Source organism: Arenibacter palladensis (assembly GCF_900129275.1).
Classification (GTDB): Bacteria; Bacteroidota; Bacteroidia; order Flavobacteriales; family Flavobacteriaceae; genus Arenibacter; species Arenibacter palladensis.
Genome location: NZ_FQUX01000008.1, coordinates 57,672 through 173,014 on the forward strand (window position 1 = coordinate 57,672; position 115,343 = coordinate 173,014).

68 protein-coding genes (2 of these 68 cut by a window edge) are annotated in these 115,343 nt (G+C 40.5%); 6 read left to right on the plus strand and 62 right to left on the minus strand.

Annotated elements, in window-relative coordinates:
• From BUA60_RS18090 to BUA60_RS18165, 16 genes are all read right to left on the minus strand, one after another.
• Nucleotides 1–1,741, minus strand: the 5' end (the start) of a protein-coding gene (locus BUA60_RS18090) for a two-component regulator propeller domain-containing protein (protein ID WP_072864196.1). It extends 2,516 nt beyond the left edge of the window; only the first 1,741 of its 4,257 coding nucleotides appear in the window; its start codon is at nucleotides 1,739–1,741; its stop codon lies beyond the left edge, outside the window.
• 381 nt (nucleotides 1,742–2,122) lie between these two features.
• Complete coding sequence (locus BUA60_RS18095; protein WP_072864198.1) at nucleotides 2,123–4,072, minus strand: cellulase N-terminal Ig-like domain-containing protein; 1,950 nt, start codon at nucleotides 4,070–4,072, stop codon at nucleotides 2,123–2,125.
• Between the two features lie 21 nt (nucleotides 4,073–4,093).
• Nucleotides 4,094–5,584 (minus strand): sulfatase family protein, encoded by a 1,491-nt coding sequence (locus BUA60_RS18100; RefSeq protein WP_218587951.1) that lies wholly within the window; start codon nucleotides 5,582–5,584, stop codon nucleotides 4,094–4,096.
• A 30-nt stretch (nucleotides 5,585–5,614) separates the two neighbouring features.
• Nucleotides 5,615–7,390 (minus strand): arylsulfatase, encoded by a 1,776-nt coding sequence (locus tag BUA60_RS18105; protein ID WP_072864407.1) that lies wholly within the window; start codon nucleotides 7,388–7,390, stop codon nucleotides 5,615–5,617.
• Between the two features lie 54 nt (nucleotides 7,391–7,444).
• Nucleotides 7,445–8,743 (minus strand): glycoside hydrolase family 117 protein, encoded by a 1,299-nt coding sequence (locus tag BUA60_RS18110; protein ID WP_072864201.1) that lies wholly within the window; start codon nucleotides 8,741–8,743, stop codon nucleotides 7,445–7,447.
• 31 nt (nucleotides 8,744–8,774) lie between these two features.
• The gene (locus BUA60_RS18115) at nucleotides 8,775–10,088 is read right to left on the minus strand and encodes a glycoside hydrolase family 117 protein (protein WP_143153227.1); all 1,314 of its coding nucleotides are present in this window, start codon (nucleotides 10,086–10,088) and stop codon (nucleotides 8,775–8,777) included.
• Nucleotides 10,088–11,842, minus strand: a complete 1,755-nt coding sequence (locus BUA60_RS18120; RefSeq protein ID WP_072864203.1) for a glycoside hydrolase family 2 protein — start codon at nucleotides 11,840–11,842, stop codon at nucleotides 10,088–10,090. The genes BUA60_RS18115 and BUA60_RS18120 overlap by 1 nt, the downstream gene beginning before the upstream one ends.
• Before the next feature lie 6 nt (nucleotides 11,843–11,848).
• On the minus strand, nucleotides 11,849–12,967 hold the full coding sequence (locus BUA60_RS18125) for a glycoside hydrolase family protein (RefSeq protein ID WP_072864204.1): 1,119 nt from the start codon (nucleotides 12,965–12,967) through the stop codon (nucleotides 11,849–11,851).
• A gap of 236 nt (nucleotides 12,968–13,203) precedes the next feature.
• Nucleotides 13,204–14,646, minus strand: a complete 1,443-nt coding sequence (locus BUA60_RS18130) for a sulfatase family protein (protein ID WP_072864411.1) — start codon at nucleotides 14,644–14,646, stop codon at nucleotides 13,204–13,206.
• A 71-nt stretch (nucleotides 14,647–14,717) separates the two neighbouring features.
• Nucleotides 14,718–16,694 (minus strand): glycoside hydrolase family 97 protein, encoded by a 1,977-nt coding sequence (locus tag BUA60_RS18135; protein ID WP_084532675.1) that lies wholly within the window; start codon nucleotides 16,692–16,694, stop codon nucleotides 14,718–14,720.
• 14 nt (nucleotides 16,695–16,708) lie between these two features.
• Nucleotides 16,709–18,997: an FAD-dependent oxidoreductase gene (locus tag BUA60_RS18140; protein ID WP_072864207.1), complete on the minus strand. Its 2,289-nt coding sequence runs from the start codon at nucleotides 18,995–18,997 to the stop codon at nucleotides 16,709–16,711.
• Nucleotides 18,998–19,038: 41 nt separating this feature from the next.
• Nucleotides 19,039–20,712: a sodium:solute symporter family protein gene (locus BUA60_RS18145; RefSeq protein ID WP_072864208.1), complete on the minus strand. Its 1,674-nt coding sequence runs from the start codon at nucleotides 20,710–20,712 to the stop codon at nucleotides 19,039–19,041.
• A 31-nt stretch (nucleotides 20,713–20,743) separates the two neighbouring features.
• The gene (locus tag BUA60_RS18150) at nucleotides 20,744–21,862 is read right to left on the minus strand and encodes a hypothetical protein (RefSeq protein ID WP_072864210.1); all 1,119 of its coding nucleotides are present in this window, start codon (nucleotides 21,860–21,862) and stop codon (nucleotides 20,744–20,746) included.
• On the minus strand, nucleotides 21,859–23,745 hold the full coding sequence (locus tag BUA60_RS18155; RefSeq protein WP_245802580.1) for an FAD-dependent oxidoreductase: 1,887 nt from the start codon (nucleotides 23,743–23,745) through the stop codon (nucleotides 21,859–21,861). Before BUA60_RS18155 ends, BUA60_RS18150 begins: the two co-directional genes overlap by 4 nt.
• Nucleotides 23,746–23,774: 29 nt before the next feature.
• Nucleotides 23,775–25,586, minus strand: a complete 1,812-nt coding sequence (locus tag BUA60_RS18160; protein ID WP_072864415.1) for a RagB/SusD family nutrient uptake outer membrane protein — start codon at nucleotides 25,584–25,586, stop codon at nucleotides 23,775–23,777.
• A gap of 19 nt (nucleotides 25,587–25,605) precedes the next feature.
• On the minus strand, nucleotides 25,606–28,653 hold the full coding sequence (locus BUA60_RS18165) for a SusC/RagA family TonB-linked outer membrane protein (RefSeq protein WP_072864212.1): 3,048 nt from the start codon (nucleotides 28,651–28,653) through the stop codon (nucleotides 25,606–25,608).
• A 298-nt stretch (nucleotides 28,654–28,951) separates the two neighbouring features.
• Here BUA60_RS18165 and BUA60_RS18170 point away from each other — a divergent pair, with 298 nt between their 5' ends.
• The 3 genes from BUA60_RS18170 (at nucleotide 28,952) to BUA60_RS18180 (ending at nucleotide 35,089) form a co-directional block, all read left to right on the plus strand.
• The gene (locus tag BUA60_RS18170; protein WP_084532677.1) at nucleotides 28,952–29,980 is read left to right on the plus strand and encodes a LacI family DNA-binding transcriptional regulator; all 1,029 of its coding nucleotides are present in this window, start codon (nucleotides 28,952–28,954) and stop codon (nucleotides 29,978–29,980) included.
• Nucleotides 29,981–30,977: 997 nt separating this feature from the next.
• Complete coding sequence (locus BUA60_RS18175) at nucleotides 30,978–34,292, plus strand: DUF5107 domain-containing protein (protein ID WP_072864215.1); 3,315 nt, start codon at nucleotides 30,978–30,980, stop codon at nucleotides 34,290–34,292.
• A 5-nt stretch (nucleotides 34,293–34,297) separates the two neighbouring features.
• A complete protein-coding gene (locus tag BUA60_RS18180) occupies nucleotides 34,298–35,089 on the plus strand; it encodes a carbohydrate-binding family 9-like protein (RefSeq protein WP_072864217.1) in 792 nt (263 codons plus the stop codon).
• A 27-nt stretch (nucleotides 35,090–35,116) separates the two neighbouring features.
• On the opposite strand, the gene BUA60_RS18185 is transcribed toward BUA60_RS18180, so the two are convergent.
• From BUA60_RS18185 to BUA60_RS18245, 13 genes are all read right to left on the minus strand, one after another.
• Complete coding sequence (locus BUA60_RS18185) at nucleotides 35,117–36,931, minus strand: DUF5060 domain-containing protein (RefSeq protein WP_072864219.1); 1,815 nt, start codon at nucleotides 36,929–36,931, stop codon at nucleotides 35,117–35,119.
• A gap of 106 nt (nucleotides 36,932–37,037) precedes the next feature.
• Nucleotides 37,038–38,057 carry an L-rhamnose/proton symporter RhaT gene (locus BUA60_RS18190; protein ID WP_072864220.1) on the minus strand — a complete coding sequence of 340 codons (1,020 nt, stop codon included), beginning with the start codon at nucleotides 38,055–38,057 and terminating at the stop codon, nucleotides 37,038–37,040.
• Between the two features lie 35 nt (nucleotides 38,058–38,092).
• Nucleotides 38,093–39,139 carry an aldose epimerase family protein gene (locus tag BUA60_RS18195; RefSeq protein WP_072864222.1) on the minus strand — a complete coding sequence of 349 codons (1,047 nt, stop codon included), beginning with the start codon at nucleotides 39,137–39,139 and terminating at the stop codon, nucleotides 38,093–38,095.
• A gap of 179 nt (nucleotides 39,140–39,318) precedes the next feature.
• Nucleotides 39,319–40,338 (minus strand): hypothetical protein, encoded by a 1,020-nt coding sequence (locus BUA60_RS23510; protein WP_072864224.1) that lies wholly within the window; start codon nucleotides 40,336–40,338, stop codon nucleotides 39,319–39,321.
• A 207-nt stretch (nucleotides 40,339–40,545) separates the two neighbouring features.
• Nucleotides 40,546–41,640, minus strand: coding sequence for a mandelate racemase/muconate lactonizing enzyme family protein (locus BUA60_RS18205; RefSeq protein WP_072864225.1), 1,095 nt, complete (start codon nucleotides 41,638–41,640; stop codon nucleotides 40,546–40,548).
• Nucleotides 41,640–43,094: an aldehyde dehydrogenase gene (aldA, locus tag BUA60_RS18210; protein WP_072864227.1), complete on the minus strand. Its 1,455-nt coding sequence runs from the start codon at nucleotides 43,092–43,094 to the stop codon at nucleotides 41,640–41,642. The genes BUA60_RS18205 and aldA overlap by 1 nt, the downstream gene beginning before the upstream one ends.
• Nucleotides 43,081–43,326 carry a hypothetical protein gene (locus BUA60_RS18215; RefSeq protein WP_143153228.1) on the minus strand — a complete coding sequence of 82 codons (246 nt, stop codon included), beginning with the start codon at nucleotides 43,324–43,326 and terminating at the stop codon, nucleotides 43,081–43,083. The genes aldA and BUA60_RS18215 overlap by 14 nt, the downstream gene beginning before the upstream one ends.
• 142 nt (nucleotides 43,327–43,468) lie before the next feature.
• Nucleotides 43,469–44,233, minus strand: a complete 765-nt coding sequence (locus BUA60_RS18220; protein ID WP_178347032.1) for an SDR family oxidoreductase — start codon at nucleotides 44,231–44,233, stop codon at nucleotides 43,469–43,471.
• A 53-nt stretch (nucleotides 44,234–44,286) separates the two neighbouring features.
• Nucleotides 44,287–45,480: a glycoside hydrolase family 117 protein gene (locus BUA60_RS18225; RefSeq protein WP_072864232.1), complete on the minus strand. Its 1,194-nt coding sequence runs from the start codon at nucleotides 45,478–45,480 to the stop codon at nucleotides 44,287–44,289.
• A 64-nt stretch (nucleotides 45,481–45,544) separates the two neighbouring features.
• On the minus strand, nucleotides 45,545–46,561 hold the full coding sequence (locus BUA60_RS18230; RefSeq protein WP_072864234.1) for a zinc-dependent alcohol dehydrogenase: 1,017 nt from the start codon (nucleotides 46,559–46,561) through the stop codon (nucleotides 45,545–45,547).
• A gap of 18 nt (nucleotides 46,562–46,579) precedes the next feature.
• Nucleotides 46,580–47,728 (minus strand): glycoside hydrolase family 117 protein, encoded by a 1,149-nt coding sequence (locus BUA60_RS18235; RefSeq protein ID WP_245802588.1) that lies wholly within the window; start codon nucleotides 47,726–47,728, stop codon nucleotides 46,580–46,582.
• Between the two features lie 239 nt (nucleotides 47,729–47,967).
• Complete coding sequence (locus tag BUA60_RS18240) at nucleotides 47,968–49,614, minus strand: helix-turn-helix transcriptional regulator (protein ID WP_072864237.1); 1,647 nt, start codon at nucleotides 49,612–49,614, stop codon at nucleotides 47,968–47,970.
• A 3-nt stretch (nucleotides 49,615–49,617) separates the two neighbouring features.
• Nucleotides 49,618–52,992 (minus strand): VCBS repeat-containing protein, encoded by a 3,375-nt coding sequence (locus BUA60_RS18245; protein WP_245802581.1) that lies wholly within the window; start codon nucleotides 52,990–52,992, stop codon nucleotides 49,618–49,620.
• 326 nt (nucleotides 52,993–53,318) lie between these two features.
• On the opposite strand from BUA60_RS18245, the gene BUA60_RS18250 reads away from it, so the two are divergent.
• Complete coding sequence (locus BUA60_RS18250) at nucleotides 53,319–53,903, plus strand: transglycosylase domain-containing protein (protein ID WP_143153229.1); 585 nt, start codon at nucleotides 53,319–53,321, stop codon at nucleotides 53,901–53,903.
• A 5-nt stretch (nucleotides 53,904–53,908) separates the two neighbouring features.
• Here BUA60_RS18250 and BUA60_RS18255 read toward each other — a convergent pair whose 3' ends face one another.
• The 23 genes from BUA60_RS18255 to BUA60_RS18365 all read right to left on the minus strand — a co-directional run bounded on the left by BUA60_RS18255 (nucleotide 53,909) and on the right by BUA60_RS18365 (nucleotide 92,473).
• Nucleotides 53,909–55,384 carry an FG-GAP repeat domain-containing protein gene (locus tag BUA60_RS18255; RefSeq protein ID WP_072864241.1) on the minus strand — a complete coding sequence of 492 codons (1,476 nt, stop codon included), beginning with the start codon at nucleotides 55,382–55,384 and terminating at the stop codon, nucleotides 53,909–53,911.
• Between the two features lie 346 nt (nucleotides 55,385–55,730).
• Nucleotides 55,731–57,344, minus strand: a complete 1,614-nt coding sequence (locus BUA60_RS18260) for a RagB/SusD family nutrient uptake outer membrane protein (RefSeq protein WP_178347029.1) — start codon at nucleotides 57,342–57,344, stop codon at nucleotides 55,731–55,733.
• 31 nt (nucleotides 57,345–57,375) lie between these two features.
• A complete protein-coding gene (locus BUA60_RS18265; RefSeq protein WP_072864245.1) occupies nucleotides 57,376–60,387 on the minus strand; it encodes a SusC/RagA family TonB-linked outer membrane protein in 3,012 nt (1,003 codons plus the stop codon).
• Nucleotides 60,388–61,424: 1,037 nt separating this feature from the next.
• A complete protein-coding gene (locus BUA60_RS18270) occupies nucleotides 61,425–63,128 on the minus strand; it encodes a RagB/SusD family nutrient uptake outer membrane protein (RefSeq protein ID WP_072864420.1) in 1,704 nt (567 codons plus the stop codon).
• Nucleotides 63,129–63,192: 64 nt separating this feature from the next.
• On the minus strand, nucleotides 63,193–66,399 hold the full coding sequence (locus BUA60_RS18275) for a SusC/RagA family TonB-linked outer membrane protein (RefSeq protein ID WP_084532680.1): 3,207 nt from the start codon (nucleotides 66,397–66,399) through the stop codon (nucleotides 63,193–63,195).
• A gap of 481 nt (nucleotides 66,400–66,880) precedes the next feature.
• Nucleotides 66,881–68,359, minus strand: coding sequence for a sulfatase family protein (locus tag BUA60_RS18280; RefSeq protein WP_072864247.1), 1,479 nt, complete (start codon nucleotides 68,357–68,359; stop codon nucleotides 66,881–66,883).
• Between the two features lie 55 nt (nucleotides 68,360–68,414).
• Nucleotides 68,415–70,067, minus strand: a complete 1,653-nt coding sequence (locus BUA60_RS18285; protein WP_072864249.1) for a sulfatase — start codon at nucleotides 70,065–70,067, stop codon at nucleotides 68,415–68,417.
• Nucleotides 70,068–70,252: 185 nt separating this feature from the next.
• The gene (locus BUA60_RS18290) at nucleotides 70,253–72,262 is read right to left on the minus strand and encodes a glycoside hydrolase family 127 protein (protein ID WP_072864250.1); all 2,010 of its coding nucleotides are present in this window, start codon (nucleotides 72,260–72,262) and stop codon (nucleotides 70,253–70,255) included.
• Nucleotides 72,263–72,297: 35 nt separating this feature from the next.
• Nucleotides 72,298–73,863 carry an MFS transporter gene (locus BUA60_RS18295; RefSeq protein ID WP_072864252.1) on the minus strand — a complete coding sequence of 522 codons (1,566 nt, stop codon included), beginning with the start codon at nucleotides 73,861–73,863 and terminating at the stop codon, nucleotides 72,298–72,300.
• Between the two features lie 38 nt (nucleotides 73,864–73,901).
• The gene (locus BUA60_RS18300; RefSeq protein WP_072864253.1) at nucleotides 73,902–75,989 is read right to left on the minus strand and encodes a glycoside hydrolase family 127 protein; all 2,088 of its coding nucleotides are present in this window, start codon (nucleotides 75,987–75,989) and stop codon (nucleotides 73,902–73,904) included.
• 15 nt (nucleotides 75,990–76,004) lie between these two features.
• Nucleotides 76,005–77,399 carry a sulfatase-like hydrolase/transferase gene (locus BUA60_RS18305; protein WP_072864255.1) on the minus strand — a complete coding sequence of 465 codons (1,395 nt, stop codon included), beginning with the start codon at nucleotides 77,397–77,399 and terminating at the stop codon, nucleotides 76,005–76,007.
• 222 nt (nucleotides 77,400–77,621) lie between these two features.
• Nucleotides 77,622–79,409 (minus strand): arylsulfatase, encoded by a 1,788-nt coding sequence (locus BUA60_RS18310; protein ID WP_245802582.1) that lies wholly within the window; start codon nucleotides 79,407–79,409, stop codon nucleotides 77,622–77,624.
• Between the two features lie 89 nt (nucleotides 79,410–79,498).
• The gene (locus BUA60_RS18315) at nucleotides 79,499–80,656 is read right to left on the minus strand and encodes a mandelate racemase/muconate lactonizing enzyme family protein (RefSeq protein WP_072864259.1); all 1,158 of its coding nucleotides are present in this window, start codon (nucleotides 80,654–80,656) and stop codon (nucleotides 79,499–79,501) included.
• Between the two features lie 45 nt (nucleotides 80,657–80,701).
• The gene (locus tag BUA60_RS18320; protein WP_072864261.1) at nucleotides 80,702–82,000 is read right to left on the minus strand and encodes an MFS transporter; all 1,299 of its coding nucleotides are present in this window, start codon (nucleotides 81,998–82,000) and stop codon (nucleotides 80,702–80,704) included.
• A gap of 83 nt (nucleotides 82,001–82,083) precedes the next feature.
• Nucleotides 82,084–82,353, minus strand: a complete 270-nt coding sequence (locus BUA60_RS18325) for a hypothetical protein (RefSeq protein WP_245802583.1) — start codon at nucleotides 82,351–82,353, stop codon at nucleotides 82,084–82,086.
• A 100-nt stretch (nucleotides 82,354–82,453) separates the two neighbouring features.
• A complete protein-coding gene (locus tag BUA60_RS18330) occupies nucleotides 82,454–84,541 on the minus strand; it encodes a DUF5696 domain-containing protein (protein WP_072864264.1) in 2,088 nt (695 codons plus the stop codon).
• Between the two features lie 86 nt (nucleotides 84,542–84,627).
• Entirely contained in the window at nucleotides 84,628–85,269 is a 642-nt protein-coding gene (locus tag BUA60_RS18335) for a bifunctional 4-hydroxy-2-oxoglutarate aldolase/2-dehydro-3-deoxy-phosphogluconate aldolase (RefSeq protein WP_072864265.1), read from the minus strand.
• Nucleotides 85,259–86,212, minus strand: coding sequence for a 2-dehydro-3-deoxygalactonokinase (locus BUA60_RS18340; RefSeq protein WP_072864267.1), 954 nt, complete (start codon nucleotides 86,210–86,212; stop codon nucleotides 85,259–85,261). Before BUA60_RS18340 ends, BUA60_RS18335 begins: the two co-directional genes overlap by 11 nt.
• Nucleotides 86,213–86,217: 5 nt before the next feature.
• A complete protein-coding gene (locus BUA60_RS18345; RefSeq protein ID WP_245802584.1) occupies nucleotides 86,218–87,666 on the minus strand; it encodes an aldehyde dehydrogenase family protein in 1,449 nt (482 codons plus the stop codon).
• Entirely contained in the window at nucleotides 87,635–88,816 is a 1,182-nt protein-coding gene (locus tag BUA60_RS18350; RefSeq protein WP_245802585.1) for a mandelate racemase/muconate lactonizing enzyme family protein, read from the minus strand. The genes BUA60_RS18345 and BUA60_RS18350 overlap by 32 nt, the downstream gene beginning before the upstream one ends.
• A gap of 31 nt (nucleotides 88,817–88,847) precedes the next feature.
• Nucleotides 88,848–89,855 (minus strand): L-rhamnose/proton symporter RhaT, encoded by a 1,008-nt coding sequence (locus BUA60_RS18355; RefSeq protein ID WP_072864270.1) that lies wholly within the window; start codon nucleotides 89,853–89,855, stop codon nucleotides 88,848–88,850.
• A 241-nt stretch (nucleotides 89,856–90,096) separates the two neighbouring features.
• Nucleotides 90,097–91,395, minus strand: a complete 1,299-nt coding sequence (locus BUA60_RS18360; RefSeq protein ID WP_072864272.1) for a GntP family permease — start codon at nucleotides 91,393–91,395, stop codon at nucleotides 90,097–90,099.
• Nucleotides 91,396–91,588: 193 nt separating this feature from the next.
• A complete protein-coding gene (locus tag BUA60_RS18365; protein ID WP_072864274.1) occupies nucleotides 91,589–92,473 on the minus strand; it encodes an AraC family transcriptional regulator in 885 nt (294 codons plus the stop codon).
• Between the two features lie 1,013 nt (nucleotides 92,474–93,486).
• On the opposite strand from BUA60_RS18365, the gene BUA60_RS18370 reads away from it, so the two are divergent.
• Nucleotides 93,487–94,209 carry a phage integrase SAM-like domain-containing protein gene (locus BUA60_RS18370; RefSeq protein ID WP_072864276.1) on the plus strand — a complete coding sequence of 241 codons (723 nt, stop codon included), beginning with the start codon at nucleotides 93,487–93,489 and terminating at the stop codon, nucleotides 94,207–94,209.
• Nucleotides 94,197–94,745, plus strand: coding sequence for a tyrosine-type recombinase/integrase (locus BUA60_RS18375; RefSeq protein WP_072864278.1), 549 nt, complete (start codon nucleotides 94,197–94,199; stop codon nucleotides 94,743–94,745). Before BUA60_RS18370 ends, BUA60_RS18375 begins: the two co-directional genes overlap by 13 nt.
• Before the next feature lie 154 nt (nucleotides 94,746–94,899).
• Here the strand turns inward: BUA60_RS18375 and BUA60_RS18380 are convergent, their stop codons facing one another.
• The 10 genes from BUA60_RS18380 to BUA60_RS18425 all read right to left on the minus strand — a co-directional run.
• Nucleotides 94,900–95,946, minus strand: a complete 1,047-nt coding sequence (locus BUA60_RS18380; RefSeq protein ID WP_084532681.1) for a GntR family transcriptional regulator — start codon at nucleotides 95,944–95,946, stop codon at nucleotides 94,900–94,902.
• 497 nt (nucleotides 95,947–96,443) lie between these two features.
• Nucleotides 96,444–99,008 carry a hypothetical protein gene (locus BUA60_RS18385; RefSeq protein ID WP_072864280.1) on the minus strand — a complete coding sequence of 855 codons (2,565 nt, stop codon included), beginning with the start codon at nucleotides 99,006–99,008 and terminating at the stop codon, nucleotides 96,444–96,446.
• A 234-nt stretch (nucleotides 99,009–99,242) separates the two neighbouring features.
• Nucleotides 99,243–101,810 (minus strand): hypothetical protein, encoded by a 2,568-nt coding sequence (locus BUA60_RS18390; protein WP_218587952.1) that lies wholly within the window; start codon nucleotides 101,808–101,810, stop codon nucleotides 99,243–99,245.
• Nucleotides 101,811–101,828: 18 nt separating this feature from the next.
• The gene (locus BUA60_RS18395) at nucleotides 101,829–103,760 is read right to left on the minus strand and encodes a sialate O-acetylesterase (RefSeq protein WP_084532682.1); all 1,932 of its coding nucleotides are present in this window, start codon (nucleotides 103,758–103,760) and stop codon (nucleotides 101,829–101,831) included.
• Between the two features lie 40 nt (nucleotides 103,761–103,800).
• Entirely contained in the window at nucleotides 103,801–106,809 is a 3,009-nt protein-coding gene (locus BUA60_RS18400) for a glycosyl hydrolase (RefSeq protein ID WP_072864284.1), read from the minus strand.
• 85 nt (nucleotides 106,810–106,894) lie between these two features.
• A complete protein-coding gene (locus tag BUA60_RS18405; RefSeq protein ID WP_072864286.1) occupies nucleotides 106,895–109,888 on the minus strand; it encodes a glycosyl hydrolase in 2,994 nt (997 codons plus the stop codon).
• Between the two features lie 121 nt (nucleotides 109,889–110,009).
• Nucleotides 110,010–110,330: an L-rhamnose mutarotase gene (locus tag BUA60_RS18410; RefSeq protein ID WP_072864288.1), complete on the minus strand. Its 321-nt coding sequence runs from the start codon at nucleotides 110,328–110,330 to the stop codon at nucleotides 110,010–110,012.
• 6 nt (nucleotides 110,331–110,336) lie between these two features.
• A complete protein-coding gene (locus BUA60_RS18415; RefSeq protein WP_072864290.1) occupies nucleotides 110,337–113,327 on the minus strand; it encodes a glycosyl hydrolase in 2,991 nt (996 codons plus the stop codon).
• Nucleotides 113,328–113,399: 72 nt separating this feature from the next.
• Nucleotides 113,400–114,884, minus strand: coding sequence for a sulfatase family protein (locus BUA60_RS18420; protein WP_072864292.1), 1,485 nt, complete (start codon nucleotides 114,882–114,884; stop codon nucleotides 113,400–113,402).
• Between the two features lie 109 nt (nucleotides 114,885–114,993).
• Nucleotides 114,994–115,343 carry the 3' portion of a RagB/SusD family nutrient uptake outer membrane protein gene (locus BUA60_RS18425; protein WP_072864294.1) on the minus strand. Its footprint extends 1,084 nt past the window's final position, so 350 of the gene's 1,434 nt are visible here — the last part of the coding sequence; its start codon lies off the right edge, out of view; the stop codon is at nucleotides 114,994–114,996.

A 115,343-nucleotide genomic window follows, 5' to 3' on the forward strand; every position in this document is an offset into this window, starting at 1 on the left:
TTTCTCTAATCGCCAAAATATAATTATGACTAATAGACCCCGGATTTTTTGGGTCGTTCTTATATACTGTGAAATTAGGTTGTTTTTTACCTTTTTGATCTAAAGATAGTTTGCCTAGGCCATCACCAGTACCGAACCATATATTTCCATGACTATCCTCATAGATGTTTCTGACAATATTACTTGGCAGGGAAGAGGGATTGGAGGGACTATTTATAAAAACATCCTTAGTGTATTGTTTTGAATCTTTATTTGGTACCCAACGTTGAACTCCGCCGCCATATGTACCGATCCAAATATTGTTCTGGGAATCCGTCAGTAGTGAAAAAACACTTGTATCCACATCCTCTGCCTTAATAATATTTTCCTCCTTAATTCTATTGGGATTTGTTATATCCAAAATGTATAATCCGTGTTCATTTTCGGCACCGACAAATAAAATCTTGCGGTCATTATGAAATGCCTCGGTCAGCGCAAAAGTCCTTTGGATATTATCAAAGACACGGAAATTATTGTAGGTTCCGTCATCATACTCTTTTTTGAGCATATTTAACCCACCACCTTCGGTCCCGATCCACAGCGCACCATTACTATCCTCATACATGGATCTGATTTTGTCATAACTAAGACTGTTGGGATCCAAGGACTTTCGAACATGACGAAACTGCTTTCTTTCAGGGTCATATTTATTTACCCCTCCCCCATTGGTGCCTATCCAGATAATTCCGGTCTTATCTAAAAAAAGGGATTTTACGATATTTTTACTAAGCGAAAATTTATTTCGGGAGTCGTATTTAAAATGATTTTCCAATATAGGAACATTGTCCTTATTGGTGTTTTTAAAATATAAAAGGCCCTCATTGGTCCCGAACCAAATGTGATTATTATTGTCCACTAGAAGTTTATTGAAATCCCCTTCGTGAAATTTTTGAATTTTAGTGGAATCGGGTCCCGCCATTTGTACATATACACCATTGCCCGTACCGATCAATAATCTCCCAAAATTGTCCGATCCAATACATTCTACCCTGGTCTTTGGTAATCCAATGGCTTCGTTAACTGATTGAAGGTATTGATCACCATTTTTATCCCTTGATATTTTAAATAATCCTTGGGCGGTGCCTGTCCAAATATGACCTTTATCGTCTTCGTATAATGAATTTATTGAATTGGCTCTTGAAAATATTTCATTGGAGTTTATTTCCGGGTAGAAATGCTCAAAAACAGCGCTGTCCTTCATTTTCTTCAAATCCAACATATTGAGACCTTTACTAGTGCCCACCCACAATCGATTCTTGCTATCCAATAAAACCTTGATGACATGGTCACTACTTAAGCTCCCCTTGTTATTTTCATCGTGTTGAAATCTGATAAATTTTTCGGTAGACCTGTTAAAATAATTTAGTCCTTTTCCAGTAGTTCCAATCCATAGATTATCGTCTTGGTCACCAACTATATCGAAAATTAAATTGCTGCTGATACTCTCCGGCTGATTTATTTGAGGCTTATAAATGGTGAAATCATATCCGTCATATTTGTTAAGTCCATCGTGGGTAGCAAACCACATAAATCCTTTTTTATCCTGATATATGGCATTGATATCACTTTGGGAAAGTCCATTATCCGTGGTGATATGTTCAAAATTAATCATATCCTGACTGGCCCCAATTATTGGACCTAAAAGAAATACAACTCCCCAAAAACGCTTATACCAAATATTGGCATCTAACTTAAAGCTCATACAAGTAAACTACGATTTCTTTAGCGGATTCTTAGAATATTCTTGCGATTTATTTGTTCAAATCCATTCCAATTGGTCCAATCTATAGGTTATGGTTCAATATTTCAAAATTAGTACAAATAACCATTTTGTTGTATAACAAATGGTTTTGAGCCTATACCATATGATTGTTTATGTCCTACACACATAGCGTTTAAAGGCCTTGCCCTTTCACTTAGCAAAAATATACTTACAAGTAGGTTATTCCCCTTTCTTTAAACTTTCACGAGAATTAAAAACTGCCCTTATTAGGTTCTTTAGTGTCCCCTTTCCTCCATGAACGAAAAACATAGAAAACACAACCTAATCCCAAGAATACTTTACCCTATGAACTAAATTGTTTCAGTTAACCAATTTTAATTTAAGTGATTTCTCGAAGCCTAAATAGCCATAGGATACTACCAAATTTGAGGTATTGATGCTTTTAGGAATTTTGAATTTTGCTGTAAAGATTCCTGAATTGACTGCGGTTTCGATTACCGCTATTTTCTGTAATTCTCCCTCATATTGGACCAATATCCAACCTTTATCCACCGCATTCCAATCTTTATTGAGGGCTGCTTTTAATTCGATTACAATGGTTTGAGCCGGCCTTACATTTTCTATTTCAACTTTGTAATCTTCATCAAAAACTTTAAGCTGGTGACTCCCCAAGGTGGCAAAGGTAAGTGTTGCTTGCCATCCACGGTTTGAAATACCCCAGCCTTCTGTGGCATAGGCATTTTTACCAAAAACTCGACCATCATTTTTACCCTCGATAACCTCGACCTTTTCAGCAATCGGAAACTGGGCATCCAATGGAGACCCGTCCAGGGTTCCCCTTACCTTGCCCAACTCACCATAACCATGGGGATGGGATTGTGGCCAACCATATTCTACACCCTTCCAAAAACCATCGATTTGAAGCCTATCTTCACTTTTGTTACTTAAATGGGTCCCAACGGGATTGACCCCAAAAACAAAATCGGTCTGTGCTCTTCCAATAGCCCTTAACTCAGGGTCCTTCAAAACATGGGCGACAGCGAACATGGAGCCTCCTAAAGCTGGTGCCCCACCTAATTCCTTAGTTTTAGGATGGGCCCATTCCGTTTCGCTATGCTGGCGGTATTTCCAAAAATTGCTGGTCTTTTGTTTCATATGAAGTGCCCAAGCCGCTAATTTATCCTTAGTGCCATCCGGAGCCTTATCAGGTGCGAGCATTAAAAAATAAGCTAGGGCTTGGGGAGTAATATGCTCAGCATTTCGGATCCACCACATATGACGTGGATTGTTAAAATCCCAATTGGCAATAATATCGGAAGCTCCAGATTGTGCCCAATGTAAAAATTTCTCCGGAGAACCATTCTTTTCATTTTTTTCGCACCAGTACATAAACAGATTACGAAAAACCGATTGGCCATAAGCATTTCCCATTTCATTGAATTCTTGAAAGCCTTGATCTACCCATTTCGTACTATAGGTCCAAAACCGCACCACTTTATGGCGATCGTATTTTTCCCAATTGTCCAAACAGACCTTCCTATATTTTTGGTAAGTTTCCTCAGCGAGATAGGGTTTTAAAAAGGAGTGGTAGGCCGCACACACCGCTGCCAATTGGTCCAATGTGTTCCAATAATCGTACGTCATTCGCTCTTGTCCCTGATACCCTAAAGTACCGTGCCTCTTTTTTACTGGACCGTTATAATCAACATATTTATAGGCAAACTCTGCATGCCAAAGAATCAAATCAATAAGGTCCGCTAATTTTTTATCGCCCAATTCTGTTTTCCAATTATCATACAATGCTGGATTGCTGGCATATTGTAATATTTCAAAAACAGTCTCTAGTCCGTATGCACCTCCATCACGTGTGGGGCCACCACCATATACTTCACTCATTTGGTAATTCTCCAAATCCGAAAACCCTCTAGCATCCACAAAAAAATCATAGGCCAATTTAGAAGAAGACGTTTCCAATAAATGATCGGCTATCCAAAAGGGAACAGATACTCCATGACCTTCAACTTTAATAATAAACTCATGGCTATTGGAAATAGGATCAAATTCTGTAAACCATCCCTCATTGTTCAGCATTTCGCCTTCATAGAGCGTTTTTGAGGTTTTGTTGTCAATAATTTGAAAAGGTACTCCATCTTCAGAGCCGTAACAGACAAAACGTTTGGATTCCCCCAAATTGTAACCTAATTGATTTACAAAGGGCTTATACAAGACCTTGTTGTTTGCGTTTTCTTGGCTTACCAATGGGCAAACAACTAAACTGAATATAAAAATTGCAAGGACCAGTATTTTCATTCTTGAATATTTAAATAATAATTATTTTGTAACTCCATATTTAGCCCTAAGTCCTATCAACTCCGTCTTCATTTCAGAAATTGATTTGGCATAGTCAGTCGAAGCGTATATATTGTTCATTTCGGAGGGATCGGATTTAATATCGTAGAATTCCCATTCCTCCCCATTGGGAACATCCTGCCCATAAAAACGAATAAGCTTATATCGCTTATTGGCCACCCCTTCATGTTTTCGCACCGAATGCGCACCGGGATATTCATAATAGTGATAGTATAGAGATTTACGCCAGTTATCAGGTGTTTCTGCTTTTAACAAAGGAACTATGCTTTTGCCTTGCATATCTTCAGGAATAGGTGCTCCGGCTAGATCAAGAAAGGTTTCGGCTAAATCTATGTTTTGAACTAGATCGGTATTCACGCTTCCAGGTTTTACAGTTTTCGGCCATTTTACGATAAGGGGCGTTCGGAATGATTCTTCGTACATAAAGCGCTTATCGAACCAGCCATGTTCGCCCATATAAAAACCTTGATCTGAGGAGTAAATCACAATTGTATTTTCATCGATTCCCTGCTCTTTAAGCGACTTCATTATTTCACCCACACTCTCATCGACCGACCAAATACAGCGTAAATAGTCTTTCATATAAGTCTGATATTTCCACTTGGTCAGTTCTTCCCCTTTCATATTTTCCTTAGCGATTTTTTCATACCGTGATTTAAACCTCGGGTCATTGGCATACAAATCGCCAGAAGCTTTTAAGTCCCTTTCCAAATTCATGCTCGTGGCTATATCCATTTCTTGTTTGTGCGCGGCCGTTGTTCGTGTGGCGTAGTCATCTAAAAAGTTTTCGGGCTCGGGAATTTCAACATCCTCGTATTTGCCCATATGGCGCTCTGCCGGATCCCAGTTGCGATGCGGTGCTTTGTGGTGTACCATCATCATAAATGGCTTGTCTTGTTCGCGTTCGTTTTCAAGCCAGTTTAAAGCGCGATCGGTGATGACATCTGTTACGTATTCGCCCTTGTAATTTGTATCGCCTTCTTCCGTGATAAAATCAGGATTATAGTACTTCCCTTGGCCAGGTAATACCTCCCAATAATCGAACCCTTGCATTTTTCCCGGCAAATGAATCTTCCCGATCATGGCCGTTTGATAACCATTTTTCTGAAGTATCTTCTGAAATTGTTGTTGGTCGTGGTCGAAGACTGATTTTTTAGTATTGTCCACCTTCTTGTGCATGTGACTCATTTTGCCAGTTAAGAGTGTGGCCCTACTTGGTGCACAAATGGAGTTCTCTACATAGGCCTTGTCAAACCGCATACCCTCCGCGGCCAATCTGTCGATATTTGGGGTAGGGTCGAGACTTTCTAATCTGCCCCCGTAAGCCCCAATAGTTTGGTAGGAGTGGTCATCGGAGAAAATCCAAACAATGTTGGGTTTCTTTTGTTGGGCCAAGACCAGTAACGGTAGCAAGTAGGCCAATAGGGCTATTATTTTTCTAAATGTCATCATTGTTATCTTTTTTGTAGTCCATAATTTCCATTACCTTTCTCCCAAGAAAGTTACGTAAGAATAGTATACCCCATATTTTTCATTCCCTTCGATAAAATCGTTCACGAGAAAAGTTTTTCCTTTTTCCAGATATACTTCAAAATTCACCTCTTCATCCGCGGCGTTGATTTCTCTTTCAAGAATTTGATTGGCTACTTGAATTCTAATTTTCTCCGGGGAAATCGATTTATAGGTAAACCAATTTTTGGGATTTTTTTTAGGAATACCTAGTATTGGTCCAGGATTTTCTTCTGGCCACCTTCTACAGGATATCTTATATCGACCTTCCCTTTCAATTTGAATGGGATGGATGTTGTTCTGGTTTTTATTTCCTTCTGCTACTTGTTCACTTTTCCAAATTGGCAAATCATCACCGATGGCATGTTGAATGGTAAGTTTAATTTTCTCTTGATCGGGGTTGCCTACGATTGCCAATGGGAATTCGGTATACGTATGGTTCTTTTTTGTTTCCTTTAAGAATTCTGCATTTTTGGCTAATAAGGCCTTTACGATTTCCGGATGTCGGTCGGCTAGGTTGGTTAGCTGCATTTGGTCTTTTTCGATGTCGTACAATTCATTACCATTAACCAAACGCCATTTGTCTTTTATTAAACAGGTTTCCACGACGTCAAGAGGTGGTCTCCAATCTTGACGGCTATGAACAAATAAGGTCCTTTCTCCTAATTTGCCCCCCTTTTTTAAAAGCAAAGGCGAGAAATCAAGCCCGTCGAGTTTGGTGTTCATGGGAATAGAAATATCACATAATCCTGCAAGGGTAGGAATCAAATCTACATGCGCAGTAGTTTCTTGAATATCCCAACCACCGCTTACTTTTCCGTCTTTCCAACGGATAAAGAATGGCACCCGATGTCCCCCTTCCGTTTCATCGCCCTTACGTCCCCTAAAACCCATATTATACCCTAGGTTCCTATGACTATCAAACCCGGCCGTGGCCCCGTTGTCGGTCATGAAAATCAAAATGGTATTATCTGCCAACCTTGCCTTCTTTAAGAATTTTTCAAGCTTCCCGAAATTTTCATCGATGTTGGCAATCATTCCAAAGAACTCGGCATTTGGTATTTCGGTTCCTACGAAAGGTTTATACGGGTCGGCGTATTTTTCATCCACATAATGTGGACTATGGGGTGCGTTGGTGGCTAAGTATACAAAGAAAGGTTCTTTGGTGCTTTCAATAAATTTCATGGCTTCATAAAACCAAATATCCGTACAGTAACCTTCAAACTGTTCGGGTTCATTGTTCACGAAATAAGTGTCGTCAAAATAGTTATTCCCCCAGTAATCGGAAAGTTCACCTACCCCTCCTGCTTTATGGTGAACAGCAACATCAAAACCTAGATCCGTAGGTCGGGCAGGATAATTATCCCCCAAATGCCATTTACCGAACATGCCCGTTTTATAACCATTATCGCGAAATATTTCAGCCATAGTCGTTGCATTCCCAGAGAGGGCATCGCGACCTTTATAGGTCGCCCATGCCCCATTATTAATAGGATATTGACCGGTCATTATTGCGCCACGTGTAGGTGTGCAGACAGGGCTCACATGAAAATCCGTCATACGAACGGCTTCTGTATAGAATTTATCGATGTTGGGCGTTTTTAACCATGGGTTGCCATGGCAGCCTAAATCGCCAATACCTTGATCATCGGTTAAAACAAGTATTACATTGGGTTTTGAATTTTGGGAAGCTCCAAGATAAAAAAACAGTAAAAAAACATAACTGAAGAATTTGTTACTTTTTTTCATGGCCATATCAGGAATCTTTAATACTACTTTTTAGATTTTAAAATAATTCTTCAATCATCGTCCCTCAGGATTGTAATTCTCGTTAGGCGCCTGGGCAAAGTATACCTCCGGTTTGTGCCATACTCCGGTTTTTTTATAGGATGGTTCATCAAAATCGAGGCTCAGGTCACAGTCAAATCGGGCCATGATGGAATAACCCTTTTTTGCCGTTCCGGCATTGGTAAAATGGCAAAGCCCCCAGGTCACTCCCCGACCGTTACCCGAATCGGTAAAGGCATCGGCTACAAAAGGTGCCGCCGCGGTTGGAGTTAGCGAAACTACTGAAGCAATTTCAAAATTGACACCATCCTTGGCATATTGCATCGTCTCGCGTTCATTGCCATCTTTAATGGCAAGTGTTGCAACACCTTCCTTAAATGGGAAATAGGTTGTTTCATGACCAGAGGCCAAAACGGGGTTGAGCGGGTGTTTTTCAAAAGGGCCAAGAGGGTCTTCGGCAATGGCCAGCCCATGGCCTACGGCGTATTTATCGCGTATGTCGGGCCATTTGTTATAGGCCGCTTTATAGTATAGGTAAATTTTTCCGTTATAGACGATTGGGTGAGGGTCATGGGTCGCATCTTGGTCCCATTCCCCTTTTTTCCCGAATGGGATTACGGCATCGCCACCATGCGTCCATGGACCGTTTGGTGAGTCTGCATATGAGACCGAGACAGGGCACCAATCACCGCGTAGCCCACTAGGCTCTGTAAAGGCTTGATAGTACAGGTAGTATTTCCCCTTCCAAATCAATATATCGGGTGTGGCGACCGAACGCCATCCGGCTTTGGGTTTTTCTGGCCGTGCCACGGCTACACCTTCCTCTTTCCATGTAGTTCCGTCTTCACTGGTGGCATACCAAATATCACATAGGTCCCAATCGGTCGACGGTATTTCCTCTGTAGCTTCCTTTGCCCTGTCCCAACCAATTGGGGGAACTTTGGTATCCCTTTTGGTATAGTAAATATAGTATTTGCCATCAACCAAAATTGGCCTTGAGGGATCTCGACGAGAAATCGTACCGTCGCCGCCATGATAATCGAAACCTTTGAGACGCGTATACTTAAACTGCGAAAAAAGCTCGTTATCCTGTACGCGCGGGGCAGGATAACTGAACATACGCTCCGTAGCGGCGCTCATGGGGAAATCCGGTTTTTCGGTCGGCATTTTGTGCGGAAATATTTTGGCTTCGACAGTTTCTACATCTTGCTTCGGTTCCGTTTTCGAGTCCGTCTTTAATTCAGAACAGGCAATCAATGCGCCTATTATGATAAAACTGAATGATAATTGTTTAAGCGGCGATTTAAATTCCATGGGTTATACTTTTAAAGATGAAAATTCCGGTTTATTTCTTTTGAAGAAGTTGCTTGTTGGCTTCTTCTATTCTATCCCTTTGGGCTTCACTCAAACCCCAACGATAATAGTCCTCCGGCGGCCAAAGGTTATTATGCTCTTTCATTTTGGGATCATGAACATCCAAGCTTAGGTCGCAGTCAAAACGGGCCAGTTCAGAGTACATTTTGCCATTTGTTCCACGAACATTTCTAAAATGGGAGATGCCCCATGTTATTCCGCGACCATTTTCGTTGTCCTCAAAGGCGTCAGGTATGTAGGCATTTGGACCTATGGGCATCATTTCGGTAATGGCGACCACTTTAAAATTCACCCAGTCTTCGGCATACTGAATAGTGAAATGTTCCGGCCCGTCCCTGATCACCAATGAAGCTACACCTCCCTTAAAAGGAAAAAAGCAGATTTCGTGACCCGAGTTCTGAACGGGATTTAAAGCATGTCTTTTAAATGGTCCCATCGGATTTTCTGCAATGGCCAGGCCAATACCGCTCCATACCGTACCGGGTCGGTTAAAGGCAGATTTATAGTACATATATATCTTGCCGTTATGTACAAGTGGGGTAGGATCTTGAACTGCGAATTGATCCCATGCGCCTTTGTTTCCTGTGGGTAACACTTCTTTATTTACGACCGTCCACGGACCTTCAGGTGAATCTGAATACGCCATGCCAATAGGACAATAATCACCTTTTAATCCGCTTACCTCAACAAAGGCCTGATAATACAGATAGTACTTTCCTTTGAATTTCAATATATCAGGGGTCGCTACGGCCCGCCATCCCGGCTGCGGTTTCTCGGGCCTTTTCACGGCTACTCCTTTTTCTTCCCAAGTAAAACCGTCGGTACTAGTGGCGTACCAAATTTCTGCTAGATCCCAATCTGTAGATGGAATTTCTTCCGTAGCCTCAGCTGCACGGTTGGCACCTATTGGCGGTACTCCAGTATCGCGTTTGGTGTACCACACATAGTATTTTCCGTTTTCGAATATGATTTTCGAAGGGTCGCGGCGTGAAATGGTAGCATCTTTTGCCCCATAATCGAAACCCCGCAACTGGGTATACTTGAATTGGGAATAAAGCTCGTTTTCCGCATTCAACGGCGATGGGTGATTATCGAATACGCGACGCATGGCTTCGCTCATTTCCCTGTTTTTTGTGCTATCGGTTAGATTATATGGAAAATCTTCCTGTTGCCCCTTCACCTGATTTGCGCTTAAAAAACCTAGGGTTAAAACACACAGAAAAACTTTTAGTCGCTTTTGGATTTGTGGCGGTTTGAGCATTGAGGTCATCTTATCTATTTTCATTACTGATTCAACTTTGGTGTAGGCGTCATGTGCCATTCATCATAAACTTTCTTAAGTTGGAAATAGGCTTCTTTTTTATTTCTTTTTTCATCTACAATACCCCATTCCCTGAAACCTGATGCAGGTGTACCTTTGTAGTTACTTCTATAATCATTATAGCTCCAAAGCGATATCCCGGTTAACCATGGAAATTCTTTTAATTCTTTGAGATACCCTACTAATTCATCCGTCAGTTTACCTGCTGGAGCTGGTCCAATTTGCCCCGTTCCTATTTCCGATATGAAAATTGGCTTTCCTGGGAATTTTTCATGTGTTTTTTGTGCTAGTAATGGAGCGTTTCCATAACTGTTCATCGATATAAAATCTACTTTCTCATAAGGTTCACTTCCTATTTCTCCTTTTCTATATGAGGTGATTGTTACATAGGTTTTTAGACGGGTAGTGTCTAGTTCGTTCACGTAATCCAACATAGAATTGACATAGCCATATTGATTGGCTGTAAGTGCCTTTTCTTCCCACGGGCCTTCCGGATCGCGTAGTTCGTTGCCCACACTCCAGCCTACGACACTAGGATGGTTAAAGTCGCGTTCTACCATTTCCTTGAGCCATTGCTTGGTTAGTGGATTATCTGGGAAGGATTGTGGGTCATCGTCTCCCCATACGGGTATTTCTTCTACGATTAAAAATCCGATGCTGTCACAAAGTTTCAGTAAGTTTTCTGAGAGCGGGGCATGCATAAGTCGAGCGAAATTACAGCCCAATGCCTTAATATCGAACATATCGGACCCAATCAAATGGTCGGGTTCCGTATTGCCATAATCAGGATGATCATGAACCCTATTAACGCCGTTCATTCGCACAGGTTCATTGTTGAGATAAAATTGTTCACCACGTACTTCGAATTTTCGTATGCCGAATTTGTCCGTGGTCATATCGGCCAATTTTTCGCCAACTATAAGCTGGCTAGTCAGCTGATATAGGTTCGGGTCGTTGAAATGCCATAATTTGAAATCTGAAAGTTTACGTTCAAATTTCAACGTAGATATGGCAGTAGCATTCTTATCTATTTTGATCTTTAAGGAATCTAGGTGAACGTTTTCAATTTGGGGAACTATATGGGCCGTTAAAGAGGTATTACCTTTGTTCTCGACCTTATACTTAATAATAAAATTGATGCTTCCTTTGTCGAAATCCGGCTCGGAAGTAATATGTTGGTACACTATGCGGATGTTCTCGTCCGCTAACAGGGCAACGTTTCGACTGATACCGCCCCAAGCCCACCAAGCTCCCCTTTTATAGGTGTTGTCGGCCATGACCACTACGGAATTGGGCCTACCTATTTGCGCATCTTCGGTAATGTCAAATTCAAAAGGCAGGTAACCTCCTACATGTTCCCCCAAAAGATTTCCGTTGAGCCAAACCTTCGAAGTTTCATAAACGGCATCAAATTTTATACGGATGTGTTTCCCGACCCAATTGTCCGGCACATTAAAGGTCTTCTGATAATATCCCTTTCCCACAAATTCGGAATACTTTTTTCGGGTGTCCCAATTTCCTGGTACCGTAATCGTATCCCACGCCGAATAACTGCCGGAAAGAATTTCATTTTCATCCACCTCATTGGAAGCCAAAAACTGCCAAGTGCCGTTTAAGGATACATTTTGGGCATACTCCCCGTAAGCGACCGTCCGATCACTTTTACATGAGACTAGCATCATCGCTAACAGTAAAGTCAAAAATGTTGTCTTGATCATTGCTCTTTAATTATATTTGGTAATCTTTAAGGGTATCTGCAAATTGAACGAATCGCGAGCCCCATTGGCATCAAGGGTATCTGCTGCACATAAGAGCGTAATAGGTTCTCCGTTCTCAATAAAGACTTGGGGTCGCTCCAAATGCACAAACTGTTGTTTGCGTCCATTTTCCCATTCAACGAAACGTTTGGAGATTTCAAAGTTCTTGGCTTTGTTCCAATGAATACCATCCTCAGAATCGTAGTGCACCAACGAAAATTCCCTGATATTACCTTCGTGCTTTATCCGCTTTACAATCGCCCTGAATTTACCGTCTTGATACCAGATGTATGGGTCTTCGGCAGGAAAGCGTTCGCCTTCAAATGTAAAAACAGGTTCAGGATATTTCTCAAAAGGACCGGTAGGAGAATCTGCAATGGCTACCATATGAACCACCGGGCCACCTCCAGGCAATGGGTCTTTTTTGCCTACCGCCTTATATACCATCAATATTTTTCCATCGGGCATTTGGCATACCGATGGGTTTGAGGTCATTAAGGCATCATAAGCATCTTCATTGGGAGAAATATCAAGGACAGGCTTGTCAAAACGTTTCCATGGGCCATTGGGAGAATCTGCTACGGCCACCCCGATACGTTGGTTGTTTCTGTGTACCCAATTGATTTTAGGTTTACCAGGAACACTTACAACTTTTTTATCTCCTGTATTACCCATATAGTACAAATAGTATTTCCCGTTAAACTTATGCACAGTAGGATTATGGGTTGTAGAACCATCCCAATATTCAGCACCACGATCTGGTAAGGCATCGTCCTTGGGTTGGAAAGGACCAAATGGAGACTCTGAAACCGCGTGGGAGATTACGGAGTAATTTACCCACTCCCATCCGAGTTTTTTTGGCCAACGGGAATAAAACATATGGTATAGCCCGTCTTCGCCTTTGACCAATGACCCACCCCAAATACTAAGGGTATCATTTCTAAAAACTGATTTCGGGGAAACTTTGCCAAAATCTATTTTATAATCGGGTGCCGTTACGGCCTTTGCTATTACTGCTTTTTCCTCTTTACAGGAAATTAATAATGCCGCAATTATTAGAATCGGAATGATTTTTTTTAATCTCATCTTGTAGTTTAATGGTTTGTATCAGAATTATCTACGACATTATTTACGAGTTCTTCGCGAATGTTTATATAAATTGATGTTTCGTTATAAATGGTATGAAATTTCCAATCCCCGCTTAGCATAAATTGATCTTCCCCATGGGTGTCGATCTCCATTTCTTGGGTGGAGCAGCATCCTATCACTATTAGTAAAGCTCTGGATATGAAAAGTCATAAATGCATTGGAATAATATCTTTTTAGTAATCCTTTTTTACAAATGGATGTTTCTCTTTTGATTTTGGTTCACGAAACACCCATGGTTTCCATGTTTCGTAGCGCACTTTCCATTCGTCTAAGGTTCTGGTCGGGTATTTCGATGACAATCCGCCTTCCCTAAAATCTTGTGAGACCCCTTTATCATTGATCTGTTCCCGCCAATTGTACAATTCTGCCAATAACTTGTCCTTTATATCGCCATAATGGAGATCAGAGGCAAGGTTGTTCAATTCATAGGGGTCTTTTTCGATGTCATATAACTCGAACTCAGGTTTATTGGGCGCAAAAAATTTTGCCTGATCCTTATTGAGCTTGTCTTCCATAAACATTACGTTCATCTCGGCCAACATAGGGTACATGTCCTCCTTATATCCACTGTATTGCAGCCAAGCACGTTCTGGCATTAAATTATGGATCAATTTGTATTTTTTGGAGCGAATGGTCCTCATGGCGTCATGTGTCCCCCCCATCCGATCTCTTGCAGCAAAGATGTACTCCCTATTTTTTGAGGCTTCTTCAAAGAGGTTTTTCCCCTGTAATGGATGTTTGGGTTTCGCGCCGGCAACCTCTAAAATGGTAGCGGTTATGTCTATGGTCTGTACCATATCCTCATTCACCTGATTTGGAGCCACTTTGCCAGGCCATTTAATGATGAGCGGAACTTGTAAACCGGGGTCATATAAGAACTGCTTGCCCCTAATATGGCAGCGTCCGTTATCTCCAATTAAGAATACCAACGTATTCTCTGAGAGCCCTTCTTTTTCCAATCGTTTTAAAATATCACCTATTTCCCTATCACAAATTTGCATTTGTTCCAAGCCATTGGCCCAATCGCGTCTAGCGAATGGCGTATCTACATAGTAGGGAGGCAACTCAACCTTGGCGGGGTCAATCGGGTTTTTGGGGTCCCTGTTCCATTGTCTATGGGTTCCACCCAAAGTGATTTGGGCAAAAAACGGCTGTCCCTTTTCGCGTTCTTTCCAATCCTTGCCCATAAATCCAAGGTCATCGCTAAAATTGGCGTCGGTCTTATTGTAAATCATTAAAGAAGTATGATACCCTGCTTCTTTTAAAAGTAAGGGCATAGGCTTTATGCCATACGGCAAAGGCTTTTTATCTTCTTTTGCCGTTCTGTGCTGTTCGGCCCCTATATAATTTTGATGAAAACCTGTGATCATTGCGGATCGAGATGTAGAACAGACCGGGGAAGTACAAAACGCATTGGTATAGCGTATTCCTTCAGATGCCAATTGATCCGTAACAGGGGTCTCAATTCCCTTGGTTCCGTAACACCCCAAGTCGAGCCCCCAATCCTCGAGCATAATCCAAACAATGTTGGGGCGTTTTTCCACTACTATTTGGGCATGAGAGCTTCCAAGATAAAAAATCAATAGTATAGTGCTTAGTACTTTTAGAGTTTTCATAGAGGTAAAAAATGATTTATTTAATTTATTGATAGATCCCTTAAGGTTAAATGATTTTGTTTCAATTGATTTCATTTTACTTCAACCTTGCTTCTAATAAAACGTATAGCCGCACCACCATTAGCAGCCAGTTGAATGGTTACCTTGCCTTCTACTGAAACCATCTCCGTTAATTTCTTAAAGGGAATCGCTGTATTCCATTGGCGTAGGTTGGCTTCCTTGTTCAAGCCTTCCAGATTAATAGGCTGGGCTTCAATATCGTCCGCCAGTATTTCTGCACTATATTCCCCATCTTTTAGAAAATTCAAGTCTATGGTCATTTCTTTAGAACTGCCACTGCTTAAAATACCCAAATACCAATCATCGTCCTTTTTTCTAGCAATGGCAGCCAGTTCGCCTATTTTACTCTGGGGCAACACATACGTTTCATCCCAAACTGTAGGCACAGATTTTATAAAGTTCAATGCAGGGGCTATAGCTTCATTGTTCAATAAAAATTGGGTGTTTTCGGCAATACAATTAAACGGGGAATAAAAGGCAATCAGGGTACCCAATTGATGCGCCCATGAGGTTTCGCCAGGTTCTGTAAATCCTAGAGGGGTATAATCCCCATGGCCTGTAACATATCTTGTAAAGGGAAGTGCTGCATTGTGCGAGGCGGTCAAAGGGCCTTCCTGCATATGATTTACTTCCAAACCTCTTATTCCTTCCCTTGTTACTTCATTTGGGTAAGTACGATACTCTCCTGAACTCTGTTGACAGCCGTGAAAATTGACCATAAGCTTGCGTTCCGCAGCTTTTCTGAGCAGGGCTTCATCGAAGTCGATGATGTACTTGTCCTGTCCGTTCATAAAATCGACCTTTACCCCAACGGCCCCAGCTTGCTTTACGCTATCCAAAAAATGGCCCATAATGGTATAATCGTTTTCTGGAAAATTGATCTCTTTGGAATGTTTCCAAACGAAGATGCCCACTCCCTTATCCTGGGCATAGGAACAGAGCTCGGCAATTTTTTTCCACTTATCCTCCCAGGCTTCCCAACCGTCATCTACCATATTGTATTCAAAGTCAAGTGCAAGGGCGTCATCCACCATATCCTGCTCTTCCCTAAAATCCACATATTTCCCCGACCACCAATGCCAAACCGACTTCCCTGGTTTTATCCAGCTGGTATCTGCAAATAATTCCGAATTGGGAGCGGGGTTTAAGGACGCTACCATAGTATTGTTCGCCAGGGCGTTTAAATCATCTGCAAGAAGAATACAACGCCATGGTGTGGTTATAGTACCATCCACTACAAAACCCTGATCGCCTTCCGTGAAATTAGCCTTGAAGCTGTTATTTCCGATGGCTTTCAACCGCATACCGCTATAATTATAAAGTGCCGCTTCCGCCAGCAGTGCATAACCTCCCATAGGAAGTTCACAAGTAAGCGTAAGTCCTTGAACGGGACCCATCTTGGACACCGTGGGCATTTCTGAAATATCGGCCGAAAGCCATTCTCCCGCATGCGATTTCAACTTCCAATCACTGTCGCGTTCAAAATACCATACTCTAGTTGATTCGGGCAACTTAAATGTAGTCGCTTCACCCAATACTGTTCTACTACCGCTGCCGGGTACCTTATAACGGTATGCCACCCCATCGTTGGACAATTGAAATTCCAATTTCCATTTAAACCCATCTGCTTCCGTAATCTCATAGCTATGAATGTTCCCTTTATAATCGGCCATTTTTTTTATGCCGTTAAGTGCATATTTCAATGTTACTTTGTCTTGGTTCAAAAAACTTATTTTAGAATTACTCCCAAGGTTTTTACCATCTATAGTGACACCCAATAAGGAGGTATCCAATACCATTTGCCCTTCCTTTTTAACCGTATAGGCCAACTGTTTGTTTTTCAATTGAAAAAGGCTTGTTCCCGTTTGCCCATAGACCATTTCTATATGATCTGTTTTGCTGGAACAATTCACTAAAAACAATGCACTGCATAGAGTCAAGTAAAATCTCATATTTACAATTAATCGAAGGTTATTTGGTATTTTCATTTATATCACTTTATTTAATAAACCGAAATTTTAAACAAGGATACTGGTATGTTTTCCTCCTTCTTGGCAAACTCAAAAGTCAGTGAATCCGTTCTTGTTACTTTTTCCAATTCAATGGTATTTATAGCCTGATAATTTCCTGTAACTTCCTTAAGAATATTACCTGATCCGTCTTTTATCCTATAATCGGCTACCACAAAAGGTATGACCTCTTCCGGGTGGCCCATAAGGGTAGTTTCCAAAGCATGATCAAAATCGCAATCGAAAAATAGCTTTATGGTCTTTAGATCTACTGGGGTTTCCCATTTTAGTTTTACTTCTGGGGTTTCGTCGTCCATTGCTGCCACCCATGCATTGGTTTTTCCATGGGATTCGGGCCTAAGCTGACCATTCAACAGATTGTCCGCCCCAAAAGCCGCAATAGGTCTATCCAGTGTCAATGCCAAATTCTTCCCAGCAGGTCTTCTCTCCGGGGTCCAGAATTCGAAACTATCAACGGCTATTTCGGCTGGCGGATCTTGTCTACCATAATTTGATACTGCCTTATTCACTTTATTTTGTACCGTCATTAGGCCCGTAACACGCTCGTCCGAAAGCCTTACTTTCACCTTTTCGTTCTTCATGATACAACAGTAGGCGTAGTGTTCGGTTTTTTGTGCCTTTGTGGTCTGGAAGACAAGCTTTTGTTTTCCTTTTTTTAATTGAAATATTTGACTATCAATAATATGATCAGGAGTAAAATGGGTGCAGGCTATACTGCTCTTCAATTGTACTTCCACGCTTGTTCCCTCTTCCGCCTCCACCTCAAATTCAAAACTATAATACTCATCGGCTTTTAAAGGCAACAGTTGTGCTGTTCCAAACGTAAGGGTCTGCCAATCATTGCCAGGATTAAACCCCTTAAATTGAAAAGTGGAACTTGTACCAACAACTGCTTGTTGCACCAGATCTTCATTGTCCGGTATCTCCAATCGGGGTATGCTCTGACCATCCCTATTCAAGGCCAGTTGAAGTTCCTTTATCTTCTCTTTTGTTGATAAGTCGCGTGGCAAACAATTTTGTTCAAGACAAATAGATGCCGCCTTGCCCACGGCCTGCGCACCATGTGCGCAGGTCAACATCACTCTTGAAGACCCGAAAGCCACGTGACTGGCACTTATAATTCTGCCTGCAAGAAAAAGGTTGTCCAGATCTTTTGAATAATAACAGCGATAAGGAATGGAATATACCCCCTTACCATGCCATTGTGTACACGAATTATGCTTGCTATATATACCATCTGCCGGATGCAGATCCATTGCCCAGCCTCCAAAGGCCACAGCATCATAATGATCCCTTTGTTCTACAATATCTTTTTGGGCCAACATATAATCGCCTTCAAAGCGCCTGCTCTCCCGCTTACCGGGAATGGTACCTACCCATTCCAAGGTAAGATTCGCCGCCTCGGGATATTTACCACTATTCTTTACATAATCCCAAATACCATATACCACTTTCCATAATTCAAATTTTATATCCTCGGATTGATGTATGGTATCGAGGCGACCTCCGTGTTCTACCCACCATAATTTACATCCATGGTCTCCCAATTGATAATTTTTTATTCTAGGTAGTTCCTCGGCATTTTTTATGGCAAACGATGGGGCGGTATACGACACTGGCCTGCCTAAATCCTTAGTATAAAAATAAAGGGAGTGACCCAGTAAATTCCCGTAGTCCTCTAGATTCGGAGCAAACCCTTCATCAAATTCCTCTTTGCTTTCTGCGCCCATACGAAAAGAGGCACCAGACATAAAGGCTACGATTCCATCTCCGGAGGCATCGCAAAACAAGGGAGCGGTAGCTGTGTAGGTGGTGGAATTCTGACTGCAAAAGCCGGTAACGCTTTTTATTTTTTTATCATCGCCTTTTTCCACTTCATAGACAGCGGTGTTCAACAATAGGGTAATATTCTTTTCCTCATAAACCTTTTCGAGCAAGACGGTATCAAAAATTAAAGGGTTTCCCTCTTTATTTCGCTTCAAATTTTCCAATAAAATCTCATTGATCAACCCACCTTCCCGACTCCAGCGGTTATTGTTGCCCATATGGGAAGTAGCCCCCAAACTCCAGAGTCGCACCTCCGATGAAGCATTTCCTCCAAGAACCGGACGATCCTGTATCAGCACTACTTTGAGCCCTGCACGAGCTGCCGTAATAGCTGCACAAACACCGGACAGGCCGCCACCCACGACCACGAGGTTACTATTTAAAACAACTAGTTTTGTTGCTCTTTTATCAGAACTGTAATTTTCTAATATCATATTGTATAACTGTATTTTTCTGCATACTGGGTATTACCCATTTATGTTATGTCTTTTGTTATTTTTATACTCTTTGAATTCCTATAAATTATGAAGCTCCCCAGTAATACCACCAAGACCCCCATGCCAGCCACAAGTGCGGTACCGGTTTTTCCGATATAGGACAGAATCAATAACAAAATCCCTGTGGAGGCCACACCGATACCGATGACCTTTGCGCCCCGTTTATTGCCTTCTCCCGTTTCCTCATTTGGTTCCGAGGCCTTTTTCGCAACTAATACTTGGTAATCCATGTATTGTGAAATCCCAGTTTTCTTAGTCCTGGCGTAGAGCTCGAACAAAAATAGCATCACAACAGGTACCCCTACCCCAAGCCACATTTCTTGGGCCCTGTCCAAGGAAAAATCAAAAAGACCAGGGGACACAAATTTGAAGAACGAATTGATTAACAGTGAAACTATCGTAATGGCCAATACACTTTTTCCGGTCTGATACTTGGAGAACAAGGCCCACATAGGGGGCAAAAACATAGCTCCACCGGTAATGGCGGCCACGCTCATTACCACCTCAACGATCCCACCCATATAAGGAACCAATAGGGCAACGATAATAGTAATAACACCCAGTGCTATAGTAGACCAACGCCCAACCTTGACCAAATGATCCCCTGAGGTGTTTGGACGAAAATGTTTGTAGACATCATTGGCCAGTACCCCTGCCGATATATTTAGGGTAGTATTCACCGAACTGGAAGTGGCAAATACCATTCCTCCCAACATGAGTCCCAACATCCCCACGGGCAATACTTCCTTACACATAAGTAAATAAGCCCCTTCATCTGCCAGACCATCCAATTCCGGATTTAGCACCCTATAAATCATGGGTGGTAACATCCAGACCAAAGGACTTATCAAATATAACGCACCAAAGAGCCACCCCACTTTTTTTGCATCCTTGGGTGTGGCCACACTGGTATAGCGTTGCACATACGCCCAATTGCCTGCAATAAAAAAGAGATTGTAGAGTCCGAAAGCAATCATAAACCCCCAGGAATACTCTTCATTAACAAGGGCAAAGAAGTTTTCAGGAGCTTGGGAAACAAAATTGTCCATTCCCCCAATCTTGTCCAAGGAAAGGGGAACCACGATCAATACGGCAGCTGTGAGGACTACAAATTGCAGCACATCAGTTACAATTACGGCCCACAACCCCCCAACGGCCGTGTAAATTAGAATCAGTACCCCCAGGACAATTACACTGGTCCCAATAGGGATACCTGTAGATACCTCCACAATTTTAGCCACAGGGTACAAGAAGGCTCCGGTGGTAAACAATGAAATAAGAAGAAACAAATAAGTATATATTTTTTGTGTACTATACCCCAAGCGATCGGTTATGAATTCGGCAGCAGTGAGGGCTTTTGTTTTCTGCCATTTAGGGGCTATAAAAAATCCAATGATAAGACCTGCAACACACATGGTAGATTGTATGGTAATCGCGACCCAACCGCTACTATAGGCGATGGAACCCCAGACCACAAAGGTGCCCGCAGAGAAAAAACTCATAAATAAGGACAAACCGCTCATCCACCAAGGCAAGGCACCTCCAGCGGCAAAAAACGATTTCATATTCTTGCCCGATTTGGAAAAGCTTAAACCGCAAATAAACACCAGCAACGTAAAAACAATAATTACCCCAATATCTATCTTGCTCATTTGTTTAAATTTATACGTCGCAAATGCGAACTCATTGTTTATAATCTTCTAAAAATTGCAACACCAAATAGGCACATATTTCATTGCCCTTATTGGCAAAGACCTTAAGGTTCTCCAGGATTTCAGGTTCGTTATTCCGTTCTGCCAAAAAATCCAAAAATAAACGCAATTGATTTTTGGTCATACTTCCCAATTTATTGGAAACTTCTACAATACTGGATTCTGGAGCTTCCTCCAAATGCTCCAGCAAGAGGGATCTACTGTTGATATCAATATTAGAAAAAGCATCCCAAAAGGGAATCTGATTGGCCCGGATATTCCAAAATTCCTCTGGCAAGTTTTTAATGATATAGCTCCGAACGAGTGGAATACTGGATTTAAATATGGTAGCTATCCTTTCAAGATGATCTATGTACTCCTCCTTAGCCAGTTTTTCCAAGGCGAACATTTGATAATCCGGGTCTTCGTTATGAAGCATCCTTAATATCAACTCCTTATCTAAAAGTCCCAGTGTATGTTCCTTGAGTTTCCCTGCTATTTCTCCGTGAACCAGATGCCATGCCACATAACAAGAGTAAAGAGCCCCGGAAACAACGCTCTCCTTCACTTCGGCAATAGTTGCCCCTGACAGCGCATCAACATCCCCGTGATCAGAAGGGCTGGGCTTCTTTACCAGTTCTTCAATCTTTCTTTGCCTAAAGATCGATTTATCATCCAAAAGCAACAGATGCAATTTTAAATAATCTGCCTGTACAAATTCATCATGATCATGTTTTGTAAGTGGTTGTTGTGGATATCGGTCAAAACCGGCATAATCCCCCAACAAGGTCCAATACAACCTTATGTGCATTAGTTTGCATTCCCCATCCGCACAGACAGGAGTTTCAATTTCGGAGGTATACAATACGGGGTGCTGTTCCCGGTCTACCAGCAGAGCTATATTCTGCTGTCCAATAGAATCTACTTCTATAAACATTCCTGTTTCCCGGGTACCCAATTGGAGGCCTTTTTCCCAACCCATAGTAAAGAATTCGGGAGGCCTATTCATAATACCCTCCTGCACCCCATTTAAGGTAGGAACGGGCAATGGGAACTGAGCATGCCCCATACAAACAACCAACATGAAAAGGAATGCCTTTACAAGCTTCATTTTTTGGATTCTGGAATTTTTCTATATTTCTGCTCTTCGATCAGTTCCAAATACTCTGGTAGATACCCTTTATAAATATCCCTAGGATTTACATCATATTTTTTGCAGAGTGATGCGGCAAAACCAACAGCGGCCCCCATTTGCCCCGTGGTCCGCATTACCCTTGGTCCTCCCAAACCAATATGGGAACAACTAAAATTACGTCCTGCCATAAACAGATTATTTATGTTCTTGGAATATAGGCTTCTATAAGGAATATAATACTGTATACCCCTGTAAAACAAAGCTTCTGAAATAAAATCCGGATTCTTCTCATCTTCCAAGATGGTTTGATAATGCACATCTATGGCCCTTTTTTCAACCACTACGGCATCGGGAAATTTAATTTCGTTAACCGCATCCTTAAAGGTAAAGATGTGGTCACCTACTAGCCTTCTCGACTCCCTCTTACCTACCAAATACGAAACCCATTCCAATTTTCGATTTGCATTTTCCGGCTCTTTTTTGGCATTGCTGAAGGATCCGTATATGGCTCTTAACATATGGTCCCTAATCTCTTCGGCATCCTCTATTTGGCTTAGGTCGTTTCTACTAAATTCCCATTGCCACTCCCCTTTTACTTTGGAATAGTCTTTTGCTACTGGCATAGCCCAAGGCACCCCTGGAAATTCCTGTGGCGACTCCATTTCTTTGGAACCCCAAAGAACGGACGATCCCATTACGGCATTGTCCGGCACTTTTGGACTCCACAACTCCCCATGTTCCTCCCAAGTCTCACCATAGGTATCGGCACTCTCGCGACCATAAGAAAATTCCGCTCCGGACCAAAACCCTATCCAGCCATCCCCTGTAGAATCCACGAAATAGGGTGCGGTAAACCTCTTTCTTTCTCCCGTAGCCGTTTGACGGGCATCCACATATTTAATGGTATTGTTCTCCGCCTTCGCATCATAGGCCCTCCAGTTCAGAAACAAGTCGATATTATCATAACTCTTTACGTTATTATCCCTTTTTTCTTGATCTATTTCGGCATCAACATGGCCGTTGGGATAATGTTCCGTATCCAACATTTTTAATATCCTCTCAAAATTCCCATATATTCCCTCTGTATGTACTCTGATCTCACTACTGGCATTACCTCCCAATAAGGGACGATCATGTATAAGGGCAACCTTTAGCCCTTGCTCTGCTGCTGCTATGGAAGCGGCACAGCCTGCAAGACCACCACCAACGACAACCAAGTCATAAGTTTTGGTTTCTTCGGGCCCATTGGTTTCCGACTTAACCGTTTTTCTCCACTCCGCCAGTTTCTTGGGGGAAGCGGGAGGCTCCTCCTGGTTGGTCGAAAAATAAATAGCGTCACATCTGCCATTAAAACCAGTCAGGTCCATTAGTTCCAAGGGGACTTTTTTTGCTTTATCTATTTTGGCCAGGCCAACATATTCCCATCCCCAACCAGAACGCTGTCCCAAGGTTTTTTCCAATACTTCGCCGGCAACTTTTAACTTAAATCTGCCAGGGGCCTCCCAATCACCTGGCGCCCAATTCATGGTGCGCACCCAGGTATGGTATTCTCCTGCTTTATCAAAACTCACCTTGGTAGTGGCATTCTTTACCTTCTCTCCCATTCCATGAGCCATTAGGTATGGCGAGCCCATCTGTTCAACAAATTGTGGGTCCACCACCCACCCTCCAGGGTTTTCAAAGCTCTCGGCTTCAACCAATAGGTTTTGCGACTTGACGCTGGCAATGCAAAAAATTAAGCCAAGTGCCAATAATATTTTATGGGAATAGGTCATAACTTCATTTTTTAAAATCTTATCTCTTTGTTTCTTGATAATTATAGGGGACAGTATACTGCCCCCTATTTCTAAAACTAACAAAAACAAACTATCTAACTCAATATTATTTTTTAATATCCGGGATTTTGGGTTACTACTCCACCTGTGGCATCAACTTCGGCTTGGGGAATAGGCCACAAATAATGCTTCCCAGCATCAAATGTCCTTACTTCCACTTCCCTAAAATCCAGATTACCCAACTCTACCCTGGGCATGGTGGGTGCTCCTTCATAAGAAATAAAGCCATCTTCATCAATATCGGGCACAAACCCAAGTTCTCCTCCAATTTTACTAAATCCATTTGCCGGGCCACCTAAAAGTGTCGTATTCATCAGCTTATCGGCTATGCCCCATCTCCTGATATCGAATAATCTTAATCCTTCATCGGCAAGTTCCACTTTGCGCTCCCTTCTAACTATTTTCCTTAGCTCGACCTGGTCTGTGGTAGTTACCGCGGGATAGGAGAAACCACTATTGTTATAGGCTCTTTGTCTAACCTCATTGATTGCATCCAGCACAGTGGCATCAATGGTTCCTGCTTCAATTTTTGCTTCCGCATAATTCAATAACACTTCGGCATAGCGAATTAAATAAATGGTCTCCTCAGAGTTCAGAGGGCTTGGACCTCCCGAAAGAGCTCCAAGCAAGGTAGGGGCATCTGAGAATTTTTTCCAAAAATACCCGGTAAAGGATGTAAATCTATTGGCCCCACCGGCGACATATTCGGTACCGTCATAGGGATCTACAACTTTTCGGCCACCCGGATTGGCAGAGTTTACGTTAAAAACCCTCTCTATTTTTAGTCCATTCTCTACACGCCATGTAGCAATACTATCGCTATGCTGTTGTATAATATGGCCTGTCCAAACGTTATTGGGCAATGCTATTGAGGCAGCCAGTCTTGGATCTCTATTTTCAAAAGGATTGGCCGGATCATAATCGGGGTCTTCATCAATAGGTAGTCCGTTGATCGTTTCATAACTATCCACCGTTTGTTGCGCTGGCACTAATTGACACCAGCCACCAAACCTACTCCCTTGCCTTTGTGACAATCCATGGGTTTTCGTTCCTGTAGTGTATGACATATCCAAGAGTACTTCGGAAGAACCCACGCCCTCATCCGAAAACAAAGTTTCATAATTGGGGAACAAACTCGGTTTCTCATCCGATTGCATCACCTTCAAGGCAGCGCTTTCGGCCAAAGTAAATTGGTTATTGTACAGTGCAATTCGGGAAATCAAAGCATTTGCCGCATTGGCCGAAGCCCTTCCACGTGCATTCCCGGTTTGGGTCAAAGGCAAAATACTGGCTGCCTCTTCCAAATCCTGAATAATATTGGCAACAATATCTGCCTTAGGGGTTCTGGCGATTATTTCCAACTCCTCCAAGGAGGTAACCTCTGTCCTAAAAGGAACATCTCCGTAAAGCTCGGTTAAATAGCTATAAAAAATTGCTCTTAGAAAAAGTGCTTCTGCCTTAATCTCTTCAAAACGACTTGGTTCTGTTACTTCTTGGGCCCTGTTCATATTGGTCAAAAGGTTATTTGCCCTTTGGATACCGGTATAAAAATTGTCCCAAAATCGGTTGACAATGCCCTCTGTGGAGGTCAATCCACCTGTAGTGGCAGGTACCGTACCATCTACATTACCCCTGTTGAAGGCATAATCTGTAGTATGGTCCAACATTTGGGGAAACGGTACATTGCCAACATAGTTCAAACTTTCATATATTCCCGTTAGTGCCACTTCCAATTGTGCCTCCGTTCTAAAGAAGGTGGCGTCTGTAGGACTTCCAGGATCTTCCAGGTTCAAAACAGTATCTTCACAGGCTCCAAGGAAGAGGAAACCTATACTAAATGCGATTATATATTTTATATTTTTCATTTTATAATAAATTATAGAATTAGAAAGTAACATTTAGACCCATTGTAAATATTTTGGTAACTGGATAGAAAGCTCCAGTAGAAAATTGTGGGGTCAGGGGATCAATACCCTCTGGCATATTGTCCCAAGTGGCCAAATTCTGACCGGACAGATAGACTCTTGCATTGCTTATATTAAGACTATCGACCAGATTTCGTGGAAACTGGTAACCTATGGTTACATTCCTCAAACGTGTATAGGAAGCGTCGTGCATCCAAGTTTCGTTTACACGCCAATTGGGGTGTGAGCTGGATGGGTGCAACCTGGGGTAAGCAGCCGTGGTATTGGTCGGCGTCCAATAATCTGCCTGCCATTCTTGAATTTTCCCGGCATTGTAAAAGGCCCATCCTGCATCTCCCTCAAGTACCAGATCCCTTCCTCCCGAACCTAAAAAGGATACGGAAAGATCTATCCCTTTATATTCGGCAAAAAGTTCTAAGCCCCAATTTTTATTGGCGATATCACTTCCTATTATAGTACGGTCGTCATTGGTAAGTTGCCCATCCGGAACCCCGTCCGGACCAGAAACATCGGCATATTTAATATCACCAGCCTGTATGGCTCCAAATCCTGGCACCGGTAGTCCTGAATTCAAATTACCATTGGTATCAAAATCGCTTTCCTGATATAGCCCTTCAACCTTTAAACCATAAATGGCTCCAATTTCACTGCCAACACGATTAATAGTATTTCCCGGAGGCAACTGATCCAAACCTCCTAAACTCTTGATTTCATTGTCAAAATCAGAATAATTAAAGTTAAAACCATATCTAAAATTCTCCCCAATGTTATCATTCCATCCCAAAGAGAGGTCATAACCGGTATTCCATACCTCTCCGGCATTTTGCACCGGAGCCTCCAGACCTACAGATGTTGGGATGGTAACTCCTAACAATATATCTTTTGTCTTACGTACATAATATTCTCCGGTAAATGATAACTTGCTCCCGAAAAACTTGGTATCTACACCTATGTTTTGGGTCTCACCGGTCTCCCATCTCAATTGGGAATTGGCCAATACCAATTGTGCTCCACCAACCACAGGTACACCACCAATAGTGGCATTTGCATTTCCTAGGCCAAATAGCGAAGTATATGGAAAGTTGTTCCCCTCGGAAATAAATTGATTTCCCAATTGCCCCCAAGAGGCTCTAAACTTTAAGAAATTAAGTGTTTCGCTATTACTCAAAAATCCTTCTTCGGACACTACCCAGCCCAGCGAAAAGGATGGGAAGGTTGCTGATCTATACCCTTTGGCAAATCGGGATGAAGCATCTTTTCTTACGTTGGCTTCCAATAGATATTTATTTTTATAGGCATAGTTGAACCTCCCAAATAATGATTCCAGTCCATTTAATGTGGAGCTTCCTGAATTTAATTGGGTATCTGGCAGACCATTATCCAAGCCTCTGTATTCATCCAGTACAAACCCCCTTCTACTGGCCGACCAAACCTCGGACTTGAACTTTAGGAATTCATATCCTGCCAATATAGACAGACTGTGATCTCCAAAGTCCTTATTCCAATTGGCAACAGCATTAAAATTGTCCTGAAAGGAAGTAAATGTTTCCTTATATACTGAACTTTCAGAAGAACCTTCCCCTACCGTTACTTGTGGAGGAGCCCCGGATCCGTCATAATAGGTATATTTTGCCCTATAATCATCTCGATCAATATCCACATACTGAGGTGCATAAGTAGCAGAAATAGAGAAATTATTAAAAGGCTTATAGGTAGCTTTCACCAATGCCCTAACATAATTGTTCGTAGTTTGGTCCAAAGCGGTAGAATTGGCCAGGGCTACCGGATTACTTCCGTTAAAACCCGATCCATATGTACCATCGTCGTTTATAGCTATGAACAAAGGCTGTAAACGATATGTGGACCTGGTCAGGAGATTTAAACCGGCTGGCTGACTTTTCAATTCCCTTCTAAAGTTTAAGTCAAAGGCCAAATCTAATTTTTCACTTAATTTATAATCTATATTAAAACGGCCATTATATCGTTTAAAATTAAAGTTTGGAACGTTTCCGTCCTGATCCGTAAAAGAAATTGAAGTAGCTGCTTTTAGTTTTTCGGAGCCGCCACGTACGGACAGACTATGATACTGCTGAATCGCTGCAGAAGAAAACAGTAGATCTACCCAATCGGTATCTGGCAAAGCTTCGGTGCCCACGCCATTACCGTTTCTGTAAGCTTGGAGAGTTTCCTCAGGGAATGCCCCTGGTTCGGCAGAATTAAACGCTTCCATATATCCCAAAGCATCCAAAAATTTTAGGTTTTGGGCAATACTCTGAACACCAACATAGGTGTTGAAACTGGTAGACAATTTACCTTCCTTACCCCTCTTGGTCGTTATCAATATAACCCCGTTTGCCGCTCGGGAACCATAAATGGCCGACGCCGAGGCATCCTTCAAAACCGAAATCGATTCTATATCGCTAGGGTCAAGTCCATTGATATCATCCGGAATCCCATCGACCAAAATTAGCGGATTATTCTTTGCCCCGCTACCAAGGGTTCCGATCCCTCGTATACGTATGGCCGCACCGTCTTCACCGGGCTGACCACTGGATTGGGTGGCCGTAAGTCCGGGTACCAGACCCGCCAAGGCCTGTGAAGCTTGTGCTACTGGCTGTCTGGCAATTTCCTCTGCCTTTACTGTTTCTACAGAACCAGTAAGGTTTACCGCCTTTTGGGTACCGTACCCTACCACTACGACTTCATCCAGTTGGGAAGCATCTTCTTCCATCTGCAAATTAATAGTGGACTTACCTTCTACCGCAATAGTCTGGGATACCATGCCTATATAGGAAAACTGAAGGGAAGACCCCGCCTTTACACTAAGGGAATAATTTCCGTCAAAATCGGTTTGGGTTCCGTTGGTGGTCCCAACTTCCAAAACGTTTACACCTGGAAGGGGTACATTCTGCGAATCGGTCACTAATCCGCTTACCGCTTTCTCCTGAGCCCATAGCAGGCTGCTACAACTCAGAAAAACAATCATTAAAAGTTTGAGTCTTTTCATTGGTTATCAGTTAATTACTAAAATGTTAAATTAGAGTTAATTGACGCCAAAGTATTTCATCAGTGGTTTTTGAAACCGGATTCACTAAAAAAAATCATCGGAAACGTTTCCGAAAACGGTTTAAATTTTCGGAAGCGTTTCCGAAATTGGAATTTTTTTAAGTAATTTTGGGAAATCAAAAATATCTTTATCAAAAAATTACAAGTATTGCAACAGATATACCCCTTAATTATTGAATTGGGAATGTTCTCCCTGGCTTTCCAATGTAAATTTTTTAAAGATTTAACAACATTGAATAATGAAACACACCACGATTAAAGACGTCGCCAAGAGATTAAATGTTTCCATTTCCTCTGTTTCCAGGGCATTCAATGACAAGTACGACATCAAAAAAGAGACCAAGGAACTTATTCTAAAAACTGCAGAAGAAATGGGCTATCACCCCAATCCCATAGCCCAAAAACTCAGCCAAAAGAAAACCTTTAACATTGGTATTGTGGTGCCCGAATTTGTCAATGAATACTATTCGGAAATCATTATTGGAATACAGGAAGTTTTTATATCCCACGGTTACCAAGTTCTAATTATGCAATCCGATGAAAATGCGGATCAAGAACTTGCCAATGTCAAAACATTGATCAACAACATGGTCGATGGCTTAATCATAGCTCCAACTATGGAAAGCAACAATATGAATTTTTATTTAAAGCAATACCAAAAGGGATACCCCATAGTCTTCATGGGGCGTGTAGAGGAATCCCTACCAGCCTCAAAAGTACTGTTCGACAATAAAAAGTGGAGTTTCTTTGCTACCGAACACCTCATTCGTCAACAATACAAAAAAATATATCACCTTTCCGGGTATAAAAATTTAAGCGTTTCCAATGATCGAATCCAAGGATTTTTGAAGGCCATGGACAAACATAAAATTCCCAAGGAGAATTATAAGGTCATAGAAGGTGGATTGATGGCCAAGCATGGTATAGCCATTGTGGAAGATTTAATTTATAAAAATGACCTTCCTGACGCCTTTTTCTGTTTTAACGACCTTATGGCCTTCGGGGTAATTAAAAGACTTAAAAGTAATGGATTACGAGTGCCTGAAGATATAGCCGTAATGGGCTTTACAGAAACCCAAATGGCAGAATTAAATACTCCTCAATTAAGCAGCGTTAAACAGCCAACTTTTGAAATGGGAAAAAAGACAGCTGAACTTCTTTTGAAACTTATAGATAAAGGACCTGAACAGCCCGAAACGATTATCCTTAATGGTGAGCTAAATATCAGGGAGTCTACTTTAAACGAAAAGGTTACCGATAATACTTGACTAATTGTGATCTAAATAAAAAAAAAAAAAACAGTTCTAGCATTTGTCTAAGACCTAGCTTTTCCATTGTTACAACAAATCATGCATTTCGTGGTTTAACACTCCATTCCTCAATTTTTGCTAAGGATTATGGACACGTTTCTCAAAATCAAAAAAGCAAACTTGCTAACAAAAAGTCTCTATCCAATAAAGGTAATACACTGTTGATCAGCATTTACGAGTAGGTTTTCCTTATCTCCATAAGCTCCACAAAATCAGTAATTACCTGAAACAAGTCCATTTTGGAGAAGGTGGTATCCGAGGACATCAAATAATTCCTGGTAGGTCTACATCGGCAAATCTCCGATGCATAAATTAAAGCACAATTAATTATCTAAATAATCCTTTTTACAATACAATATCCTTAAAAAGTATTTTGGCTATATTGAACCATTTCATTAATAAGTAATGGAGATGATCAATTAAATAAATTTAAGTTTAACGAATACATAATATTGAAATTCATTAGCCATCATTTAAAGACTAATTAGATACAACCAACTATTTAAAAATACAATGTTTCTAGGAGTAAAATATTGATCTTGTAGGCTTAAAAGCAAAATAAACCAAGATGCAATGGTAAAGTCTTAGGTAGTTTTCATAAGCAATATATTCCGTGCTCCAATAATCATCCAATATAATCCCAATAAAAATTCAAAAGTAAACAATAAGCCTAGTTTTACTTATAGTCCTATTGCTCTGACCATACGTTGCACACTATTAACCATTTGTCAATGACGTTTAAAGCTATTATTGATAAGTTTATACAGTTCAACAAAAGTCCACCCTCTGGATTTATTCCAAAGGATGTATTCGGTTTTGAGAAGCTAAATCAATACTTATTCCTTTAGGTAAACCCCATTAGGGATAGCGGGCGAGTTCGGCATATAACCAAATGAATAATCTTTCTGAAACAGATTAAAATCATTAAATTAATAACAACTAAATAGTTAAGAAAATGAAAAACAAAAAACTTGGAATTGGCTGGACATTAATACCATTTTTTCTGGGGTTTCTCTGCATTTCGGGGCTTTCGGCCCAAGTAAAAGTTTACGAAGGCCAAGAAACCATCCCCACCTACAAAATAGGAAAGGAAGAAACAAGTCCCATTTTCTATACGGGTAGAGGGGTACAAGGGGCCGAGGGCCATATATACCCCTATCCATCACAGGAAGATTTGGGCAATAAGGTGCTTACCCCAGAGACCTACGACATGGTATATTTGGAAAACGAATACCTAAGGGTAAAAATACTTCCTGCCTTTGGCGGAAGGTTGTTTTCGGCCATAGACAAGACCAACGGCCACGAGCTTTTCCATACCAACAGTGTTATAAAACCTGACCTGATAGGCACCTTGGGCGCCTGGGTCTCGGGAGGCATAGAATGGTGTTTCCCGCATCACCACAGATCCACTACCATGCTGCCAAGTGACTACCGTCTTGTAGAAAATGAGGATGGTAGCGCCACTGTTTGGGTAGGTGAAACGGAAAAAACCATGGGTATGCGCGGTGTAATAGGGATTACCCTACGTCCTGGTCGTTCCTTTATTGAAACCGACTACCGCATAAGCAATACCAATACGGTTACCCAGAAATTTCTTTTCTGGGCCAATGTGGCCATCACCGCCAACGACGATTTCAGAACTTTTTGGCCTCCAAGCCAAGAAATAGGAGTATTCCACAACAACTCCAGTTTTACCGAATGGCCTATTTCCCATCAGGTGTACAAGGGGGTGGACTATACCAAGGGTGTGGATCTAACCTGGTGGAAAAATCACCCAGATCCGGTTTCCTTCTTCTTTTGGGATGCCAAAGATGGTTTTATAGGTGGATATGATTACGGCCAAAATGCCGGGACGGTACATGTAGGGGACCCCAACATTAACAAAACATCCAAATTATGGCAGTTCGGTCCCGGATTACAAGGTCAAAATGCAAGACGTAAACTTACCGATGATGGCAAAGCCTATGTGGAGCTGATGACCGGTACCTTTTCCAATAATCAACCGGATTACAGCTGGATTGCACCGCATTCTGTGAAGGATGCCAAAAATTATTGGTATCCCCTGCGCGATTTGGAGGTAGTTAAAAATTCGAACATCGATGCATCCCTAACCCTACAAATGCGGAATCCTAAAACTGCTTTTTACGGATTTAACACTACCAGGGCATACAAGAATGCCAAGGCGATACTAAAATACAATAACGAGATAGTAGCAGAAAACACTATTGATATAGATCCCGCCCATCCTTTTACTTCCACCTACAAATCCAGAAAGGCCTTGGATGAATACCAACTTCAGGTTTCGTTGATGGATAGTGATGGCAAGGAATTGATAGCCTATACCCCATACAAACCCAAAAATCCGGCATTGCCAAAAGAACAGGAAAAGGTTAAAAAACCGGAAGAATTGAAATCCGTAGATGATTTGTATCTCACTGGTAGGTTTGTGGAGCAATTCAATAGACCGGGAATGAACCCTGATGACTATTATTTGGCCGCCCTTAAAATGTCGCCCGATGATTACAGGGTAAATCTGGCCATGGGCATGCGCCGGACAAATCAGTTAAAATATGAAGAGGCCCTGCAATACCTTAAGAACGCGGCCGACAAATTGAAGATAAAATATTATCAGCCCAAGGAAGGGGAAATATATTATTATATGGCCCTGAACCAACTAAAATTGGGCCAAATCGAGGAGGCCTATCAAAATTTTGGGCGAGCTACTTGGTACTATCAGTGGTATTCTGCAGGCAACTACCAATTGGCACAGATGGAAACCAAAAAAGGGAATTTTGAAAAAGCCTTGGATTACATCAATAATGCCTATTCCACCAACAATAGGGATGGTAGGATCGTTGTTTTGTACAGTGCCATACTGCGCAAACTGGACAAGCCCGAAAAAGCCAAGGAATTGATATCTGAACTATTGGCCTATGATCCCATTGATTTTGCTGCCCTGTATGAAAAGGGACTATTGGAAGGCAATGCTATGTTGGATCAATGGCACAAGAATATGCAGGAGGTAGACAATAACTACTTGGAAATAGCTACCAATTACCTGAATGCAGGAATTTTGGACGATGGCATTGCCTTATTATCCTCCCTGAAAAATCCAACAAATCCATTAACCTATTACTATTTGGCATGGTTCCATACCCAAGCGGGGGATCAGGCCAAAGCCAAGGATATGCTATTAAAGGCTAAAAATACTTCCTTGGATTATTCCTTTCCCTACCGCAAGGAAACTGAAGAAGTGTTGGACAATGCCATAGCCCTGGACCCGCAAAACGTTGGTGCCTATTACCTAATGGGCAACCTGTTGTACGACAATCGTCCCGGAGACGCCATAAATGCATGGGAGAAGGCCGCAGCTATAGACAATAGTATCCCTATGATTTGGCGCAACCTGGCTTTTGGTGCTTTCTACCATGAAAAGGACGTAGATAAGGCCATAGAAAATTTAACCAAGGCTATTGGAGAGAAGAACGACATTCCACTTTGGTATGCCGAACTTTCGCAATATTACGATGCCTCCACGGCAGATTTTAGAAAGAATTTGGAGATTTTGCGCAACAATATAGATATCGTAAAAAAAGATGTTGCCGCACCCAAGACCTTGGTACATCTCTATAATTTGAACGGAGAGTACGACGAGGCCATAAACCTGCTCAACACCCACCATTTTAGAACATGGGAAGGTGGCCGATCTATCTATTGGAGGTATGTGGATGCACACACCCTAAAATCCATTCAGCTAATCAATGAAGGAAAATATGAAGATGCAATCACCCATTTGGAAGCCGCATTGCAATATCCCGAAAATTTGGAAGTGGGCAAACCCTCCGATGACGAAAAAAATGCCTTGATCTATTATTATATGGGCTTGGCCTATGAAAAAATGAACAATTCCAAGGACGCCAAACTCAGCTACCAGAAAAGTGCCAATTCCAAAAACGGAAGGGGTATGGACGACCTACTTTATTTTCAGGGCAAGGCCAATGAAAAGTTGGGCAATACGGATACAGCCAATGAATTGTTCAAAAATCTAATTGCCATAGGTAAGGAACAACGGGAAAAGGGATCGGACAATTCGTTGATTGCCGTAGAAGAAGGTTCTGTGGGGAACAGCAAGGCCATCTCCAACTCGTATTATTTGGAAGCCCTTGGCAATAAAGGTTTGGGACAAGAGGACGAAGCCAAAAAACTATTGGAAACCGCACTGGAAACCTATAAGAACAATCTCTGGGCACAAATAATGACAAAAGAATAAGGTTTATGGCATTCAGTTTGAAAGGAACCGGGAAATTCGTCGCTATAACATCCCTTTTGATGGGAAGTACTTTGGGTACCGCCCAATCCGAAAAAAAACTTTCCCTGGGGGAACAACCCATTTTTAAGGTTAACAAAACCCAGGGACCTATTACCGTGGATGGAAAAATGAATGAGGAAATCTGGCAAAAAACGGAAGCTAGAAAAATTGATTATTTCTATAAAGTTGAAAAAGAGGACGACGCCCAAGAAACCACTTATAGAATGCTTTGGGACGACCAAAACCTTTATGCTTTTTTTGAGTGTAAGGACAAATACATCACTGCCCGTGAAACCGCAAGGGACGGGCAGCCGTATTTTGACGATTGTGCCGAGATATTCATTATTCCCGCTGCCGATAGTTTGGATACGCACTTTGGATTTGAACTTAACCTCTTCAAGGCTTCGAACGACTTTATTTATTTCAACGGTTTCTTTGACGGGAAGGATGCCGTACTTAAAACGTTTAACCCCGATTTTGAGGTTGAAGTTACCGTTGATGGTACCATAAACGACAATTCCGATATTGATAAAGGTTGGACCATGGAGTTTAAAATCCCCCTTGCCGTATTTAGCGCCTTGGGAGAAATAGTCCCTGTAAGCAATGGCAATAAATGGGCTTTCTTGGCCATCCGTCAAGACCGAAATGATGCCGAGGGCGACAGAAGATCTACCTCCACAATTTTCCCTATTTATGATATTTCCAAAAACGTACACCAAGCCAATAGATTTGGATTGATGGAATTTGTAGAAAAATAAACCCCAGTGATTATTCTGGGGCTATTATTAGCTTTTAGAGACCAAGACCACCCAGTCCTGGTCTTTTTCTTTTGGTGGCATGCCCAAGGACTTTTTACCGCTCCCTGAGATGGTCTTGACCTTTCCTTTCTGTAAGGCACCGCCCTTTCTTGGATTGTACCATTGCAGTTCGTATGCTACTTTGTCATTGCCCAAATCCAAACTGGATTCCCCTCCGTTTTTGAGATAGACTACATAAATGCTCCCTGGCTTTGCCAAAACATAGTCGCCTTCAGAGGAAATAAGGGCATCCATGGATTCCATTTCCCAAACCGGAATTTGGTTGTTATTAAAAAATTCCAAGCACCATCGACCCTGGTCCCAGAAAAGATCTCTAGATCTAAAATCCTGACAACTTAGGTCGGAGTGTGGATGTTTGTAACCAAAATACCATTCCGTACCCCAGGCCCCGGCCATCATAGCACCCCATAGACCATTCTTTCTGGCATCATTATGCTGTGGATCTTCGGCATCGGTAATAAGTGCATGTTGGGCATCGCCAGGTTCATCGCAGGCCACGGCCCAAATTTTCCCCGCCTCCTTGGAATCGTTCAAAATTCTCAAGACTGATTTGTGCACATTTCTAAAATCTTCCTTATTGGTCTGTAGGGAAGCTCCCGTGAACTTGGAATTAGTTCCATAGAGACCATCAAACCAATCGCCATTATGGATTACAATATGATGTTTGTACTGATCGATACTGGAAATGTATTCGGCCAAACGTAAACGTTCCGCAACATCAATTGGAAAAGTGGGAGGCGTAACGGTCCAGTCGCCTGTTTCCTCTGCCAAGTTCCAATTCAGGGCCAAATGATGACCAAAACGAGCAACAAGTTCACGATAGTACAATTTGGTATATAGCCCTGTTCCGCCATTATCCAATAAGCCTTGATTTTCGTGTTCCAGGGTCTTAAAATGAAGAAACATTCCCAATTTATCGGCATGCTCAAAAAGCACTTCCCATTGATCAAGCTTAGAGGTATCGAAACGATCATAGGTATCATAATCCACATAGGGAAATACGTTTTGATCATCACCTGCAATATTCATGGTAAGAAAGGAAAATGCATTCATTCCCTTTGAAGCCAGGTAATTGATAGCTCCTATCAACTCCTTCCCTTTTCCGTTATTCCATGTAGGGTCTCCCTCCTTCCAATCCTGGCGATGCGCCTCCCAGGTCTTAACAAGCTCGTCTTTATGACCGTCGTTTTTGAAGGTACCATCAAACTGATCATAGGCCAATAGGTTTTCCGGGGCATCGGATCCGCATTTTAAAAAGTATTCTCCCGTTCCGGCAAATTTAAGATAGCGTTCGCCAACATAATCCAATCTACCTTTGCTCCTAAAATCCCTCCCCGATTTATCGGATTGGGCAATAGTAAACTTACCCGATGCCCCATCCATAAAGGCAGCACTTTCCAATTTCCCAGAAGTACGTACGGCAGCCCATTTTCCCTTTTTAAAATCGACCTCATAGCTCCACTCCCCAGTTTCATCAGGAGCAAAATGAACCTTCCAAATATTGCCTGTTGTACTCCCCGTGTTCCCTGCATCGCCATCGGCTGCATAATATCCCGGTATTAGGTAAGCTTTTCCCGTAGTAGCGTGCTTAAAAACTACGTTCAACCGATAATTCAAAAAAGGATTTTCCTCCGCGGATTCTGAGGTATTGGGCCCTTCGAATTCCAGACTTAACTTGTGCCATTTTTTTAGTTCCCCAGATACTTTTTGTGCCATTACGGTTCCTTGAACAAAAAATACTAATAAACTGCTCAGGAGTAGGATAGATTTAATCGATTTCATAAGTGATGGTTATGTCATTTTAATTTAGCAATTCAATATAAGTATAATAAACACCGAAGGTTTCATTACTCTAAAAAAAGTGTTTCGAGTATATAAAAGCCTTAGTTTATCCCAAGCCATTGGCATAGGCCACGACCACGATTCCTACAATCATACAACCAAGACCTCCATATAACATATTGCGCGCCTTTGGGGAGGCACTTATCCACTCCTTGGTAACAATACCGCTAACTATGGCCGTGGCCACCGATGCCGTATTAAAAATAGCATAGCCTACCGTATTTCCGGAGGCGCCCAATTTAAAAGCTGCATAGGCAAAAAGAGCCGATGCCGCATAATGGAACACCGCCATGATAAGGATAAGCAATACATTTTTTCCGAATGCAGGAGTCTTAAATTCCCCCCAGGCTTTTTTGGCGTTCAACTGCCATAGAAAATAAGCGGTCATTACAACACCCCCACTGATAAAAATAGGGAACATAACGGCCACTGCCGTTATCCAATCCGCGTTACCCTGGGCTGTACTGGCCTCATGTAAATAAGGTCTGCCCACAGCATTGGCATAACTGAATCCAGTTGCAAGCAGCCCTCCAACAACGGCGATCATAATACCGGTAGTCATAGATCCTTTACCCGACAATACTTCACCATTTTGGTGTTCCGCTTCATTCTTTTCACGCAGGAGTCCAGCCCTACCGTTTAATATTACACCCAAAAGCACAATAAGGATACCTACCATTATAAAAGTGAGTACATCTGCAGGAGGCAGTCCGTCTTCTATAAAGGGCAGCAAGGAACCTACCAATATTATAGTTCCAATGAAAATGGAAAAACCCAAGGAAAGTCCAATATGGTTTATGGCCTTGCTCCACATCATGACCCCTATGCCCCAAAGGAAGCTGGTAAGTCCCATTTTAATCCAAATATCCATGGGCATGTTAGCAAAAATTTCGGAAAAACCATCTATCAGGCCAATTGAAGCAATTATGGGTACCACGAACATGGTCAATAAAAAGAAAAGGCTCCAAGTGTTCTCATATTTGAATCCCTTGGTAAATTTCTCGGGAAGGGCGTATAGGCCCAACATTAATCCGGCAAAAACTGCCAATAATACTCCTTCGGTCATAATTTAATATTTAGGTTGTTTAATATTCTATGTTTTTACCAATTGAATTTGAAAATGGTCGTACTTTCATAATTCTCTCCTTTTTTCAAAATACTTTTAGGTGAATTCGGGATATTGGGACCGTTGGGATAACGGTGCGTTTCACAACAGAATCCGCGGTATTTCCCATATTGAAGTCCATTTTCCCGTTTTAGGGCATCTGAGGTATATTTCCCGGTGTATAAAAGCATTCCCGGTTCCGAAGTCGATATTTCCAAGGAACGGCCGCTTATAGGTTCATGTATTTCGGCTACCTTGTCCAGTTTAAAGCCTTTCTCTTCGAAAAGATAAAAGTGCTCAAATCCACCACCCATAGCCTTGTGTACATGGCCAATCTCTTGGGCGGACCTCAAATCATCGGGTTCTCCTGCTAAAGCGGTATTGGCTCCCGTTGCTGCCCCTGTTTCGTCCCAAACCTGTTTTTTATCAGAGAACAGCTGTACCGAATGCCCTTCTACAGTATTGGAAAACCCCGTTAGATTGAAATAAGTGTGGTTGGTTATTGTGAACGGGGTATCTGCATCAGTAGTTGCATAGTATTCAATTTTCAGTGCATTGTCTTTGGTCAATGTGAAATTGACTTTTACCTTAACATTCCCGGGAAAACCTTCTTCCATATCTTTGGACAACAAGTTCATGGAAACTCCCACCGAACCATTCTCCTTAAAAGGCCCGGTCGACCATATTTTCTTGTCGAATCCTTTGATACCGCCGTGGAGATTGTTATTGCCTGCGTTCTGCGCCAACTTGTAATCCACTCCGTTCAAAGTAAACTTGGCATCCTTGATTTGTGAACAATAACGCCCTACGGTACCCCCAAAATAGGGTGAGTTGGCTTTGTACGCCTCGGAGAAATAACTTTCCAGGGTATCAAAACCACAGGCAATTTCTGTTTTTACACCATCTTTGTCCGGAATTTGAATAGAGGTAATTGTTGCCCCATAATTCATGATTTTAACTTCAACGCCATTATCATTCTTAAGCGTAAAAAGCTCAATAATCCCGTCTTCAATTTCTCCAAAATAACTTTTTAATGTGCTCATTTTTTATATTTTTATTCCTGTTAGGGCCGATGTATTTCCAAAAAAACAACTCCGGTTCCAAGGTAACCGGAATCAACCGCTCGGTGAGTTTGGTCCTATATCCCTTAAAAAGGACTGGTACAACCTAATCAGGATCAATCCCAGTTTTCTACAAATGCGACTCCATATAACAGTTGGATTTACTGGTTACATTCACCATCAATTATTTCTTGCCGTATTGGATTATACAAATTACCTTCAACCTTTATCAAACAATTCGAACTACTTAAAAGGGGCCTCAATCCGCAAAAATTAGACAGTTCATCATTCTTCTCTATTTCGACAACTTTCGCCGAACTTAATGTTGAAAAATCATCAAGGTCTTTTAGTTTAGGATTATACGAGAGATAAAGTGAATCAATTTCCATAAGATTTGTAAATCCATCAAGATTTTCAAGAACATCATTATCTTCAATTACAACGTAACCGGCATTGGTTAGGTTTTCGAAACCACCAACATTGGTCAAAGCCTTATTGTCCGTTATATAAAATTGACCGGGTTTGTTAAAGTTTTTTAAACCATCCAAATTGTCGATCTCCCAATGCCCGGTAATTTGGATAGAGGCGTTCTCCACAAAAGATATATTGCTCAGCCCAGCCAGGTTTTTGAGTGCAATATTCTCGAATAATAATAGCCGAGTTATTGTAATGGGCTTTTCCATTCCTGCCAAACTTTGAAGCCCATGATTTGATTGAAACCAAATTCCTTCGCTTATTAGCGAAAGATTGGCAAGACCTTGCAAACTTGTTAAGGAATGATTCCGCGTTAGAGCAAAATCCCCATTTATTGATGTCAAGTTTTTTAGATCAACTAAGCTGCTCAGTTTCTGATTTTCAGAAAACGCTAAATTTCCCACGGTTACAAGGTTGTTCAAGCCCTTTAAGGTGGTAATGGAAGTGTGTTCAATAGATAAGCCACCTTTAATCGACTCTAATGAAAGTAACGGACTAAGGTCGGTAATCTGAGAATTGTCCTCGATCCCTTCCAAGGTAAGGTTTCCTTCGATTTGAACATATTCATTTTCCCCAAAGGATTCCAACTCCTCTTGGGTGTTGATGATTACATCGCCAAAATGAATTTTTTCATCAGTATTTCCATCTTTATTACAACCAATTAGGAACAAAAATAAAAGTCCCATAAAAATTGAATCCGATTTCATAAAATCAATGTCTTTCCATTAGTTTCACAATTTGCCAAAACATTGCTACTTGCGTTCCACTTAATCATGGTCTTTTCATCCATCACCAAGAGGTGCTTCTCACCTTGATCATAATACCCGGATAATGTCCAGAGGTCATCATTCGTGGAACATTTGAGTATAACAGATTCAATTCAACCTATGTTTTTATAATTATTGGTCCTATATTTAATTCTGCTTATACGGTCCTAGTTTTTTCCAATCGAATTCAACACCAATTCCTGGGACATTTGGTGCAACCGCCCTGTAATTTTCAACTACCAATGGTCTGGTGGTATATTCGTCTATAGGAAAACTGTGCACTTCCAGCCATCCAGAATTAGGCTGGGCGGAAACCAAACTTACATGCAGCTCCTGCATCCCGTGCGAACAGGCCGGTATATCATATTTATCGGCCAATCGAGCCGCTTTGAGCCAGCCCGTAACCCCACCGCAGTTGGAAGCATCGGGTTGAATAAATGACAATTCCGATTGTTCCATGGCGTATTCAAATTCATGGATGGTATGTAAATTTTCTCCCATGGCCAAAGGGAAACCAGTACTTTCCACAATTTCGGCATATCCGAAGTAATTATCAGGAATTATGGGTTCCTCGAACCAATGAATATTGTATTGTTTAAAGCCCTCTATGGCCTTAATCGCTTTTTCCACCGTCATGGAATAATTGGCATCTACCATAAAAGTAATATCCGGACCAATAAATTCCCGTACCGCCTTGATGCGTTCCAGATCTTCCTCGAGATTCTCCCTACCTATTTTGATCTTTACGGCATTAAACCCCCTGTCCAAATACCCCTGCATGTTCTTGAGGAGCTTCTCTATAGGAAATTGCAGATCTATACCACCACAATAGGCCTTACAGGTATTTCCGGCACCACCGGCCATTTTCCAAAGCGGCTTTCCTGCTCTTTTACATTTAATATCCCATAGTGCAATGTCTATGGTAGAAATGGCAAAGGATGCAATGCCCCCGCGACCTACATAATGGATATGCCATTCCATAAAATCGTAGATACCGTCTATATCCGAGCCGATCCTACCGATCAAAGCCGGTGCCAAATCGTGCTCTACCATTGCCTTAATGGCGTGCCCCCCCTTACCTCCGGTATAGGTATAACCCGTTCCATGAGTTCCGTCGTCCAAGGTTATTGTTGTGGTCACTAGTTCAAAATGCGTATGGTCCCCGTGTTTGGCATCGTTCATCACCTCGGGAAGTGCCACCTTGAAAAGCTTGCAATCTATATTTTTAATCTTTGCTTCCATTATGCTTTATGTCTTATGTAAAATGTCTTTTTCTCCAAATATTGCTCAAATCCGTACTTACCATCCTCTCCTCCGGAACCACTAAGCTTATAGCCGTTATGGAAGCCTTGGTGCTGCTCGCCATGACCGCGATTTACATATATCTCCCCGTATTCCAGTTCGTCATTGCACTTCATAATGGTATTCATGTCATTGGTAAATACCATGGCCGCTAGACCATATTCGCAATCGTTGGCATAGCCAATTACTTCTTCAAATGTCTTGAACTTTAATACTGGCAGAATAGGCCCGAAAGACTCTTCGTGCACAATGGTCATATTTTGGGTAACCCCCGTAAGCACAGTAGGTTCAAACCAATACCCCTTGGAAAATTCTCCTTCGGTGAGGCGTTTTCCCCCAGTGGCTATAGTGGCTCCTTCCTTTACACTTACACTTACCAGATGTTCCATATGTTCCAATTCGGACTTGTTTACCTTAGGCCCCATATCCGTATCATCAAGCATAGGATCGCCCACCTTCAAGGCCTTTGTCTTGGCAATGAACTTATCCATAAACCGGTCATAAATACCTTCATGAACATACATGCGTTCATTACAGGTACAAACTTGGCCACAGTTATCAAAACGGGAATGAAGGGCTGCGTCTACCGCGGCATCTATATCGGCGTCTTCAAAAACTATAAAAGGGGCTTTCCCTCCCAATTCCAATTGTACATGGGTCAGGTTTTGAGCTGCATTTCGTGCAATTTGTTGGCCTACCGGGGTGGACCCGGTCATGGTTACCATTTTGGTAATAGGACTTCCTACCAAAGCATTTCCCATAGCTCTTCCCGGACCTGTAAGAATATTGATTACTCCATTGGGTATGCCCACTTTTTGGGCAAGATTCCCCAATTCCAGTGTTGCCAAAGGAGTTTCCGAGGTTGGTTTAAGTACAATGGTATTTCCGGCCACAAGGGCCGGTCCTAATTTACGTCCTGCCAAGGCCAAGGGAAAGTTCCATGCGGTAATGGCGACAACTACCCCTCTAGGTACCTTTTGTATCCATATTTGCTCGTTGGCATTATCGGATGGAACAATATCCCCTTCTATCCTTCTAGCTCCCTCACAGGCATATTCTATAAAGGAGGCCGTAACGGCTACTTCCATTCTGGCCACTTTTAACAATTTGCCCTGTTCCTTGACCAAAAGTTCTGCCAGAAATTCGGCATCGGCCTTTATTTCATCGGCCAATTTGTACAACAGTTCAGCGCGGCTACGGGCAGGAAGTTTTTTCCAGGATTTTTGTGCTTTTTCGGCCGCTTTCAAGGCTTGCTCTGCCTCCTCCACCGTTCCGTTTTGTACCCTGGCAATTACCTCTTCCGTTGATGGGCTTACTATATCTATGGTTTCTCCAGAAGTGGAGGTGACCCATTTTCCGTCAATAAACAACTGGTATTCCTTAATTTTTGACATTTTTTATTATTTTTTCTGATTTTACTTTTCTAGAACTGTCCATACGTTCTGCGGCAAGTCCTTCATATTTTCGTTCCAATTGCCAGAGCGGTCTCTCTAGCGTTAATTCCCAATTGAAGAGCATTTTATACATTTCCCTAACCTTGTCCGGATAGGTTGGCCAACTCTTCCAAATGGGGTGTCCTAAATTCTTTGCTGTACGGAAAGCCAAATTCAACATAACTCGCATCATCGTCCAATATTAGAGCTATATTGATTTTGTCCTGCACAGTTGGTATTTATGGAACCTATACAATACTGGCCTGCATAAAAACTATAATGCCCTTACCTACTGACTTGATTATTTGGTCCACCGTAATCTATCAATGTTTTTTTTAGCGCCCCATCCAGCCACCATCTACCAATAATACACTTCCGTTCATATAAGAAGCGGCTTCCGAGCACAAAAAGACAACGGGGCCTGCAAAATCTTCGGGGTTACCCCATCTTCCTGCCGGTATTCTTGCAAGTATAGAGGCAGAGCGGTCGGGATCATTACGTAGTGCCTCGGTATTGTCCGTGCTGATATAACCAGGTGCAATGGCATTTACATTGACACCTTTGGCAGCCCATTCATTGGCAAAAGCCATGGTCATTTGTCCAATAGCGCCTTTACTGGCAGCATATCCTGGCACTGTAATTCCTCCTTGAAACGTTAGTAGCGAAGCGGTAAACACGATCTTTCCTGAACCTCTGTCTACCATCTCTTTTCCTATTTCACGTGTAAGTATGAATTGTGCGGTTTGGTTAACCTCTATTACTTTATCCCAATACTCATCCGAATGCTCCACAGCAGGAGCCCGTAAAATTGTTCCAGCATTGTTTATTAGAATATCAATTATAGGAAAATCGGATTTTACCTCTTTGATAAAGGCATAAAGGGATTCTCTGTCGCCTAGGTCGCAGCTGTACCCTTTAAAATTTCGTCCAACGGCCCTTACCGCCCTTTCGACCGCACTTCCAGATTTTTCCAGAGTGGCACTAACACCAATGATGTCAGCGCCTGCTTCGGCCAGTCCTATGGCCATTGCCTTTCCTATTCCACGTTTACATCCTGTGACCAAAGCGGTCTTGCCTTCAAGGCTAAATTTGTTCAATATGCTCATTACAGTTTTATTGTAGTTTGATTCTAGTATTCAATAATTTATATTGGCTATTTTGCGTACTCTATGTAAGCTTCGAAGCGCTTAATATAATCCCAACCATTTTTATGATCAAAACAAAGACCCCATTCCAAGGCAGCAGTTGGACTTTTCTCCGTATCGAGAAATCTTGTAAGTCCTGCTGCATGTGGAGGTTTGGTCCGACCACCGATGTGCGATTTTATTTCAAAATTAATTCCATCTGGGGACCATTGTATTGTATTATTTTCCGGTCCGTCCGATGTTAACATGGCAGATATTCCTCCTTGATATGGCCAAACACAAACTTCATGTCCGCTATTCGTAATGGGGTTATATGGCGACTTTTTATAAGGTCCTTCCGGCTTATCGGCTATGGCAACACCCCATTTAATTTCCCTTCCACCTAGATAATGTTCCTCGCCCATTCGCTCTCCTTTGTAATAAAGGTAAAATTTGTTCCTGTAGAACAGCAAACAGGGATCATGGACTTTTTGGCTATCAAAATCACCCTTTTCCACTACTTTGAACCTATTGTCTTCCTCTCCCAACCATTTACCATTATCTGCCGGTTCCAATATAGGGGCATCCAATTTTTTCCAAGGTCCCAAAGGTGAATCAGCAATAGCCATTCCCACCTTATTTTTCACTCTATTGGCATATGGAGCTTTAACTACCTGATATACTAGGTAATACTTGCCGTTATGGGCCAATACTTCCGGTGTAAAAACGGCCCGGTCGTCATAAGATCCCTCAGGACCTCTCCCAACAGCCAAACCTTCATCCTTCCAAGTAATTCCGTCCGTGGAGCTGGCGCACCAAACTTCGGAAAGGTCCCAGGGAAAAACTTTTTTGGTAGGGTCTCCCGTATGAAAGCCATGGCTCTTTCCAATGCTCTTGGTATAATAAGTGTAATAGGTACCATCTACCAAAATAACGGCACTGGGATCTCTTCGAATAACCCCATCCTCAAATTCAAAAACACCTTTTATATCCTGTTGCCTAAATTTTGTCCACCATTCAACACCCTTATCATAGCGCATCTCAATAGCTCTTTTGGAAGCTGCGCTTAGGCTGTCCTTGTTCGAAATACCCAAAACCTTAACGAGGTCTTCGTTTACGGCAACTGGTATTTCCGTAGTCCCTTCTTTTATACTAGGCTTCTTTTCCGAGCATGCGAAACACCCCATAAGCAGTATTAAGGGCAAAAATGTGATTCTTTTCATTGTAATTAGGTATTCAGGATGTTATCTTGACATTGTTATGGACAGCAATGCGCTGTGTTGAATTTTATAACTGACAGTTCATTAATACTTTCATTCCATCCGGATTGTTATCTATGCCTTCAAAAACTTTTTGAATGTTACTTAGTGGTTGTACGTCTGTTATCATCTGCGTAAAAGGCAATTTATTGGCAGTTACCAGAGTAATTGCCTTTTCATAATCTTCCTTTTCATAGACCCTGGCCCCTATTAATTTCAATTCCTTCCAAAAGAACTTAAATAGGTCTATCTCCTTTTTCTGACCGTGTATGGCCACCATAACAATTCTGCCCCTAATACCTGCAACCTCCGTCATTACATCCAATGCCGGCTGTACTCCGGCTACTTCGAAAACTACATCTGCACGCCGGCCTTCGGTTTGTTCCTTTACATATTCTATAAGATCCAACTTGGTAGGGTTTACTGCATTTAATCCAAGTTCTTTGGCTTTGGCTATACGCTTTTCATTTACTTCGGATACTATTACCTGTGCACCGGCCTCCTTAGCTACCATGGCCACCAAAAGGCCTATAGGGCCTCCTCCAAGTACCACAGCAGTTTCCCCGGCCTGTAGTCCGCTCATGCGCACATCGTGTACAGCAACGGATAATGGTTCCACCAAAGCGGCCAATTTTAAATCGGTTTCCGACTTCAATTTGTGCAGGGTAAAAGCCGGGACATTCCAATATTGCTGCATGGAACCTGGGCTATCTATACCAATGAATTTCAGATCTTCACAAATATGGTTAAATCCCTTATCACTGGGCTTGACTCCTCTATCGTCCAAAGGACGAACTACTACCTTATCGCCCATTGAATATCCGGTTACGCCTTCACCAATGGCATCTATGGTCCCGGACATCTCATGCCCAATAGTCAAGGGCATTTTCACCCTTTTATCCATCATGCCATGATAAATATGCACATCCGTCCCACATACTCCGGAATAGGCTACTTTTATTCTTACTTCACCCTTTACAGGCTGTTCTATTTCCTTTTCAATTACAGAGAAGGTCTTGTTTCCTTTGTAAACTGTTGCTTTCATTTAAATTGCTTTCTAATTTTATTTCGTTTCACCTTTGGCTGTATGGGAAGTTTTTCTTTCCGATGAAAAGCGCATGATGCTTTGATAATCTCCATTATTGTAAATATGTGAAAGTCCCCATCTCAGAATTTCAGTAGGTTCTTTTTCATTATCGGCAGTACGGTTAAGTCCTATGGCATGAGGGGCTCCCTTTATCGAGGCCTTTATGTCGAAGTTGATACCATCGGGAGCCCATTGTATGGTGTTCTTCTCCGGACCATCGGTCGTAATCAAAGCCGCTATACCTCCGTTATAGGGCCAAACGCAGATTTCGTGACCGCTATTGCTTATTGGGTTGTAGGGTGACTTTATATACGGCCCTTTTGGATTATCGGCAATGGCGACGCCATGGCGAATTTGTCTTCCTCCAAAGGTGATTTCTTCACCCATTTGTTCTCCCTTGTAATACAGATAGAATTTTCCCTTATATGGTAAAATACATGGATCGTGTACTTTGTGGCTGTCGAAATCGCCTTTCTTTTCAACCAGGAAACGGTTTTGCTCCTCCCCTTTCCAAATACCATTATCCGCAGGACTTAAAATAGGTTCTTTACTTTTTGTCCAAGGACCATTGGGGGAATTGGACCAAGCCAGTCCCACCTGGTTTTTTACCCGAACATTATAAGGCGATTTTACAGTCTGATAACACAAATAGTACATGCCTTCATGCTCCATAATTTCTACTGTAAACACCGAACGGTCGTCATACTCTCCCTTGTCCCCTCTAGGAACGGCCAAGCCCTCCTCTTTCCATGTCCAACCATCCTCGGAAGTAGCATACCATATATCACAGCGATCCCAGGGAAACACTTTATCATTTTCTATATCACCACCAAAACCTTGGGTAGGCCCGGTACTTTTAGAGTACCAAACATAATATTTACCATCTACCTTGATCATAGCACTGGGATCGCGCCTAACCACTCCTTCCTCATAGGCTAAATCTCCCTTTAAAGGTTGTAAATCACTGAATTCTATAAACCAGTCATTACCCAGATCCTGTGGCCACTGTAGCGCTCTTTTGGAGGCGGCGCTAAGGTGATTCCTATCGGTTATACCCAAATAGTCCAATTGTTGATCCGAAATTTCAGTAGATGGATCAAGACCAGAACCATTTTCACCTTCCATGTTTTTTTCCGATTTGGAACTACATGACGAAATCATAATTAAGAGTAACATAAGTAATGCATTTGTGTTTGTTTTCATTGGTTGTCTTATTTAGATTAACCTAATAATTAAGAAAATTCTAGATCTTAATTAAAGTCTAAATTTAGTCCAATGAACAATAAATACACTTAAATGCAACTAGACAAAAACTGTACAACACCCTATTTGCAAGCTTTCCCCGCTACAACAAGAAAGAAATCCTATAATTCCGCTATAAAGTCTTCCAAATTAGCACTTCTTGGCAATCCCATCTTTTTACGTAACCTGTAGCGCGTAGTATGTACCGATTCTACAGAAATACCGAGTAGCCTAGCCATATCCTTACTCGATAAATTCAGTTTTATCAAAGCACATATCCTATGATCACTTTGGGTCAACTGGGGATAGTTGGCCGTTAAGTTTTGATAAAAACTTTCGTTCACGTCCGTAAATCTCAACTTAAATTCCTGCCAGTTACTTACACTACTAACGGATATGGATCTAATAAAGCTATTGAGTTCCTTTTCATCTACTTTGCCCTGGTTCCCCTTGATTTTATCTTTTAACTCACCAAAAAGCTCATCCTTTTCTACAAGCTGAAGAGCGGAAGTAGCAAGTTCTTTGTTCTTAAGCTCCAACAGTTCCTTAGCCTTTTTTATTTCCAGCTCCTTGTTTCGTCGGATTAATTCCTTCTCTGCCTTATGCTTGGATCGAAGATATTTTACGTAAATCAACCCCACAATTATCAAAAAAATGATTCCAACCAAAAGTATGGTACGCTGCAAAAATGATATTTTATCGGCTTGTTCCAATTGCTCCAAGCGCTGTTGTTGGATTATCTTCAGCTGCCTTTCCTGTTCCAAGCGAAATTGATCCTTTATCTCCAAAAGTGGACGGTTAATTTCACTTCTACTATCAAAAAATTGGGCATCCAGCACCTTGGCCATATTTAAATTTTCATAAGCTTTTTCGAAGTTTCCCTTATCCAAATACAGGCAGGAAAGCCTTTCATAAATCAAGGGGGAAAAATCTATATGGCTATTATATTTAGAAGATATTTCCAAGGCCTCGATATATTTCTGCTCGCCCTCCTTACTTCTGCCCAAGGACGATAGTATGTCTCCCCAATAGGTATATACCAGTACCAAATATGAGGGTCTATTTTCCTTAAACCATGGCTCTATATTTTGCATTATTAATAGAGCTTCATTGTTTTTATCTTCTTTGGAAAGAATAAATGCCTTTTCAAAATCCAAATATTGTTTGTTCAACTGGCTGACTCTACCAGTATTAAAGACCGTAAAGCAACTATCCAAATATATATTCGCCATTTTTGGGTCATCCAATTCTCTATATGTAGCACAGATCAAATAATAATCTTCGACCAGACTTGAATTTGGAAGAATACCATTCTCTACGAGATTCTTTTTTATTTTAAGTGATGTATTTAGATAATTAAAGGCCTCATCCTTTCTTTTGAAAAAGCTGGACAGTCTACCCAAATAACCATATATTTTGGCCCTCAGAACTTCATTTCCTATGTCATCCGCCAAGAAAAGAGCATGCCATAAGGTGTCATAAGACTTGGCATAGTTTACTTGTTGACCATAGATATATGGCATCTCCAATAAGGCATTGATCGCTAACAAAGTATCTCCATAGACCAAAGCTTGATCGTGCACTTCTTGTAACACGATTAGAGCTTTCTCTGGATTTTGATATCTTATTTTCTTAGCATTGGAGAGAGTAGCGTTTAGATTATTGTTTGAGGTATCCACGGCTTTCTCTTGGGATTGTACCCAAAAGGTATAAAGTAATATTATAACCAATAGAAAACGGCAGCTAGTCTTTCTTTTTTTAATTGTCATTAATTAATTTTTCCGATCATCAACTTTAAACAGATCCTGACGATCGTTGTTATTGGCAATGAATATTAATTGGTAAGGATCCGCCTTTACGGCAACCATATTACGTACATCCTTGTCGGCAAAAAATCCTGTGTTTTTCGAAGGAACAAATTTGAACTCTCCCATGCCTTTTCCCTTTAAAAAAACACCTACACCGGCATCGGCCCTAGTAGTTTCCACTTCTGATTGATAATTGTTGCCGGCCATCAACAAATCCTTTGATCCATCCCCATCAAAATCATCGTACAATATACTATTTATAGGGGATTGCTGTACTTCATATGAAAAAGGCTGGAAAGAAAAGCCGGTTGCACCATTGTTGACAAAGATACCGGAGCGTAGTTCGGTAGCAGAATAATGCAGTGCCGATTCCAATCCCTTTCCAACTATTCCTTTCAAATCCTTGTTCGCAAAATCAGTATAAGTTGGAATTTTTTGCGCCAAATGTGGTAACTGTTGGGTCATACAGGATTTTCCCCTTACAGGTACCTCTTTGCCATTATATTCCTTGGCCAAAATTACATCCTCTATACCATTAAAATCGAAATCGGATGTATAGATTTGGAAGGGTTCCTCCTCAGAGGCGTGAAACTTGGAATTCAGTCCCAAGTTACCTGCCACAATATCCTGATCCCCATCCCCGTCAATATCAGTTACCAAAATCCTGTTCCACCAGCCTTTGGAGGTTAAAAGAGTTTTATACTCCTCGGTTCTTTCCAACTTATTCCCACGGTTCAAAAATACCTCTATTCCCATCCATTCACCTGTAACAACCAAATCCGTTTTACCGTCGCCATCAATATCGGCCCATTTTGCATCGGTGACCATGCCTATATTTTCGAGCTCAGGTGCCAATTCCTTGGTTTCTATACTAAAGTTTCCATTGTTATTAATTAGTAAATAACTTACGGCAGGATACGGATAACGTCCCGGAACCACACGGCCACCAACGAACAGGTCCATATCCCCATCCTTGTCATAATCATTGGCAATTACAATGGATCCTGCTGAAAGCATCTCGGGCAAACCGTTGGAATTGGTAAAATTTCCTTTCCCATCATTGAGATACAGCCTATCCTGCAGAGGCTTTAAGTCATTATAGAATTCGTAGCTTCCACTAACTACATAGAGGTCTTGATCGCCATCGTTATCGGCATCAAAAAAAGTAGCTCCTATATCTTCGAATAATTTATCCTTTTCAAACGTGGCCATGGACTTTTTCGAGAAACTACCGGAATGTCCAAGTAACAATTGCCCGGCTTCTCCCTTGCCTCCACCAACAAAGATATCTTCCGATCCATCCCCATCCACATCCGCTTTGGCCAATGCCGGTCCCAGTTGGGAAAGCTTATGTGGTAATAAAATCTGCAAATCGTAATCATTAAAATAGGGGTCTATATGCCTTATATCAGTTTCTATTCTGGTGAAAATGGGATTATCCGAACTACTATTTTCTGTGGTTCTTTCGACGGCCGATCCGTAGTTAATACTTAAGGTTTGATTGGCATTTACATTATCAAGCACCTGAACTTTACCGTCTGGCCAGATTACAACCATTTTGTCGACGGAATTGTTTTCGTCCAAACCAAAATACAGGGTATTGGGAACGGCAGACAAAAAACCTCGCGTAGGGGTTACTTGCCTGGTCTGCATTGTACCATCATGAAGGTACAGATTAACAATTGTTCCCAAACCAAATGTATTATTACCGGCCTTCACCAAGTTTAATTTAAGGAAGTTTTTCCCTTGAGACTCTATTGTGCCATTTTTTAAGAAGGTGGCCTTGTCATTGATATTATTGATGACAATATCCAAATCACCATCGTTGTCAAAATCAGCATAAGCCGCACCATTGGAAAAAGTGGCAACCGGATCTACCCATTTTTCAGAAACATCTTCAAAGGTTCTGTTGCCCTTATTCCTAAAGAAAAAATTATTGAGCTTTTGCTGTGGCAGCATTTGCGCAAATTTTAAAAAATCCTCAGCCGTTGGTTTTCTTCCATTGGCCCTAAGGGTTGCCAAGATTTCGTTATTCTTGTCCCGATCTATCACGTCTCGATACACTCCATTTGTGACAAAAACATCATTGAAACCATCAAGGTCAAAATCTGCCGACAACAATGCCCAACTCCAATCCGTATTGGCAATTCCAGACATATTACCAATTTCACTAAACGTGCCGTTTCCATTATTCAGCTGCAACATATTGTGCATATATTGGTAGTGATATCCCTTTTCTACCATTAACTCGAATTGATCGATGGAAGTCATGGCCATAGTGGTCTTGGATCTTACGTAATCCTGTGGATTCATGTCCAAAGTCATTAAATCCATGAGACCATCGTTATCAATATCGGCCATATCGCTGCCCATACTATTGAAAGACATATGCTTAAATAGTTTGTCCCTGGATTCCGTAAATGTACCGTCACCATTGTTGAGATAGGCCAGATCTGGAACATTAAAATCATTACAGACATAAACATCAGGCCAGCCATCATTATTTAAATCACCTACTTGTGGATTCAGTCCAAAACCAATATCATACAACAAACCTGCCTTTTTGGAAACATCTATAAAATGGCCGGAACCATCATTTTGATACAAGCGGTCGCTCCCCAATAATTCCAAGGTCTTAGGGTCACTTTGCACTTTATCCAAATCCAACACTTGTGTCCTACTGGTTATATCAGGGGTATTGGAGACATAAACATCCAAATCATTATCTTTATCATAATCGAAGAAAGTGGCCTGTATGGTACGATTGGCATCGGCCAGACCTAGTTCTTCCGCCTTTTCCGTAAAGGTAAGGTCGCCATTATTTATATAAAGTAAATTTTTGAATTTACCATTCTCAGCCTTCCACCCTCCCCGGGAAACATATATATCCAAAAAACCGTCTGCATTAACATCCGCCATGGTGACACCAGTATTGAAACCTGGCAAGTTTTTTATTCCCGCTTGTTCCGTAATATCCTTAAATTTCAGATCGCCTTGATTTAGAAATAACTTATCACCAGATGAGTTTGAGGTAAAATAAACATCGTCCAATCCGTCATTATTAAGATCTCCAACTGCCACACCTCCTCCTATGTAGGTATACATGTATTGATAGTAATTGGATTCCAAGGTTTCCTCTAAGGTATTTACAAAATCGAGCCCGGTTTCACTGGCTGGCATTGAAGTAAATAAATATTCATTTTGAACTATATCCTTAGCATTTTCTTCTTTCTTTTTTGAAGTATCGCAGGAGAGGAATCCTAAAAGAAATGCCAAAATTACAATTAGCGAAATTCGCCTTCCGATGTACAAAAACTGGTCATAAAATATCATAAACATAAATTGAAAATAACAAACGGCTTGTGCAATACAAAATACGAAGTTTATCTATAAAAATACCATCTACCGTAAGATTTTATTGAGATAAAACGCGATGATAATTAAATAGATAAGAGTTTACAAACCAATTAATAATGAAGCCTTTATACGGACTATTTTCCAAGAGCATTCAATTATCGTCATAATATTCCTGTCGGTTTTAAATTAGCTCAAAAATCTACTCTCTTTTGGTTAAAAGGAGACTTTATTTATTTGTAGCTAAGTAGAAAATAACTAGCTTAGTCCATATGCTAAAAAGAAGTAATCCGATATCGAATTGTTGAAAAATGAAACATAAAAAACGAGTTTTAAAAATTGTTATTTCGATTCTCATCGTAGCTGTTTCCTGTCCATTTTTGGCACACTACTATTTAAAAAACAGCTGGGATAGTTTTATGACAGAAAAGGAGTTAACAGAATATGTAACCAAGTTAAAATACGCTGAGGAATTACCGGATAGATTCTATGAATTGTACGAGGAGGAAAATCCCAATATTTTATCCTATAATTTAAATAGACAAATAAGAAATGGACTGTTTTCGGGTAAATTTACCAAAAGCCCAAGTCTTTTGGCTGCCATGATTTCTGAAATTAGTAGACAAGATAATGACAGTACAAAAATTTCCAACCGTAAGGCTTACTCCTTAGCTTGGAAATTAGAGGAAGAAACTACTCAAAAGGAATGCCTTAATTGGGTAATGGAGAATTACAAATTTGACCTTTATATCCACGGAATTAGTGAGGTTGCCAATTTTTACTTCAGAAAAGGTGTGTGGGAACTCAATGACCGGGAATTAAGGGATGTCATTGCTTTGATGAAAAAACCCAGTATAGTTTATGTTCCCGATAGATCCAATGAGGATCTACATTGAGATAATTAGTTTGTTTTATTCTCCAATTTTACCCAAGAAATATTCTCTTTATCCGAGATATTGGACTCCTCCGGACCAGCCTTAAAATTAAATGAACCAATAAACACATCCAAATCTCCATCCTTGTCATAATCGGACACGTCCAAAGTTTGCCATCTAAAATCAGGAAGTGCATTAATATATTTTGGTTTAAATTTTAATTCTCCTTCATTCATCAACAACTGAACACTTTTGAACTTTGGATCGGTAAAATCACCAAAATTGGAAATGGTTAGAATATCGGTGTCCCCATCCATATCAAAATCCTCCACCCTTATTTTGCTAATGCCGTGAATAGGCATAAAAAATCCTTCTGTAAATTCTTTTTCTCCCTTATTAATCAAGACCCTAATTCCGTGGTAATTTTTAAGTACCGTGGACAAATCTGAATTATCACCATTGCCAATAATAATATCCTTAAGTCCATCACCGTTCATATCCTTTAATTGAAAGTCCACTGCTCCGAAAGCCGGTTGAAATTGGATTACTTTCTTGCCATTTAAGATATTATTGTCATAATCCCAAATCATAATCATTTCATGTTCCTGGGCAAACAGGACTACGATCTCATCATCTGCATCTGAATCCATATTGGTTAATTCCACCTTTATAGCACCGGACATAGGTTGAAGTACTTTTTTGTTATAGCTGCCATTGCCCAAATTTTCATACCATGAGAAATCCCCCACATTATTACCATAATTACAAACCAGGACATCGTCATATCCATCTACATTGAAATCATGGATCAAAAAATCTACAGGCCTAATTAATCCCTCTATAGCATTGGTCCCAATTCTTAATCTCCCGCTTGCCTCATCTGAAGGATTTATATGGCCAATGGTCAATAGGTAATCCAAAGAATCCTTTATTATAATTTTCACGGGGGGACTTTCCAGTTTTTCCACATTTAATACATCCCCGTTGAGATCCAGAGTTAGCAATTTAGAGTTGCTACCATTCCCTAAAAATAACTTTCCACTTTGTTCATTATAAGAGGTCATGCTAATTAGTGGAAAGGAGTCAAGTTGAAAAATATATGACTCAAATAAGGTACTAGCCTCATAATCTTGAATATTGTTTTTAGGGATGCTGTTTTCGGATCGATTAAGGTAAAAATGAACTATCCTATCCCAATCTTCCTGACTCAAAAGTGGCTCTAAGTTTTGAGTTGATTCAGAATTGCCATAAGCATAAATAGGACCATGGGACATTCCCATTTTTAATCCCATATTCGGTAATATTTTTTCGCCCCAAACCCTTCTGGGCAGAATGCCAGGTTCAGGGAACATATGGCAAGAGCCACAATGAATTTTAGCTAGACTTTCCCCTGCTGCATGCTTATTCTCTTTTGCACATTGTATTGAAAGTGATAACAACCCTAGACCAAAAATAATTTGGGTTTTGAGACTTATTCTTTTGTATTTATTTGGATTTAGCATCAATATTGTTGAATTGATATGTGTCAACAGTGGTCCAATCTTTGTTTTTTGACTATTTTTATGTATCCACGCCCGTTGTTTAAGGAGCATAATTATGTACATACATTACACTTACCCATTGGGTCTTATTGTTTCCCAGCGTAAAAGATAACATATTAACTACACCTATGACTAAAAAATAGTTCTATAATGCAGAACTTAAAATTGCCTTGTCAAATACACCTTCACAATTAAATGATAACTCGGGCGCCAAGGAGGGCTAATAAAAAACACAACGGCAAAATCTCTGAAGAAATTTAACCGCTGTGTTCTTGCTAACTCAAAACTAACTACTATAATCTATCTTCTAATTGCCTAGATTAGGATTTTTTTCAATTTCTTGTTGTGGTATGGGGGCGTAATAATTGTCTGTTCCCAATGAACCTAGAATTGGATTTTGGGCCGTGGTCAACGGTTTCGGAGAACCAACACCATTTTCGTCATATTCCGTACCTATAGAAACCCTCGGGTTTCTATTGCCCAAGGCCTCTTGAACCTTTTCTTTACGTACCAAATCGTTCCAGCGGATAAACTCGCCCGCAAATTCCCATTTTCGTTCAGTAAAGGCCAAATCCTGGATAGAACCATCCCCTACCGTCAGGTCACTCGGAGCTGGGGTATTAGTTGGCAATCCTTCTGCACGTCTATGTACCATGTTGAGCGCTTCCCAAGCGTCTGCACCTGCTGTGCCAGCCTCCCCAGAAGCCTCGGCATAAATTAATAGTACCTCGGCATACCTCATATACAAATCACTACGAAGGGTTTGAAATTGTGCCCAATCCCCATCGGCCAAATCACCCACAATCTTTCTTAATATAGGATTTTGCTGATCTTTGAACTCTTCCCAACGAAGTATTCTGGTAGGACTGTTTAAATTAATGGCACCATCATCACCTACTGGCAACTCGGCATAATAAGTAGCATCCTTTCTAGCCCCATCAGGCATATCCTCAAAAAAACGGATTTCAGCAAATGTTTCCTGCCAACCGTTAAGACCTGGATCGGATGGTAAACCCAATTTTCCCATTTTACGGTTGGTTAGGTTGCCAGCGGAATTGCTATATGCAATGGTAAACACACCTTCCTGGGTAAATCTTCCTGCTAGGGACCATAATTTGGCCAAGTCAGGTTCCAGTCCGAAACCATGTGATGCGGCATTATCGATAACAGTTTTAGCACTTGATGCTGCTTGGGCGTATTTACTGGCATCCTTTAACGGAAAACCGGCCCAGTCCATATATAATCGTGCCAAAAAAGCTCTTGCAGTTCCTTTACTTGGCCTAGTAGAACCAACATTGGTACTAACTGGCAATCGCGATTCAGCTTCCAAGAGATCACTCTCTATTTGTTGAAAAACCTCTACTTGTGAAGCTAAGCTTGGTTGCTGAAATGGATCTACTTCCAAAACCAGAGGAATTCTTCCGTGTATGCGCATTAAATGATTGAACATAATTGCTCTTAAGAAATAAGTTTCACCTACCAATCTTTCTTGTTTTGTAGGATCAGGATCCGGCAAAGTTTGTCCCTCCACACTTTGTAATACGGTATTGGCTGCACGAATCATCTCGTACACTCCATTCCAGTTGGTAAGTGTTCTAGAATTTTCAGGGGTCACGAATCTTTGGTCATATTCCCTAAAATCGGCCTTATTACTGGCGACGTGAGTGGTAATATCATCTCCCGACCAACCATTTACATAAAAGGTAGACATCCAGGCAGCTTTGTTCAACTTGCCATAAATACCGGTAACTCCAAGCTCCAATTGGGGCATAGAACTATAGGTCACAACTTGCGACTGGGAACCGGCAGGATTTTCCTCAAGATCAAACTGCTCACAACTATTGAAACCCAATGCTATAGCTACAATGCTAAAGAGCCCCAAAAGTTCTTTAAATGATTTATAAATTTTTATTGTTTTCATATTTTCCATGTATTTTTCTATTAGCATTTTTTTAGAATCCAACTTTTACTCCCAAAGTATAAGTTCTTGGGTTAGGATAGGCTCCTACGTTAATTCCTGGAGCAACGTCTTCATTCCCTTGATCCCCTCTTCTTGAGGACAATTCTGGATCATATCCACTATAATCGGTAATCAAGAAAAGGTTTTGCCCACCAACATACAACTTAAGTGTTGTATTGGACAGCCCTGCAAAATCTTTAAAAGTATACCCAATATTTAGATTGCTCAATCTTACAAAATCACCTTTCTCTATGTACCTAGAAGAATTGAACAACTGCACTGTAGCAGGGATGTCAGTTTCGTTACTTGGCGTCCATTGATTAACCTGATCTGCGGCCATAAAACTCCTTGAATCACCAGCGCCACCGGTAATCCCAGCTTGCATTAAATTATAGATATCGAAGCCATGGGAACCGTTCAAGAATATATTTATATCCCAATTTTTATATGAAATGGTATTATTGAAACCCCAAGTGAGCGTTGGTGTACCATTACCAATGGCACCAAAAACAATTTCGCCATTTTCATCCCTTAAATATTTAGCATCACCTGGTTTTTTACCAAAGGCTGCTGCTGCGGAAGCTTCGGAACTTTTCCATGTACCCAAAAAGGTAGCTCCATTAAGTTGTCCCAATGGCTCGCCCAATTGAATAATATTGACCACCCTAGCCTGTCCTCCTGGAGCTTGGTACTGACCGTCGATCTGTTCAAGCCCATCGAATAATTGAGTAACCTTATTCTTAACATGTGACACTGCCAAGTTTGAATTCCAGTTTAAATTTTTAGTTTGGATAATATCATATCCCAAAGCTACATCGAAACCAAAATTTTCAACTTCACCAACGTTCTTATTTACATTTCCACCACCATTGGTCCCCGAAACCGGTACATTTAATAATAAATCGGAAGTTACTTTTTTATAGCCATCCACGCTAAAACTACCTCTACCCGAATTAAATCCTAAATCTATACCCACGTTGGTCTGACTTGTAGTTTCCCAAGTAAGGTCTTCATTGGCAAAACTGGTAATGAAAGTACCTGGAGATGGTGCACCTCCTGTATATGCATAAATATTGTTACCTAAGTTGGCATAGGTGCCATAAGTACCAACACCCTGGTTACCTACCTGACCCCAACCGGCCCTAAGCTTTAAGTTGTTAATATAACCAGAATTATTCCTAGGGTTAATTATACTGTAACCCGCTGCAACCGAAGGAAAGAACCCCCATTTTTTACCCGGTCTAAATACCGATGTTCCATCATAACGCCCTGTTGCCGTAATTGATAAATTATCATCAAGTATGTACTCTGCACGTAACATAAAAGAGGACAACTCTCTTTCTCCAAAATTATTACCTATAGAAAAACCTGAAGCCGTTTCCGCAAAATAAAAACCGTTTGGCAAGAGAAGGTTATCTGCATTATAATTATTACTAATATTTTTTGAATTGGAATATTCTTGTACCCCAGTCAATTTTAAATCATGTATTTCACTAAATACCTTTTGCCAAGTAAATATGTTACTCAATTGATATGCCGTGTATTTATTAGTACTAAAATTGGCATCAGGGGTGTCGTCCGCCCCTTCAACGGCATAGCGTTGAACATTATAATTATTGACCTGGGCTCCAACAACCATGGTATAACTAAAATTATCGGTAAACTGATAAGTAGTGTTCAACGTAGCACTAAATCTCTCATCCACATCACTCGCCTGAGTTTCGTTCAATGTTAGAACCGGATTCAGGTTCAAGGAGGCAATACCTCTCAATGACCTTCTATTATATAATCCGTTGGCATCATAAATTGGAGTAGTCGGATCCCAAGTATTGGCTTTGTACATTAAACTACCTTGACCGTTCCCCAAAGCCTCGAAGTTATTTTTCTTTTCTCCTCTAGTCCCAAATATATTAAGACCAACCCTTAATTTATCACTAATTTGAGCATCTAAATTAGATCTTAGTGACAATTGCTGATATCCTGTATTAATAACTATACCTTCTTCATCCCTATAATTTCCAGACAGGAAATAACGTAGTTTCCCTTCGGAACCACTTGCAGAAATTTGTAAATTCTTACTTACAGCTGTCCTCAAAATTTCATCCTGATAGTTAGTTCCTCCATTAGCTTCCAAATCAGCAATTTCGGCATCCGTGAAGGTCGGATTTTGACCGATACTCAATTTTCTAATATTTTCTATTCTCGCAAACTCACCAACATTATCGGCCAGAGTTGGAAGTAGATCGGGAACTTGGGAAATAGCTGTAAAATAGTCTACATTAATTTTTCCTCTTCCAGAACCTTTTTTAGTAGAAACAAGAATTACACCATTGGAACCCCTTACCCCATAAATTGCAGTTGCCGAAGCATCTTTCAATACATCCATAGAGGCGATGTCATTTGGATTAAGTGTACTTAGATCACCTCCCAATACACCATCTATAACAACCAGCGGGTCGTTATTCCCAGTAATGGAATTAACACCTCTAATACGCACTTTTATACCGGCACCCGGAGCTCCGTTGGCTTTTGCCACGGTAACACCCGCGGCTCTACCTTGTAAAGCCTCATCCACCCTCGTTAAAGGTTGGTTTGCAAAAGACTCCGAACTAACCCTTGCTACGGCCCCAGTAACATCCTTTTTCTTTGCCGTACCATATCCTATTACAACCACCTCATCCAACAACTGTTGATCAAGTTCCATATTAACATTTATGGTTGTTTTTGAACCTACCACAATATTCTGTGTAGTATAACCTACATAAGAAATCACCAATTCATCTGTTGGCGAAGCTTCAATACTATAATTACCGTCAAAGTCGGTCACCACTCCAGTGGTAGTACCTTTGATTACAATATTGGCCCCAGGTATAGGCTGGCCAAGTTCATCAACAATGGTACCCGTAATGGTCTGTTGGGCGTTAGCCTGCTGAAAACCCATTAATGCAAGAAATATTCCCGCCAGGAAACATTTTCCCACAAATTCGAAAAGTTGTTTTTTCATAATCATTAAAGTTTAGTTAAAATTGAGTTTACTGGTTAATTTTTTATTTACTTCGCAAGAGGTTAAATCTTTTTAATTACTCCCTAATACAATGGTTTATTAATTTAACCTTCGATCGTTGAAGTCTTACACATTGTGAATTTGGCAGTCCATTATTAGTAAAATTGCTTATTCATTAATTTTATGGTGGGGATTTTTGCTTGTCCTTAATTTTGACGTTGGAAAACTAATGATTCTATATTTTTGATTGCCAAATAGGCACTAGACAAAAACTAGACAAGTTCAAAAAACCTGGTTTATCCGTTTAAATAAGGACATTTCCATTAATTTCTAGCTTGGTTTTAAGTATTCAAAAACTGTTAGAAATTTGTCTTTACCAATTTTATTTTGAGGGAACAAACAAAGGTTCCTAAATTTTCCTTAACAAATAGCAACAAATGGTTCCATGTCTATAACATATGGTTTTATGTGCTTTTGAAGATGTTGCCATACTACAAATTAACCGTCAAAAATAAATCTTGGCATAACTTTGTTTTGATAGTTACATGTTATCCAATTTAACTTGGTAAAGAAATTAATTTGATTAAAGAGTGTATTGCCAAATATTATCCGTCGATTGCACTATTTTACCCAATGTTGAATTGAATAGGAAAATATGAAGGGAACACAATATAAAATAATGCTTGCCCTTAAAATAGATTCAATATAGTTATGGGCCCAACATTCTAGTTAACCATAGCTATTATTCCAAAATTAGGAAATCCAGTTCGGGTGGTACTGGTCAGTTTTAATAAAACCAACTCTAGTAACAAACCTAAATTATATCCCAAAGCCCGTAATAAATTCGGTAGGGTAGAAAAATCGATGTCGATTTATTGATATACAACTCCAACCAATTTATCAGCCTAGATAACAAAAAAGCCATCCAAAAATTATTGGATGGCCTTTGAACTAACTCAACTAAAACTAATCATATACTCTATGCCCATCCACTATGGACAAGTAAAATCTATTACCATTACAGTTTCAAAGGTTGATCAATAACCATCATTTTGAACCATGGATGGAGCCTTTTCCACTTCGGAAGCAGGAATTGGCAAATAGTATTGACGCTCAAACCAAGGTCTATTCACTACGGTGTACTCTTGATTGGACACAGTGCCATCTGCAGCCATGGTCCATTTAAGTCCCTTGACATCAAACCCTAAATGATCTTCATTCATCCAACGTCTTTCGTCGAAGAAATTATGTCCCTCAAATGCAAGCTCCACGCGTCTTTCCCGTTTTATGTCCTCCAGCAATTCGGCTCCAGAAGAGGTAATTGCAGGTTGAAGGGCCCTTGTGGACACCTTACTGACAAATTGCCTAGCAATGTCTTCTTGTCCCAAATGATATTGCGCTTCGGCATAGTTTAAATAAACTTCGGCCAAGCGATAAAGAATATAGGGACGATTGGGGGATACATCGGTTAACCCCACACTTTCATCCTGAAATTTCCTGATATTATATCCAGTCTTGGAAGAATGTCCTGTATTGCCCAAACCTTGTGGAGAATCCAAACCATGCGGTTGAGCATCTACATCCTCGGACAAATAATATTGGATATCTCGACCTCTGAATTGAGCCCCGTTATAGTTAAGGTCTGCATAATAGCGTAATTCCCTATTCTCATTGGGATTGGCTGGATCATACCCCCCTTCGGAAGTGCTGGTCCCATCCGCCATATTGTATAATAGGGCAAAATTATGGGTTGGTGAGGACAATGCCCATCCACCATAGCCGCTTGGTGCCTGAGTCTGATTCCATAGGGAATTGGCATCAGTCCCAAAATCGTAATAAGCCGAACTAAAAGCCCTGGCAAAAAGAATATCCTGATTGGGCGATAAAAATAAATTATGATATTCGGTGGCATCCGCAACAGGGATCAAGTCCCGTGCCCCTACAATATCTATAATTGCTTTGGCCGCATCGGCTGCGTCTTGCCATTTAGTAGACTTACTATAATCATAAAGTGGTCCGTTAGGTGCTGTGCTCGGATCATGCAGTATGCTTGCCGCATATAGTAAAGTTCTGGACTTTACCGCGAGGGCAGATAATTTTGTAGCCCTTCCAAATTCACTGGCTGGCCTAGATTCCGGTAATATAGCCGCAGCCTCGTCCAATTCTCTTACAATAAAATCCACGCACTCCTCATAACTATTCCTAACCAAATCAAAATTATCATCCAATCCCAAAGCATTTTCTAAAATAGGCACTCCACCATAATACTTTATTAACTTGGTATAAATATTGGCCCTTAAAAATTTCATTTCCGCCTTAAGGAGATTTACCCTATCTGGATCCGTTTGCATTGCTTCTGAAGCATCTATTTTGTCCAGGAATTCATTGGCCGATCTTATATAACTCCAATAATTACTCCACTTTTCCCCTAGAACACCAACATTACTCGGAGTCCATCCCGCTCTTAGCCTAAGTTGATCCAAATCGTTGAAATTAAATCTAGCTTCAAAGGATCCAACTTCAATATTAAACCTTCTGGACCACCATTGAAACTTATTTAAGCCCCAGCTCTCAGTACTATTGTATACAGGATACACCAACCGTTCTACTTGATCGGGATCACTGTATATTAGATCTTCTGCGAAGGCATCGGATGCTTCAGTATCCAATACATCCTCACATCCCACGCCTACAACAAGCACCAGAATTGCCCATATATATGCTAATTTTAGATTTTTCATATCCTTATATTTTTTTATTATCTTCTTTCTATTGATTTCCATGATTAATTATTATGAAACTCCTTTAAAAACTAAAGTTAAGTCCCAAAGTATAGGTCTGTAAGGATGGATAAGTGCTTTGTCTAAAGTCATAATAACCATTTGCTTCGGGATCTAAACCTAATTTGGCAACATCCGAGAACATGGTAAGGATATTGTATCCTCTCAAAAACACTTTTAAATCTCCAATTTTGATATCTTCCTTTCTAAAGGTATATCCCAATTCCACTTGTTTTAATCTAACAAAGGAAGCATCGTGAAGCCATAGATCGGCTCCTTCAAAATTTTCTGCACTTCCACTTTGATTTGTACTATACTTATCTCCAGTATTAAAAGCCCTCGGATATCTAGCATTCCTGTTTTCCGGGGTCCATCTTTGATTATAAAGAAAATCCGGACGAGCACCAGGACGCTCAAAAAATATCAACATTTCAGCCTCGGCCTGACCTTGGAACAGAAAACTAAAGTCGAAATTTTTATAATTAAAGCCTCCGAAAACTCCAAACTGAATTTCTGGAACATTTGAAGAATATGCCCTGATTCTATCATTGGCATCAATTGAACCATTGCCATCGGTATCCAAATAAATGGGTTCGCCCTCTATAGTTCCCGACAACTTTACCGGAGTGGCATCTACCTGAGCCTGGTCACGAAATATCCCTGCAGTAGGATAAGTTACATAAGAATCCATGGAATGGCCTTCTCTTTTCCTCCATTCTGGAACATCTGCCGCTTCGGCCAAATAGACCACTTCATTCTTGGCTTGGGTAAAATTAGCTCCAAAATTATAACTAAAATTGTCATTGACCTGGTCTCTCCATCCCAACTCCAGTTCAAGACCAAAATTATCTACTTTTCCTATATTCTCGGCAGGCAAGGTAATACCTGCCGCATCTGGAATGGCGGCAGCTCTGGTTACCAAAATATCCTCCCTCTTTTGGTAGAAGTAATTGATATCCCCCGACAATTTATTATCGAACATCGTAAAATTAAGTCCTAAATTCTTCATGTAGGCTGTTTCCCATGTGATATTAGGGTTTGGAACGTTAGCACTTGTATAACCGTTATAACTAACCCCAGGCGAACCGAAAACAGCATAGTTTGGTTGTGGATTATTAGTGGGCCCACCATAATTATAGCGAGTCAAGTACTGAAATGGCGCTATACGATCATTACCCATTTTTGCCCATGAAGCCCTTAATTTAAGTGCATTTAACCATTCAACATTCTCCATAAAAGATTCTTGATTTATTGCCCAAGAACCGGCTATACTAGGAAAAGTACCAAATCTTTTTCCCGGTCCAAAGTTGCTGGAACCGTCATGGCGAATTGTAAAATCGATAAAATATTTTTTCTTGTAATCGTATGAAAAGGAACCAAAATAATTTAGACGTCCCCATTCTTGGGATTCACCATAGGATTGTTGCCCGTCATCACTTCCCGCAAATAATTCGGAATGGTCGTCCGTAGGAAATCCTCTGCGCTCAGCCCAAAAGTTACGCTGATTAGATGTGGACTGTTCAATACCGGCAAAACTACTGATCGAATGATTATCCCCTAAGACTTTGGAATAATATATGGTGGCATTGAGCAACAGCTCATCATATTTCCAAAAACTTTCACGTAGCGTTCGTTGGCGGCCTTGCCCTTGAGCGAAACCTTGAGATGGAATATATTCACCAGACCCTTCTTGAAAAGTATAAACCGTCCAAGGTGTATACCAAGATTTAATATCATTGTTCATTCTTGTTACACCTGCAAAACCTTTGGCCCTTAAACCATCAATTAAATTATCCAACCTCCAATCGAAGGAAAATTTACCGCGAAGCTCATTATCAATTCTTTTGTTAAAACCTGACTCATTGGTAGACATAATATAAGGGTTCGCACCATTTTCTCCGCCCCAGCCAGGTAATCCGTTGGGATATATACCTACTTCTGTAGGCTCATTCGTATTAATTCTACTATATATTTCACCCTCACTTACCCCTGGCTGATTTCTATCACCAAATCTACCGGATAAGTCTACTCCAAGGGTAAAATTATCAGTTAGGTTAATGTCTATATTGGAACGCACCTGTTTTTGCTTAAAATTCAAATCTCCTGAATGGTACATCCCCACCTGCTCTACGAAATCACCACTCACAAAATAGTTTACGTGTTCACTGCCACCCGAAATAGAAAGTGAATTCCTGGATTCCGGTGAAGATTTGGCAAATGTAAGATCGGCCCAATCTGTATTCGGATAATTGATAGGGTCCGTGCCCGAAGCGTAATTATTAATATCTTCCTGGGTAAAAGGTAGAGGGGTGCCATTTCTTTCCGCTATTTCATTGTTATAAATTGCATATTCCTCTGATGACATTAAATCTGGAGTGGCAGAAAAACTGGATACGTTGTAAGATGAGCTAAAGTTAACACTAGGCTTCCCAGACTTACCTCTTTTAGTGGTAATCAAGATAACTCCATTAGCTGCCCTAGCCCCATAAATGGCGGCAGCCCCATCTTTTAGGACCGTCAAGGATTCGATGTCCTGCGGAGCTAAATGCGAAAAACTGCTAGCCGTAATACCATCTATAAGAATAAGTGGAGAGTTATTATTTAAGGTCGACTTACCCCTTATCAAAAGCGTAATATCATTTCCATCAGTGGAACCTGGTAATCCTCCCCTATCCGAAATAATTAAACCCGGCACTCTACCTGAAAGTGATTTGGCCAAATCCTTATTCCCTGCCTTTTCTATCTCTTCCGAGCTTACGGTACTTACAGAACCCGTTAGCTCTCCCTTTTTTCTTGTAGTATAGCCTAACACAACTACTTCATCCAACTCCGAAGTGTCCTCAGTTAAAGTTACATTCAATTCCGTATTGGAGCCAACAGGAACTTCCTGTGATTTATATCCTAAATAAGAAAATACCAATACGGCAGCATTGTCGGCAACCTCTATGCTATAATTTCCATCAAAATCAGTAGTAGTACCTTGTGAAGTACCTTTTATAACAATACTTACACCTGGTAAGGGTCCCAAGGCATCCGAAACGGAACCGGTAATTGTTTGTTGTAAGCCCTTATAATCTAGATTTTCACCAACCTCTATATAGCTATAATTACTTACTGAATTGTTTGCATTTGTGGTAAGTGTCAATAAAAAAACTGCCGTTAATTTAAAAAGGTGAAACTTTTTAATTGGTGAGCCTTTGCCCCCTACATTGGTTAACCATTTAATTTTCATAAATTTGATTTAGTTAGAGTTAAACATACCCCACGCCAATGGGGTTTTACTTTACCTCATGCTGTGCATGAATTTTCTGGAGGGTGTTATCGCACTCTCCTTTTTTTTTGAAATGTCCTATATCTTAGAACAAACAGGATATTATTCCTTTTACACAAGAAAAACGTGTAGCTTATTATTATCTAGGCCTATTGCCAATTTGATAATTTTCAACATCCTTCTACAAAGAAAAAGCAAAAAAAGGGGGTGTTATTTGCAAAACTTAACATTAGGTAGCACTATTTTACCTCATTTGAGTTCTATATTCTCAAGAAGAATAAATTGGATAATATAATCTGTGATCCCAATATTGGGACATTAATAGGTAAGTATCAAATGAGTTGGGGTTTATGGATGATAACACAATCAACCGCATGCTACCCTATTGTATACGGTAATTATCGGCACTTTGTTTTGGGTGGGTCTACTCCATTTGATCCGATCAATTTTTATACGGATGAGTAACCAATTTGGAAATTTCGAAGGTTTCATCATAACGAGGCATTCTTCCATCGTTCCAATATTCTTCGTCCTTAAGGGAGTAATACCATAGCGGCTTAACAAAACCTTTAGTCCATTTTTCGGTCTCCGCTACCATTTTTTCCAGAAGTTCAGGATATCTTCCACTTAAATTTTTCTTTTCACCAATGTCCTGCTTAATATTAAACAACCCCCAAGGCTCGTTGGCCATACGGGTTATCTTCCAATCACCTTGCCTACCCCCAACATCGGAATATCCTTCGCGGTAACGCAGGGAATAGATCATTTTATCCTTATAGGAATCTGTTCCCGCCAGCACATCGGCCATTATATCCTTGCCATCCAATTTCTTGTTACCGGAAACCTTGGTCTTTGCCAATTGCACAAAAGTGGGATATAGATCCAGTGCGGATACTGGAAAATCATAATGTTTTTTTCCGTCAATTTTTTTGGGCCAATGGAAAAACATAGGCACGCGGTAACCACCCTCCCAAGTATCTCCCTTGGTTCCCTTAAGCGGGTAATTATTGGCTCCATGATCGGTGTTCCCTCCATTGTCACTTAAGAATACAATTAGTGTATTCTCATATTGTTTGGTTTCTTTTAAATTCCTTACAATTTGACCAATACCACGATCTACGGCATAAACCATTGCGGCGTAAGTGCGTCTATCCTTATCCTTAATGTTAGCAAACTTTTTAAGGTCTTCGGCTTTCGCTTGAAGGGGGACGTGCGGTGCATTGTAAGCTAGATAGATAAAAAATGGTTTCTTCTTTTCCGCTGCTATTTTTATATCACGAATAGCCTCCCTGGAAAAAGCATCTGTTAGATATTCTGTTTCTTCAACATCCCGACCATTGTGTTCCAGTGGCTTTAGATAATCTCTAATATTCTTATTTCCTTTATTGAGCTGTTCTTGATATGTTTTATGATATTGTTCAGGGAAATATTCGTGCCCCCCGCCAAGGAATCCATAAAAATTGTTGAATCCTCTTTTGTTAGGGTGAAACTTAGGGGCTGCACCTAGGTGCCATTTACCAACAGCACTGGTATAATACCCCGCTTCCTGCAATATTTTGGACATATAGGTTTCTTCTATAGGAACCCCCATATTATCCGCATCTTCCTCACTACTATTTTGAAATAAATTATAGGCCGTGCCCGTGAAATGGGGATACCTACCCGTTAGGATTGCAGAGCGACTTGGTCCACAAAAGGGGTGGGCCACATAGGCTGAAGTGAAAATAGTACCACCATGGGCCAATTTATCCAATTCTGGCGTTTTAATATCCTTAGACCCGTTGAACCCAACATCGTTATATCCTAAATCATCACATAGAACGACTAAAATATTTGGTCTACTATCCTGTGCCATAACATAATTGGCCAGTAATAATGTTATCACCGCGAAGGGCAACTTTATATCTTTGAATTTAATCATTGTAACAATACTTGTTATTTAAAAGTTGAAACTAAAATCGCACAGCCAAATAAAATTAGGGCATTATCGCCAGATTTCCCTGCCAGCCTTTGTTGAACTGTGTTAAAAGTTCTCCCACTAAAACGGGATTGCCCGCTGCAATATTGATGGTTTCAGAAGGGTCTTTCTGGTGATCGTACAATTCAAAAAATATGGGATCTGCTTTAGGTTTAGTATAATCCTTCCACACCACAAACCTATAGTTGTTGGTACGCATGGCGTATCCCATAAGGCGGTTTTCGAATAATTCCCTATTCCAATTATCCCCTTGTTGAGCCTTAATGTCTTCTTCCTCTTCTTCTATTAAAGGTCCAAATGAAGTTTCCCGCATACCTTTGGATAGGGGATTGGCCGCCCATTCACGTAAAGCTGGTGTTGGAAATTGGCTAAAAACTGCCTTTTTCCAATCTCTACCTGGGTCCGAAAGTAACGGGGCGAAACTCTGTCCTTCAAGATGTGCTGGCAATGAAACGCCTGCCAAATCACATAAAGTCGGATACATATCTACCAGCTCCACCAAAGCATCGGTCTTCTTTCCGCGGATTGCGGCCGGCATATTTGGGGTGGAAATAATTAAGGGTACTCGTGTTGCTATCTCATAGTTGGTAGCCTTTCCCCAAATACCCATGTCTCCCAGGTGCCATCCATGATCGCTCCACAGTATTATGATGGTATTATCACGAACGCCTGCCTCGTCCAAAGCTGACAACATACGGCCAATCTGTGCATCTACATAGCTTACACAAGCTAGGTATGCATGTTTTAGGTTAAGGGCAAGTTCCTTTTCAATGGAGCCTTTTTTAGGAATATCGGCCCGTGCCCTTAATTCAAACGAGGCATGCAATCCCATGGTGGCTCCGTTTTTGGGTGCTTCTACATGCTCCGCCAATTGTATTTTATCTTCGTCGTACAGATCCCAATATTTCTTGGGGGCTACCCAATCTAGATGCGGTTTTTTCATGCCAAGGCCCAAAAAGAATGGTTTATCCGGATTCTTTTCGAGCATATCTTTCATGGTGGCAATGGCCAAATCGGTATTATGCCCGTCTTCATATTCATTATCCGGAAAATCAGCAAACTCATAGGCAGGTCCTTTTCCCAAACCATTTCTCAAGGCATTTTCACCGTACTTTGCTACCATGGCGGCAGCATTCTCTTTTTGCATTTTTTGGTTTTCCGCCAGCTTAAATCCAAAAGCGACTTTTGGATTAGCCATTGCTACAGGTTTTCTGCTCCAGGAAAGTTCGGCATCACCAAATTCCTTATTGTGATATATTTTTCCCGTGTATACCGTTTCATAGCCATTTGCCCAAAAGTGTTGCGGCAAAGTAATGATGTCCGGATTTTGCTCCCGAAAATAAGTGAAATTCTCAATTACCTGGATAGATTCTGGTCTAGCCCCTGTCATTAAACTAGCTCTTGATGGGCTACAAATAGCCTCCTGGCAATACGCATTGTTGAATAATAGTCCAGTAGCGGCCAGGGCATCTATATTGGGAGATATGGCAATATCCGAGCCGTAACAGCCCAATTCGGGACGCAGATCATCAATGGCTATAAAGAGTATATTGGGCCGTTTTTCTTCCTGAAGCACTCCTTTTGTCTCTTGCTTGGATTTGCAACTGGTTAATACTATTAAGAAAATTAAAAACTGTAGGAACCTAATCATGCTGCTTATCAAATTATATTACCTTCAAAATAAATCAAACTACACGGTATTATGTTAACACCATTTAACCCGATGTAACACTATTTTACCCAAAAACAAAGATTCCAAGTAATAACTAGATTGAAGATTAAAAAGCACGCTTGAATTGATATTCCATCAATACATTAAAAATTCAACTTTTAGCCTTAAGGCTTTGACGATATAGAATCAGTGTTCCATATTATGGGTATAAATACCGTCATTTCTGCTTGGCCCCTGTTGCTCCATGCAAAATAAGGTATGAGTCGGGTTTTATAGGGTTCAAATTTTGGCCTCCCGCTAGCTCTGTACATTCCTTCCCCCTTATCTACTCGTAGTAAAACCTCTGTCTCCAAAGTACAAATTCCGCCCAAAAAATCCGGATGATAGCTAACCTGCAGTTCTGAATCACCATTTAGGTATACGTCCAAAATGCTATTATCCGGTGGTAAATCTGGCGTTTCTATACAGTATACTATTGGCCCCCGCTTAACAGCGACTTGGTTCCTAACTTCCTCTATTCTTGGGTGACCTTCTACCAATCGCGCCGTCATGGGCATGTCCAAAGTAATTATATCACCCTTTTTCCAAACACGGGCTATCTTGGCGTAAGATCCGGATATTATCGGGATACCTATATCCTGTCCATTTAACAACAAGGTGGCATTCTCTACCCATACTGGTATTCTCAAGCAAATTTCAATAGCCGATTTCCTGCATTCTTCCACGGTAATTTTCACCAAACCTTTCCAAGGATACTCGGTATCTTGGGAAAGCTTAAAGGGCGATCCATCTGTTAATTTTGTATCCAACGAATTGCTACCATAAAGATTTACTGATATACCGTCTTCGGACAGGCTATATGCCCAATCCGAAACTGTGGCAATGGTTCGGACCAAGTTGGGTGGACAGCAAAAGCAGCTCAGATATGGTTCTCTATCCGGAGTTTCGGTTACGTTTTCATGAGCCTTATAATCCCTTGTATTATGAAGCATTCTCAATGGGTTGGCATAGAAGTATTCCTTACCTGCAACACTGATACCCGAAAGAGCACTATTATAAAGTACAAGCTCCATAATATCAGCGTATTTGGATTCCCCATGTATGCCCAACATCCTATAACTGAACATAGCATTACAAAGGTTGGCACAGGTTTCGTTGTATGCGGTCATATTGGGCATCATGTAAGCATCCAAAAAACCTTCCTCGATCATATCCCTGTTTGCCGACGCGCCGTAATGTGTTTGGCCAACGGCCCCCGTGACATACATTTTTTTATTGGTAACATTCTCCCATAGTCGATCAAGAGCATCTATCAATGCCTTTTCACCAGTTTCGGCATACACATCCGCTGCCCCTGCATAAAAATAAAGTGCTAGAACTGCGTGGCCAACAGCTTCGTTGGACTCCCGCAAAGGTGTACGCTCCTGCACCATATCCCCTATAGGATACCCTTCTGTAGTACTATGATGTTCTACTTTATATTTACCTCGATTATTAATGAACTTTTCGGCCAACTCCAAATATTTCCTGTCACCCACAGTTCTATAAAGCTCCACCAGCCCCATAATCTGTGTCTGATTAAAACCGAAGCGCCCATAGTGTTTGGTATCAGGCATAAAAATAATATAAAGCAAATCCGCATGCTTAATGGCTATATCCAAAAAATTCCTTTGCCCAGTAATCCGATAATGCACACAGGCACTTATTAACAAATGTCCGGTATTGTACATTTCATGGTACTTGCGGTTCTCGTATCTGTCTACCTCTGAGCGAAGCTGGATCTGGGTCTGTAAATAACCATCCTTTTCTTGGGCCCTGCTTATGATTCCTATATATTCATCCAATTCCTCCAATAGATTGGGGTTTTTGGTTTGACCATAAACATAGGTCTTGGCTTCCATAAATTTATAAAAGTCACCGTCATGCCAAAACATCCCTTTGTGTTCTCCCTGTTTCTCACCCGCGGCAATTTTGAAATTGTTCAACGCATGCCCAATATCTCCGCATAACACTTCTCCCATATAGGGCACCATTACCTCTTCGCATAATTTAAACTTGTCTGCCCAAAATCCCTTGGTCCATTTACAGTCTCCATAGTCCACATTTTTAAATTTAAGATTGGGACTGTGATTTTTGTCAAGATTTTGCTTCGCAACGGTTTGATCCAGATTCATAATAGTAATATCAGTACAATATGGTTATACTTAAATTATTTTTTTTGCAGTGCCAATTGAATTTCTTCAATGGTCATATTTTTAGTCTCCCTAAGGTAGCGATAAAGTATAATTAAGCCCACGGCCACCATAAGGGCATAAAAAAGAAATATGGCACTTCCTCCCATGGTAGCCAGTTGCCAAGGAAAAAACTGTTGTACCAGATAATTAGTAAGACTGGTAATTAAGGTGAAAAAAGGAATGGCGACCCCCCTAAGTGAAATAGGGAAAATTTCAGAGAATAAAACCCACATGATTGGACCTACTGAAAAATGAAAGGCCGCTATAAAACTTAACAGCCCAATAAGAATTAGGGTAGCGTTAAGTGTTGCTGCCTTTTGAATTAACAAACTGGAGTGTTCCCGGACATCCTTATCTCCAAGGCTTTCTTTTAATGCCTGTTTAAATTCAGTATCGCTCGTATATTCCTTGTCGGTCAAAACCAATAGCCTATTCCTATCGGGGATATCCGTCATTTCTAAAATTGCTTTTTCCGTAAGGGTATAGCGGGCAGTTTTAAAACCATAGGAGCACATTCCCAAACTGATAATGATCCAAACCATGCCCCAGATAATCATAGGCCGTCTTCCAACCTTATCTATTAACAATAGGGCCAATAGTGTAAATATAATACTGGTAAGACCAATCCAAATGGCCTGTACAAATGCGGCATCAGTACCAAGACCTAATTGTTCAAAAACCGTCGGAGCATAAAATAGTATGGCATTAATCCCTGTTGCCTGTTGTACAATGGCTATGGTTACGGCAATAATAAGTGTGGCCCGCATCGGCTTGGCAAATATCTCCTTCAGCTGTGTAACCATGGACCGGTTTTCACCCGTAAGCTCAAGACTTTTTTGTGTATCCTGTATATGTAATAGTATTTCTTCTTCCGGAACAATTCTTCGTAGATTCTTTTTTGCTTGGACTATATTACCTGTCATCACCAACCAAGAAGGGCTCTCAGGGATTAAAAACAGTAGCACCAACCAAATAAGTGCAGGAATAATTTCGGAGCCTAACATCCATCTCCAAGTATACTCGGTGAGGCCCCAATTGTCCACCCAAGCTGCACCGGAACCAGCGGCTTGCAGTATCAAATAATTGACAAAATATGCAGCAGAAAGGCCCACTACTATATTGATCTGCGTCATAGAAACCAATTTCCCCCTCCATTTTGCCGGTGCTATTTCTCCTATGTACATAGAAGCAAGTGAAATTGAACTAAAGGCCAATCCTCCAATAAAACGGGCTATTACCAATGCCCAAAAACTAGGTGCCAAAGCTGATGCCACTGCCGAAAAGAGATACAATACAGCAACAAACTGCAAGGTTATTTTTCGGCCCAAGCGATCACAAGCCCATCCTGCCAAGGGAAGGGCAAAAAGAACACCAAGTGCAGGTGCACTTACCGCGGTACCCAGTTGAAGTTCCGAAAGTCCAAACTCCTGGGTTATATAATTCACGGTACCCGAAATTACCGCAGCATCCAAGCCGAAAATAAAACCGCCCATGGCTACTATGGTCGCATATGTAAAAGCCTTACTTTGGTATGAACCCATTCCCTCCTTTTTAAAAAATTAAATTCAGATAAGCGTCACTATTGACCCCAGATCACTGGTAAGAAAACCGTCATTTCTCCTTGGCCCCTATTGCTCCAAGCATAATAGGGTATTAAATTGGTTTTGTATTTTTCAAATATTGGAGCTGATACCTCACGATACATACCTTCCAATTTGTCCTTCCTAATCAATATCTCTCCCTCCAAGGTTGTAACCCCACCTAAAAAATCGGGCCTATTGGTTGGGACCAACATTTTATTAGAGGACAAATACACAGAAGTAATATCGGTTTGTGATGGCAGATCCGCTGACTCGATACAATAAACGACCGGACCTCTTTTAACGGCCACTTGGTTGCGCACCTCCTCTATACGGGGATGCCCTTCCACAAATTTGGTTTCCATAGGCATATCCAACAATATTATATCCCCTGCAGTCCATTTACGTTCGATTTTGGCAAAATTACCGGGAATAATGTTATCGACGGATTGATTATTGACCGTAACTTTAGTTCCTTTAGCCCACTCTGGTATTCTTAAAAGCAACTCGTAAGGTGAATCTTTACATTCCTCTATGGTTATCTTAACAGTCCCGTTCCAGGGATAATCAGTTTCTTGTTTCAATTTAATTACGGTACCGTCCAATAGGTTCGTTTCTAACTTGTTGCCTCCGTAAAGGTTTACTGAAATACCATTTTCAGACTTGCTATAGGCCCATCCCGGGGATTGGGCAATTGTTCTCACCAAATTTGGCGGACAACAAAAACATTGAAGATAAGGTTGTCTCTCAGGAAACTCAACATTCATTTTATCATAATCCAGGGCACCTTCTATCTTGCGCAAGGGATTGGAATAGTAATAATGGGTGCCATCCAAGCTAATACCGGACAAACCGCTATTGTGCAGAACCAACTCCATAATATCTACATGTTTGGAATTCCCACTCAAGGTCAGCATTCTATGGTTGAACATGGAGTTACAGATATTGGCACAGGTCTCATTATAGGCCGTCATATTGGGCATCATATATTCGTCTATAAAGCCTTCCTCTATTTTATCCAATCTGGAAGACCTGCCATAATGTGTTTGACCAACAGCCCCTGTAACATACATTTTTTTCAAAGTCACATTCTCCCATAGTCGGTCAAGAGCATCTATTAACGCCTTTTCCCCAGTTTCTGCGTACACATCTGCCGCACCTGCGTAGTAGTACAATGCCAAAACAGCATGGCCCACTGCTTCGGTTTCCTCTCTCAAAGCTACCCTTTCCTGAACCATATCGCCTATGGGGTATCCCTTGGTAGTTTCATCGTCCTCTATTTTATAGGTTCCCCGCATATTAATAAACTGTTCTGCCAATTCCAGGTAACGCTTGTCCTTTGTGGTACGATATAGCTCTACCAAGCCCATAATCTGTGTCTGATTGAAACCAAATCTTTTCAAATGATCCGACTTGGGAGAAAAAAGGTCGTACAAATAATCGGCATGTTTTACAGCTATATCAAGAAAATTTGTTTTTCCCGTTACCCTGTTGTGAATACAGGCCGCAGTCATTAAGTGTCCACTATTATACAACTCGTGATACCTCCGGTTGGTAAACGGCTCAAGATCGTCCCTTATAATTATAGGAGTAGAAAGATAGCCGTCTTTTTGCTGTGCTTTGGCAATAACTTCTATGATCTCATCTAATTCCGCCACTATTTTCTCATCCTTGTTAATGGCGTAAATATAGGTAGAGGCCTCCATCCACTTATAGAAATCCCCATCATGCCACCAAAATCCTTTGTGTTCCCCTTCCTGAATCCCAGCAGCAATCTTAAAATTATTATATCCATGTCCAATATCTCCCTTTAAGATAGTTCCCATATGCGGAATCATAACTTCTTCCGCAATTTTCCATTTTTCGGCCCAAAATCCTTCCGTCCATCGGCAATCCCCAATATCAATACTTTTTAATTTAGCATGTGGGCTGTTTGCGTTGTTTATAATACCCTTTCCAGTATCGAGGGAGCTGGCATAATTTACTTTTGTTGATGATTCTGTCCTTAAAGAATCCGTATCAACTGTTTTTTCTTGACAAGAGAGGACCAAAAATAATCCAAGTAGGAAAATCGATATATTTTTCATTTTTTCACTTTATATTTAATTCTCATCATTTTTATGCCAATAAGCATCCATTCGGTCTATATCCGCTTTTTCGTAACTCTTCTTAAGCAGCCACCTCGGACGTTCAAGCGTGGCTTCCCAAGCAAACAGTTCTTTATACATCTGCTTAAACCTACCAGGTTCCGAAGCCGAAAGATCATTTAATTCCCTTTCATCATCCGGAAGATAAAAAAGCTGAGCAGGACGATCCGGGAAGCGCACCAATTTCCAGTCCCCTTTTCTCATGGCAGCCCGCGCATCCCGCTTCCAAAAAAGTACCTCATGGGGGCGTTCCGTTTTCTTTCCATTTACAAAAGGAACTATATCTACACCATCAATATCCTTTAAGTCGTGAACAGGACCCCCTGCTGCAAAATAAAAGGTAGGTAGAAGATCAAAGGTGCTAATTGGCTGGTCATAGGTGGTATTGGGTTTTAAATGTCCTGGCCACCTCATTAAGAACGGGACCCGTATACCACCTTCCAAATGAGTAGATTTTATACCACTTAAAGGGCTATTGTCAGATCCATTCTTATCTGAAGGTCCCCCATTGTCATTGGTAAAGACCACAATGGTATTCTCCGCTATACCCAACTCGGACAATTTATTCAATATTTTTCCGGCAGCCCGGTCTAAAGCCAAGGTCATTGCCGCCACTATTTTTCTATTGCCTGATAAACTAGGAAATTGATTTAAATCCTCCTCCGTGGCATCCATTGGCGTGTGGACGGCATTGAAGGAAAGAAAGGCGAAGAATGGTGTTTTCGACTTACTTTTTCTTTCAATAAAACTAAGGGATTCCTCGGCCAAGACATCGGTCAAATACCCAGTATGTTCTTCGAACAGACCAAAATTGCGCTCCATTTTATTAAGGGATTCGGTTGGCTCGGCTTCATAAGGAAAATAGTCGCGAGCACCTCCCCGAAAACCATAAAACTCATCAAAACCACGTTTCAAAGGATGAAAACGATCGGCTCCACCTAAATGCCATTTACCGTAGAAGGCTGTGGCATAGCCCTGTTTTTTTAAATAATCTGCCATGGTAACTTCTTCAACCGGAAGGCCCATTTCCGCACCATCAGCGGCCGATACCGCGCTCATAAACCCAGGAACGTTGTTTTCTTCATATCCAAATCTATATTGCGACTTTCCTGTAATTAGCCCTGCTCTAGAAGGGCCACAGGTAGGGTGTGTAACATAAGCCTGGGTAAAACGGACACCTTGTTTGGCCAATTTATCCAAATTAGGGGTTTTCATGACGGTACTGCCCTGAAAACCAAAATCGGCGTAACCGGCATCATCTGCAAACAACAACACTATATTCGGCTGTTCTTGGGCCACCCCAACTTGCAATGATGTAATGACACAAATAAGTACAAAAAGATTTTTCATATTGTCCACGATTAAAGCAAATGACATTATACTACTTTAGATTTCATATTCTAGAAATCCAACCCATACAAATTAATCAAAATAAAGTTTGTAAGGATTAATGAAATTTACCTTAGGCCGGCATTATTTTACCACAATACGCCTTGTAATGGAATATATAGAAGCATTTCAGTGGAATGTTGCAATCCCGTAACTCCAGCAAGAAATAGAATACCTACAGCGTTAGTCCAACCGTTTTACATCAACAAAGAGGGGACCTGTTGCTAGCCTTTCAGTTTTCAGGTAAGCGTGAAAATTACCGTCCCCCTGAGGAAGTACTACATTATTGAACACGACCCTCTCCTGATTTTTCTTAACGGGAAGTTCAAAATGAACATTAAGAAATTTAATATGTGCGATACCATCTGCCGTCAATGGTGGCAAGTCTAGGCTAATTTCATATGTTCCGCCCGATGCTGTTACACGCCAATACCCTAGTTCGTTTTCAGAAATTACCCTAGGGCCGCCCCAATCGAAGCGTGACAAATTCACATTTGGCTGTTCCATACTGCCCAAATGGATGCGCTGAATGCCTTTTGCATCGCGTTCTTCGGTTACTTCATCGAACCAGTTTTCGTATCGCTCCAATAGGTCTTCTACCAGTTCTGGATGTTTGGTGGCTAGATTGATGCGTTCGCTTGGATCAATTTCAATATCATATAGCTCCAGATTGGCAAGTATTTTTTTTAATTCCCCGTCTTTAGGTTGGTACAAAATATTATGTGGGTCATCATGGGGGCCGATCAATTTATATTTCTGCGTCCTTACTGCAAAATGCATATATTTAAAAGGTGTAGGGCCATAATGCATTTGGGTGAAAAATGCTCTATCTTGAAGTAAAGCCGTATCATTATCTTTCCAAAGACGAAGCAACGATTTGCCATCGAATTTAATATTTTCAGGCTCTTTAATGTTGGCCATATCTAAAAGTGTAGGTGCAATATCTATAACAGAACCCATGGTTCTACGTTGTAGGCCCATTGAAAGTTCTGTGGGCCATTTTACAAAAAAGGGCACCCTTATACCAGCCTCATAAACACTGGTTTTAGTTCCTCTAAGATTGGCGACCCAACGACCTGGATACACGTCATTTTTTGTTCTTCTATGTCTTGGTCCGTTATCGGAAAGAAATATCACTATGGTATTTTTTTCCAAACCAAGCCTTTTAATATGATTTAGTACTCTACCTACATTATAGTCAATATTGTCAATCATGCCATAGGTAAGTGCATTGTCTTCGTGCAACCCTATCCTACGATATGGTTCGGCTCTCTCATCCGGTACCTGCAATGGAAAATGTGGCAAGTTGGTAGCCAAATAGGTAAAAAAGGGCTTTCCGTCCTTTTGAGCCATAAAATCTATGGCCGCCTCGGTAAAGATATCATCACAGTAGCCCTTGTACTTCTTTGAAACGTTGTTATGCTCAAGTACGGGATCGAAATAAGTGTTACCGGCAGGCCCTGCAGCCTGGCCTATGCCTCCTCCTTTATGAACTAGGGCTTCCTCAAAACCTTGGTCGGTGGGTCGCATTGGGAAATTATCTCCCAAATGCCATTTACCGAATATTCCTGTGTGATAGCCGTTCTCTTTTAGAATTTCTGCTATGGTCAATTCCGAAGTGTTCATAAAATGGTCTACTTGAGTAACGGCGGTGACCCCAGTGCGATAGGGGTATCTTCCGGTCAGAAGTGCAGCTCGGGATGCAGAACAGTTGGGATACGCCAAGAAATTGATCATTTCAATACCTTTTTTTGCAATGGCTTCCATGTTGGGAGTCTTTAGGTACGGATTTCCATGCATACCAATATCGCCATAACCTTGATCATCGGTCATCATGATAATGATATTTGGTTTTTTTGTTTGCGAAACCAAGGTTGAGGAAGTTATAAAAATAGTTATGAAAACGACTATGGCGAGGTGATATTTTAATCTATTGGGATACATCCCACCATTGGAGCAGAAACAAATCATTTTTTAGTATTTAAATTGGAGCTCATATAAATTTTATATCATTCTATTTGGTATCCTGTTATCACGCAGAATTGAAAAACCTTAAAACCCTACCAATTGGTAAAGGAACCGTCTTTGCGTTTTAATCGTGGAGTTTCCACCATTTTAAAAGTTGTTTTGGATGCCAATTCTTCGTTGAATTCTACCCCTAGACCCGGACCTGAAGGTAAAATATAGCGGGATCCTTCCATTACCGGTTGTTGAGGATAATACTTCGGATTATCAAAACCAGGGTTTTCCACTGGTGTGTGAAGTTCCTCCATCCACCCAAAATTTGGGGATGCGGCTGCAAGATGCAAAGAAGCCGCCGTACAAATGGGCCCAATGGGATTGTGTGGCATCAGATCAATATAATGGGCCTCGGCCATGGCAGCCACTTTCATGGCTTCCGTCAATCCTCCCACATTACAAACATCGATTCTTGCAAATTGTGTGATTCCTCTTTCCAAATAAGGCAAAAATTGCCATTTACTGGCAAATTCCTCGCCAAGGGCAAAAGGTACAGGAATCATTTTGCGCAAGCTTTCATAGGCTTCAGGAGTCTCATCCCTTATGGGCTCCTCAATAAAATCAAGTGTTCCTACGGGCATTCTGTTTATGAAAGATACGGTCTCGGCAGCCGTAAGACGGTGATGGTAATCGATGCCAATGGTTGGTAATGACCCTAATTCCTTTCGTAGTTCTGTTACCCATTCGGAGACAATTGCGATAGATTCCCGTGGTTCAAATATTGATTCAGACTTGCCTAAATACTCAGCAGGAGCAAGTCTTAGCACATTCCATCCTTCCTTAACCAAGACCCTTGCCTTTTCAATTAATTCTTCCTTAGAACGAAAAAGCAAGGAAGCAAAACAATCCACATAGTCTCGTTGTTTACCCCCCAATAGTTCATAGACCGGTACACCCAATGCCTTTCCCTTAATATCATAGAGCGCAATATCTATGGCTGAAATTGCAGCCGTCAATACCCTGCCACCTTCAAAATACTGGCCACGATACAAATCTTGCCAAATGGCGCCGATTTGAAACGGATCCTTACCTATTAAAAGTGGGCGAAAATGGTCAATGGCACCTATAACGGCCAACTCTCGGCCGCTAATTCCGGAAGCGCCCCAACCATAAATGCCTTCATCGGTCTCAATTTTAATGTTCAATTGGCTCCTTTCGGCAATGTTGACGGGAAATGATTTAATGTCGGTTATTTTCATCTTCTTATTAGTATTTTTAGTTGCCCTAAGTCTTATTACCCGCCCTTATGCGGAATCCAGTTCTATTCTTTTTATTTTTCCCACTATTAGCAAAAAGGAAAGAAAGCCCACTATTGTGATGCCCCCAATAAAAAAAAGTGCAGGGCTAAAATCGTCCTTATCCACCAGGGCACCTATTACCACTGGGACTATGACCGCCGATAATCCGCCCATTAAATTAAAAACTCCTCCGATCAGGCCTACCAGATGCTTTGGGGCAATCAACGAAACGAATACCCAAGTAATCGAGGCTAGTCCGTTGCCAAAAAAGGCAATAGTCAAGAATAAAATTATAAAAAAAGTGCTATCTGTATAATTTGCCCCGACAATACTGAACGATAAAAAAAAACCGATCAAAACAGGGGTTTTTCTTGAAAATTCGATGGAGTATCCTTTTTTTATCATGTAGTCAGAAGTAAAACCTGACAAAAGTACCCCCAGAAATGCCGCTAGAAATGGCACGGAGGCCAAGAAACCGGATTTAATAAAATCGAACCCCCGGTACTCCACCAAATATGTGGGAAACCAGGTGAGAAAGAAAATAGCCACAGAACCCACACAAAATTGTCCGATATAAACTCCCCATAATTTACGATGCTTGAACGCCTCGGCAAAATCCGCCCAACTGAATTTTGCCAATGAAGTTGATTTCTTGGCAACCTTTACTAACCCACCACCCTTTTCTATATATGAAAGTTCGGCCGCATTAATACTTCCGTGCCTATCGGGGTCCCGATAAAAAGCATACCAAACAACGGCCCAGATTATACCAACAAGACCAGAGGCAATGAGTAGCCCACGCCAGCCAACCCAATCTTGTACTGCCGTTAAAACGGGAAACAAAAAAGCTAGTCCAATAAATTGACCGGAAGTATAAATGGCTATCGCCGACGCCCTTTCTTCTTCAGGAAACCACTTGGTAACTATAGCATTGTTAGCCGGATAAGAGGGAGCTTCGAATACCCCGATACTCGCCCGTAGACCCAAAAGAACGGCAAACGAATTTACAAACCCTTGCAATAGAGTAGCAATAGACCAAAGAAAGAGCATTAAGGCATATAATATTCGCAATCGCATTTTATCAACTATAACTCCACCTGGAACTTGCAGAGCTACATAGGTCCAGCCAAATGCGGAAAACACCAGTCCCATTTGAACGGTACTTATTTCCAAAGATTCGCGCATAGCCGACGCCGCAACCGATATGTTTGTTCTATCCAAATAATTGATTACTACCGTTCCAAAAATCAGTGCTAATATATTGTAACGCTTTTTTGTGGGTTTGGCAGACTTTGGAAATTTCATTTATTAGGTTGTTTAACTAGTAAAGTATAAAAGTAGAACGATTTATAAAGTAGTAATGGCTCCTTAAAAAGTTAAATATAAGGTTATTTTGATATTTCCATAAATTCTACGGGAGATCCTTTGTGGACAATGAAAGCCACTCGAACTCCTTCTGCCGGAGAAAATGTTTCCACTAGAATTTCACATCCTTTAAGGGCTTGTTCCATTTCATCAACTAAATAGGCCACATGAGGAAGTGTTCGCATCATTTCTGGCATAGGGCTGTTGTTGTCGAACTTAACCCATTCTATCTGGTACTGATCTTTGTCGAATTCTGTATAGTGAATCCTTCCAGGTTCGTAAAACCCGTCCAAGTTTCTTTCTTCATTTGTGGGGATGCCTATGTGGTTAAAAGTTTAATTCATCTACTTAGTGTTATTTGTTCATTGCAAACAAGTTGGTCCACAATTAAAATTATTCTGCTATGAGGCTTACTTCAAAGTGACCATTTTTTACACTTCCATCCTGCATAGTGATTCTATAACCATAACCAGGAATGCTAATATCCCCTTCGATTTTTTGAGCTACTGGCCCCAAATTGGCCACTACTTCTGTGCCATTTGAAAAGCGACTTCGCTGTACCTTATAATCGGCACTCAAATATTCATGTTTTAGCAACTCCGAAAAGAAAGTTTCCTCATGTACCGGACTCACTAATTTTTGGGCCATTTTGATCATGGGCCTCATACCTTCAAATTCATATGGAGCAAAAAATATGGTAGTTCCCCTTCCAAATAACATACTCCGCAAGGCTTTTATCCTAAAATCACCATTAGCGGTAACCTCGTTGTCCGGATCTTGGATCTTTCCGAAATTTGCAATGGCCTCATGATATACCAAATTGAACAAGGGGGCGGGATGGGAAATTACGGATAGTGGCCGATCTTCCAAATAGGTCATTCCTTCGAACATATCAAAATAGGGAATCCATTGTTCTTGACCGTGTTCGGTACCATTTACCAAGTTAAAACTGTCTATGTATTTGGCCAGCTCCAATCTACCCTCCTTACCGGATTCTCTATATGCGGCAAATGTAATATCTGTAATGTCGGCTTCCAGACCTAGATATGAGATTTCATTTTCAATATTTTTTTGGGCAAGGGATTTTTGAAATTTGGGATCTACACGAGCCCAGCGACTACCTGTATTCATAAGCTTTCCTTCCTCATCCCGTTGCATAAGATCTGTTGTAAAATCCGGGTCGTTTTCCAACATAGGCGAATAGGCATGATATGACGAATACAAGTAACCGTATGATTTGGCCAAATCTACTGCTGCTTTTAATTTGGCCGGCCCACCTAACTCCTCGCTTATAGGAAAGTTGTGCGGCACAAAATTGGAAAAGGTTCCCCAAGCATGTACAAAAGCCTTATCGACCCCTAAATCTTCACGAATGCTTCTGATCATTTCCTTTAGTTCATCAAAAGTAAACGCCATCCCCGGCATATTCACATAATGGGGGTATCCTCCATATATACCAAAATAAATAGCCCCAGGTAATTTATTAACATTCGGATTTCTAGCGGCCTTGTCCTTGAGCGTTACAAAATAGCCCTTTTTAATAGCTTCCTTCTTATATATTTTGGCCATATCTACATAGTCCCCTCCAGGAATAAAGTGGTAGTTGATGGCCATTTTTCCAACATCCCCGTCCAACTTCCAAACAGGATCCAAAAAAACGATTCGTTGATAAGGTGACATCTCACCTTTTGGATTAAATAAATACTGACCATTATTGTTGACATTATACATCATATCAGGTCTTGAATCCTCTTCCAAAATGCCTACGACAGCCGATTTTTCATTATAAGTTCCCCACCAAGGCATGGTTAATCCAGTACCATTATTGAACAATTCCAAGGAGCCTACAGATTTATTGTTATAAGTAGCATCATCCCACTTACAAAAACGCCCTCCATTCATGGGGAAAATATAAGACGGGCAAATAACACCTTGTTTTTGTGGAATTACTGCCGCACCCTTATCCTCGTCCGTCTTAAGACTAAACTGTCTTGAAGGATAGCGCAAATCCAGTAACTTAAAGCTACCCCCTTGATGCTCCGTAATAAGCACGTTCAGATGCTCTGCATTTTGATCGAGCTTTAATTGAGTTCCTATACGGACGCCCTTGGCTACTGTTCCATCTTCAAGGACAGGATCCAGGAATTTTATCGTTACCGTTCCAGCGTCTGTTTTGGAAACTTCAATTTTTTTGCTTTTCGAAAGATTAACAGTCTGCTTTTTTCCCTTGGAATCGGTCAAAGTAAGAAGTCCCGCTGCATTTTCCCAAGGGTCCGAGCCCCATAGTTGCCCGGATTTTTTCTCTAGTACCGTAAAACAACCACTTGCTCCATCAACTGAAATTTTAATGGCTCTATTTTCCAAAACAGTCGGTTCCTCTGGCACATGAGCCAAAGTACTATTGCCGTTACCGGCAAATCCTTGAAAAATTACTAAATGTAGGATTGCAAATAACCCCCCCCTTATTAATGACTTTTTCATTTTTTTTAAATTAAATATTAGAAAACAATTGACCTTCAAGTATATTTTTATAACGCTTCAAAGTTATTTTACTCTTATTCTGTTGATTAAAAGCGATTTATTTCAGACTTTATATTTGCAAAATGCTTTGCAAGCCCTTCAAAATCACCTTCTTGAATCAGCTTTTTATTAAAGAGCGAGCTGCCCATTCCAACGCCCACGGCACCGGCCTCAAAAAACGATTTGATATTTTCCAAAGAAACTCCGCCAGTAGGCAAAAGCTTTATGTTGTTAAGCGGAGCCGCAATGTCCTTAATAAATTGAACCCCAAGCTGGGTGGCCGGGAATATTTTTACGGCTGATGCCCCTAAACTCCAAGCCTTATATATTTCCGTTGGGGAGTATGCTCCCGGAAAAATAGGTATCCCTTGTGCTACAGCCGTTTTAATAACGACCTCATCAATGATGGGGGTAACTATAAACTGGGCTCCCGCAGCAACGGCCTTTTCATAATCTTCCATATTGCAGACCGTACCCGCACCCACATTAAGTTCTTTGAATTCGCCCCTTAGTTTGGATATCATCTCTGTGGCCCCAGCGGTATTCATGGTTATCTCTATGGTATGAAGGCCTGCCCCCAAATACGCCTTGGCAATATCCAGCATTACCTCCATGGACACCCCCCTTACTATACTCACAATAGGTGCCTTATTATAGAGCTCCCAAGAAAATGCTACTTTATTTGACATGTGTTTCCAAAATTTTACGCTGCCCTACCAGTAGGGCCGTTTCTATAATTTGTGGCTCAAAACAAACGATTCGGGCCTCGGGTATAAATGATTTCAAAGCCAATTGGTACAATTCGTTCTGTATTCCAGTTACGGCAAGGAAAACCGTTTCACTGCTATCTTTAAAATGGGACAACTCCGCTCCGATCAACAATCCAGATAGAAAATAATAGTTTTCAGAACTGTAAGATTTATGTATCAAGCTATTTGCCCTAATGGAAAAAAGCGAGGCCATCAGTTGGTTGTCAACTCCTTTTTCAACTCCTCTCAGAAAAATATCCTTATTTAAAGGGCTCCATTGCGATTCCTCAAGGGAAGCCGACAAAATAGTGTGCTTCCCTATAACCTCAAATAATTCACCTGTCATATAGGTGGTAAAATCTATAAATCTCCCAGCATCAAAATGGATATGTTTACTGTGGGTCCCGGGCAACAACAGAACCCCCTTTTCATTCTTGGGCAGGTAATCCGATAGCCCAATGGCCTGGATTTCCTCTCCCCTCATTACATCGTTATTGGTCCTTGCCCCAGAAATCAGGAGCAGGTCCAATTTGTTTTTGACCGGATGCCATTTACTTATTAGGCCTTCTCCCGTAAAGGCAATGGGCATTTGGCAATACTCCAATTCCTGCATCCCTATGGAAGAGGACAGCATGCCCGAAGCCACCAAATAAACCTTTCCAGGTTCCTGTACATCCAACTTTTCCAGTTGAGCCAACAAATAATCCGCAAAAAAGGATTCTTGGGACCGTTCACTTTGCGCGGTAAAAAGTTGGTAACACTTCTTAATTCCCAGATCGGTCCTGACTTCCGAAAAGATCTTTAAGGAATGTGTTTCCACCAAACGAAGCCTAAAATTGGAGGTACCCCAATCGCAGCTAATGAATTTTTCTGGTAGCCCCATATTACTCACAACGCTTTGGTTACTCTTTTTTTAATGAGATAATCGTCTAGAGCGTAACTTGAACAATCTACTCCAATTCCACTGTTTTTAACACCTCCATGTGGTAAATATATATCGTACTTAACCCCATTCAATTGAACTTCACCAAATTCCAATTTATCCGCGAAATAATTAAGTATATCATCATTGGATGAAAATACGTAAGACGCCAACCCTGCATTTGTATCGTTGGCCAATTCAACAACTTCTTCTTTTGTAGAAAAAGGTACAATTATAGCTACTGGGCCAAATATTTCTTTTTGCAAAATCTTGGCATTTTGGTCATTTAATTTTATGACCGTTGGTTCAAAATAATAACCAGGTCTGTCAATTGGGTTACCCCCGTATAAAAGTTTTCCACCTTGAGCAACCGCTTCCTTTACTATCTTCCCAACTTTTTCTACAGACAGTTTATTAGTAAGTGGACCCATGTCCGGCCGATTTTCCTTTCCAAAACCAATAACGGTATTTTTAAATTTGTTAACCAACCCCTCTATAAAAATATCGATCACGGAGTCATGTACAAAAAAACGATTAGGGGCAACGCATATTTGACCTGTATTCCCCGTTTTCAGGGCGGCACCTATATTTAAAGCAAGATCCATATCGGCATCTTCAAAAACAATAAAGGGAGCATTTCCCCCACATTCCATACTGTATCTTTTAATAGAAGTTTTACTGCTTTGTCCAATCAGTTTTTGGGCGGTTTCAGTAGAACCTATCATAGTAATTAACCTCGGGATTTTACTTTCACAAAGGGGGATGCCCACATCTTGAACATCACCACAAATAATGCTAATTACACCTTTTGGAAAGTTAATTTCGTCGCAAAGTTCTCCAATAATATAAGCTGACAAGGGTGAAAACTCGGAAGGCTTCAAAATTATACTACATCCGGCAGCCAAGGCTGGACCCAATTTAAAACCAAGGTTCAATAAAGGGAAATTATAAGCCAAAAAAGCAACGACCACCCCTAACGGCTGGGAAACGATCCGGTGCTCATGTGTGCCTTCCGCATCTTCTATGGCAATATCACGGCGTTGTTTTATTTCCTCCGAATAGAACTGTAGGGAGTTGGTAATACTGGTAAGGTCTTCTTCACTACCTTCCCAGGTCTTCCCCATCTCATACATAATGCTTTCACGAAGCAAGTCGCTATTTTCCAATAGTTTGTTTCTCAATTTTGCAATCCACTGCAACCGTTCTTCCAGTGGCAATTGCGACCAAGCTTCAAAACCTTTCTGGGCAGATTCCAGGGCCTGTTCCGTATCATCCTTTTGGGCCCAGGCAATAGTTGCGATAGTTTTTTCATTCCCAGGGCAAATGACCTCAAATGTTTCCGCATTTGATGACTCCATTAATTGTCCATCAACATATAATTTTTTATGACCGAATTTTAAGTCTTGTTTCATCATTATGAGTTTCTTTGTCCAAATATTTTTCCAATGCGTCTATATCCACCTCTACACCCAATCCCGGCAATTGTGGCACCTGTAATTGTCCTTGTTCTATTATAATTTGATGCTGGGTAACCTCATCGCGTAGAGCATTTTCGGTTCTATCCAATTCCATGGTAGGCAGTTCATTGTACATTCTACCAGGGTTCTGATCTAAGTTAGCAACGAAATGGACAGCCGCACTAATGGCTATCCAAGTGCCCCATGTGTGTGGCACAACATCTTTGTTGTAAGCCTGGGCCAAAACCGCTATCCTTTTGGCTTCCGTTAGTCCACCTGCTGCACAAATATCAGGCTGTGCAATATCTATGCAATCATTTTCCAACAAGCGCTTAAAGCCAAACTTTAAATACTCACATTCCCCGCCGGCTATAGGAATCAAGGTATTCTCTCTAAGTCTTCGATAACCGTCATAATCTTCTGGGGAAACAGGTTCCTCAAACCAGGAAATATCATATTTTTCTACTTTTTTAGCCAGTTCAATAGCCTCCTTATAACTATAGGCATGATTGGAATCAATCATCAATTTCATATCCCCCCCAATAGCTTCCCGAATTGCGGCCACATATTTAACATCCTCGGTTATTCCAAGTCCCACCTTCATCTTAGTAGCCTTGAATCCCTGGGATTTATACAGCAAGGCTTCTTCTACCAATTTCTCTAACAAATTTCCACCCCTAGTAAAATATAAACCTGTTGCATATGGTTCTATCACGTGGTTTTTAACACCTCCAAGCATAACGGAAACCGGTTGATTAAAAATTTTTCCTTTAATATCCCACAATGCCACATCAATAGCACTTATTGCAGCCTGTAAACTACCACTTCGCGCATAATCCATAGAACGACGGTACATTTCCTGCCATAAAACTTCATGTTCCAAGGCATTCTTGCCCATAACAAAAGGCTTAAAAAAGTCTATCCCAGATTTAATTACGTTGGCAGGGCCATAACCTTCTCCCCAGCCATAGGTTCCGTCCTCCAATGTTATCCGTACAATACATATCTTCCTAGTATCATACTCCCACTGGGAAAAATAGAACGGGGTATCCAACTTATGGGTAATTACAAAGGGTTCTATTTTTGTTATCTTCATATCTAAAGTCATAAATTTCTTATTAAAAAAACACTCAGTAGTCTTAGTAATTTGCATACCCAAGTATACAAATGGCCACTATTAATACACACAAACCTCCCAATAAAACTTTGAAAGATTTACCTGAATCCTTCCACTCACCAGCCCTGTAGCCCCATATATTACTAATAATCAGTGCAAGGCCCAATAATATTGGCCACCCTATTACAGGACCCAAATTGCCCATCAATGCGGCTCCTTGCCCGTATACCCCTAACGCGGCGAACCAGAAAATTCCCGCCAAAATCGCCCAACGGTAGGCTTTTTTACTATCCGCCACCGTGAATGAATTCCATGAATTGTTCCTTGCCAAACGAAAAATGGCATATCCTCCGTTCATAGCAAACGCACCTAAAAGAACAACGACCCAAGAAGCCAAACTGGCATTCTGAGTTCCTACCCCGTATTGTTCTACCGCTGATTGTGCTACTGGTGCTGCATTGGCAAAACCTATATTTAAAAAGGCCGAAAGAACACCAGAGGCAACTGCAATCATCACACCCATTCTAATTGCCTTGGAGTTAGATGAAGCACCTGCCTTAAGTTTGTCTCGCTGTACCCCAGCAACAGCGGTAATAGCTACGCCAACTAAAAGTAAAGCTACACCCACTAGAATTATTGGAAAAGAAGGTTGTTCAAAAGCGCCTTCTATTTGAAATAAAGGTATGATAGACCCCATGGAGGCAGCTAGACCCATAACTATTCCATAAGTAATGGATATTCCTGTTTTTTCTACGCTAACACCAAAAAGAATCCCTCCAATGCCCCAAAGAAAACCATAAAATGCGGCCAACCACAAAGTAGCACTATCGGTATGGGATATCACCCCTATCAAATCGGGAATTGCGATAAAGGCCCATACCATGGGAACCAAAATCATTGCCACAAAAGCATGTACCAACCACCAGGCTTCCCATTTCAGCGGAGCCATATATTTCATTCCCAACCCAAAAGTTCCCTGAAAAAAACTTGCAAAAATAACAAGGGTAATTGCCAGAAAATAGTTATCCATTATTTATTGTTTTTAAATATTAGAAAGAATTCTGAACCATGCCCATTATCCTTTCCTACAAAGGAAATTTAATAATGGACTAAGGTGTAAATGAATTTTACCTAGGACTAACATTATTTTAACAAGTCTCTTATATACATCAATTGATGTAAAGAATAATCAAAATTTGGTTACAACTGGAAAAGTCATATTAAGTATGTAACCTTTGAAGTGGTTAAACACAATCAGACATTAATCGAAATCAACCCTTAATCAAATAAATGACAAGGATTAAAAGACCCCCACTAAGGGAAACTACTGCGGATAACAAACTAAAGGTTTTGAGCAGTTTGGATACGGAGAAATCATGTACCTCTTTAAACAACCAGAAAAAACTACTATTTACATGAATAACTCCCAAGGAACCAGCACCAATGGCAGCTGCAGTAAATTCCGGATCTAAAGTTCCATTGGAAACCAACGGTGCTATAATGGAGGCCGATGTAATAAGTGAAACCGTAATAGAACCGGTTACGGTGGTAAACAGGAAACTCAGTAAAAAAGGAATAACGATGCCCATGGCAGCTATACTTCCCGTATCCGCAAAAAGTGAACTTACAATTTCCGTATCCTTTATAACTTGTCCAAATGCGCCACCAGTACCTGTAATTAAAATTACGATGGCCGACTTGGCTCCAGAAGTTTGAAAATATTTATTCAAGGTCACCGAAAAATCCTTGGCATCCAATAGGGGCAAAGCAAATACAACTCCGATCATTAATGCCCAAACTGGATTCTTAATAAATGCAATTATGGGATTATCTCCAGGAAATATTGTGCCAATGGACATTAGCAATAAGGGCACCAAGAGAGCAGCAAAAGGCAGTACCCTTTTAAATCCATGCAATTCCTTTTTTTCTGGAGTATCGATATAATGTTGGGACTTGCTTTCGATATTTAGATTTTTCTTATTGAACCGTATCCAAATCATACCACCTGTTATGGCACCAATGGCCACAAGGACATTAAAAGGAATAATGTCCCCTAAATTAATTTCAAGAATGGCCGCAACTGCCAAAGGTCCAGGAGTGGGTGGAATTAACGCGTGAGCCACGGTTAGGCTCATGGCTAGTGACAACCCTAAAGTCATAACAGAATGTCCCGACTTTCTGGACAGCACCATAATAGTTGGCAGCAATGTTAAATACGCCACATCCATAAAGACAGGTATCCCAATAAGAAATCCGATTATCGCCATACTCAATGGCAAATATTTTACACCGAACAGGTTGATAATACTATCTGCAATAACATCCGCCCCACCGGTTTCTGCCAATATTTCGCCAAGTAAGGTGCCAAATAAAATTATAAGACCTATCCATTTTAGAGTATTGCCAAATCCACTCAATAAACTATCTGTTACCATAGCAACCGAACTTCCAGTAGCCAAACCCAAAATAAGTCCGGTAATCAGCAAAGCTGGAATAGGATGTACCTTGAATACCGTAACCGATACAATTAATAATATTATACATAAAAATAATATCAGCAGGGCGGTCATAAGAAAGGCATATGGTTTAAAAAATTAAGCTTGTCACATCCTCAAAATTATGGTTTGGTGGAATAACCCGCTATCAGGGTATTACCCATGACCAGCACTATTATACCCCATAAATGTACAATGATTGTATATATGACAACAATTGAATAATTACTATTAAGATAAAAAAGAAATTGTATAAGCAACAGAACTTTTAAACGACCTCTTCTCTTTGGTTATATTTTTCCATATATTCAGAAGGCGTTATTTTCATAAGTGCCTTAAATTGTCTGTTAAAATTGGTCAGGGTATTAAAACCTGATTGAAAGCAAATGGTGGCTACCTGCATTTCACCTTCGATTAAAAGTTTACAGGCATGTCTTAAACGTATCTCATTTAGGTATTGGGTAAAGGACTTGTGGGTTCGTTTCTTGAAATATCTACAAAATGCATTTGGAGTCATACAAGCTATTGCCGCTACCTCATCCAATTCAATTTTATTTTCGAAATTTTCATTCAGATATGAGATGATTCTAGCCATTCGATCCTTTTCATTTTGACTAAAAGTATTTGATATGGCTTCCAAACAAAGAGTCGTATAATTTTCGCTGATAGACAATATATCCAAAATATTCAAAAGGCCTACAATACTTGAAAGGCCTTGGTTACCCACTAAACCCAAAATATGATTGTGCACTAAGTAGGCTGCCGCCTTGGAAAATTTGATCCCTTTATTTGCGACTTGAAAAAGTGTCAACAATTTTTTAGCTTCGGTTAGATCCTTAAAGCCAGTCCCTAAAAAATCAGGGTCAAATTTAACGACAACTAGATCCACCGCCTCACTCTCTAATTTATCTGCATAATACTCCCTATCATTTCTAAACAAGTGTGGAACATTGCTACCGATTAAATATAATTCACCAGGACCAAAATTACCAATGGAGTTCCCTACATAGCGCGTACCAGTACTCTTAATAAAATAAATAAGCTCCAATTCTTTGTGAAAATGCCAGTCCTGCTCAATACAAGGCATTCTGTCCTGTCTAGCCAAGAAAGAATTCTCAGGTTTTTTTTCAGTCTGTTTGTACGTCAATTTCATCTTTTACATCTTAACACTTGCCCAGTACATACACTATTCCGATAGGCATAATTAGATTCATAATAAGTAATAATCCTGGTTAGACTAACAACTTACAATATTAAAGGTAGTAAATTACCCCATATTGAATAAAATTACAACCATTTTCGATAAAATAGTTGTAGGAACCAATATTTTAATGACCGTATATCATTTAATTATTTACAAACCCATAAACTTGATGGAGTTCCAAGAGTATGGTTTCCGTCCAGTTTTAGAGTATTGATTGCATGAATGGATTGATGGCAATTTTTGATTGCTACATATGGCCTAAAATTCCATGGATAAAGTCTGCAGCCTTAATTAATGATTAAATCATTTTACCGCTTATTCAAAGAAGAAAAAGTGAGTCATTTTCCCATTTCTAATAAAGGCAAGGTTCAAAATATTGACCCCCTGCTTTTTAAAAATGTCAACCAATTATATCCTTAAAAACGAATAAATACAAATAACTACTTATCAGGTGTTTACAAAAAATACTAAACCATGTATCCACGCCGTATTATTCTATCGATTTAAAAAAAGTGAGCCTTTTCTGAGCCTTTTGTAAAACCAAAAAAGCCTCCAATCTCTTGGAATCCCTGTATTTATTGGTGATGGCAGAAGGATTAGCTGCGGTGATCCTCCATTATCAATGTTGCAAATTCAAAACCAGGCAACCAGCGCTGCTAGTTTTTGTTTTATTGCAAGGCTACGAACGCTGTTCGGCCTTTCCATTAAACAAAAAACCACGCCATTAGGCGTGGTTTTGAGAGTGTCGTGATGGCAGAAGGATTCGAACCTTCGACCGCCTGCTTAGAAGACTCATATTCCATCCTACAAATGAATGCAAAATACATCATATTATATTGATTTACAGCTAATTAATTCCATTTTAATAAATTTTGATATCATTTGATATCAAATGATATCAAAAAAAAGTGAGCCTAAAGTGAGCCTTGTTTTTTACTAACTTTAGGTAAAAGAACAAGATTATGGCCAAGGTAAGATTGATATTGGACACCAGAAAATCGGCAAAAAGTGCAGCCAACGGATTGTATCCTGTGGCCCTAAGATTGTTTCACCGTAAAACGAGGATCATACGCCTCCCCTATTTCAGCTCCCCCGCTGGATGGGACGACAAATATATGCGGATGAAAAAGTCGGCCTTTAAAAACAACCATATTGATTGTGACAGGGCCAATGAAAAAATTTATGACAAACTACATATGGCCCATAAGCTCATCACGGAACTTGGGGACAGCATCAACTCGGTAGATGCAGATACGCTGGTAGGATATATACGCAAAGCATGGGACAAAAAAGTGGACACCAAGATACGGGACGAAGTGGATAACGGACTTACCCTGTCCCAATGGGGAAAGGTCATCATCGATAGAAAATTAAAATCCAACAAACCCGGAACTGCGTCCTGGTATGCAGGGGCAATCAGGTCAATTACCAAACTGAACGGCGGAAGGGATCTGCGGTTGAACGAGATTACCGTTACCCTACTGACGAATTTCCAGATCGAACACAAAGCGAAGAGTAGTTCAAAAAATGGTATCAGCTCCTATTTGAGGGCGGTTAGGGCCCTCTATTACAGTGCCATCAAGGAGGACCAATTTTACCCCAAAAAGAACCCCTTCCAACACTTTAAAATTCCAACTTCCAGACGTACCAAAAAAAAAAGGCCATATCAAAAATGGACTTTATAAAGATCAGGGACGTACACTACAAAGAAGGATCCCCGGTCTGGAATGCCAAGAATTATGCACTTGTGATGTTCAATTGTAGGGGAATGAATTTCATAGACCTCGTAAAGCTTCAGGTCAAGGACATAACCAAAGACCGCATATTCTACGGCCGTAGCAAGACAGGTGACCAGCTCTCCGTCCGAATTACGGACGAGCTACAGGAAATTCTGAATTTTTATACCGAAGGAAAATCCAAGGATGACTATCTTTTTCCCGCAAACTATGATGGCAGTACAAAGCATTATGAAAAATATAAATCCCTACGCAGAAGGATGAACGGCCACCTCAAGACCATTGCCATGGATGCCGGTATTGAAGAACACTTCACCACCTATACCATCCGCCATTCCTGGGCCACCATAGCCAAGTTCATGGGGATACCCACAGAGGTGATCAGCGAAGGATTAGGCCACAACTCCTTAAAAACAACGCAGATCTATCTAAAGAGCTTTACCAACCATGTTTTGGATGAGGCGAATGAGCTTGTTGTTGGCTGAAATGGTTATCAACGACAATATGATTAAAAATCCTGAACTTATTTTAATTCAACAACTAAAACAGAAATATAGAGCTACTCAGAATAAACCTTGCTTATAAATACATTGGATAATAATTCTTTAATTCTTCTTACTGAATTTTTTTGGTATATATTTACACTGAAGCTCTGCAAATAAAACTAAAAGGATTTCTTCTTTTACCTTTTTTGTTATTAACTATCATACTCGCTGCTGTTTCTCCCATTTCCGTGAAATTTGTTGAAATCACAGCAATACCCAAAAGTCTTTTAAAAGGTGTGTCGTTAAATGATATAATTCCAACATCAATTCCTAATAATAGAGTACTGGCTTTTGTCATGTCCAATAGATTAACCAAGTCATCATCCTCGATAACAATGAATAGATCCCCTTGATTGATGCTTACTCCTTCAATTGGTTTGCTCGAAATCTCAAAATTAATGGCTTGTTCAATACAGAATTTTTTAAATCCCTTTGTAATCTTTAATAGATAAGGATAGTTCGAATTTTCAGGAAGAATCAACATAAGTTTCTTGTACTTATTTATATTTTCTCTTCCTTTTTTAAGAGCATAATAAGTATCATTTTCAAAATCTTGAAAAATTTGGATAATTTTTCCATCAATTTTAAGCTCATTATTGTCTATAATAATAAGTTTCTGTTGTGGGATACTTTTTAGCGCTTTTATAGATTCAATAGAATTACTAACCTGCTGAGGGTTTTCAATTTTAATATTTAGAACAATGATGTAATAGTCATATTTTTCAATATGCTTTTCGATCAAATTCAAAAAAAGAGACTCTTTACAGTGGTAAATATCAATATCAGTATGATATTGATCACCAATATTATTAATGAAAGAATAGTACATTTGTAAATTGTACTTATTTAACCTATTAAATAGAAAAAGAACTTTATGTTTCTGTATTAATCGAGTACTAATTATATACGTTCCTTTTCCTTTATATGTAATTACTAAATTCTTAGCTTTTAAAATCTTATATGCCTTTTCAACTGTATCTCTAGATACTTTATATTCTTTACTAAACAAATTAATTGAAGGTAATTGTTCATTCTTCTTAATATTTCCGTTAGCAATATTAGAAATAAAACAATCCGCTATTCGAATGTATAGTGGCTTTTTAGAATTAAAATCGAATTTTAGGTCTGTTAACATGTTCATAAGCAAAATGTATTTAATTATAGCTAGGATTATTCAACTGACTTGAATTATATTACTTCATTGCATTGAAAAAAAAGGTGCAAATATGTAATGATAATAACAAAAATTAATTTTAGTGTATGCATATTTTTATAAACATTAAAGGATTTGTTACGTTGAGATTTCTATGAAGAATGAGAACAACTTATAAAAGGCTCTACAAAATACTACATGAGCTTTCCACTATATAACTTTTTGCCTTTTTAGATTTAAGACCATCGTTTACAGGCTAATAAATCTATCTAATTTACAGGGCTTATTCAATATATATTGAATAATGTCCAGTCCTAAAATAAGTTAACACAAAATCTATTTTTATTATGTAAAATCGACATTCTTATATTTATGGTATAACTTCTTTTTTAGATATTGTACCTCTTTGAATCACTGTAATCTTGGATAACCACCCATTTAAATCCTAGTAAAGCTGAACAATTATTCAATCGTCCTATGTAAACTCATTCCCATGCAATTACAAGCTGGCCTGTAATGTTTCTAGCTAAATAATAGGTGCCCATGGAATCGACTACTTTTTCGGCCTCAATTTGGCCTTCTTTCCATGCATTCTTGGGATTGTTATAAAAATAGATGCTTTCCGATCCAATTCCTTCAGGTACATATATCCTAACATTAGCGTTCTTTAGACCGCTAACTCCCAATCGTCTCTTGATCCCATATTGTACCGCTGTTAATTCCGAACAGCTAAGGACCCCCTCTTCCTGTTCTACAAAAACCCGACATTCCCGGTGCCAAGATGGCGGAAAGGAATAAATTGCATGACCTTTTTCCAATCTTGTATCATACCCAAGCATTAAAGGGGCTCCCTGTTCAAAACGAAGTTTTTGAACAACGGTGGTATTGGGATTATAACCTGAGAAAAAAAATCCATTATCACTTCGGACTATAGTCATTTTTGGATCTTTGATATCTAGATCTCCTTTTTGTATTTTAAGTGAAACACCAAATTCCATCAATACATCGCGCAGCATCTTTGGACCTATAAAATACACCTTTGGGTTATCTGGTTTTAACAATCGTCCTCCTGTATAATGGGAAGAGTTTGTGCCGCGTATATAAGCAACTTTTCCTCCCGACCAATTTGAATCAGATCTCACCCACATAACCTCTCTTCTCTCATTACCTTGAAGAAATGAAGCAAGAATTTTGGTAGAAGAATCAGATTTGTTCGCAACCTTACTTTCAATCCCTCCTCCAGATAGTAGACTATTGTGAAGTATTTTGTTAGGATATGGAGTTTCTATTTCATCTAGATTATATTTTCTCTCTACGGTAAACTTCCCTTCCAAGGGCATCGTATTTTGAAGGTTTATCAGTTCAAGAAATTCAGGACTAGCTTTAAGCGCAGGACCGTAAAAAACAACCTTCCCGCCTTTTTTTATATATTCCGCCCAAAATATATCCATTTTGGAACCAGCATCTGGCACAATGGAGAATAAAATAGACCCATTGAACAAAGATGGTTTCCTAGTAATTGCCGAAAGAATGTTTTTTGTCGATATGACAGTGTTTAATGGAAGTCCATTATTTATCGCCTGTCTAATGTACCAATCCCCGAAATACATCTCGGACACACGATCTTGTTGCTGATCTGCCCAATCATGGTACTCATCAAAAGGATATACCCAAACCAAGGGGCCCGGTGCCGTGGGTGAATCATGACGCGCTGTAAGTATATGAGGTATCACTTCATTTGGCACCTTATCAGGCATATCCCCAAGAGAATCATCAATAGTTAAAAAGTTTAGATGAGTAGGTAATTTAACTACCGCATTTTCGTCAATTCTTGAAATAGACATAGGGAGGTAAATATCATGCGGCTCCCGCCCATAACGATCCAACCAAGGGCTATTGAGCCACCAAGGATCATGGGTGTAATATCTAAAAAGATACCTATTATCCGGAATATCTGCAATCCGTGTCATATATCCCATTAATTCCAATCCAAAATCACCATCTAATGCTGCCCAGGGGGAATTAGGCGGAGGCAACAGGTTAAACCCCCCATGATAAATGGAACGTAGATCCACACCGTCCTTTGCAAGGTCAATTCCCGTTGCAATATTGGTGCCTCTTGTCTCAATTCTAATATCGGGACATTCCTCACGAAAAAGGCTCCAAAAATCAATGATTTTCTTTTTCGTATCCACTAATTTATCAGTTTCAAATCCTTTACCTGTAAATATAGCCCCGGCAGAATGCCATGGCTCCATACCGAACCCAAAACCATTACTCAACCACAAATAATCAAAACCAAGATCTTTCAAAAAATGTTGACTTTGTCTTCCAAAAAATGAACCAAAGGGTGTGTTATCAGGAATCCCATTTGGATAACCCGCATACGAGGCGGTATCCCCTTTCAACACTGCATAGGAATTCACAAAGGTGTTTCCACCCATGGCACTACCTTGCACAATTTCAGGATGCTTTTCATATTTAAAGGGAGACTTCGCAAATTCTGGTCCCGGGTCAAATGTCGCCCCTATACGAATGGTTTTGTTAGTGATTTTTTCTCCAACATCCCTTAGCGTTTGTATAATTTCATGTAAATCGCCATAAGTAAATTCGGGTGCGTCCTCCCTATAAACGTATGCTCTTTCATGTAAGGACAGACTTTTTGGGCCCGAACCGACTTCATGTTTGGTATTAGGATTTCCAATGTATTTCGCCCATTCCAAGGGCTGGTCCATATTCCCTTTATAATCCAATATTTCAGAACCGTCGGCTGTCCACAACATAATGGATATCGTATCGGCATGTTTTAACAATGAAGACCATTGGGAATACATCGTAAAAGCAACCTCCTGATAGTACTTATTGTTTTTTTGCTTGAAAGGTTTCAACGATGCTTCCAAGGTTATATTGTTAAACCGTTTTATTCCAGATTTATCGGGAACACCTTGAGAAACTTCATTCTTTATGATGTTTTCTTGGAATCCTACCAGCAAAAGCAGAAGTAGCACCAATTTAATCGAATTCTTGAAATACTTTAATAGAGTTAGCATAATAGAAATTACTTTAATTAGTTACGTAAGTGAAGCTCATACACTTGGTTATATGAGTTTATCTACCAATATCTTTAATAAATCTAACAGATTTTTAAAAATTCATATTCTCATAAATATAATGCCAACTTCAATTATAGATATTCAAATTAAGTAACCTTTCTAATTTAAATAACACCCTATAATTTAAAGTCTTACTGAAGTCGAAAAAATATTTATCCCTCTATTGATTCACTATTCCCAAGAAACTACGAGCTGACCAGTGATGTTTTTTACCAAGTAATAGGTGCCCATGGAATCTTGCATTTTTTCAAATTCGATACTTCCTTCACGCCATGGATACCTAGCGTTGTTATAGAAATGAATTTCTTCCGTTTCTAATCCTGTAGGCGGATATACCCTAATCGTAGCATTTTCCAAGCCAGTGACCATTAATCTTCTTTTAATCCCCAATTCCTCAGTTGTTTCCTCGGAACAACTAAGCGTCCCTTCAGACTGGTCTACAAATATGCGGCACTCCCTATGCCAAGACGGCGGAAATGAATAAGTTGAATGACCTTTGTCCAATTTTGTATCATAACCAAGCATTAAAGGTGCCCCTTGTTGAAAACGAAATTTCTGTACGACCGTTGTATTTGGATTATAGCCCGAAAAGAAAAATCCATTATCACTACGTACGATGGTCATTTTCGGATCCTTAGTCTGTGGATCGCTTTTTTGTATTTTATAAGAAACTCCAAATTCAGTTAAAACATCACGGAGCATCTTGGGACCAATAAAATATTCCTGAGGATTATCAGGAGTTAAAAGGCGCCCCCCCGTATAATTAGAGGAATTGGTGCCGCGCACATAAGCAAGTTTTCCTCCCACCCAATCAGGGTGGTTTCTGGTCCACATGACCTCCCTAATCTCGTTACCCTGATGGTATTTGGCAAGAATTTTGGTAGAAGTGTCGGATTTATCGGCTACCCTACTTTCAACTCCACCTCCCGAAAAAAGACCGGTATGACGTATTATGTTCGGATAAGCATTCTCTAAGTTATCCTGGGTGTATTTTCTTTCTATTTTAAACTCCCCTTCTATAGATGTCGTATTTTTTAGATTGACCAATTCCAAAAATTGTGGGCTTGCCTGCCTGGCCGGGCCATAAAAAACCACTTTCCCCCCATTCCGGATATAGTCTATCCAAAAACTTTCTATTTCGGAACCCGCATCTGGTACGATGGAGAATAAAACAGATTCATTGAACAGCGATGGTTTCTTTTTAATAGCTAAAAGAATATTTTTAGTCGATATGACCGTATTTAGTGGGAGTCCACTATTTATGGCCTGTCTAATTAACCAATCCCCGTAATACATCTCTGATACGCGATCTTGTTGCTGATTTGCCCAATCATGGTATTCATCAAAAGGATATACCCAAACCAATGGCCCTGGTTCTGTCGGAGAATCTTGACGCGCTGTAAGAATATGGGGAATAACCTCATTTGGAACTTTGTCAGGCATATCTCCCAGAGAATCATCAATGGTCAAAAAATTTAAATGAGTAGGTAACGCTACAACCGCATTTTCATCGATTCTTGAAATAGACATAGGGAGGTATATATCATGTGGTTCCCTGCCATAACGATCCAACCAAGGACTATTGAGCCACCAAGGATCGTGGGTATAATATCGAAAAAGATACCTGTTATCCGGAATATCCGCAATCCGTGTCATATACCCCATTAATTCCAAACCAAAATCACCATCCAAAGCTGCCCAGGGGGAATTAGGTGGGGGCAACAGGTTAAAGTCCCCATGGTAAATGGAACGTAGATCCACGCCGTCTTTTGCAAGGTCAATTCCAGTCGCAATATTCGTCCCCCGTGTCTCTATTCTAAAATCAGGGCATTCCTCACGGAACAAGCTCCAGAAATCAATGATTTTCTTTTTGGTATCCGATAGCTTATCGGTCTCAAACCCTTTTCCTGTAAAAATAGTCCCCGTAGAACTCCATGGCTCCATGCCGAAGCCAAAACCATTGCTCAGCCACAAATAATCAAATCCAAGGTCAATCAAAAAATGTTGGCTCTGTCTACCGAAAAATGAACCAAAAGGCGTGTTATCGGGTATCCCATCAGGGTAGCCTGCATAAGAAATTGCATCCGCTTTCAACACGGAATAGGAGTTTACAAAGGTCTTTTCTCCCATGGCATTACCTTGCACAATTTCAGGATGCTTTTCATATTTAAAAGGCGACTTCGCAAATTCTGGCCCCGGGTCAAAAGTAGCTCCTATCCTGATAGGTCTGTGGGTAAGTTCTTTTCCCACTTCTTTTAAGACCCCAATAATTTCTTTAAGGTCGCCATACATAAAATCTGGTGCGTCCTCACGATATACATAGGCCCTTTCATGTATCGAGAGGTTTTTAGGACCAGAGCCTACTTCGTGCTTGGTGTTTGGATTTCCAATATATTTTGCCCATTCCAAAGGTTGTTCCATATTCCCTTTATAATCCAATATTTCAGAACCGTCTGCTGTCCATAACATAATGGATATCGTATCGGAATGTTTTAACAAAGCTGACCATTGGGAATACATGGTATAGGCAACTTCCCGATAATACTTTTTGTTTTTTTGCTTGAAAGGTTTAAGGGATGCTTCCAAGGTTATATTGTTAAACCGTTCTATTCCTAATTTATCGGGAACACCTTGAAAAACTTCCTTCGTTGCTGTATTTTCCTGACATCCTCCCAACAAAAGTAGGCTTAACCCAAATCTAATAGAACTCTTGAAATACTTTAAAAACATGTTTTTCATAAAATTAATTTTTATATATTAATAAACTGTGGAAAATGGGGCCAGAGGGAGTTCTTCCGAATCATAGATAAAGCATTCTGGATTATCACTCCAAGCATATCGTACTTCTATGGGGCTTTCAATTTTTTTGGAGGCTATATATATTTGGTCACCGTGAATGCGTGCCTGGGCATCATAAAATTCACCTTCCTTTCCGGCCAATTCAAAACCGCAAATTGAATCGTTATTTGTGGAAGACAAAAGTCCATTTACCTCTTCCAAATTTACTATTAAAGTATTTCCTTGGATAAAATGGGATTTATATCTTGGCCCATCGGATTGGATGTCCTTACCATAAACCTTTGAAAGCGCTTGAATTGCCATACGATATCCAAAATCCTGTTTATTGGCGGGATGAACATCATACTGATCCCCAATATCCATAGAAACAACCATCGAAGTGTTTGGAAGCTTCAGTGCTTCGGCCTGAGCAAGCCGCAAACTAGCCCTGGACCACGATTCCTCAGGCTTGCTCCAAGAAGGCTGATAATTTGTAGATTGCACGAATATAAAAGGAATATCGGCAATGCCCCATCGTTTTCTCCACTCGGTAATTAAAGCTGGGAAAGCTTTTTTATAAAAATCGGAGCGACCTGCATCCGATTCGCCTTGATTCCATAAAAACCCTCTGATAGCATACGGTATAACGGGAGCCACCATGCCATTAAAAAGATAAGTAGCAGAACCAATATTTAATTTTCCGTGAGGTTTGGGAGAAACTTCAGGCTTTAAAATCCCCCAATTATCAGCTATATCTATTTTCTTTTCCTCAGTATTGCTTTTAAGGGCGAATTCATTGCCTTCCACTTTTGCCCCCCCCCATGGTTGGGCAATTCGAATAAGTATTACATTTTTCCCTTTCTTCAATGCATTGGGCGGGAGTTCAATTTTAGCCTTTTTCGGATATAAAAAATATCCTATTTCCAATCCATTCAAAAAGACGTGCGCCTGTCTGTTCAAATAACCCAACTCCAGACACCATTCCATTGAATATGAGGAATCGGATAAATGCAATTCCTTTTTAAGCCATATCCAGTTACTCGAAATATCGTCCAATGCCGTAATTTTATTTATAACTTTCCATGGAGCTTCACTTTGACTGGAATTTGACAAAGAAGAAACCCGATTCAATCCGGAATTGCTTATTCGTTCTCGGAATGCAACATAACTGGACCAGGAAGTGTTGGCGTCCTCTACCCATTCATCCATGTTGAAACTTTTTGGAACTTCGGGTATAGTAATATCGTTTTCAAAGGTTTTAAAAGCTTGACTATCCATCCATGGAGCTATAGCCGTGCCGCCCCAAGAACTATGAATTATTCCTACAGAAACACCAAGGGCCTTTGTAAGTTCCTTTGCAAAAAACCAAGCAGAGGCCGAGAAATTTGGCAGCGTATTTAATGCAGGTAGTTCCCAAATGCCTCCTCTTAGATCATCCATTTCTACCGGTGAAGCTAGCTTGGGAACTGTAAACATCCGTATTTGAGGATAATCTATATCCTTCAGTTCCTGTTCGTAATTTTTAATTTGCGAATATGGAATCCAAGGCCAACCACCCAATGTGTGTTCCATATTGGATTGTCCAGAGGCGAACCATACTTCGCCAATCATCACATCATGCAATATAATGGAATCCGATAGAGATTGGATACTCAATTCATACGGACCACCCGCTGGCATTGACGGCATTTTACACATCCACCTGCCAATAGAATCGGTCGTGACCGTATTTTTCTTAGAATTAATTTTTACTGAAATAACCTCCCCAGGCCGCGCAAATCCCCAAACCGGAATTTCCCTATCCCTTTGCAACACCATGTGATCTGCAAAAATCCTTGCCGGCCGTACCTGTGCGCAAACTTTAGAACCAACCAATGAAAAGAAACAAAGAATAAAGACGAATGTTTTCATAACACTAATGTCATTGTTTAAAGAAATGGATTTAATCGCATTAATGTAAGGTATAACTCTGGATCGTCACAGGTCCTAAAAGCCCTGAAACCTTTAAGGGCAAATCCTTCCATGGAACCACATTTTTATTTGCCTTTACAATATTGGTCTGGGTAAATGATTCACCGGTAATCCCGTCTCCCGTCAATCGGTTGGACCATGTATTGGCTACTTCTACGGTGATCTTGTTTTCGCCTTCCAGAATATGATCGGTAATATCAAACCGATGTGGTTGTGTCCAGGTTATCCCCAACGATTTTCCATTTAACCATACCTCTCCCACTTCGGCCAATTGACCAAGATCCAAATAAATTTTTTCCTTATTTTCCGATTTTTTAAAACGAAACGTTTTGTGATAGGTGGCTGTACCTGAAAAGTACCTAATGCCTTCTTCTTTGGAGTCGGTCCATGAAATCAAATCCGAAAAAACGGCCGTATTGGGTGCACCCCAATTTTCAGGAAAAGTTACCTTCCACGATCCCTCCAAAGTGGTAACCTCTGGTTGGTTGATTACCTTTTTCCTATTTTGAAACGTATCGTCAATTTCAAAGGTTTGTTTATCTAAAAAAACCGCGCCTCCTGCGGTATAGTGAATCCGTGGCAAACGATCCTCCATGACTGGAATTCCTTTATACATACCCTCGTGGCCTCCTTCTCTAAAAACCACAAAATAAGACCCATAGGGAGGTAAGGAAATGGGCAAGGTGGTTTTGTCTTTTTGCTGGTCAAAAATAGTTATGGGATCGATGGTGCCTGATACGGGGTCCCAAATTTCGGGTTGTTTGCCCAATTGCCGGAAAGAACAGTTCCGTGTAATCCATTGATCTGTGGTATTTCGAACAAAGTAAAAATCCACCCCTTGCCCCTGATAGTGGATATAGTCCAATGGAGCTACTCTTTGATCTGTATGATTATCCGAATAGTCAAAATCAGGGGGGATACCCAAGGCCGTCAAGGCAGCCAATGGAGTGCTCTTTGAATCTATCTTTCCGCTCCCGGCAGGGCCATTTTCAGCATCCGCCATCCATATGGCATCAACTAGCGTATTGAAAGCTTCAATTGTCCTTTCATCCCTTAGTCCGATAACGTTCGATGGCTTATCACCTACTATTACCGCACCTTTTTGCGCCAATAGTCCTAATTTCTCCATAGTTCGTGGGCTCAGTTCCTCTTCGGCAACATACAGCACACTATAGGTCGCTACCCCGGGAAGCACCAACTTTCCATTCTCGACAGTAAGGTCGTTAATGAGGACATCGGTATTGATTACCTCATAATCATATCCTTTGCCAATGGCAAACGGAGTGTTTTTGGGCATTACCAAATTGGGGATTTCTTCCCCATAGTAATAGAGCACATCGGAAACAAATTTGGTGTTCTGCAAAATATAGGATACCCTGGCCAGGTAATCGTTGAATGGCTTTACCTTGGGCCACCAAACCCTTTTATCATTGTAATGGGTACCGGCAAAATATGCTATTCCGGGATAGGCATATTCCGAGGGATTATGTGTAAACCCATGTATTATAAGTCTGTTCATTCCCTCTGCAAAAGCCCTGTCCGCAAAAGGTTTCATACTTGCCGGAGATTCTTGCCAATCCTTATAACTTGTAAATGCCTCTTGCTCGACCCATCCCTTTTTATAAATATGGGAAGCCGCTGCGATTTCTTTAACCAGCCATACCATATCAATACTATCCTTATTAAAGTAAGGACGTTCGTACCAGAATTCACCTCTGGGAATATCCAATGCCCCCAACGCTTTCAAAGTTTCGACCGGGATATGGTGCATATGACCGGGCCCTCCCGACTCAGAACAAAGGCTTATTCCGTACTGGTTACATATTTCCTTGGCTTTTCCGTAATGATTTTTGATCATTAATTCAGAAAAAGTCTCGGCATAATCATGATTAAACTTTTTCAAAAAAAGGGAATCAAAAAGTTTAGGTTCAAAAAGACTGGGAAGAAACTTATTCACATCGTAACCATTCACCTGCTTGAATGCTTGAGGAAAAGATGGTGTCCAAGCAAAATCTTTAGCCTCATAACTCGCCAAGTATAAATATTTTAATGCAGAATTTTTAAGATTATCAACTAAAGGATTTAACCTATCTATAAAGTACTCCACATGCATTTGAGTAGCTATGGAATCAAAATGGTCAATTATTGGACCTTTTGCATTCTCACTAGGAACTATCAGCTGTTCCCCTGAATTGGAACATATAAATCGGTAAATATCCCATTCACCTCCTTTAGGATTCCAATCGAGAACTCCACTTTTTGGGTCGAAGTATTCGGTAACATTTACAATGGCTGTTGTATCCGTTAGACTTTGCTTTTCCGCGGGTACCGCTATTACAGAAATCTCCTCATAATATACCGGCTTTCCATTTTTACCATATTCTATAATCCTAGGATTTCCGTTGCGATCTGGGGTTATAGCTGGAAAGGGAAGAGACAATTTATTAATTTCTTCACCTTTTCGCTGAATCTTAGAATAATAAATAGTCTTTGCAGCCTGATTTGGTCGAACCCAACTGCCGCCGGCATTCCAACTACTAGATAAACTTAGACCGACTTCCAGGCCAAGAGCAGCTGCCTCCGTTAAAACAAATTTTATAGCTTTTAATGAACCTTCTTGCATAAACCCAGGACCTGGTGGAATCATTCCATTTGGGTTGCCAATTGGTCGGACTCCAATATCGAAAATATCCACACCTGCCAAGCCGGCATCCTTGATGGCCTTTAACTCCGTGCGCATACGCAGCGTGTCGACGTGTCCATTCAACCACCACCAATATACTTTGGCACGTGCCGAGTCGTTCGGTTGTTCAAAACCTCTTTTTAGTGAATTATACGAATTGTCAACTATAGGATTTTTGGTTTCTTGGTTACAAGAAAAACTAGCTAAAAGAATTATAACCGCTATGAAGTAACCTGTTAATTTTCTCCCGTGAGCGCTACTTGAAAGTGGCCTTTGCAACCATGTTTGATTAAATTTTTGTGCCATAATTTTAATAGTGTTACGAATTTATTAGTTTAGCTTAATAGAACAATTACTTGATCAAATACAAATTAGCTGATTTCATTTTGTTCTATTTAATAGGTGTTAAAACTTTAATTGTTACCGGACCTAAAATTCCAGAGGGCATCAATGGTACCTCTCTCCAAGGCACCTTTATTTCGTTCAGACCATCAATTAACGTTGCTCCTATATTGGTGTAAGTATATTTTTCTCCTTTAATAGCATCACCTTTGAGTCTATTGGACCAAGTATTGGCCACGTCTATTTCAAGGATATTATTCCCAGCTTTGAGATAATCTGTAATTTCAACACGATAAGGCTTTGTCCAAACAACCCCCATGTCCTTTCCGTTAAGTTTTATACTGGCCATTTTTGATATATCTCCTAAATCCAAGTACAACTTTTGATTCTTTTTAGTAACTGAATTAATTTCAAACTGGAATGTTTTTACATATTTGGCAATCCCGGAAAAGTATTTTACACTCTCTATATTAGAATCTGTCCAAGAAACTAAATCAGGAAAAATAACTCTTGCGGGTGTATTTTGACCTTTTGGGAAAAACACTTCCCATGCACCGTTCAAAGGAATTTCTTTTATATAGTTGGTGACTGCACTTTTTTCCGAACTATTTGTAAGTTCAAACTTCCCATTTTCAGCTAAATACATACCATTGGGCGTAAACTCCAAATTAGGTGACATGAACCCACCCGAATCTATTTTTGTATAAGCTGGAGAAGAACTTCCTTTAGAAAAAACAATAAAAAAGGCTCCGTACGCTGGTATGGTTAGAGGTATATTTGTACGTCCATCAACGTAATCATAGATAGTTATTGGACTAATTGTGCCATGGACAGGGTCCCATATTTCAGGAACCTTCCCTGCTTGCCTAAAACTACATAACCTTGAAACCGATTTATCCGTTGTGTTTCTAATAAAGTAATAATCGGTATTCCCTTTATTGTAATGTATATAATCCAAGGTGTTGAACGATGAATCGGCATAATCGATATCTGGATCAACGCCTATTTCTTTAAGAAAATCAACAGGTTTAATGCCAGATACTATCCTATTATTTTTATTGTTGATTCCAGTTTTTGACCACAACCGAACAAGATTTTCTTCAGAAGGGGCAGGTTCCAAGATGTTTTTATGATCATTAACTTTTTGCGGTTTTTCCCATATTATTTTAGCTCCATTTGATACCAAATCTTTCACTTTTGAAAGTACTTCCAAAGAAATTTCATCTTCTTGTTCCATGACCAAAAGCTTAAATCTTCCTCCAGTTGGCAACACTAACTCCCCATTATCCACAGTAAGCTGCTTTAAAATTTCGGTGTTAACAACCTCATAATCGTAACCAGGACCCACGCTAAAGCGACCATTTTTATGACCTGCAAAATTAGGCACGGCATTGCCATAATAATACAGTACATCCGCCACAAAATCGGATTGTTGGAATAAATAGGATATACGGGATAGATACTGGTTAAAAGGCTTTATCATGGGCCACCATACCCGTTTGTCGTTAAAATGGGTGCCTGCATGGTAGACGATTCCAGGATATCCTATTCCCCGTGGATTGTGGCTGCTACCATGTATTACTACTTTGTTCATGCCCTCACAAAATGCTCGATCAGCAAAGGGTTTCATATCAAAAGGGCCTTCCTGCCAATGCTGTTGGGAGGTAAAAGCTTCTTCTTCCACTAAAGGCCTTCCATAAATATGGGCTGCAGAGGACACTTCCTTTACGACCCGTTTAATGTCTACCCCTTCCTCGGTAAAAACTTTTCTGTTGATCCAAAATTCCCCACGTGGAAGATCCATAACCCCTAAGGACTTCAAAGGTTCTGCGGGAACATTATGTAAAGGAAATCCAGGCCCTCCAGATTCGGAATTGATATGTAGAGAATTAGCATTGGCAATTTTCTTAGCTGTACGATAAAAATTATCGATCATTAGCTCGGATAGCGTATACTGAAAATCTTTCTTTACATTTTTTGTAACCTCATTTGGAAAGATGCCTTCCTGAAACAAACCAGGAAGATACTTGTCAATATTATAACCGTTTAATTCTTTAAACTTTTTGGGCAATGTACTGGTCCATGTATGACCAACGGCTTCATAGCTCGCCAAATACAGACTTTTTAGAGGCGAATTTTCTAAATCATTGTCCGTAATGCTCTTTAATTTGTCAATTACATAGTTGAAATGGGATGCTGTTGCTTCTGCATCAAAATGATCGATTATAGGACCTTCGGAATTTTTACTCGGCCGTTTTAATAGTTCACCAGAATTAGATGTAATAAACCTATAAATATCGTAATCACCTGAATGTAACCAGTTTAAGATTTCAGTTTTATGATTGAAAAATTTACTGACGTTAATTACATTTAAAGTGTCAAGTGTTCCTTTTTGGGTATTTGCAGGTACTGCCAAAACAACGACTTCCTCATAAAATTCTGGTTTACCATTTGCTCTAAAGTAAATTTTGAACCTTCTATCCCGATCTCCACTTTTGGTTTCTTTGAATTTCTGGCCTTCCGCCTTGATAAATCTCCCTTCACTGTCGATTCTGGGCAATTCTGGAAAAGGCAGCTCTAAATTACTTTGGCCAGAAAATTTAGTTTTGGAAAAGTAAAGGGATTTGGCAGAATTCCGAGGGCTTATCCATGATCCACCTGCATTCCAGCTACTGGCCATATTTAGTCCTACCTGCATACCATGCTTACCGGCCTCATCCAGAGCGACTTTAATCGAGGCCAAAGAAGCTTCACTTAAAAAAGCAGGACCGGCAGCAACCATGGTATCTACTTTTGGCACCCCGGTTTCAAATATATCAAAACCAGAAAGCCCGGCTGCTTTCATTGCCCTAATTTCTTCCCTGACCCGTACGGTATCAATATTACCATTCAACCACCAATAATAGGCTTTAGGCCATGCTTCCATTGGTGGATTGGCAAAATTCAGTTTTAAATCTTTCGACAAGGGCTTCTGACCATATAGGAGCGATGAACCCACCAATAGTAAAAATGCCATTATATAAACCCCAACAAATCTGTCCATAAACTAAAACTCTTACATCAACTTTAAAAACTGCCCGATATATAATTATTGCACAATAAAATTGTATGCTTAACACAATAAAATAACTCAGGATCTAAGGAATTTTAAATCTCTGCACAAACTAGAATATCTGTTTCATGCAATACATTTCCTTTAATGGCACCACTATTGGCTTGTTATTTGGATGAACCTCCATTAAATCTGCCATATAATCCCACCACTTTTGCATTAGGCCCATATCTTGAGGATATATAGTAGAGATTGGTTTCATCTCCTGATAAGCAAACAATGTGTGTGTGTCCTCATCAATTAAAATAACGTACTTATATATTCCCTGGGCTTTAAATTGATCTTCTAATTCTACCCATATTGCGTCGTGCCGTTTTTTGTATTCAACTATACAACCCGGCTTAAGCTTCATTCTGAATGCTCTATAGTTCATAGCAAATTATTTAATGGTACTCAAAAAGATCAATTTAACGGGCCCTTTAAGTCCAGAGTCAATCAAAGGAACCTCTTTCCATGGAACCCTTATTTTATTGAGACCAATAATAGAGGTAGATTTAATATTGGTATTTGTATAACTCTTTCCTGTAATAGCATCGCCCTTTAGGCGATTGGACCATGTATTGGCAATCTCTATTTCCAATTGATTCTCGCCCGGCTTTATTATATTTGTAACATCAAATCGATGCGGCTTTGTCCAAGAGACGCCTAAATTCTGCCCGTTTAACCACACTTCACCTACATTTGACAGCTCTCCCAACTCCAAAATGATTCTTTGGTTCTCTGCTGTGCTAGAATTAATTTCGTAAGTGAAGGTCTTCACATATTTAGCTGTTCCGGAAAAATATTTGATTCCTTCAATTTCCGATTCCGACCAAGGGATAAGTGCAGGCAAAACTATCCGCTCCGGAGCGTCTTGATCATTTGGAAAAAACAATTCCCAAGCCCCGCTCAACGGCTGTTCTTTAATGCGATTAGTGATAAGGGTTTTCTTTACGCCCTGCTCCAACGTAAAATCCCCTTGATCCAAGATCATGGTACCATTCTCGGTATAATTCAGCAACGGTGGATCTTGTGCTATGGTAGAAATATTTGTGTAAGTACCCTTGGCAGAAACCTCCTTTGAAAATACCACAAAAGCAGATCCATACGGGGCAAGTGTCAAAGGCAATTGAATTCCCTTACTATTAGGTCCGTAGATGGTAACTTTATTAATATTTCCGGTTACGGGATCCCAAATTTCAGGGGTTTTCCCTTCCTGACGAAAAGTGCAGTTCCTCGACACCCATTGGTCGGTCGTATTTCTTACGAAATAATAATCCGACCCGTTCTTCTCATAATGAATATAATCCAGGATATTGAATTCGGCATCATCATAGGTGAAATCCGGAGAAATGTCCATTTGCCTAAGAAATTCTTTGGAAGATATCCCGCTGAAAACCTTTCCTTTAATGGACATTGCCTTGCTAGGTGAATTGGTTAAATCTACCCATAATTCATCTATATTGGATGTAGTAAGGTTAAATGACGACACTTTGCTTCTATCTATAAGACCCTTAGGTTTTTCGGAAACAATCTTGGCGCCCTTGGCAGCAAGTTGCTTTAACTTAGCGAGAATTTCCGGCATTATCTCCTCCTCTGGCGCCAAGGCCAACATTTTAAACTTTGCTCCAGTGGGCAAAACCAATTGACCTTGTTCAACAGAAATTTTCATTAATATTTCACTATTGACTACCTCGTAATCATAACCAGAACCTACATAAAATCGACTGTTTTTTGAGCCGGTAAAATTTGGAACCGCACTGCCGTAAAAGTAAAGTACGTCGGCAGTAAAATCGGTCTTTTGCAACACATTCGATATTCTGGACAAGTATTGATTAAAAGGCTTTACCTTAGGCCACCATACCCTTTTGTCATTATAATGTGTCCCCGCATGGTACACCCAACCAGGGTTTCCCGATCCACGTGAATTGTGGGTACTACCATGAACCACTACCCTATTCATCCCTTCACAAAATGCCCTATCCCCCATTGGCTTCATTTCGTATGGTCCTTCCTGCCAATGTTGAAAAGAGGTGAACGCCTCTTCTTCCACAACCCCATTGCCATATATGTGCGAAGCGGAGGAAACCTCTTTCACCACTCTTAATATATCTATCCCCTCATCGTTAAATCTTGTGTGATTGATCCAAAATTCTCCCCGTGGAAGATCCATTACCCCTAGAGATTTCAGTGGCTCAACCGGTACGTTATGCAAAGGGAATCCGGGCCCTCCCGATTCTGAATTAATTTTGAGTCCATGGCTATTGGCAACCTCTTTTGCCTTTCTATAAAAATTGTCAATCATTAATTCCGAAAGGGTAAACTGAAAATCGCGCTGAAGGTCCACTGGAGTGGGCCCGGAAAAAGTTTCATCATTAAAAAGAACAGGCAAATATTTTTCTATTCCATACCCGTTTAACTCCTTGAATTTTGTGGGAAGGGTTTCTGTCCATACAGTTCCAAGCGCTTCATAACTCGCTAGATATAAGCTTTTCAGTGAAGATTCGGAAAAATCATCTCCCAATATTGTTTTTAGTCTGTCAATGATATGATTAAAATGGAAGGCTGTAGCTTCCGCATCAAAATGATCAACAATAAGTCCATCTGAATTTTCACTTGGCAACTTTAATTTTTCTCCAGAATTTGAACAGATATAACGGAAAATTTCATATTGACCCTGAGGAGCTTCCCAATATAGTTTTTCTGTTCTTGGGTCAAAGAATTCGGTAACATCGATGACATTTTCAAAGGCGTCCTTCTTAGAAGATGTCCCTTTAGGCAAGGCCAATACCGCAACTTCCCTAAAAAATACCGGTTTCCCTTGTTTGTTCTTTTCAATATCCAGTTCCTTCTGATCCTCCTCGAGGACTATCTTCCCCTTAATCACCGTTCTGACCAATTTAGGAAATGGCAACTTCATGCCCTTTCTATCAAACTCTGTTTTTGAGAAATATATAGACTTGGCCGCATATTCGGGAGTAATCCATGATCCTCCGGCGTTCCAGCTGCTGGCCATGTTAAGTCCCACCTCCATATCCAGTTTTCCAGCTTCATCCAACGCGATCTTCACCGCGTTAAGAAAATCATCCCCCATAAAGGTTATTTCCCCAGGTGGCACTTTTGTTCCATTAGGTGCCCATTTGGGAACACCGATCTCAAATATATCAAAGCCAGAAAGTCCAGCATTTTTCATGGAGATGATCTCTTCCTTAATGCGTACCGTATCAATATTACCATTTATCCACCACCAGTATGTCTTAGGCCATGATTTCATTGGGGGATCCCTGAATTCTTGCTTTAAGTCAGCGGGAAGGTTCTTTTGTCCGTTCACCCCTGTTAAACCGCTAAAAAAGAAAAGTACTAATAAAAAACAACCTAAAGATTTCCACATGAGACTAAACTAAAAAAGGATTACAACTATGGCTCCCAATCCAGGGAGCAATAAAATTCTAAGACAACCACTTCAAAATAAGGATAATATAAAGCTATCGTTGGTTTTATTTCCCCATTCCAACAAGGAAACACGACATTTACTCTTTACGTGATCCAGTAATGGTTGATACGCCAGATTTTGTGTTTCTCCAGGATCATTTCCAACATGGAACAATTGTTCCTCACCTGTGCTATAGATGGAATATTTATATGGCCCAACTCTTATCATTCTACCCTTTCTCGATTTATCCTTCACAAAATCTGCAAGTTCGACAACGGTATATTCCCTCCACTTTGTTATTCCTTGCTCGGCCAACGGTAAAAGACTACTTCCAGGAAGACTTTGGGGACTTTCAATATTTGCATAGTCCAAAATAGTCGGTAGAATATCTATTTGCGACACCGAATTTTTAGAGTCTATCATTCCTTTCTGTTGTATTTCTGGCCACGAAACGATCAGCGGTATTGTAGCCGATTCTTCATAAAAACTAAGTTTTGCCGCCCATTTATGGGCTGCGGCACCATCGCCATGATCGGATGAGAAAACTATCATAGTGTTTTCTTCATAACCATTTGCTTTTAAGGATTGAAGTATTTTTCCAATTTCCACATCTACCATCTCGGTAAGTTTGTGATATGCATTTAGATAACCCTTCCATTCAATGGAGTCGAACTCTTGATTGGCAAACATGGTTTCAACACCATACTCTTTATGATGCATTCTTTTTTCAGTAATAAATTTTGGCTCATCCTTTTCTATTGCATGATTATGCGGCAAAGGTGGTAGGTTATCTATAAAGCGAGGGTCTTGCCCAACAATAGGAGCTAGCTTTGTCTTAAAACCAAAATATCTTATTTCCAATAAGGAGTCATTTTCGGAAGTCCACCCGTCTTTTCTAGCATACATACAAATATCATGGGGATTATGATAGCTAATGGTTAGAAATAATGGCTTTTTCTTATTATAATCCTCTAAATATGAGACCACTGCTTTTGTTAGTGGTGGATCCGTTTTAGAACCTAGACCATGATGTGATTCATCGGAATTCCAAAAAGGGAGAACCTTGTAGTCCTGAATACTTTTATTTTTTTCACTGTTGTTTGAAGGATAGGACTCTGGGAGATGCCATTTTCCGGCCCAAACAGTTTCATAGCCATTCTCGCGAAATATACGGCCAGAATTGGCAATAGTACTTTTAACTCCCTGACCATTCCATTCAACACCTGTTTGATGGGGCATCATTCCAGTTATGATACTACCTCTTGCAGGACCACATACAGGTGAGGTACAATAGGCCTGCTCAAATCTTATGCCCCTGGCAGCGATTTCATCCATTGCAGGAGTACTTAAATAAGGGTTACCCGCTGCACTCATCATTTTCACATGCTGTTGATCAGTGAGGATAACTACTATATTTGGTTTTTTAACTTGATCTATACTTCTCTTTTGGGCCAAACAAGCATTAAGAAAAATTAAGGTTAAAAACCCTATGCAAAATGATATTTTGTTATACATAACAGATTGGTTCTAATATAATCCTAACATTTTAAATTTATGCCCACTTCCAAAGGATCTTCAGAAGCGAGCATAACTACTAATTAAAACTAACTCAAAAAACAACTAACTAATAACCCGGATTCTGTTTCAAATTGGGATCGATATCAATTTCCCTTTGTGGCAATGGCATGAGCAATTCCTCTGGTGTTACGGAAAAACTGCTACCTATCCTTTGAAAATAAGAATTGAGTACTTGAATAGTACGACCGGTACGTGCCAGATCAAACCAACGTTGTCCTTCACTTAGAAACTCCACTCGACGCTCGTGCTCCAAGGCCAGCGCAAATTCTTCTTTGGAAAGGCCACTTAGATCTTCCAAACCTGCACGGTCTCTAATAGCATTTATAAAAGGGTAAGCTTCATCGGTTCTGTCCGATTCGTTCAGAGCCTCGGAATACATGAGCAGGACATCAGCAT

Bases quoted from the DNA above. Each gene is read 5' to 3' on its own strand.
- BUA60_RS18095 (WP_072864198.1), bottom strand. From the start codon at position 4,072: ATGAAAATACTGGTCCTTGCAATTTTTATATTCAGTTTAGTTGTTTGC.
- BUA60_RS18100 (WP_218587951.1), bottom strand. From the start codon at position 5,584: ATGATGACATTTAGAAAAATAATAGCCCTATTGGCCTACTTGCTACCG.
- BUA60_RS18105 (WP_072864407.1), bottom strand. From the start codon at position 7,390: ATGAAAAAAAGTAACAAATTCTTCAGTTATGTTTTTTTACTGTTTTTT.
- BUA60_RS18110 (WP_072864201.1), bottom strand. From the start codon at position 8,743: ATGGAATTTAAATCGCCGCTTAAACAATTATCATTCAGTTTTATCATA.
- BUA60_RS18115 (WP_143153227.1), bottom strand. From the start codon at position 10,088: ATGAAAATAGATAAGATGACCTCAATGCTCAAACCGCCACAAATCCAA.
- BUA60_RS18120 (WP_072864203.1), bottom strand. From the start codon at position 11,842: ATGATCAAGACAACATTTTTGACTTTACTGTTAGCGATGATGCTAGTC.
- BUA60_RS18125 (WP_072864204.1), bottom strand. From the start codon at position 12,967: ATGAGATTAAAAAAAATCATTCCGATTCTAATAATTGCGGCATTATTA.
- BUA60_RS18130 (WP_072864411.1), bottom strand. From the start codon at position 14,646: ATGAAAACTCTAAAAGTACTAAGCACTATACTATTGATTTTTTATCTT.
- BUA60_RS18135 (WP_084532675.1), bottom strand. From the start codon at position 16,694: ATGAAAATACCAAATAACCTTCGATTAATTGTAAATATGAGATTTTAC.
- BUA60_RS18140 (WP_072864207.1), bottom strand. From the start codon at position 18,997: ATGATATTAGAAAATTACAGTTCTGATAAAAGAGCAACAAAACTAGTT.
- BUA60_RS18145 (WP_072864208.1), bottom strand. From the start codon at position 20,712: ATGAGCAAGATAGATATTGGGGTAATTATTGTTTTTACGTTGCTGGTG.
- BUA60_RS18150 (WP_072864210.1), bottom strand. From the start codon at position 21,862: ATGAAGCTTGTAAAGGCATTCCTTTTCATGTTGGTTGTTTGTATGGGG.
- BUA60_RS18160 (WP_072864415.1), bottom strand. From the start codon at position 25,586: ATGAAAAATATAAAATATATAATCGCATTTAGTATAGGTTTCCTCTTC.
- BUA60_RS18165 (WP_072864212.1), bottom strand. From the start codon at position 28,653: ATGAAAAGACTCAAACTTTTAATGATTGTTTTTCTGAGTTGTAGCAGC.
- BUA60_RS18170 (WP_084532677.1), top strand. From the start codon at position 28,952: ATGAAACACACCACGATTAAAGACGTCGCCAAGAGATTAAATGTTTCC.
- BUA60_RS18175 (WP_072864215.1), top strand. From the start codon at position 30,978: ATGAAAAACAAAAAACTTGGAATTGGCTGGACATTAATACCATTTTTT.
- BUA60_RS18180 (WP_072864217.1), top strand. From the start codon at position 34,298: ATGGCATTCAGTTTGAAAGGAACCGGGAAATTCGTCGCTATAACATCC.
- BUA60_RS18185 (WP_072864219.1), bottom strand. From the start codon at position 36,931: ATGAAATCGATTAAATCTATCCTACTCCTGAGCAGTTTATTAGTATTT.
- BUA60_RS18190 (WP_072864220.1), bottom strand. From the start codon at position 38,057: ATGACCGAAGGAGTATTATTGGCAGTTTTTGCCGGATTAATGTTGGGC.
- BUA60_RS18195 (WP_072864222.1), bottom strand. From the start codon at position 39,139: ATGAGCACATTAAAAAGTTATTTTGGAGAAATTGAAGACGGGATTATT.
- BUA60_RS23510 (WP_072864224.1), bottom strand. From the start codon at position 40,338: ATGAAATCGGATTCAATTTTTATGGGACTTTTATTTTTGTTCCTAATT.
- BUA60_RS18205 (WP_072864225.1), bottom strand. From the start codon at position 41,640: ATGGAAGCAAAGATTAAAAATATAGATTGCAAGCTTTTCAAGGTGGCA.
- aldA (WP_072864227.1), bottom strand. From the start codon at position 43,094: ATGTCAAAAATTAAGGAATACCAGTTGTTTATTGACGGAAAATGGGTC.
- BUA60_RS18215 (WP_143153228.1), bottom strand. From the start codon at position 43,326: ATGATGCGAGTTATGTTGAATTTGGCTTTCCGTACAGCAAAGAATTTA.
- BUA60_RS18225 (WP_072864232.1), bottom strand. From the start codon at position 45,480: ATGAAAAGAATCACATTTTTGCCCTTAATACTGCTTATGGGGTGTTTC.
- BUA60_RS18230 (WP_072864234.1), bottom strand. From the start codon at position 46,561: ATGAAAGCAACAGTTTACAAAGGAAACAAGACCTTCTCTGTAATTGAA.
- BUA60_RS18235 (WP_245802588.1), bottom strand. From the start codon at position 47,728: ATGGAAGGTGAAAATGGTTCTGGTCTTGATCCATCTACTGAAATTTCG.
- BUA60_RS18240 (WP_072864237.1), bottom strand. From the start codon at position 49,614: ATGACAATTAAAAAAAGAAAGACTAGCTGCCGTTTTCTATTGGTTATA.
- BUA60_RS18245 (WP_245802581.1), bottom strand. From the start codon at position 52,992: ATGTTTATGATATTTTATGACCAGTTTTTGTACATCGGAAGGCGAATT.
- BUA60_RS18250 (WP_143153229.1), top strand. From the start codon at position 53,319: ATGAAACATAAAAAACGAGTTTTAAAAATTGTTATTTCGATTCTCATC.
- BUA60_RS18255 (WP_072864241.1), bottom strand. From the start codon at position 55,384: ATGCTAAATCCAAATAAATACAAAAGAATAAGTCTCAAAACCCAAATT.
- BUA60_RS18260 (WP_178347029.1), bottom strand. From the start codon at position 57,344: ATGAAAACAATAAAAATTTATAAATCATTTAAAGAACTTTTGGGGCTC.
- BUA60_RS18265 (WP_072864245.1), bottom strand. From the start codon at position 60,387: ATGAAAAAACAACTTTTCGAATTTGTGGGAAAATGTTTCCTGGCGGGA.
- BUA60_RS18270 (WP_072864420.1), bottom strand. From the start codon at position 63,128: ATGAAAAATCTAAAATTAGCATATATATGGGCAATTCTGGTGCTTGTT.
- BUA60_RS18275 (WP_084532680.1), bottom strand. From the start codon at position 66,399: ATGAAAATTAAATGGTTAACCAATGTAGGGGGCAAAGGCTCACCAATT.
- BUA60_RS18280 (WP_072864247.1), bottom strand. From the start codon at position 68,359: ATGATTAAATTCAAAGATATAAAGTTGCCCTTCGCGGTGATAACATTA.
- BUA60_RS18285 (WP_072864249.1), bottom strand. From the start codon at position 70,067: ATGATTAGGTTCCTACAGTTTTTAATTTTCTTAATAGTATTAACCAGT.
- BUA60_RS18290 (WP_072864250.1), bottom strand. From the start codon at position 72,262: ATGAATCTGGATCAAACCGTTGCGAAGCAAAATCTTGACAAAAATCAC.
- BUA60_RS18295 (WP_072864252.1), bottom strand. From the start codon at position 73,863: ATGGGTTCATACCAAAGTAAGGCTTTTACATATGCGACCATAGTAGCC.
- BUA60_RS18300 (WP_072864253.1), bottom strand. From the start codon at position 75,989: ATGAAAAATATATCGATTTTCCTACTTGGATTATTTTTGGTCCTCTCT.
- BUA60_RS18305 (WP_072864255.1), bottom strand. From the start codon at position 77,399: ATGAAAAATCTTTTTGTACTTATTTGTGTCATTACATCATTGCAAGTT.
- BUA60_RS18310 (WP_245802582.1), bottom strand. From the start codon at position 79,409: ATGATTTGTTTCTGCTCCAATGGTGGGATGTATCCCAATAGATTAAAA.
- BUA60_RS18315 (WP_072864259.1), bottom strand. From the start codon at position 80,656: ATGAAAATAACCGACATTAAATCATTTCCCGTCAACATTGCCGAAAGG.
- BUA60_RS18320 (WP_072864261.1), bottom strand. From the start codon at position 82,000: ATGAAATTTCCAAAGTCTGCCAAACCCACAAAAAAGCGTTACAATATA.
- BUA60_RS18330 (WP_072864264.1), bottom strand. From the start codon at position 84,541: ATGAAAAAGTCATTAATAAGGGGGGGGTTATTTGCAATCCTACATTTA.
- BUA60_RS18335 (WP_072864265.1), bottom strand. From the start codon at position 85,269: ATGTCAAATAAAGTAGCATTTTCTTGGGAGCTCTATAATAAGGCACCT.
- BUA60_RS18340 (WP_072864267.1), bottom strand. From the start codon at position 86,212: ATGGGGCTACCAGAAAAATTCATTAGCTGCGATTGGGGTACCTCCAAT.
- BUA60_RS18345 (WP_245802584.1), bottom strand. From the start codon at position 87,666: ATGATGAAACAAGACTTAAAATTCGGTCATAAAAAATTATATGTTGAT.
- BUA60_RS18350 (WP_245802585.1), bottom strand. From the start codon at position 88,816: ATGACTTTAGATATGAAGATAACAAAAATAGAACCCTTTGTAATTACC.
- BUA60_RS18355 (WP_072864270.1), bottom strand. From the start codon at position 89,855: ATGGATAACTATTTTCTGGCAATTACCCTTGTTATTTTTGCAAGTTTT.
- BUA60_RS18360 (WP_072864272.1), bottom strand. From the start codon at position 91,395: ATGACCGCCCTGCTGATATTATTTTTATGTATAATATTATTAATTGTA.
- BUA60_RS18365 (WP_072864274.1), bottom strand. From the start codon at position 92,473: ATGAAATTGACGTACAAACAGACTGAAAAAAAACCTGAGAATTCTTTC.
- BUA60_RS18370 (WP_072864276.1), top strand. From the start codon at position 93,487: ATGGCCAAGGTAAGATTGATATTGGACACCAGAAAATCGGCAAAAAGT.
- BUA60_RS18375 (WP_072864278.1), top strand. From the start codon at position 94,197: ATGGACTTTATAAAGATCAGGGACGTACACTACAAAGAAGGATCCCCG.
- BUA60_RS18380 (WP_084532681.1), bottom strand. From the start codon at position 95,946: ATGAACATGTTAACAGACCTAAAATTCGATTTTAATTCTAAAAAGCCA.
- BUA60_RS18385 (WP_072864280.1), bottom strand. From the start codon at position 99,008: ATGCTAACTCTATTAAAGTATTTCAAGAATTCGATTAAATTGGTGCTA.
- BUA60_RS18390 (WP_218587952.1), bottom strand. From the start codon at position 101,810: ATGAAAAACATGTTTTTAAAGTATTTCAAGAGTTCTATTAGATTTGGG.
- BUA60_RS18395 (WP_084532682.1), bottom strand. From the start codon at position 103,760: ATGAAAACATTCGTCTTTATTCTTTGTTTCTTTTCATTGGTTGGTTCT.
- BUA60_RS18400 (WP_072864284.1), bottom strand. From the start codon at position 106,809: ATGGCACAAAAATTTAATCAAACATGGTTGCAAAGGCCACTTTCAAGT.
- BUA60_RS18405 (WP_072864286.1), bottom strand. From the start codon at position 109,888: ATGGACAGATTTGTTGGGGTTTATATAATGGCATTTTTACTATTGGTG.
- BUA60_RS18410 (WP_072864288.1), bottom strand. From the start codon at position 110,330: ATGAACTATAGAGCATTCAGAATGAAGCTTAAGCCGGGTTGTATAGTT.
- BUA60_RS18415 (WP_072864290.1), bottom strand. From the start codon at position 113,327: ATGTGGAAATCTTTAGGTTGTTTTTTATTAGTACTTTTCTTTTTTAGC.
- BUA60_RS18420 (WP_072864292.1), bottom strand. From the start codon at position 114,884: ATGTATAACAAAATATCATTTTGCATAGGGTTTTTAACCTTAATTTTT.